This is a genomic window from Raoultella sp. T31 (assembly GCF_002806725.1).
GTDB lineage: Bacteria > Pseudomonadota > Gammaproteobacteria > Enterobacterales > Enterobacteriaceae > Klebsiella > Klebsiella electrica.
Map to the genome: position 1 here is coordinate 1 of NZ_PIBO01000003.1, position 115,343 is coordinate 115,343.

Annotated in this window: 93 protein-coding genes, 1 tRNA gene and 3 pseudogenes (1 of these 97 running past the window's edge); 47 read left to right on the top strand and 50 right to left on the bottom strand. The window is 55.7% G+C overall.

Features of this window, described 5'->3' with window-relative positions; all coding sequences use genetic code 11:
• A partial coding sequence (locus CWM52_RS26465) for a hypothetical protein (RefSeq protein ID WP_206057668.1) occupies positions 1-232 on the top strand: 232 nt, incomplete at its 5' end.
• Positions 233-1,117: 885 nt separating this feature from the next.
• Here the strand turns inward: CWM52_RS26465 and CWM52_RS02645 are convergent.
• Genes CWM52_RS02645 through CWM52_RS02655 form a run of 3 tightly spaced genes read right to left on the bottom strand, consistent with a single transcriptional unit; the run spans position 1,118 to position 4,040 of the window.
• A complete protein-coding gene (locus tag CWM52_RS02645) occupies positions 1,118-1,585 on the bottom strand; it encodes a DUF1456 family protein (RefSeq protein WP_100682666.1) in 468 nt (155 codons plus the stop codon).
• A gap of 53 nt (positions 1,586-1,638) precedes the next feature.
• Entirely contained in the window at positions 1,639-2,358 is a 720-nt protein-coding gene (btsR, locus tag CWM52_RS02650) for a two-component system response regulator BtsR (protein WP_004864711.1), read from the bottom strand.
• Positions 2,352-4,040, bottom strand: coding sequence for a sensor histidine kinase (locus CWM52_RS02655; protein WP_100682667.1), 1,689 nt, complete (start codon positions 4,038-4,040; stop codon positions 2,352-2,354). Before CWM52_RS02655 ends, btsR begins: the two co-directional genes overlap by 7 nt.
• A 209-nt stretch (positions 4,041-4,249) precedes the next feature.
• Here CWM52_RS02655 and CWM52_RS02660 point away from each other — a divergent pair, with 209 nt between their 5' ends.
• Together CWM52_RS02660 and CWM52_RS02665 are read left to right on the top strand one after the other, a co-directional pair.
• The gene (locus tag CWM52_RS02660; RefSeq protein WP_100682668.1) at positions 4,250-4,981 is read left to right on the top strand and encodes a MerR family transcriptional regulator; all 732 of its coding nucleotides are present in this window, start codon (positions 4,250-4,252) and stop codon (positions 4,979-4,981) included.
• 59 nt (positions 4,982-5,040) lie between these two features.
• A complete protein-coding gene (locus CWM52_RS02665) occupies positions 5,041-5,154 on the top strand; it encodes a protein YohO (protein WP_004103838.1) in 114 nt (37 codons plus the stop codon).
• Here the strand turns inward: CWM52_RS02665 and CWM52_RS02670 are convergent.
• The 5 genes from CWM52_RS02670 to bglX form a co-directional block, all read right to left on the bottom strand.
• Positions 5,129-5,866, bottom strand: a complete 738-nt coding sequence (locus CWM52_RS02670) for an ABC transporter permease (RefSeq protein WP_100682669.1) — start codon at positions 5,864-5,866, stop codon at positions 5,129-5,131. The two genes, CWM52_RS02665 and CWM52_RS02670, sit on opposite strands and share 26 nt — an antisense overlap.
• The gene (locus CWM52_RS02675) at positions 5,850-6,797 is read right to left on the bottom strand and encodes an ABC transporter ATP-binding protein (protein ID WP_100682670.1); all 948 of its coding nucleotides are present in this window, start codon (positions 6,795-6,797) and stop codon (positions 5,850-5,852) included. The genes CWM52_RS02670 and CWM52_RS02675 overlap by 17 nt, the downstream gene beginning before the upstream one ends.
• Positions 6,790-7,947: an ABC transporter permease gene (locus tag CWM52_RS02680; RefSeq protein ID WP_100682671.1), complete on the bottom strand. Its 1,158-nt coding sequence runs from the start codon at positions 7,945-7,947 to the stop codon at positions 6,790-6,792. The genes CWM52_RS02675 and CWM52_RS02680 overlap by 8 nt, the downstream gene beginning before the upstream one ends.
• Before the next feature lie 7 nt (positions 7,948-7,954).
• Entirely contained in the window at positions 7,955-8,872 is a 918-nt protein-coding gene (locus CWM52_RS02685; RefSeq protein ID WP_100682672.1) for an ABC transporter substrate-binding protein, read from the bottom strand.
• A 184-nt stretch (positions 8,873-9,056) separates the two neighbouring features.
• A complete protein-coding gene (gene bglX, locus CWM52_RS02690; RefSeq protein ID WP_100682673.1) occupies positions 9,057-11,354 on the bottom strand; it encodes a beta-glucosidase BglX in 2,298 nt (765 codons plus the stop codon).
• 194 nt (positions 11,355-11,548) lie between these two features.
• Between bglX and dld the strand changes: the two genes are divergently transcribed.
• Together dld and CWM52_RS02700 are read left to right on the top strand one after the other, a co-directional pair.
• Positions 11,549-13,294, top strand: a complete 1,746-nt coding sequence (gene dld / locus CWM52_RS02695) for a D-lactate dehydrogenase (RefSeq protein WP_100682674.1) — start codon at positions 11,549-11,551, stop codon at positions 13,292-13,294.
• 85 nt (positions 13,295-13,379) lie between these two features.
• Positions 13,380-13,934 (top strand): GNAT family N-acetyltransferase, encoded by a 555-nt coding sequence (locus tag CWM52_RS02700; RefSeq protein ID WP_100682675.1) that lies wholly within the window; start codon positions 13,380-13,382, stop codon positions 13,932-13,934.
• Positions 13,935-14,087: 153 nt separating this feature from the next.
• On the opposite strand, the gene pbpG is transcribed toward CWM52_RS02700, so the two are convergent.
• Both pbpG and CWM52_RS02710 read right to left on the bottom strand, forming a co-directional pair.
• Positions 14,088-15,035, bottom strand: a complete 948-nt coding sequence (gene pbpG / locus CWM52_RS02705) for a D-alanyl-D-alanine endopeptidase (RefSeq protein WP_100682676.1) — start codon at positions 15,033-15,035, stop codon at positions 14,088-14,090.
• Between the two features lie 218 nt (positions 15,036-15,253).
• Complete coding sequence (locus CWM52_RS02710; protein ID WP_100682677.1) at positions 15,254-15,841, bottom strand: Yip1 family protein; 588 nt, start codon at positions 15,839-15,841, stop codon at positions 15,254-15,256.
• A 380-nt stretch (positions 15,842-16,221) separates the two neighbouring features.
• On the opposite strand from CWM52_RS02710, the gene CWM52_RS02715 reads away from it, so the two are divergent.
• Positions 16,222-16,791, top strand: a complete 570-nt coding sequence (locus CWM52_RS02715; protein ID WP_100682678.1) for a DedA family protein — start codon at positions 16,222-16,224, stop codon at positions 16,789-16,791.
• Between the two features lie 55 nt (positions 16,792-16,846).
• Here the strand turns inward: CWM52_RS02715 and mdtQ are convergent, their stop codons facing one another.
• On the bottom strand, positions 16,847-18,292 hold the full coding sequence (gene mdtQ, locus CWM52_RS02720) for a multidrug resistance outer membrane protein MdtQ (RefSeq protein WP_100682679.1): 1,446 nt from the start codon (positions 18,290-18,292) through the stop codon (positions 16,847-16,849).
• A 123-nt stretch (positions 18,293-18,415) separates the two neighbouring features.
• Here mdtQ and CWM52_RS02725 point away from each other — a divergent pair.
• Positions 18,416-18,496 (top strand): annotated as a pseudogene (locus CWM52_RS02725) (SAM-dependent methyltransferase); the annotation flags it as partial.
• A 208-nt stretch (positions 18,497-18,704) separates the two neighbouring features.
• On the opposite strand, the gene CWM52_RS02730 reads toward CWM52_RS02725, so the two are convergent.
• From CWM52_RS02730 to CWM52_RS02750, 5 genes and pseudogenes are all read right to left on the bottom strand, one after another.
• Positions 18,705-20,096 carry a glycoside hydrolase family 1 protein gene (locus tag CWM52_RS02730; protein WP_100682680.1) on the bottom strand — a complete coding sequence of 464 codons (1,392 nt, stop codon included), beginning with the start codon at positions 20,094-20,096 and terminating at the stop codon, positions 18,705-18,707.
• Positions 20,097-20,111: 15 nt separating this feature from the next.
• Positions 20,112-22,080, bottom strand: a pseudogene (gene bglF, locus CWM52_RS02735) (PTS beta-glucoside transporter subunit IIABC).
• 32 nt (positions 22,081-22,112) lie between these two features.
• Positions 22,113-22,946, bottom strand: coding sequence for a transcriptional antiterminator BglG (bglG, locus tag CWM52_RS02740; protein WP_100682682.1), 834 nt, complete (start codon positions 22,944-22,946; stop codon positions 22,113-22,115).
• A gap of 164 nt (positions 22,947-23,110) precedes the next feature.
• Positions 23,111-24,790: a family 43 glycosylhydrolase gene (locus CWM52_RS02745; RefSeq protein ID WP_100682683.1), complete on the bottom strand. Its 1,680-nt coding sequence runs from the start codon at positions 24,788-24,790 to the stop codon at positions 23,111-23,113.
• 19 nt (positions 24,791-24,809) lie between these two features.
• Positions 24,810-26,138, bottom strand: coding sequence for a glycoside-pentoside-hexuronide (GPH):cation symporter (locus CWM52_RS02750; RefSeq protein ID WP_416308784.1), 1,329 nt, complete (start codon positions 26,136-26,138; stop codon positions 24,810-24,812).
• A 210-nt stretch (positions 26,139-26,348) separates the two neighbouring features.
• Here CWM52_RS02750 and CWM52_RS02755 point away from each other — a divergent pair, with 210 nt between their 5' ends.
• Entirely contained in the window at positions 26,349-26,780 is a 432-nt protein-coding gene (locus CWM52_RS02755; RefSeq protein WP_100682685.1) for a hypothetical protein, read from the top strand.
• A gap of 9 nt (positions 26,781-26,789) precedes the next feature.
• A complete protein-coding gene (locus tag CWM52_RS02760) occupies positions 26,790-27,209 on the top strand; it encodes a helix-turn-helix transcriptional regulator (RefSeq protein WP_100682686.1) in 420 nt (139 codons plus the stop codon).
• Between the two features lie 39 nt (positions 27,210-27,248).
• On the opposite strand, the gene CWM52_RS02765 is transcribed toward CWM52_RS02760, so the two are convergent.
• Positions 27,249-28,613, bottom strand: a complete 1,365-nt coding sequence (locus tag CWM52_RS02765) for a carbohydrate porin (protein ID WP_100682849.1) — start codon at positions 28,611-28,613, stop codon at positions 27,249-27,251.
• A gap of 353 nt (positions 28,614-28,966) precedes the next feature.
• Positions 28,967-29,899, bottom strand: coding sequence for a tRNA dihydrouridine(16) synthase DusC (gene dusC, locus CWM52_RS02770; RefSeq protein ID WP_100682687.1), 933 nt, complete (start codon positions 29,897-29,899; stop codon positions 28,967-28,969).
• A gap of 368 nt (positions 29,900-30,267) precedes the next feature.
• Between dusC and CWM52_RS02775 the strand changes: the two genes are divergently transcribed.
• The 4 genes from CWM52_RS02775 to sanA all read left to right on the top strand — a co-directional run bounded on the left by CWM52_RS02775 (position 30,268) and on the right by sanA (position 33,212).
• A complete protein-coding gene (locus CWM52_RS02775) occupies positions 30,268-30,675 on the top strand; it encodes a CidA/LrgA family protein (protein WP_100682688.1) in 408 nt (135 codons plus the stop codon).
• A complete protein-coding gene (locus tag CWM52_RS02780) occupies positions 30,665-31,360 on the top strand; it encodes a CidB/LrgB family autolysis modulator (protein ID WP_100682689.1) in 696 nt (231 codons plus the stop codon). The genes CWM52_RS02775 and CWM52_RS02780 overlap by 11 nt, the downstream gene beginning before the upstream one ends.
• A gap of 127 nt (positions 31,361-31,487) precedes the next feature.
• Positions 31,488-32,372 carry a cytidine deaminase gene (gene cdd / locus CWM52_RS02785; RefSeq protein ID WP_100682690.1) on the top strand — a complete coding sequence of 295 codons (885 nt, stop codon included), beginning with the start codon at positions 31,488-31,490 and terminating at the stop codon, positions 32,370-32,372.
• Between the two features lie 126 nt (positions 32,373-32,498).
• Complete coding sequence (sanA, locus tag CWM52_RS02790) at positions 32,499-33,212, top strand: outer membrane permeability protein SanA (RefSeq protein ID WP_100682691.1); 714 nt, start codon at positions 32,499-32,501, stop codon at positions 33,210-33,212.
• 100 nt (positions 33,213-33,312) lie between these two features.
• Here the strand turns inward: sanA and mglC are convergent, their stop codons facing one another.
• From mglC to folE, 6 genes are all read right to left on the bottom strand, one after another.
• Positions 33,313-34,323 (bottom strand): galactose/methyl galactoside ABC transporter permease MglC, encoded by a 1,011-nt coding sequence (gene mglC / locus CWM52_RS02795; protein WP_100682692.1) that lies wholly within the window; start codon positions 34,321-34,323, stop codon positions 33,313-33,315.
• A gap of 15 nt (positions 34,324-34,338) precedes the next feature.
• Complete coding sequence (gene mglA / locus CWM52_RS02800) at positions 34,339-35,859, bottom strand: galactose/methyl galactoside ABC transporter ATP-binding protein MglA (protein ID WP_100682693.1); 1,521 nt, start codon at positions 35,857-35,859, stop codon at positions 34,339-34,341.
• A 176-nt stretch (positions 35,860-36,035) separates the two neighbouring features.
• Positions 36,036-37,034 carry a galactose/glucose ABC transporter substrate-binding protein MglB gene (gene mglB, locus CWM52_RS02805; RefSeq protein ID WP_100682694.1) on the bottom strand — a complete coding sequence of 333 codons (999 nt, stop codon included), beginning with the start codon at positions 37,032-37,034 and terminating at the stop codon, positions 36,036-36,038.
• Between the two features lie 293 nt (positions 37,035-37,327).
• Positions 37,328-38,350 (bottom strand): HTH-type transcriptional regulator GalS, encoded by a 1,023-nt coding sequence (gene galS, locus CWM52_RS02810; RefSeq protein WP_100682695.1) that lies wholly within the window; start codon positions 38,348-38,350, stop codon positions 37,328-37,330.
• 155 nt (positions 38,351-38,505) lie between these two features.
• Positions 38,506-39,663, bottom strand: coding sequence for a DUF418 domain-containing protein YeiB (yeiB, locus tag CWM52_RS02815; protein ID WP_100682696.1), 1,158 nt, complete (start codon positions 39,661-39,663; stop codon positions 38,506-38,508).
• Positions 39,664-39,681: 18 nt separating this feature from the next.
• Entirely contained in the window at positions 39,682-40,350 is a 669-nt protein-coding gene (gene folE / locus CWM52_RS02820) for a GTP cyclohydrolase I FolE (RefSeq protein ID WP_100682697.1), read from the bottom strand.
• Between the two features lie 370 nt (positions 40,351-40,720).
• On the opposite strand from folE, the gene fghA reads away from it, so the two are divergent.
• The gene (fghA, locus tag CWM52_RS02825) at positions 40,721-41,557 is read left to right on the top strand and encodes an S-formylglutathione hydrolase (protein WP_100682698.1); all 837 of its coding nucleotides are present in this window, start codon (positions 40,721-40,723) and stop codon (positions 41,555-41,557) included.
• 207 nt (positions 41,558-41,764) lie between these two features.
• Here fghA and cirA read toward each other — a convergent pair whose 3' ends face one another.
• The 3 genes from cirA to yieE all read right to left on the bottom strand — a co-directional run bounded on the left by cirA (position 41,765) and on the right by yieE (position 46,575).
• Entirely contained in the window at positions 41,765-43,738 is a 1,974-nt protein-coding gene (gene cirA, locus CWM52_RS02830) for a catecholate siderophore receptor CirA (RefSeq protein WP_100682699.1), read from the bottom strand.
• A gap of 309 nt (positions 43,739-44,047) precedes the next feature.
• Positions 44,048-45,517, bottom strand: a complete 1,470-nt coding sequence (locus tag CWM52_RS02835; protein WP_100682700.1) for an amino acid permease — start codon at positions 45,515-45,517, stop codon at positions 44,048-44,050.
• A gap of 191 nt (positions 45,518-45,708) precedes the next feature.
• Positions 45,709-46,575 carry a DNA-binding transcriptional regulator YeiE gene (gene yieE, locus CWM52_RS02840; RefSeq protein ID WP_100682701.1) on the bottom strand — a complete coding sequence of 289 codons (867 nt, stop codon included), beginning with the start codon at positions 46,573-46,575 and terminating at the stop codon, positions 45,709-45,711.
• 347 nt (positions 46,576-46,922) lie between these two features.
• On the opposite strand from yieE, the gene CWM52_RS02845 reads away from it, so the two are divergent.
• Both CWM52_RS02845 and nfo read left to right on the top strand, forming a co-directional pair.
• Positions 46,923-47,972: a YeiH family protein gene (locus tag CWM52_RS02845; RefSeq protein ID WP_100682702.1), complete on the top strand. Its 1,050-nt coding sequence runs from the start codon at positions 46,923-46,925 to the stop codon at positions 47,970-47,972.
• A 92-nt stretch (positions 47,973-48,064) separates the two neighbouring features.
• A complete protein-coding gene (nfo, locus tag CWM52_RS02850; RefSeq protein WP_100682703.1) occupies positions 48,065-48,922 on the top strand; it encodes a deoxyribonuclease IV in 858 nt (285 codons plus the stop codon).
• A gap of 113 nt (positions 48,923-49,035) precedes the next feature.
• On the opposite strand, the gene fruA is transcribed toward nfo, so the two are convergent.
• Genes fruA through fruB form a run of 3 tightly spaced genes read right to left on the bottom strand, consistent with a single transcriptional unit; the run spans position 49,036 to position 52,813 of the window.
• The gene (gene fruA, locus CWM52_RS02855) at positions 49,036-50,727 is read right to left on the bottom strand and encodes a PTS fructose transporter subunit IIBC (RefSeq protein WP_100682704.1); all 1,692 of its coding nucleotides are present in this window, start codon (positions 50,725-50,727) and stop codon (positions 49,036-49,038) included.
• A gap of 16 nt (positions 50,728-50,743) precedes the next feature.
• On the bottom strand, positions 50,744-51,682 hold the full coding sequence (fruK, locus tag CWM52_RS02860) for a 1-phosphofructokinase (RefSeq protein WP_004864796.1): 939 nt from the start codon (positions 51,680-51,682) through the stop codon (positions 50,744-50,746).
• Positions 51,683-52,813, bottom strand: a complete 1,131-nt coding sequence (gene fruB, locus CWM52_RS02865; protein WP_100682705.1) for a fused PTS fructose transporter subunit IIA/HPr protein — start codon at positions 52,811-52,813, stop codon at positions 51,683-51,685.
• Positions 52,814-53,144: 331 nt separating this feature from the next.
• Here fruB and setB point away from each other — a divergent pair, with 331 nt between their 5' ends.
• Entirely contained in the window at positions 53,145-54,332 is a 1,188-nt protein-coding gene (setB, locus tag CWM52_RS02870) for a sugar efflux transporter SetB (RefSeq protein WP_100682706.1), read from the top strand.
• 1,300 nt (positions 54,333-55,632) lie between these two features.
• Here the strand turns inward: setB and CWM52_RS02880 are convergent.
• The 4 genes from CWM52_RS02880 to CWM52_RS02895 all read right to left on the bottom strand — a co-directional run bounded on the left by CWM52_RS02880 (position 55,633) and on the right by CWM52_RS02895 (position 57,397).
• Complete coding sequence (locus CWM52_RS02880; RefSeq protein ID WP_100682707.1) at positions 55,633-56,058, bottom strand: hypothetical protein; 426 nt, start codon at positions 56,056-56,058, stop codon at positions 55,633-55,635.
• Positions 56,036-56,362, bottom strand: a complete 327-nt coding sequence (locus CWM52_RS02885) for a polymorphic toxin type 44 domain-containing protein (protein ID WP_100682708.1) — start codon at positions 56,360-56,362, stop codon at positions 56,036-56,038. The genes CWM52_RS02880 and CWM52_RS02885 overlap by 23 nt, the downstream gene beginning before the upstream one ends.
• An 83-nt stretch (positions 56,363-56,445) precedes the next feature.
• A complete protein-coding gene (locus CWM52_RS02890) occupies positions 56,446-56,937 on the bottom strand; it encodes an Hcp family type VI secretion system effector (protein ID WP_100682709.1) in 492 nt (163 codons plus the stop codon).
• A gap of 205 nt (positions 56,938-57,142) precedes the next feature.
• Positions 57,143-57,397: a YkgJ family cysteine cluster protein gene (locus CWM52_RS02895; protein WP_100682710.1), complete on the bottom strand. Its 255-nt coding sequence runs from the start codon at positions 57,395-57,397 to the stop codon at positions 57,143-57,145.
• A 149-nt stretch (positions 57,398-57,546) separates the two neighbouring features.
• Between CWM52_RS02895 and yeiP the strand changes: the two genes are divergently transcribed.
• The gene (gene yeiP, locus CWM52_RS02900; RefSeq protein ID WP_100682711.1) at positions 57,547-58,119 is read left to right on the top strand and encodes an elongation factor P-like protein YeiP; all 573 of its coding nucleotides are present in this window, start codon (positions 57,547-57,549) and stop codon (positions 58,117-58,119) included.
• Positions 58,120-58,238: 119 nt separating this feature from the next.
• Here the strand turns inward: yeiP and uxuA are convergent, their stop codons facing one another.
• Positions 58,239-59,429 (bottom strand): mannonate dehydratase, encoded by a 1,191-nt coding sequence (gene uxuA, locus CWM52_RS02905; protein WP_100682712.1) that lies wholly within the window; start codon positions 59,427-59,429, stop codon positions 58,239-58,241.
• Between the two features lie 206 nt (positions 59,430-59,635).
• Between uxuA and CWM52_RS02910 the strand changes: the two genes are divergently transcribed.
• From CWM52_RS02910 to yejF, 9 genes are all read left to right on the top strand, one after another.
• Complete coding sequence (locus CWM52_RS02910; protein ID WP_100682713.1) at positions 59,636-61,102, top strand: mannitol dehydrogenase family protein; 1,467 nt, start codon at positions 59,636-59,638, stop codon at positions 61,100-61,102.
• 121 nt (positions 61,103-61,223) lie between these two features.
• A complete protein-coding gene (locus tag CWM52_RS02915) occupies positions 61,224-62,201 on the top strand; it encodes a CobW family GTP-binding protein (protein WP_100682714.1) in 978 nt (325 codons plus the stop codon).
• Between the two features lie 42 nt (positions 62,202-62,243).
• Positions 62,244-62,951, top strand: a complete 708-nt coding sequence (locus CWM52_RS02920; RefSeq protein ID WP_100682715.1) for a phosphatase PAP2 family protein — start codon at positions 62,244-62,246, stop codon at positions 62,949-62,951.
• 426 nt (positions 62,952-63,377) lie between these two features.
• The gene (gene mepS, locus CWM52_RS02930; protein WP_100682717.1) at positions 63,378-63,950 is read left to right on the top strand and encodes a bifunctional murein DD-endopeptidase/murein LD-carboxypeptidase; all 573 of its coding nucleotides are present in this window, start codon (positions 63,378-63,380) and stop codon (positions 63,948-63,950) included.
• Positions 63,951-64,137: 187 nt separating this feature from the next.
• Positions 64,138-65,700 (top strand): cyclic di-GMP phosphodiesterase, encoded by a 1,563-nt coding sequence (locus tag CWM52_RS02935; protein ID WP_100682718.1) that lies wholly within the window; start codon positions 64,138-64,140, stop codon positions 65,698-65,700.
• A gap of 43 nt (positions 65,701-65,743) precedes the next feature.
• The gene (locus tag CWM52_RS02940; RefSeq protein WP_100682719.1) at positions 65,744-67,549 is read left to right on the top strand and encodes an extracellular solute-binding protein; all 1,806 of its coding nucleotides are present in this window, start codon (positions 65,744-65,746) and stop codon (positions 67,547-67,549) included.
• Positions 67,550-67,558: 9 nt separating this feature from the next.
• On the top strand, positions 67,559-68,653 hold the full coding sequence (locus CWM52_RS02945; protein WP_100682720.1) for a microcin C ABC transporter permease YejB: 1,095 nt from the start codon (positions 67,559-67,561) through the stop codon (positions 68,651-68,653).
• Entirely contained in the window at positions 68,653-69,678 is a 1,026-nt protein-coding gene (locus tag CWM52_RS02950) for a microcin C ABC transporter permease (protein ID WP_100682721.1), read from the top strand. Before CWM52_RS02945 ends, CWM52_RS02950 begins: the two co-directional genes overlap by 1 nt.
• Before the next feature lies 1 nt (position 69,679).
• Positions 69,680-71,269, top strand: coding sequence for a microcin C ABC transporter ATP-binding protein YejF (gene yejF / locus CWM52_RS02955; RefSeq protein WP_100682722.1), 1,590 nt, complete (start codon positions 69,680-69,682; stop codon positions 71,267-71,269).
• Positions 71,270-71,272: 3 nt separating this feature from the next.
• Here the strand turns inward: yejF and CWM52_RS02960 are convergent, their stop codons facing one another.
• From CWM52_RS02960 to rsuA, 3 genes are all read right to left on the bottom strand, one after another.
• Positions 71,273-71,617, bottom strand: a complete 345-nt coding sequence (locus tag CWM52_RS02960; RefSeq protein WP_004864837.1) for a YejG family protein — start codon at positions 71,615-71,617, stop codon at positions 71,273-71,275.
• Between the two features lie 333 nt (positions 71,618-71,950).
• Positions 71,951-73,147 carry a Bcr/CflA family multidrug efflux MFS transporter gene (locus CWM52_RS02970; RefSeq protein ID WP_100682724.1) on the bottom strand — a complete coding sequence of 399 codons (1,197 nt, stop codon included), beginning with the start codon at positions 73,145-73,147 and terminating at the stop codon, positions 71,951-71,953.
• Positions 73,144-73,863 carry a 16S rRNA pseudouridine(516) synthase RsuA gene (rsuA, locus tag CWM52_RS02975; RefSeq protein ID WP_100682725.1) on the bottom strand — a complete coding sequence of 240 codons (720 nt, stop codon included), beginning with the start codon at positions 73,861-73,863 and terminating at the stop codon, positions 73,144-73,146. Before rsuA ends, CWM52_RS02970 begins: the two co-directional genes overlap by 4 nt.
• 147 nt (positions 73,864-74,010) lie before the next feature.
• Between rsuA and CWM52_RS02980 the strand changes: the two genes are divergently transcribed.
• Both CWM52_RS02980 and rplY read left to right on the top strand, forming a co-directional pair.
• A complete protein-coding gene (locus tag CWM52_RS02980; RefSeq protein WP_100682726.1) occupies positions 74,011-75,768 on the top strand; it encodes a DEAD/DEAH box helicase in 1,758 nt (585 codons plus the stop codon).
• 137 nt (positions 75,769-75,905) lie between these two features.
• Entirely contained in the window at positions 75,906-76,190 is a 285-nt protein-coding gene (gene rplY, locus CWM52_RS02985; protein WP_100682727.1) for a 50S ribosomal protein L25, read from the top strand.
• 56 nt (positions 76,191-76,246) lie between these two features.
• Here rplY and CWM52_RS26630 read toward each other — a convergent pair.
• Both CWM52_RS26630 and CWM52_RS02995 read right to left on the bottom strand, forming a co-directional pair.
• Positions 76,247-76,387 (bottom strand): annotated as a pseudogene (locus CWM52_RS26630) (LysR family transcriptional regulator); the annotation flags it as partial.
• A gap of 40 nt (positions 76,388-76,427) precedes the next feature.
• Entirely contained in the window at positions 76,428-77,048 is a 621-nt protein-coding gene (locus CWM52_RS02995; protein ID WP_100682728.1) for an NUDIX domain-containing protein, read from the bottom strand.
• 81 nt (positions 77,049-77,129) lie between these two features.
• Between CWM52_RS02995 and CWM52_RS03000 the strand changes: the two genes are divergently transcribed.
• Positions 77,130-77,894, top strand: coding sequence for a DeoR/GlpR family DNA-binding transcription regulator (locus tag CWM52_RS03000; RefSeq protein ID WP_100682729.1), 765 nt, complete (start codon positions 77,130-77,132; stop codon positions 77,892-77,894).
• 63 nt (positions 77,895-77,957) lie between these two features.
• On the opposite strand, the gene yejK is transcribed toward CWM52_RS03000, so the two are convergent.
• Positions 77,958-78,965 (bottom strand): nucleoid-associated protein YejK, encoded by a 1,008-nt coding sequence (yejK, locus tag CWM52_RS03005; protein WP_100682730.1) that lies wholly within the window; start codon positions 78,963-78,965, stop codon positions 77,958-77,960.
• Between the two features lie 189 nt (positions 78,966-79,154).
• On the opposite strand from yejK, the gene CWM52_RS03010 reads away from it, so the two are divergent.
• The 5 genes from CWM52_RS03010 to eco all read left to right on the top strand — a co-directional run bounded on the left by CWM52_RS03010 (position 79,155) and on the right by eco (position 83,367).
• Positions 79,155-79,382, top strand: coding sequence for a YejL family protein (locus CWM52_RS03010; protein WP_015583825.1), 228 nt, complete (start codon positions 79,155-79,157; stop codon positions 79,380-79,382).
• Positions 79,383-79,401: 19 nt separating this feature from the next.
• Complete coding sequence (gene yejM, locus CWM52_RS03015; protein WP_100682731.1) at positions 79,402-81,162, top strand: LPS biosynthesis-modulating metalloenzyme YejM; 1,761 nt, start codon at positions 79,402-79,404, stop codon at positions 81,160-81,162.
• A gap of 77 nt (positions 81,163-81,239) precedes the next feature.
• Positions 81,240-81,316, top strand: a tRNA-Pro gene (locus CWM52_RS03020).
• Positions 81,317-81,554: 238 nt separating this feature from the next.
• Positions 81,555-82,664: an AI-2E family transporter gene (locus CWM52_RS03025; protein ID WP_100682732.1), complete on the top strand. Its 1,110-nt coding sequence runs from the start codon at positions 81,555-81,557 to the stop codon at positions 82,662-82,664.
• Positions 82,665-82,875: 211 nt separating this feature from the next.
• A complete protein-coding gene (gene eco / locus CWM52_RS03030; RefSeq protein ID WP_100682733.1) occupies positions 82,876-83,367 on the top strand; it encodes a serine protease inhibitor ecotin in 492 nt (163 codons plus the stop codon).
• Positions 83,368-83,423: 56 nt separating this feature from the next.
• Here eco and mqo read toward each other — a convergent pair whose 3' ends face one another.
• Positions 83,424-85,055 carry a malate dehydrogenase (quinone) gene (gene mqo, locus CWM52_RS03035; protein ID WP_100682734.1) on the bottom strand — a complete coding sequence of 544 codons (1,632 nt, stop codon included), beginning with the start codon at positions 85,053-85,055 and terminating at the stop codon, positions 83,424-83,426.
• Positions 85,056-85,328: 273 nt separating this feature from the next.
• On the opposite strand from mqo, the gene CWM52_RS03040 reads away from it, so the two are divergent.
• Entirely contained in the window at positions 85,329-86,576 is a 1,248-nt protein-coding gene (locus CWM52_RS03040) for a SulP family inorganic anion transporter (protein WP_100682735.1), read from the top strand.
• Here the strand turns inward: CWM52_RS03040 and mgtE are convergent.
• The 6 genes from mgtE to CWM52_RS03070 all read right to left on the bottom strand — a co-directional run bounded on the left by mgtE (position 86,539) and on the right by CWM52_RS03070 (position 93,870).
• Entirely contained in the window at positions 86,539-87,975 is a 1,437-nt protein-coding gene (mgtE, locus tag CWM52_RS03045; RefSeq protein WP_100682736.1) for a magnesium transporter, read from the bottom strand. The genes CWM52_RS03040 and mgtE overlap by 38 nt on opposite strands.
• Before the next feature lie 141 nt (positions 87,976-88,116).
• Positions 88,117-89,760 (bottom strand): multidrug ABC transporter permease/ATP-binding protein, encoded by a 1,644-nt coding sequence (locus tag CWM52_RS03050; RefSeq protein ID WP_100682737.1) that lies wholly within the window; start codon positions 89,758-89,760, stop codon positions 88,117-88,119.
• 75 nt (positions 89,761-89,835) lie between these two features.
• Positions 89,836-90,486, bottom strand: coding sequence for a DNA oxidative demethylase AlkB (alkB, locus tag CWM52_RS03055; RefSeq protein ID WP_100682738.1), 651 nt, complete (start codon positions 90,484-90,486; stop codon positions 89,836-89,838).
• Positions 90,486-91,550, bottom strand: a complete 1,065-nt coding sequence (ada, locus tag CWM52_RS03060; RefSeq protein ID WP_100682739.1) for a bifunctional DNA-binding transcriptional regulator/O6-methylguanine-DNA methyltransferase Ada — start codon at positions 91,548-91,550, stop codon at positions 90,486-90,488. Before ada ends, alkB begins: the two co-directional genes overlap by 1 nt.
• 72 nt (positions 91,551-91,622) lie before the next feature.
• Positions 91,623-92,675 (bottom strand): FAD:protein FMN transferase ApbE, encoded by a 1,053-nt coding sequence (gene apbE / locus CWM52_RS03065; protein ID WP_100682740.1) that lies wholly within the window; start codon positions 92,673-92,675, stop codon positions 91,623-91,625.
• A 100-nt stretch (positions 92,676-92,775) separates the two neighbouring features.
• Positions 92,776-93,870: a porin OmpC gene (locus CWM52_RS03070; RefSeq protein WP_100682741.1), complete on the bottom strand. Its 1,095-nt coding sequence runs from the start codon at positions 93,868-93,870 to the stop codon at positions 92,776-92,778.
• A gap of 775 nt (positions 93,871-94,645) precedes the next feature.
• On the opposite strand from CWM52_RS03070, the gene rcsD reads away from it, so the two are divergent.
• Positions 94,646-97,303, top strand: a complete 2,658-nt coding sequence (gene rcsD, locus CWM52_RS03080; protein ID WP_100682743.1) for a phosphotransferase RcsD — start codon at positions 94,646-94,648, stop codon at positions 97,301-97,303.
• A 16-nt stretch (positions 97,304-97,319) separates the two neighbouring features.
• The gene (rcsB, locus tag CWM52_RS03085) at positions 97,320-97,970 is read left to right on the top strand and encodes a response regulator transcription factor RcsB (protein WP_002913007.1); all 651 of its coding nucleotides are present in this window, start codon (positions 97,320-97,322) and stop codon (positions 97,968-97,970) included.
• A gap of 62 nt (positions 97,971-98,032) precedes the next feature.
• On the opposite strand, the gene rcsC is transcribed toward rcsB, so the two are convergent.
• Positions 98,033-100,894 carry a two-component system sensor histidine kinase RcsC gene (gene rcsC, locus CWM52_RS03090; protein ID WP_100682744.1) on the bottom strand — a complete coding sequence of 954 codons (2,862 nt, stop codon included), beginning with the start codon at positions 100,892-100,894 and terminating at the stop codon, positions 98,033-98,035.
• Between the two features lie 192 nt (positions 100,895-101,086).
• Here rcsC and atoS point away from each other — a divergent pair, with 192 nt between their 5' ends.
• The 6 genes from atoS to CWM52_RS03120 all read left to right on the top strand — a co-directional run bounded on the left by atoS (position 101,087) and on the right by CWM52_RS03120 (position 108,327).
• Complete coding sequence (gene atoS, locus CWM52_RS03095; protein WP_416308788.1) at positions 101,087-102,904, top strand: two-component system sensor histidine kinase AtoS; 1,818 nt, start codon at positions 101,087-101,089, stop codon at positions 102,902-102,904.
• Positions 102,901-104,286, top strand: coding sequence for an acetoacetate metabolism transcriptional regulator AtoC (atoC, locus tag CWM52_RS03100; RefSeq protein ID WP_100682746.1), 1,386 nt, complete (start codon positions 102,901-102,903; stop codon positions 104,284-104,286). Before atoS ends, atoC begins: the two co-directional genes overlap by 4 nt.
• A 196-nt stretch (positions 104,287-104,482) precedes the next feature.
• Positions 104,483-105,142, top strand: a complete 660-nt coding sequence (gene atoD, locus CWM52_RS03105; RefSeq protein ID WP_100682747.1) for an acetate CoA-transferase subunit alpha — start codon at positions 104,483-104,485, stop codon at positions 105,140-105,142.
• Between the two features lie 2 nt (positions 105,143-105,144).
• Positions 105,145-105,795 (top strand): 3-oxoacid CoA-transferase subunit B, encoded by a 651-nt coding sequence (locus tag CWM52_RS03110; RefSeq protein WP_100682748.1) that lies wholly within the window; start codon positions 105,145-105,147, stop codon positions 105,793-105,795.
• Positions 105,792-107,114: a TIGR00366 family protein gene (locus CWM52_RS03115; RefSeq protein ID WP_100682749.1), complete on the top strand. Its 1,323-nt coding sequence runs from the start codon at positions 105,792-105,794 to the stop codon at positions 107,112-107,114. The genes CWM52_RS03110 and CWM52_RS03115 overlap by 4 nt, the downstream gene beginning before the upstream one ends.
• 28 nt (positions 107,115-107,142) lie before the next feature.
• Positions 107,143-108,327, top strand: coding sequence for an acetyl-CoA C-acetyltransferase (locus tag CWM52_RS03120; protein ID WP_100682750.1), 1,185 nt, complete (start codon positions 107,143-107,145; stop codon positions 108,325-108,327).
• A gap of 49 nt (positions 108,328-108,376) precedes the next feature.
• Here the strand turns inward: CWM52_RS03120 and gyrA are convergent, their stop codons facing one another.
• Positions 108,377-111,016 carry a DNA topoisomerase (ATP-hydrolyzing) subunit A gene (gyrA, locus tag CWM52_RS03125; protein ID WP_100682751.1) on the bottom strand — a complete coding sequence of 880 codons (2,640 nt, stop codon included), beginning with the start codon at positions 111,014-111,016 and terminating at the stop codon, positions 108,377-108,379.
• Between the two features lie 233 nt (positions 111,017-111,249).
• Here gyrA and ubiG point away from each other — a divergent pair, with 233 nt between their 5' ends.
• The 3 genes from ubiG to nrdB form a co-directional block, all read left to right on the top strand.
• Positions 111,250-111,978, top strand: a complete 729-nt coding sequence (gene ubiG, locus CWM52_RS03130; protein ID WP_100682752.1) for a bifunctional 2-polyprenyl-6-hydroxyphenol methylase/3-demethylubiquinol 3-O-methyltransferase UbiG — start codon at positions 111,250-111,252, stop codon at positions 111,976-111,978.
• A gap of 356 nt (positions 111,979-112,334) precedes the next feature.
• Complete coding sequence (nrdA, locus tag CWM52_RS03140; protein WP_100682753.1) at positions 112,335-114,620, top strand: class 1a ribonucleoside-diphosphate reductase subunit alpha; 2,286 nt, start codon at positions 112,335-112,337, stop codon at positions 114,618-114,620.
• A 103-nt stretch (positions 114,621-114,723) separates the two neighbouring features.
• On the top strand, positions 114,724-115,343 hold the 5' portion of the coding sequence (gene nrdB / locus CWM52_RS03145; protein WP_100682754.1) for a class Ia ribonucleoside-diphosphate reductase subunit beta. Its footprint extends 511 nt past the window's final position; the window shows 620 of its 1,131 coding nt (coding positions 1-620); its start codon is at positions 114,724-114,726; the stop codon falls past the right edge of the window.

The window sequence follows — 115,343 nt, forward strand, 5'->3', positions numbered from 1 at the left end:
GTCAACGCCTTACCCGGGCTACCGACTGCAGATGGCTGTAACCCGTAGCCCGGCTAAGCGCAGCGCGAGCCGGGAAGATAGCCTGAAGCGGAGGGGGCTTTCCCGGGTCGCGGCGTCAACGCCTTACCCGGGCTACCGACTGCAGATGGCTGTAACCCGTAGCCCGGCTGAGCGCAGCGCGAGCCGGGAAGATAGCCTGAAGCGGCGGGGGTTTTCCCGGGTCGCGGCGTAAACGCCTTACCCGGGCTACCGACCCGCAGATGGCTGTAATCTGTAGCCCGGCTGAGCGCAGCGCGAGCCGGGAAGATAGCCTGAAGCGGCGGGGGCTTTCCCGGGTCACGGCGTAAACGCCTTACCCGGGCTACCGACCGCAGATGGCTGTAACCCGTAGCCCGGCTGAGCCCAGCGCGAGCCGGGAAGATAGCCTGAAGCGGCGGGGGCTTTCCCGGGTCGCGGCGTAAACGCCTTACCCGGGCTACCGACCGCAGATGGCTGTAACCCGTAGCCCGGCTGAGCCCAGCGCGAGCCGGGAAGATAGCCTGAAGCGGCGGGGGCTTTCCCGGGTCGCGGCGTAAACGCCTTACCCGGGCTACCGACCGCAGATGGCTGTAACCCGTAGCCCGGCTGAGCCCAGCGCGAGCCGGGAAGATAGCCTGAAGCGGCGGGGGCTTTCCCGGGTCGCGGCGTAAACGCCTTACCCGGGCTACCGACCGCAGATGGCTGTAACCCGTAGCCCGGCTGAGCCCAGCGCGAGCCGGGAAGATAGCCTGAAGCGGCGGGGGCTTTCCCGGGTCGCGGCGTAAACGCCTTACCCGGGCTACCGACCGCAGATGGCTGTAACCCGTAGCCCGGCTGAGCCCAGCGCGAGCCGGGAAGATAGCCTGAAGCGGCGGGGGCTTTCCCGGGTCGCGGCGTAAACGCCTTACCCGGGCTACCGACCGCAGATGGCTGTAACCCGTAGCCCGGCTAAGCGCAGCGCGAGCCGGGAAGATAGCCTGAAGCGGCGGGCTTTCCCGGGTCGCGGCGTAAACGCTTTACCCGGGCTACCGACCGCAAACGGCTGTAACCCGTAGCCCGGCTAAGCGCAGCGCGAGCCGGGAATGAAGCGGGGGTAAATTCAGGGCTTAGCGTGGACGCGCTCGGTCAGCCCGCGCAGGAAATAGCGCAGGAACTGATCGCCGCATTCACGGAAATTCTTATGCTCCGGCGCGCGCATCATGGCGGTAATTTCCGGCATCGAAACGCGAAACTTCTGCTGGGTCATAATGGCAAGAATATCATCGGTCTTCAGGGAGAAGGCGATGCGCAGCTTTTTCAGCACGATATTGTTATTCACCCGACGCTCAACCGCCAGCGGCGGGGCCGCCTCGTCTTTGCCGCGTTTGTCATAGATCAGGCCGTTGAGGAAGAGCGACAGCATAATGTCCGGGCAGCGCTGGAAGCCCTCTTCGTCCTCCTTTTTCAGCCACGGTACCAGCTGCTCTGCGCTGACGACGGAATCGCCCAGCGCAAAAATGCGCGCCAGGTCGTTATTATTGGTTTTCAGGGTGTAGCGCAGGCTACGTAAAATATCGTTACTGATCATAATGCCTTCATGATGAAAAATGCTGGCGCTAAGTCTACCATGATTCCGTCGTTTTACAGACCAATCGCCTCTTTCAGACTTTTTAAGTAGCGGCGGCTCACCGGCACCGTTTGTCCGGCCCGCATCAGCAGCTCCGCCTGGCCGTTTTCCTCAAGGCGAATCTCTTTCAGGTGGGCCATATTCACCAGATACTGCCGATGACAGCGCAGCAGCGGCGTCCGGCTCTCAAGGGTGCGTAAGGTCAGCTCCGTGAACCCCTCTTTCCCCTCGCGGTCGGTAACATAAATTCCGCTCATTCGGCTACTGACAAAGGCGACATCCTCCATCTGCAGCAGCCAGATCCGGCTGTGGCCGGTGCAGGGAATATATTTCAGCGCCTGCTGGGTATCGTCGAGCAGCGAGATATCCTGCAGGCTGCGCTCCTGGCGCAGGCGCGCCAGGGTCTTCTCCAGCCGCGGTGCTTCGATGGGTTTCAGCAGATAATCAAACGCATGTTCTTCGAACGCCTTCACCGCATACTCGTCGAAGGCGGTGAGAAACACGATGTAAGGCCGGTGTTCAGGGTCGAGCATCCCGACCATTTCCAGGCCGCTGATGCGCGGCATCTGAATGTCGAGAAACAGCACGTCCGGGCGCAGCTTGTGCACCGCGCCAATCGCCTCAACCGCGTTGGCGCACTCCCCGACTATCTCAATATCGCTGGCAGACTCCAGCAAAACCCGCAGATTTTCTCGTGCCAGCGGCTCATCATCAACTATCAACACTTTTAACACGCGCTCTCCTCCAGAGGCAGTCGCAGCGTGACGCGGGTGAAACGTTCCGCTTCACAGGTCACGGTAATGCCGCAGTCAGCGCCGAAACGCGCCCGTAACCGGCGGTCAACCAGACTCATTCCCAGCCCGCTGGCGTTGGGATTGTCCTGGTACAGGCCGGCGTTATCCTCAATATCTAATTGCAGCCAGCGCTCGTGCTGGCTGGCGCGAATGGTAATTTCCCCTACCCCGAGATGCTGCGACGTGCCGTGTTTAATGGCGTTTTCAACAATGGGCTGCAGCGTAAACGCCGGTAGCTGATGGTGAGCCAGCGTGTCGGGCACCAGCATCTGAATCTGTAAATTGGCCTGGAAACGCGCTTTCTCAATTTGCAGATAGGCATTCACGTGCTCAATCTCATCCGCCAGCGTCACAAACTCCGACGGCCGCTTCAGATTCTTGCGGAAAAAAGTCGACAGGTACTGCACCAGTTGCCCGGCCTGATCGCTGTCGCGGCGAATCACCGCTTTCAGGGTATTCAATGCATTAAACAGAAAATGGGGATTCACCTGCGCGTGAAGCAGCTTGATCTCCGATTGCGTCAGCAGCGCCTTCTGCCGCTCATACTGCCCGGCGAGGATTTGCGCCGACAGCAGCTGGGCTATCCCCTCCCCGAGCGTGCGGTTGATGGAGCTGAACAGGCGGTTTTTCGCTTCATACAGCTTGATAGTGCCGATCACCCGCTGGTTTTCGCCGCGCAGCGGGATAACCAGCGTCGACCCCAGCTTGCAGCCGGGATGAATGGAACAGCGGTAAGGAACCTCGTTGCCGTCGGCATACACTACTTCGCCGCTATCAATCGCTTTTTGCGTATAGGAAGAAGAGATAGGCTTGCCCGGCAGATGGTGGTCGTCGCCAATACCGGTGAACGCCAGCAGCTTGTCGCGATCGGTGATGGCGACCGCGCCGATGTCAAGTTCCTGAATAAGCACCTGCGCCACCTTCATGCTGTTCTCTTCGTTGAACCCCTGACGCAGGATCCCCTCGGTCGAAGCCGCCACCTTGAGCGCGGTGGCGGAAAACGCCGAGGTGTATTTCTCAAACATCGCCCGCTTATCGAGCAGGATACGCATAAACAGCGCGGCGCCCACGGTGTTGGTGACCATCATCGGCGCGGCGATGCTTTGCACCAGATGCAGCGCGTCCTGAAACGGGCGGGCGATCAGCAAAATGATCATCATCTGCACCAGCTCGGCAAAGAAGGTGATCGCGCCGGCGGTGAGCGGGCTGAAGACCTTATCCGGGCGCCCACGTTTGACCAGCACGCTGTGGACCAGGCCACCCAGCAGCCCTTCGACAATCGTCGAAACCATGCAGCTTAATGCCGTCATGCCGCCGAGGGAGTAGCGATGCAGACCGCCGGTCAACCCCACCAGGCCACCAACGACCGGGCCGCCGAGCAGGCCGCCCATCACGGCGCCGATGGCGCGGGTATTGGCGATCGAGTCTTCGATATGCAGACCGAAATAGGTCCCCATAATGCAAAAAATGGAGAAGGTCACGTAGCACAGCAGCTTATGCGGTAAGCGAACGGTAACCTGCATCAGCGGGATGAACAGCCGCGTCTTGCTCATCAGCCACGCGATGACCAAAAACACGCACATCTGCTGAAGCAGCAGCAACACCAGATCAAACTCGTACATACCCACAGACCACGCTTCACTCGAAAGCGCGTAACATACACTGCCCGGTCATCACTTTCTTTGAAGCACTACAAGAAAATCACAAATCATGGTCAGGATCACACTTCTTGCCCGCCTTTCGCCGACTAAATGAACAAAAAATAAGCGAATATTTCCTCTTCCGTAAACAGCTTCTACAGTTATAGGGGAGACTTTGCGGGAGGGGATATATGGCGCTTTATACGATTGGCGAAGTGGCTCAGCTTTGTGACATCAATCCCGTAACGCTTCGCGCCTGGCAACGGCGCTATGGATTGCTGAAACCGCAGCGCACCGACGGCGGACATCGTCTGTTTAACGAGCAGGAAATTGACCGTATCCGCGAGATTAAGCGCTGGATTGATTCCGGCGTTCAGGTGAGTAAGGTCAAAACCTTGCTTAACGACAACATGAGCGGAGAAGAAGACGGCTGGCGGCAGCAGCAGGAGATTCTGCTGGGGTATCTCCACGACGGCAACTACTCGCGTTTACGGCTGTGGATCAAAGAGCGCAACCATAGTTATACGGCGCTGACCCTGGTCAACCATCTGTTTATCCCCTTACGCCACCGCCTGCTCAGCCCGCAGCCGACGCTTAGCACCTTGCGCAGCATCCTCGACGGGATTCTGATCAACCATGTCGCGCATAGCCTCGCCAGCGCCTGGAAACGTCCGGGCAGCCATGCGCTGGTGCTCGGCTGGAATGTCAACGATACCACGCGGCTGTGGCTGGAGGGCTGGATCGCCTGCGAACAAGGCTGGCGGGTCGATGTCCTCCCCCACTCTCTGACGCAGATTCGCCCCGATCTGTTTCCTGACAGCACCCTGCTGGTCTGGTGCGGCGAAACGCCGACCCTCGCGCAGCAGGAGCAGCTCCAGGCCTGGCAGCAGCAGGGTCACGTTATCTGGCTAAATAGCAATTAATGTTTCATTAACACCTGTGCTTCACCGTATAATCCCTCCGTTAACATCAGGAGCCTGTTATGAAGCCAGCGAAAATTGCGGTTATCACCCTCTTCTTATTCATGGCCATCAGCGGCATCGGCGGCGTCATGCTGGCCGGTTACTCGTTTATTGTGCGCGGTGGTGTCGGCTGATTCGCCGGTGCAACCGTTCAAAGCCGCGGTCGACGATAATCGCCGCCAGCGCCACCAGTAGCGCCCCCTGAATAACATAGGCGGTATTAAATCCGCTCAGGCCGATAACGATAGGCGTGCCGAGCGTATTCGCCCCGACCGTTGACGCAATGGTCGCCGTACCGATATTGACGATGGTCGAGGTGCGGATACCGGCCAGCATCACCGGTGCGGCCAGCGGCAGCTCCACGCGGATAAGTCTCTGCCAGCCCGTCATGCCCATCCCTTTAGCGATACTCACGACCCCCGGCGGCACGGCGCTCAGTCCGGCCAGGGTCCCCTGCAGGACCGGCAATATGCCATACAGCGCCAGCGCAATCAGCGCCGGCTGCCAGCCAAACCCCAGCACCGGAACGGCAATCGCCAGCACCGCCACCGGCGGGAACGTTTGCCCCATCGCGGCAATGGTCTCCACCAATGGACGAAACTCGCGGCCAGCGGGACGCGTCACCGCCACCCCGGCCCCGACGCCCACCGCCGTCGCCGCCAGGCTGGAAAACGCCACCAGCCAACAATGGGCAAAAGTCAGGGCGACAAAACTCTCCTGCTGATACACCGGGCGCGGCAGATCGGCAAACAGCGCGCTGAACAGCGGCGTACTGTAAGGCAGCAGCAGCAAAATGGCGATAAACAGCGCCAGCAGCCACAGCAGCGGATCACGAAGTACGCGCATGCCGCACCTCCTCGCCGAGCAGATCGGCAAAATGCAGCGTCCCGCACGCTTGCCCCTGTTCATCCACGACCGGCAATACTTCGCAGCGATGGGCAATAAACTGCGACAGCGCTTCGCGCAGCGTCATCGCGACGTTCAGCGTATCGCCGGTAAGCCGTTCATCGCGCCGCAGATAGTCGCCCACCCCGCGCAGCGACAGCAGCCGGACGCCCAGTTCGCTGCGGCCAAAAAAAGTCTCGACGAAGGTATTTTCAGGCGCGAGCAGCATCTGCAGCGGCGTCCCCTGCTGCACCACCTCGCCCCCGTCCATCAGCACCAGGTGATCCGCCAGCCGCAGCGCTTCATCAATATCGTGGGTCACCAGCACAATCGTTCGTCCGAGCAGCCGATGGATGCGGATCATCTCCTGCTGGAGCGCCTCCCGGGTCACCGGATCCAGCGCGCCAAACGGTTCGTCCATCAGCAGGACTTCAGGATTGGCCGCCAGCGCCCGCGCCACGCCAACACGCTGCTGCTGCCCGCCGGAGAGCTGATGCGGATAGCGCGCCCGCAGCGTCGACTCCAGCCCCAGCAGCGCCATTAATTCGTCAATGCGCGCGGTGATTTTGCGCGCCGGCCATTTTTGCAGTTGTGGGACGGTGGCGATGTTCTGCGCGACCGTCCAGTGCGGAAACAGGCCGATAGACTGAATGGCGTAGCCCATCCGTCGACGCAACGTCAGCACCGGCTGCTGGCGAATATCCTGCCCGGCAAAACGGATGGTGCCGCTGTCATGCTCGACCAGCCGGTTAATCATTTTCAGGGTGGTCGATTTCCCCGAGCCGGAGGTGCCGATCAGGACCGAGAACGCGCCTTCGCGCAGGTGCAGGTTCAGGTTTTTCACCGCCGGCAGCCCGGCGAAGGATTTGTTCACCCCGTCAAATTCAATCACCCGCCTCTCCTTTCAATAATGCCCCCCACAGCGCAAACAGCGCGTCGACGACCACCGCCAGCGCAATCGTCGGAATCACCCCCAGCAGTACCAGATCCAGCGCGCTGCTCAACAGCCCCTGGAACACCAGCGCGCCAAACCCGCCGGCGCCGATCAGGGCCGCGACCACCGCCATGCCGACGGTTTGCACGCTCACCACCCGCAGACTGCGTAGCAGAACCGGCAGCGCCAGCGGCAGCTGCACGTGCCAGAAGCGCTGCGCGCCGCTCATCCCCATCGCCGCAGCGCTCTCCAGCGCATCGCGCGGTACCTGCTGTAAACCGGTAACCACCCCGCGAACCAGCGGCAGTAACGCATACAGCACCAGCGCAATCAGCGCGGGCGTCATCCCGGTGCCGGAAATACCGCGTTCAGCCAGCCCAGGAAAATGGCGGGCGAGACCGGCCAGCGGCGCGATCAGCAGACCAAAGAGCGCGACGGAGGGAATGGTTTGAATAACATTGAGAAAGGTGAACACCGGGGCCTGCCAGCGCGGCCGACGCCAGAGGCCGATGCCCACCGGCAGCCCGATCAGCAGACCCGGTAGCAGCGTGCCAAACAGCAGGGTCAAATGTTGACGCAGGGCGTCATCAAACACCTCCTGGCGGTTGGCATACTCTTTCAGTAGCGAGAGCTGATTCAGCGCTCCGCTGCCGAGCAGCACGCAGGGAATCAACCAGATTTGCGCGTTGAGCAGCCAGCGCCAGTGCGCCCGGGTGGTCAGACGCCGGATAGTCTCGCTGGCCAGCAGTAAGCACAGCGCCAGCGCCAGCCACAGGCCGCTTCCCGGTGACGTGCGGGCCAGCGGGGAGCCGCTGTGCGCCAGCTGTACCGCCGTCTGCCCCGTCCCCCAGAACAGCAGCGCCAGCAGCGCATCCAGCATCAGCAAGCTCAGCAGCAGCGGCCTGCGCCCCGGCAGCCAGCAGAGCAGAATCAGCAGCAGCGCGCCGCCGACCTGTAGCGCCATCAGCCACGGCGCGAGCTGCCAAAGCCAGCGCCCTTCCCCGGACAGCAGACGGTTAGGCGCATAGTTGACGAACGGCAGGGCCACCACCAGCAGCAGTAAACTGGCCAGCAGCAGCGATACGCGGTTATAACAGCGAATAACCACGAATAATCTACTTCAGCAGCCCTTTTTGCTGCAGATAATCTGCGGCAACTTTTTTCGCGTCCAGCCCTTCCACGGCAATGCTGGCATTGAGCTGTTGCAGCGTTTTCTCGTCAAGGCTGGCAAAGACCGGCTGCAGCCACTGGCCGATTTGCGGATAGGCTTTCAGCACCGCTTCGCGCACCACCGGGGTCGGAGCATAGATCGGCTGTACGCCCTGCGGATCGCTGAGCGTTTGCAGCCCCAGCGCCGCCACCGGTCCGTCGGTTCCGTAGGCCATTGCCGCATTCACCCCGGAGGTTTGCTGGGCCGCCGCTTTGATGGTCACCGCCGTATCGCCCCCGGCCAGCGACAGCAGCTGACTTTGCTTGAGCTTGAAGCCGTAGGCTTTTTCAAAGGCCGGGAGCGCATCCGGGCGTTCGATAAATTCGGCGGAGGCGGCGAGCTTAAAGTCGCCCCCTTCTTGCAGCCAGGTGCTGAGGTCGGCCAGCGAGGTCAGATGATTTTTTTCCGCCAGATCCCGACGCACGGCAATGGTCCAGGTGTTATTGGCCGGCGCGGGCGTCAGCCAGATAAGCTTATTCTTCTGCGCATCGAGGGTTTTGACCTTCTCATAACCCTGCTGTGCGTTCTTCCACGCCGGATCGTTTTCGTCTTTAAAGAAGAAGGCGCCGTTGCCGGTGTATTCCGGGTAAATGTCCAGTTCCCCCGCCGTAATCGCCCCGCGTACCACCGGGGTGGTGCCCAGTTGGATCTTATTCACGGTTTTCACGCCATGACTTTCCAGAACCTGCAAAATGATATTGCCCAGCAGCGCCCCTTCGGTGTCGATTTTTGAGCCCACTTTGACCGGCTCCGCCGCCTGAAGCGGCAGGCTGATCAGCGCGGCCAGCGCTAGCGCACCTGACCAAATACGTGCCTTTATCATCCCCGCGTCCCTCTTTAATTTGCGCTCCATTAACAGGAGCTTAAGAGAAAAGCGTAGTTCATTTAGCGCAGCGTAAAAAGAAAAGGCCGAATATTCGGCCTTTGCGACTGCTGACAAACCTGTTTTAAACGGGGCGCCGGCGTTTCCGCCGGGCGGCGACGGGCGCCTTACCCCGCGTCCCCTGTTAGAGCAGCTCAAACTCACTCTGCTTGACGCGGGCGGAGTCGACGCCAATAAAGACGTTAAATTTGCCCGGCTCGGCGTCGTATTTCATTTTCTGATTCCAGAACTTCAGCGCATCCACCTCAATCGGGAAGCTGACGGTTTGCGTCTCGCCTGGTTTCAGCGTCACCCGTTTGAAGCCACGCAGCATTTTCACCGGACGACTCAACGAGGCGGTCACATCCTGCAGGTAGAGCTGAATCACCGTCGCCCCTTCGCGTTTGCCGGTGTTAGTCACCTGCACGCTGGCGGTGACGCTGCCGTTGCGCGGCATGGTCGGCGCCGACATTTTCACGTCGGAGACGCTAAAGGTGGTGTAGCTCAGACCGTAGCCAAACGGATACAGCGGGCCATTCGCTTCATCAAAGTAGCGGGAGGTGTATTTGTTCGGTTTGTCAGCATTGTACGGACGGCCGGTATTGAGGTGGCTGTAGTACACCGGAATCTGCCCCACCGAGCGCGGGAACGACATCGGCAGTTTACCGGACGGGTTGGCATCACCGAACAGCACATCGGCAATAGCATGGCCGCCTTCGGTCCCGGCGAACCAGGTTTCGAGGATAGCGTCAGCCTGCTGATCCTCTTTCACCAGCGCCAGCGGACGACCGTTCATCAGCACCAGCACCAGCGGCTTGCCGGTGGCTTTCAGGGCGCTAATCAAATCGCGCTGGCTCTGCGGCAGGGTAATGTCGGTGCGGCTGGAAGCCTCATGGGCCATGCCCTGCGCCTCGCCCACCACGGCCACCACCACGTCGGACTGTTTCGCCGCGGCTACCGCTTCATCGATCATCGCCTGCGGCGAGCGCGGATCGACCTGCACCGCTTTCTCATACAGGTTAAGGAAATCGACAATGCCCTTATCGTCGGTCACGTTGGCACCGCGGGCATAAATCACCTTGCCTTTGTCACCCAGCGCGTCTTTGATGCCGGTCAGCACCGTTACCGACTGATCCGCCACGCCCGCCGCCGACCAGCTGCCCATCATGTCGCGCTTGCTGTCGGCCAACGGCCCGATAACCGCAACGGTCGCCGATTTGTTCAGCGGCAGCGTCTCCAGACGGTTCTTCAGCAGCACCAGGCTTTGCTGCGCGACTTCGCGCGCCTCTTTGCGATGCAGACGGCTTTCGGCGTTGGTATCCTGCGGGTCGGACCCCTGCGGGCCGAGGTGGCTGTACGGATCGTTAAACAGCCCCATATCATATTTGACGTTGAGCACGTGGCGCGTCGCATCATCCAGCTCCGCCATCGTCACCTTGCCGGATTTGACCAGCCCCGGTAGGTATTTGCTGTAGTACTCATCGCTCATGCTCATGTTGATGCCCGACTTCAGCGCCACCCGCACCGCATCTTGTGGATCGGAGGCGACGCCGTGTTTGATCAGCTCTTTGATTGCGCCATGATCGGAGACGGTGATGCCTTTAAAGCCCCAGTCATCGCGCAGCACCTCTTTCAGCAGCCAGGCATCGGAGGTCGCCGGCGTGCCGTTGAGCGAGTTGAGCGCCACCATCACCGCGCCGCTCCCGGCATCCAGCCCCGCTTTATACGGCGGCATATAGTCGTTGAACAGGCGCTGCGGGCTCATATCGACGGTATTGTACTCTTTGCCCCCCTCCACCGCGCCATAGGCGGCAAAGTGCTTCACGCTGGTCATCACCGAGTAGCGATCCGCCGGGCTCTTACCCTGCATCGATTCGACCATCGCCCGTCCCATTTCGGTGGTCAGATAGGTATCTTCGCCGAAACCTTCCGAGGCGCGGCCCCAGCGCGGATCGCGGGAGACGTCGACCATCGGCGCCCAGGTCATGTTGAGACCGTCGTCAGCGGCTTCATAGGCCGAAATACGCCCCACCGTGCTGACCGCATCCAGGTTAAAGGAAGAGGCCAGACCCAGGCTTATCGGGAACACCGTGCGCTGGCCGTGAATCACGTCATAGGCGAAAAACAACGGGATTTTCAACCGGCTGAGCTGCATGACCTGGTCCTGCATCGCGCGGATATCCGGGCGGGTCACGGTATTAAAGATAGCCCCGACCTGACCGTCTTTGATCATCTCGCGGATCGCCTCTTTCGGGTTATCCGGCCCGACGCTGATCAGCCTTAACTGGCCAATTTTTTCATCGACGGTCATCTTCTTGAGCAGTTCACTCACAAACGCATCGCGGGCCTGCGGCGTCAGAGGGTGATTGCCGAACAGTTCATCCGCCAGAGCGGGTTGCAGCGCCAGACTGACGGCGACGCCTATCGTGCAGAGCCATTTCATTTTTATCTCTCTTTCTCTCAGAACCGGGATTACGGCAAAACATAATAAAAACCGCAGTTTGCCATATATATAAACAAGACGCCTGCACAATGCTAAGGTTCTTCTCTGATTTTTCGACACATTCGCGCACAAAATTGTCATACAAAGCGCTATGCTTAATGCCGATATTTCGGTACCACCACAAGGAGTGGAACATGTCACCTGCAACAACATCGAAGAATTCTGATTTTCTGGCGGAACTGGCAAGACTGGTTGGCCCCTCCCATCTGTTAACCGATCCGGCAAAAACCCAGCGCTACCGTAAAGGTTTCCGCTCCGGCCAGGGCGACGCTCTGGCGGTGGTCTTCCCCGGTACCCTGCTGGAACTATGGCGCGTGCTGAGCGCCTGCGTCGACGCCGATAAAATCATTTTGATGCAGGCGGCGAACACCGGACTGACCGAAGGTTCAACCCCCAGCGGCAACGACTACGACCGCGAGATAGTCATCATCAGCACTCTGCGCCTCGATAAGCTGCACCTGCTGGATAAAGGCGAACAGGTGCTGGCGTTCCCGGGCACCACCCTCTACTCGCTGGAAAAAGCGCTGAAGCCGCTGGGTCGCGAGCCGCATTCGGTGATCGGATCGTCCTGCATCGGCGCCTCGGTGATCGGCGGGATCTGCAACAACTCCGGCGGTTCGCTGGTACAGCGCGGCCCGGCCTACACCGAGATGTCGTTATTTGCCCGGATTGACGAAAACGGCAAGCTGCGGCTGGTGAACCACCTCGGGATTGACCTCGGCACCACGCCGGAACAGATCCTCAGCCGCCTCGACGACGACCGTATCAAAGACGATGATATTCAGCACGATGGCCGCCACGCCCATGACCACGATTACGTCACCCGCGTGCGCGACGTTAACGCCGACACCCCGGCGCGCTACAATGCCGATCCGGATCGTCTGTTTGAATCTTCCGGCTGTGCCGGCAAGCTGGCGGTATTCGCCGCGCGCCTCGATACCTTCCCGGCGGAAAAACGCCAGCAGGTCTTTTACATCGGCAGCAATAACCCGGCGGTGCTGACGGAAATCCGTCGCCATATCCTCGCCGGGTTTGAGCATCTGCCGGTGGCGGGCGAGTACATGCATCGCGATATCTACGACATCGCCGAGCGCTACGGGAAAGACACCTTCCTGATGATCGACAAGCTCGGCACCGACAAAATGCCGTTCTTCTTCACCATGAAAGGCCGCACCGACGCCATGCTGGAGAAAGTGTCGCTGTTTAAGCCGCACTTTACCGACCGCTTCATGCAAAAGCTCGGACACGTCTTCCCGGCGCACCTGCCGGAGCGGATGAAAAGCTGGCGCGATAAATATGAACATCACCTGCTGCTGAAAATGGCCGGCGACGGCATCGAAGAAGCGCAGGCCTGGCTGAAGGAGTACTTCCGCAATGCCGAGGGCGATTTCTTTGCCTGCACGCCGGAAGAAGGCAGTAAAGCGTTTCTTCATCGCTTCGCCGCCGCGGGAGCCGCCATCCGTTATCAGGCAGTACACGCCGACGAAGTGGAAGATATTCTGGCACTGGATATCGCCCTGCGCCGTAACGATACCGAGTGGTTTGAGCAGCTGCCTCCCGAGATAGACAGTCAGCTGGTGCATAAGCTCTATTATGGTCACTTTATGTGCCACGTCTTCCACCAGGATTACATCGTCAAAAAAGGCGTCGATGCCCACGAACTGAAAGAGAAGATGCTGGAACTGCTGCAAGCGCGCGGCGCGCAGTACCCGGCCGAGCATAACGTCGGCCACCTCTATGAAGCGCCGGAAAGCTTAAAGCAGTTCTACCGCCAGAATGACCCGACCAACAGCATGAACCCGGGGCTCGGTAAAACCAGTAAGCAGAAGTACTGGGGCGAGCGCCAGGCAAACGGGAGCCACGTCTCTGAAGAGCACTAATCAGGGATGACGAGCGACGGGATTCTGTATTACGCTGCACGCCGGAGAAACGCCTCTCCGGCAAACCTGGTTAAGGAGTCCCGTTATGTCCGAAGCGGATATGTTGCACGGCGCTGAATTAGAGATCCGCGAAGCTCTGCCCGATGACGCGCACGCCATCGCGGCGTTGTATGTCTGGCACGTGCTGAACGGGCGCGCTTCCTTTGAAGATATTCCCCCCACCGTCGACGAAATGCGCCAGCGGATCAAAACCGTGCGCGACAACGGGCTGCCCTGGCTGGTGGCGCTGTGGCGCGGCACGATTGTCGGCTACTGCTACGCGACGTTTTACCGTCCTCGCCCCGCCTATCGCTACACGCTTGAAGAGTCGATTTATGTCGAGTCCGGCATGGGCGGACGCGGCATCGGTAGCGCCCTGCTCTCTCGCCTGATTGAAAAGTGCGAGCAGGGTCCGTGGCGACAAATGCTGGCGATTATCGGCGACGGACACAGTAACGTCGGGTCAATTGCTATACATAAGAAATTTGGTTTTAGCGTGGCGGGCCAACTGCGCAGCGTCGGTTACAAAATGGGCGACTGGCGGGATACCTTGATTATGCAGCGCCCGCTCGGCGATGGCGACTGGACGCTGCCGGAGTGATATCAGGCTGCGAAATCCCCGGCTCGCGGCGTAAACGCCTTAGCCGGGCTACCCATGCGCAGTTCTGTAGCCCGGCTAAGGCGCTACCCTTGCGCAGTTCTGTAGCCCGGCTAAGGCGCAACGCGCCGCGAGCCGGGGGAAGCAGGGGAAAAATTAATCGTTCTGCGCGGTCTGCGTGCCGCCTTTGAGCATCGCATCCGCCATTTGCGCTTCACGCTGCTTTTTATAGCTCAGCGCGGACGCTGGAACCGGCATCACCTTCCCGGTTTCAACCCACGTACGCAGACGGCTGGCGTCGGCAAAGTGGGTATATTTCCCGAATGCATCCATCACCACCAGCGCCACCGGGCGCTGATTAATCACCGTTCTCATCACCAGGCAATGGCCCGCAGCATTCGTAAACCCGGTTTTGGTCAGCTGGATATTCCAGTTATCCCGATAGACCAGGTGGTTGGTATTGCGAAACGGCAGCGTATAGGCCGGATGGGCGAAGGTGGCGGTGTCTTCTTTGGTGGTACTCAGCTGACCGATCAGCGGATATTGCTCGGTGGCCATCAGCAGCTTCGTCAGGTCGCGCGCGGTCGATACGTTGTGAATCGACAGGCCCGTCGGTTCAACGTAGCGCGTATGGGTCATGCCCAGCGCCTGAGCCTTGGCGTTCATGGCGCTGATAAACGCGTCATAGCCGCCAGGATAATGGTGAGCCAGGCTCGCGGCGGCGCGGTTTTCGGAAGACATCAGTGCCAGCAGCAGCATATTGCGGCGGCTGATTTGGCTGTTCAGACGCACGCGTGAATAGATGCCTTTCATCTCCGGCGTGTGGCTGATATCAACGGTGAGCATCTCGTCTAACGGCAGATGCGCATCCAGAACCACCATCGCCGTCATCACTTTGGTGATCGACGCAATGGGGCGAACCAGATCCGGCTGGCTCTGGTAAATAATCTTTTTGCTCGCAAGATCAACGATCATCGCGCTGCCGGAAGCAATTTCCGGCTGTAGGGCCGTCGCGGCCACGGTGGTTTTTGCTAGCGCCTGGGGCGCAAAAGGCACAGCCAGAAGCAAGGTCAGGCTGAGCAAAGAAACTCGAAATTTCGGCATCGTGAGCATTCTGAAAAGTATTCTTGCACGTTATAAACGTACGCTGCGTGGCCGGGGAAACAGGCAACGCTGGCAACCCCTATCATACCCCGGCAGAATGCTGGCTGACTAATAAGAATCGTGAACAAATGCTGCATTGCCGGCATAAATATTCATTCATACCGGCAATATATTTACTCATCAAACGATTCAGGCGATGGTCGCCTGGCGCAACGGCATTAAAACAGTCGGTAGCCGTATCCCCAGAGAATCACGGTTATCGCCAGCAGGACTTCAAGCACCAGCACCCCGATGGCGAGGGTGGAACTGGCAAAGCTGAGTCCCTCTTCTTTATTGATGCTCAGGAAGGTCGGGATACCGAGATACAGCAGGTAGCCGGTGTAAAACAGCGCGATCGTCCCCACCAGCGCGCACAGCCAGACCAGCGGATAAAGCGCGACCAGCCCGCTGAGAAACAACGGCGTGGCGACGTACCCGGCAAACACCATGCAGCGTTTCAGCGATGGCCGCTGCGGGTAGTTTCTGGCCATCCACCAGATAATCCTCCCCATCACCGCTACCCCGCCCAGCATCACGGCGTAGAACACCACCGCCAGCGCCAGACCGGTAAACAGTGAAAGTTTTACCACGGTGCCATCGCCAAAGTTCCAGCCAAGCTGCGTGGTGCCGATAAAGGCGCAGATAACCGGAACCGCTGCCATGACCAGCACATGGTGCGTATAGTGATGCGAAATGGTCTCGTTTTCGCTCTTGATAACGCTCATCTCTTGATTCGGATGAGAGAATAGTCCCCAGACATGGTTCATAGCGTCCCCCTTGTCACGGCCTGGTACAGCACTGATCCAAGTATAATTCACCCTCAGAGATTATTTTATGTACAGTAATAAAAATGCGCTCACAGCCTGTCCTGCCAGGCGTGATTGGCGACAGGGTAGCGAAACCGGAGCGTACACCTCTTCTGCCCGCCCTGAAGGACGTTCCCGGATAACGCCTGATGAGTGCTGACGGGTTCAAATGACAAGCAAAATAGTCTTAATCAGACAGGCGGTTAACGTGGTTTTAAGCCCCAGGGTGTATGATTAACCCATTAATGATTGATCCCGTTGATTCTTCACGTTGCCTGACCGGCACGATTAGCCGCCAGACACGCGGCGGAAGTACAAGGGGTAAGGGAGTTTATTTTTTCATGGATATCAATAATTTGATTTCCCATTATGGCTACGCTGCGCTGGTGATTGGCAGCATAGCGGAAGGTGAGACCATCACCCTACTGGGCGGCGTGGCCGCGCATCAGGGCTTATTAAAATTTCCCCTGGTCGTTATCTCGGTTGCCCTGGGCGGAATGATTGGCGATCAGCTGCTGTACCTGCTGGGTCGACGCTTTGGCGGCAAGCTGCTGAAACGCTTTTCCCGCCATCAGGCGCGGATCCGCAAGGCACAGCGCATGATTCAGCGCCGCCCCTATCTGTTTGTGATTGGGACCCGTTTTATGTACGGTTTCCGGGTGATCGGGCCATTATTGATCGGCGCCAGCCGTCTGCCGCCAAAAGTATTCCTGCCCCTGAATGTGCTCGGCGCGCTGGTGTGGGCGCTGTTATTTACCACGCTGGGCTATCTGGGCGGGGAAGCCATTGGACCGTGGCTGCATCATCTTGATGCGCATCTGAAACACGGGATCTGGCTTGTTCTGGTGGTCGTGCTGGTGGTAGCTGCACGATGGTGGTTCCGGCGCCGCGAGGCGAGAAAGAAAGAGTAGCGACGAACCGGCGCGGCCGGGAGACCCGGTCGCGCAGAAGGTGCTTTGCCAGGCGTTAATCCGACCCGGTGGTCTGGTGGTAGCCGCCGCCCAGCGCTGAGGTCAGCTGAATACTGGCATCCAGCCACTGGCCACGCAGGCGCAGCGCGGTAATGCGCTCCTGGAGCGCAGGCAGCCTGGCCATACTAACCCGCGACCCAGGAAGGATCCCGGCGTTCCTGCGGGCCTCCGCCAGATTCACCGTCCGCTGCGCATCCTTTTCAACCTGCTGCTGCCGCTGGTTCTTCTCCATCAAGGTCTCAACCTGGCTTGCGCTCTTCGCCACCTGGTTCACCGCGTCAACAACCGCTTTGTTATATTTTGCCACCGACAGATTATTCTGCGCGCTGGCAATATCGAGGTTGGCGTTCAGCCTGCCGCTATCGAAAACAGGCAGCGTCAACCCGGCGGACAGCCCCATCTGCTGCGCGGAGTGACGGAACAGATCGCTTAAGTGCAGCGCATCCTGCTGCAGGAAGGCCATCAGATTGATGTCCGGATAAAACGCCGCTTTCGCCGCATCGACCTCGCTCAGCGAGGCCTCGATATACCAGTGGGCCACCTGCAGATCCGGGCGACGCGCCAGCAGTTCATACCCCAACACCGTCGGCATCTGCGCGCTCACCGGCGGAAGATTAACCGGATGCAGATTCAGCGCCTGGCTCTGGCTGTTGGTCAGCGCCATCAGACGCGCTTCGATCTCTTTCATGTTGCCCGCAGCGTCCGCCAGCTGCTGGTCGGTTTTACTGACATTGATGTTGTTTTCCGCCCCTGCGGCCGAGTTGGTGATCCCGCGCTGATACAGCGACTGGTCTACGCTGACAATATTATTTTGTTCGCTTTTCACCTGCTGGAGCACGGTTTTCACCGCGGCCTCGGTCTGCCACTGCCAGTAGAGTCGCGCCACGCTGCTGGCCAGCAGTTCGCGGGTTTGCGCCTCTTCCGCCACTTGCGCTTTGAGTTCACCAATACGGGCTTTCACCAGCGCCCGGTTTTTCCCCCACAGATCCAGATCCCAGCCCGCCGTCAGGCCAAAGGTGCCGTTGGTGTACCAGGGCCCGGTATTGCCGCCGCTGTCCGTGGCAAATGGCCCCGTCAGCCCCTCCGCCGACATTTTCTGCCGTTCAACATCGGCGGAGAAATCCATCTCCGGCCCAAGACTGGCTTGCGACATCCGTGCCTGTGCTTCCGCCAGCCTGATGCGCTGAGCGGCAATCTGCATATCCGGCGCATTCGCCAGCGCGCTCTGAATCAGGCTATTCAACTGCGGGTCGTGGTAATCCTGCCACCAGTTACTTTGCGGCCAGCCATTTTTAACCGCCGCGGGCAGATCCATTGACACATGAGAGGCCGGTGTCTGCTGCGCAGGCGGATGGCCAATATCATGGGACGGCGCGCAGCCAGCCAGAACGATGACCAGGGGGAACCCAGCCAATACGCGTTTTCTCAGAGTAAGATTCATCAGACAGGTCAGGTAACTCAACAAGGTTGGTTATACTAAATTAAATGGAATTAAGCCGTTTAGTAAAGTGTGTGACTAAACGCCCAGATAATTAAAAATAAACAAATAATTCATGGAGTGATAATGAGCCAGAATATCTATGGCGATACGGAATTTTTTGCAGGATATGCCACTCTCGACCGCCCGGTAAAAGGGCTCGACGGCGGAGCACATCGCCGCTCAGCCGGGGCTGGATAAGGAAAAGAGCGGCCGATGCTCTTTGTGCCGCACGCCCGTAAGCCGACATAATCAGCGCAAAGGCCCGGGATTATCCGGGCCCTGAGCAGGGTGGCGGCGCGATTTTAGCGGCTGTGTCCGCCGCTCTTAGGGTGGCGGTTAGCGCTTTCCCGGCCACCAGAACCGCAGGCGGTGACTATTTTAAGCTGCCGCCATTGCTGGCAATCACCTCTTTGTACCAGTAGAAGCTTTTCTTCTTGCTGCGCGCCAGGGTGCCGTTGCCGCTATCATCGCGATCGACGTAGATAAAGCCGTAACGTTTGGACATCTCCGCCTTCGACGCGCTGACAAGGTCGATGGGCCCCCAACTGGTGAAGCCGAGCAGCTCCACGCCGTCTTCAATAGCCTCTCGCGCCTGCACCAGATGGTCGTTCAGGTAGCTGATACGGTAGTCATCGTTAATGCTGCCGTCAGCCTCCACTTTATCTTTCGCCCCCAGCCCGTTTTCAACGATAAACAGCGGCTTCTGATAGCGATCCCACAGCACGTTAAGCAGCGTCCGCAGACCCAGCGGATCGATCTGCCAGCCCCACTCGGAGCTTGCCAGATGCGGGTTTGGCACCATGCTGAGGATATTGCCGCGCGCCTTTTTGTTCAGCTCCTCGTCGGCGGTGACGCAGCCGGTCATGTAATAGCTGAAGGAGATAAAATCCACGGTCTCTTTCAGCGCCGCGCGATCGGCCTCGGTGATGGTAATATTCATTCCGTGGTCGCGGAAGTAGCGCAGCATGTAGCCCGGATACTCGCCCCGACACTGCACGTCGCCGAAGAACTGCCAGCTGCGATTCTGTTGCAGGGTTTCAAAGATATCTTCCGGTTTGCAGCTGAGCGGGTACATTAAACCGCCGAGCAACATATTGCCGATTTTGCCCTCGGGCACGATGTCGTGACAGGCTTTTACCGCCAGAGCGCTCGCCACCAGCTGATGGTGAATAGCCTGATAGACCGCCTCTTTACTGCTCCCTTCCGGCAGGCCGACGCCGGTCATCGGGGCGTGCAATGACATATTGATTTCGTTAAAGGTCAGCCACAGTTTGACCTTGTCTTTATAGCGGGTGAATACCGTTCTGGCGTAGCGTTCAAAGAAGCCAATCACCTCGCGACTCCCCCAGCCGCCGTAGTTTTTCACCAGCGCCCACGGCATTTCATAGTGCGATAGCGTCACCAGCGGCGTGATATTGTGCTGCGCCATTTCCGCAAACAGGCGGTCGTAAAAGGCCAGACCGGCCTCATTTGGTTCAGCATTGTCGCCATCGGGGAAAATACGCGTCCAGGCAATCGACACCCGCAGGCAGTTGAAGCCCATCTCCGCAAACAAACTGATATCTTCCGGATAGCGATGATAAAAATCGATCGCGATATCTTTGATGCCGCTGTCGCCCGGCACACGTTCAACGACGTCGCCGAAGACGCCATGCGGCTGTACGTCTGAGGTTGATAATCCTTTGCCCTCTTCCAGATATGCGCCTTCTACCTGGTTTGCCGCGGTTGCGCCGCCCCATAAAAACGTCTGCGGGAATCTCTTCATCTTTCTCTCCTCTGATTAATGGCTGACAGACAACAGCGGCTGGCCGGCATCGGCCTCGCTGGCGGATACGATGTCTACGGCGCGATAATCGTCGCTGTTGCTGATAATAATCGGGGTTGCCAGGTCATAACCGGCGTCCAGAATGGCCTGGCGGTCAAATTCGAGCAGCAAGTCACCTGCTTTGACCTTATCACCTTCTTTCACATGGGCGGTAAACGGCACGCCATCGAGCTTCACGGTGTCGATACCGACATGAATCAGCAGTTCAATGCCGCTATCGCTGAGCAGGCCAATCGCATGTTTAGTCTGGAATAGTGACGCCACCTCTCCGGAAAACGGCGCAATCACTTTGCCGACGGAGGGAATAATCGCCACACCTTTGCCCAGCAGACCGCTGGCGAAGGTGCTATCGGGAACCTGATCCAGCGCCAGTACGGTTCCGGACATCGGGGCAAGAATATCGTTTTCCGTTACCGGGGCAAGCGGAACGTCCGATGCTTCCGCCCGGCTCGCGGGCAGCCCGGCAATAAAGGTCAGCGCGCAAGAGATAACCAGCGCAGCCACGATGCCAATTGCTCCGCCCCATACGGTGTCGTCGATTCCGTGCGGCGGAATCATCTGCGCCAGGGTGAAAATATTGGCAAAGCCAAAGGAGTAGACGTGACTGTCGCTCAGGCCAACGATGGCCCCACCGACGGCGCCAGCCACACAGCCAAAGATAAACGGGCGACGCAGCGGCAAAGTCAGGCCATAAATCGCCGGCTCGGTGATGCCAAAGATCCCGGCGGATACCGCAGAGCCGGCCAGCACTTTTTGCCGCGCATCGCGGGTGCGCAGGAAAATCCCCAGCGCCGCCCCGACCTGACCCATCACCGCCGGCAGCAGCATCGGTAGCATCGAGTCCTGTCCCAGCACCGTCAGGTTATTAATCATCAAGGGGATCAGTCCCCAGTGCAGGCCAAAAATAACGCACACCTGCCATAGCGCGCCCATCGCCGCGCCCGCCAGCCATGGCGCGACCGTGTAGATAATCTGGTAGCCGTGGGCCAGCAGTTGACTGAGCCAGGTGGCCACCGGGCCGATAGCGAGGAAGGTCAGCGGAACCACGACGGCGATGCAAAACAGCGGCGTAAAGAAGTTTTTCATTGATGACGGTAGCAGCGCATTGCTTTTACGCTCCAGCCAGCAGCTCACCCACGATGCGAGGATAATCGGGATCACCGAGGAGCTGTAGTTGATAAAGGTCACCGGGATGCCGAGAAAGTGCGCCGCCTCCGAGCCGGGAAGCTGTGCCGCGTCGAAGGCCTGAATCATCATCGGATGGGTCAACGCCCCGCCGATCACCATGGTAATAAACGGATTACCGCCAAATTTTTTCCCGGCGGTATAGCCCAGAAACAGCGGGAAGAAAAAGAACAGCGCGTCGCTGGCGGCAAACCAGATTTTATAGGTCCCCTGCTGCGGAGTCAGCCAGCCGCAAACCACCGCCAGCGCCAGCAGCCCTTTGAGGATCCCCGATGCCGCCAGCACGCCGATAAACGGCGTGAAGATACCGGAGACCACATCAATTACCTGGCCAAGCAGCGAGGTTTTCTCCCCGGAACTGGCCACCGGTTCGCTGTCGTCCGTCAGACCCGCTTCATTGCGTACCGCCTGCCAGACATCGTGGACGTGGTTACCAATCACCACCTGGAACTGACCCCCGCTTTCCACCACCATGATGACGCCAGGGTTGGCCTTCAGTCCTTCCGCGTCCGCCTTCTTGTTTTCTTTGAGCTTAAAGCGCAGCCGTGTAGCGCAGTGAACCAGACTCACAATATTCTCTTTGCCACCAACCCGGCTAAGAATATCCTGCGCGAGTGCTTTATATTCCATGCTGTTTTCCTTACTTCCGCTGCCCGCAGGCAACCGTGACTGAGTGTAAAAATAAAAAAACCCGAGAACCACGCCGGATGGCGTCGCGCTCAGGTTTTGCCTGCGTTATGCAGTAACAATCCAGTTTTCAGCTAAAGGCAATTAACGCCCTTCTTTTCTCACCCGCTCGATATGGATGGCGAGAAACATAATTTCTTCCGTCGTCAGCGATCGCTGATAGCTTTTCTGTAGATGCATGGCGACGGTTTCCGCGCATTTCCACGCTTTCGCGTAGTTATCTTTCACCGCGCTGTGCAGGGTGACGTCATCATCTGCCACCACCGTGCGCGTCAGCATCCGCTGGGCGAAAAACTTCAGGTGGGTGACAAAACGCTGGTAGCTCAGCGACTCTTCGTCATAATTGAGCTGCAGTTGATACTTCACCAGTTGCAGGATTTCCTGCATCACCCGGGTGACGTGCATCACTTCCGGCATTTCGCTGTTGAGCTGGGCGGTGACCAGGTGCAGCGCAATAAACCCGGCTTCATCTTCAGCGAGCTCAACGCCGAGCCGCCTGGCGATAATCGCCCGCGCCTCCTGCCCCAGCTCAAACTCCTTCGGATAAAGCCGCTTAATTTCCCACAGCAGAACGTTGCGAATCGTCATCCCATTCTTTTGCCGTTCAATGGCAAAATGGCAGTGGTCGGTCAGGGTGATATACAGACTCTCCTGCAACTTGCCCAACCGCCCGCGCGCCAGATCAATAATCCGATCGCAGGTGGTCATCACTTCTAACGGTATCTGACTGAGTAATTCGCCTAAACGGCCAACCAGTTCATCGCTCTGCAGCGCGAAGATCTTTTCAATTTTACTTTCGTCCAGTGAGTCGCCGACGCGTTTCTGAAAGGCTAGCCCTCGCCCCATCACCACCTGTTCGCGTCGCTGCTCATCTAAAACAACCACCACATTATTGTTAAGAACTTTGGCGATTAGCATATAAACCCCAGAAACAAAAAAACCTGACCCCCGACAAATGCCAGGAAATCAGGTTTTGCCTGCCGAAGCAGTAGCAATCCAACACCCGCACTGTAGCAATTTCTTCCGCTGTCTCAACCAGCCAAGTAGTAAAACGTGATACGGATCGCGACTAATCCACTGATTTACTCCGGTTGGGGTAACGAACGCTGCTCAAACGCGCGATATTCCAGCGAGTAAAACGCCGCCTGCCGCCGATGGTAAGCGGAATCCACGCAGCCAATCCCGACAAAGGCGCCGGTAAATTCGCCATAGCGGCTGTACTCATCGGAAAACAAGGCGGTGCGGTAGGTCTGACCTATCGCATGAAAGGTCTGATTGTCTGGCGACCAGAAAAACCGCGTCGACTTGCCGTCAATCGCCAGCCGCAGATACACCGGCCCCTCGACGCCAGCCACCGTTCCCAGATGATCTTCCCGCTTCAGGCCGTTATCGACATGAATGACATAAAAACACGAGCGCCGCAGCCGATCGTCAAAGGTTTTGTGCAAGAACAGATAGTTCATATTGTCGTAGTACAGTACCAGCCCGGCGCTGTGCTGGAACACCTCGGGTTGAAAATCCATGCATGCCGTCAGCGTGGCGTACACCGAGGTCAGCTTCCGCGCCAGCAGACTGACGCGGTTCTCCGAACACAGCGACTCCTGACCGCGTAGCGTCAGAGCCCCTTCTTCGGGCACATAGCGCGTAAAGTCCGCAGGCGGAATACGCGGCGCGTACCAGCCAGGCGGCAATACCTGCGCAGCAAAATCGACTCGCTCAACCCGCTCCGCCTGCTCATCAACGGCGGTCGATGGCCCCAGCCCGACATATTCCTGCGCCAGGTTGCCGCCCGCACTCAGGCACAGCCACCCCTCCTCAGTCCAGCGCATTTTTTGAATGGCGGTCTCCCGCCCCAGCGTACAGGCCAGTTCCGGAAGCAGCGGCCGGGCGCACAGGTGGGCCACGATGACATTCCCATGGTCATCTTCGACATAGCTGGCGTGACCGGATTTTTGCAGCGCCGACGCCGGGTTAAAACACTGCCGCCGCAGATAATCTTTATCAAACGCCGATGCCGAGGTTTTCTCGATATGTACCGGCTTTTGCAAATCCTCCGCTCGCGCCGAGGTTAGCAGCGGGCTGTGCGGATCTTTTTCATAAGGGCCGAGAATATGCCGCGCCCGTCCGAGGGTTACGCAGTGGCCGTAGCCAGTGCCGCCCTCGGCGCACATTATGTAATAATAGCCATTGCGCCAGGTGATATGCGCCCCTTCCGCCATGCCATACACCCCCTGCCAGATACGCTGCGGATAGCCAATCGTCGTTTTCGACTGCGGATCGTACTCCACGATGGAGATCGCCCCGGTATAGTCATCCCGGGTCTCCCAGTCGACGGCGACAATCCATTTTCTGCCGTCGTCGTCGTGGAAAACAGAGGCGTCATAGCCCACGGAGTGAATGTAGACCGGCTCGCTCCACGGACCGCGAATGTCCGCCGCGCTGACCAGGTAATTATCGACATCAAAATAGCGGCCATTCATAGCGTTCATGATGCCGTACACCACGTAAAAGAGCTGGTCGGCTTCACACCAGGTCAGACAGGGTGCCCAGATACCCTTGGCGGAGCGCAGTTTGCGCAGATCCAGCATGTGTGGATCGTTGAGCACATGGGCGCATAACGTCCAGTTCTCTAAGTCGGTGGAATGATAGACCGGAAGGCCGGGAAACCACTCGAATGACGAAACGGCAATATAATAGTCATCGCCCCGCCGACAGATTGCCGGATCAGGATTAAAACCACGTAATACTGGATTTTTAATCATTAACCACGTCCTTTTTAAATTATAACGTACTGGTTTTTTCCACCATCGCCAGCGACCGATCGGATAAAGAATAACGGCGCATAATGATCACCAGCGCCAACACCAGAATCGCCGGTAATACGGTAAAAATAAGTTTAATCGTCAGAATGGCCATCGGCGGTTGCTGCGCCGCGCCACCGATATAACCACTCCATGACAATAGCCAGCCCATTAGCGCACCGCCGATTGCAATACCTAATTTGATGGCAAAAAGATTGGTGGAAAAAACGATACCGCTCATTTTCTTACCGGTATCTCTTTCAATTGCATCGACGACATCCGAGAGCATCGCCCATTGCAACGGTGTGGCCGCCAGTTGAATAAAGTTAATCGCAATAATAAAGGCAAAAATAATGATTAGCGACGACTGGGCAAAGACATAGAGCAGCGCAAGTAATATCGCCTCAAGCAACATCGCCAGCTTAAATCCCCGGACTTTATCCATGCCACGGAAAATATAGACCGATAAAATTGTCCCGGCTAATCCGGAAATAATGGATACGGTGATCATCATGCTGCTCAGATCGCTGCGTCGCAGAACATAATTACAGAAGTAAATAATGATCCCCATTTTAAAGATAACCGCCACCAGATTGACGACGTTGAGCGTAAAGAGAATACGCCAGTCGCGGTTTTTCAATAATATACGCAGATCCTGCAACAGACTCCCGCGATTGGCATCGATTGCCGCGATCGCGGTCTCTTTGGTCAGGAAGAAACAAAGGTAAAACAACATAATACCCAGACTGCTAATCAGCACCATGACATAAAAATAGCCGTGCTGGATATTCCCTTTCCCCAACCACGCCACCGCAGGAAGCGCGGCCACGGAGACTAAAAGCCCGCCGGCGGAGCTCATGGCGAAGCGCCACGATTGCAACGACACCCGTTCGACGGAGCTCTGGCTGATATTGTTAATCATCGCGCAATAGGGAACATTAATAGCGCTATATAACAGCGAGAGCAGAGTATAAGAAACGTAGGCGTAAATCAGCTTGCCGGTATAGGAAAAATCTGGCGTATAAAAGGTCAACATGCACATTACGCCAAAAGGAATGGCGAACCACAGTAAATAAGGGCGAAACTGACCATATTTGGTCCGCGTGCGGTCCGTCACTGCGCCGATCCCCACATCAAAAAAGGCATCAATAACCCGGACGGCTAAAAACATGGTCCCCATATGCGCCGGTGACAAACCAAATATATCCGTATAAAAATAGGCCATAAATAACATAATGGATGACCAGACCAAATTACAGGCGGTGTCTCCAAGTCCATAACCCATTTTCTGATACCAGTTTAATGGCATTATTCTGTTCATTGACGATAACCCCATACAAGGAAAGGTTGTTGCTGCTGACAAGGCCATTGTAGACCCATCGGCTTCTTCAATATGTATAAAGAGAGGATAGCTATATAATAAAAGTGAACCTACCCTGTGATGGCTATCGCATTTACATTAAGAACGCTTTTTATTTTATTTGCCGTTCGGCATATAGTATAAAAAAGGAGGCGTTTTATGCATGATGACCCGGTAACATATGAAAATATCATTACGCTGACCCAGGAACTCTACTACCTGCAGCAATATCAGCTTCCCGAGTATTCCGGCGATGATGTGAAGACACACTTTCACTTTATGTATGAATTAATGTGGTTCGATCGTTCCTGTGGTTATTTTGGCATCAACGATCGACAGATCCCGATAAAAAACGGCACCTTGATTTTCGTTCCGGCGCTCATCCCCCATGCGATGTACCTGATCCCCGAGTACAATCACAACCGCTATCTGTTCCAGTTTGAATTTGATTTTTTAAACCCGCTGGCGGTAAGCCATTTTTCCCGGCAAAAGGATCGCATCCGGGTGCTGTATCCGGATCCCGCAACCGGCGTGCAGTTGACGGCGCTTTTTGACTGGGCCATTGGTCTGGGAAAGAAAGCGGATAACTAGGCGGTATTTTTGAAAAGCATCGCTCTGCTGATGGAGTTTGTTTTCTCACTCAACCACGACGATGAGACGTTCCCCCATGTTCCCGGCGGCGACTTTGTGAGCAGGGTGCGGCAATTATTGTATGAGATTGAAGAGCATAAAGCCTGGGAGACCACCACGCTGGAGGCGGCGCAGCGGTGCCAGGTGTCGAAGTCCTACTTTTCACGCATGTTTAAGCAGCTGTTTAATATGACGTTTAAAGAGTATATTTTTCTGCGTAAGCTCAAGGTGGCGGTACAACTGCTGACCTCCAGCCAGCTAAAAATTGTCGATGTAGCCCAGACCGCGGGCTTTACCGATAGCGCCTATTTCTGTTTACGCTTTCGCCAGCACCTCGGCTGCACGCCGCTGGAATTTCGCGACCGTCTGGACAACCGCCGCGTCGGATGACACCCGCCCGCACCGCGGGCAGCTGTCCGTCCTGTCGATTCAGAAAGTCACCACGGTTTTCCACTCGATGACCCAGGCATCCTGAGTCTGAGCGACGCCGCCCGGGCGATGCCAGTACTGCAGGCCCGGCTGCAGCTCAAGCCACGACACCGGACGCAGGCGGTAGTACAGTTCAGCATTCACCGAATGCCCGGCTACCGGCTGATAGTTCGCCGCAGAATAGTCCGTAGCCCCGCTGACCTCATTCCTGTACTGCTGGTTGCGCGCGTAATGGTTGCTCATATCCATCCAGGTCAGGCCAAAGCCCAGCCAGTCTTGCGGGCGGGCGTCAAAGAGGCCGCGATAGCGCATTGATGCGGCCACGGAGGTATGGATGTAGTTGCTGCGCTGATCGCTATAGCTGCCGCTCAGCGAAACGCTCATCCCGCGCTCAGGGTCGTCAGCATGGCGGGTTATCTGCTGATTCAGCCCGCCATACAGAAACCAGGTGCGATCGTGTTGCGCATATCCTTGCGGGTCGCTGGCCCCGGGACCGCCGGATTTTCCCGTATACAGATCGTTCTGCGGGGCGTTGGTATAGAGCACGCCGAGGTTATACGCGCCGGGAAGGCCGTTGATCACCGGACGCGCTTCGATCTCTACCGGCAGCAAAATGCCCTTACTGCCTTTTGTCGACCAGCTCCACGCGTGGCTGCGGGAAGAGGCCTGCGGATTCTGCTCCATGACACCGCCCTTCAGCGTCAGCGTCGGGGTCAGCTTATATTCGACGGTCGTGCCCCAGGTATGGACGTTCCAGTTGTTCCAGGTCAGCGAGTTGGCAGATTTACCGCCGCACTGTGAAAGCAGCTGAAAATCGCAGGGGATAATCTGATCGAAGGTCTGCACCTTATTCATCATCCCGATACGCCAGGTCATACGACGCTCATCGAAGCTACGGGCAAAGGTCAGCCAGCCAAGACGGGTAATGGACTGGCCTCCCCAGCTTTCCTGCGCCAGATCGTTAAAATTAACCCGCGGATCCTGTAGCCGCTGGGTGGTCAGGTTGTCATCGTGGTTACGGTTAACGATATTGCCCTCGATGCGCGCATCCGGGATCCCGGTCCAGCGCTCCAGGTCCTGGGTAAAGGTCAGGGCGACCTGATCGATATAAGCCAGCTGTTTGTCATGGTTATATCCGCCGCCGGCGTTGTATCCCATTTCATTGAGGTAACCGAGATTATAATTAAATCCGTTATCTTCGAGGATCGGACGAATCCCGGCCATCTCCCCGAGTAAGCCCTTTTGCGGCTTCTCAAAACCTAATACCGTACCGTTCCATTTTTCCGTTTCCGCAGCGAACGCGCCGGGAGTCAACAGAGTCAATGTCACTATCAACAGGAGGTGATTTATTTTTTTGTTGTGCATAATGATATCCATTGTGACTGAATAAGGGTAATAGCTGGCCCCAGGCAATAAATCTGCCCGTTTTTAGTCTTTATATTTATTTTTCAATACCTGCCCGTCAGCCATTCAACCGCTTTATTGGCGCAACCGATTCGAGCATAACCTATTGTTTTAGATAATCATTTAATTCCTCAATAAATAGAAAGCAAAAAAAAACCTAAGCACTCCAGCCACGAATGGCGGAAGTGCTTAGGTTTTGCCTGTAATCAGTAGCAACCCTGAATATATAAATACTACAATATCACTCAGCGGCAGAAATGCCCATCAGCAGATGCTCCCGGAGTAATAAAGTGTGAGCGATTTAACAATATTCCCTAATAACGGGCTATGGCCAGCGCAATGTCCGCAGAGGTTTTCAGCGTACGTATTTCATTAAACACGATCAACGCCTCATCATATTCTTTGCGTAAATAACTGAGCCACTGTTTAATTCGCGCAACATGATACAACCCGGTATCGCCCTGTTTTTCCAGACGCGTATATTTTTTCAATAGCTCCACAACCTGCGGCCACGGCATGCGCGGTTCGTTATATTTGATGACCCGGCTTAAATTTGGCACGTTCAGCGCGCCGCGACCAATCATCACCGAGTCGCAGCCGGTGACCGCCAGACACTCCTGCGCGCTTTGCCAGTCCCAGATTTCGCCGTTAGCGATAACCGGAATTGACAGCCGCTGGCGGATTTCGCCAATCGCTGCCCAGTTGATCCGCTCGGCTTTATAAGCGTCTTCTTTCGTGCGTCCGTGAACCACCAGCTCCGTCGCGCCGGCCTGCTCTACCGCATCGGCAATTTCAAACTGACGCGCTCCGCTGTCCCAGCCCAGGCGAATTTTGACCGTCACCGGCAGATGATCCGGCACCGCTTCGCGCATCGCTTTTGCGCCGCGATAGATAAGCTCAGGGTCTTTAAGCAGCGTCGCCCCGCCGCCGCTGCCGTTCACCAGCTTTGACGGACAGCCGCAGTTCAGATCGACGCCCCACGAACCCAGCGCCACCGCCCGCGCGGCATTTTCTGCCAGCCATTGCGGATATTGCCCCAGCAGCTGCACCCGGACGCGGGTGCCGGAAGGCGTGCGGCTTTGATGATGAAGTTCCGGGCACAGTTTGTAGAACGATTTTACCGGCAGCAGCTGATCCACCACCCGTAGAAATTCGGTGATGCACAGATCGTAATCGTTAACCTCGGTCAGCAGCTCGCGCACCAGCGAATCGAGCACACCTTCCATCGGCGCCAGTAATACACGCATTATTGTTACCCGGAAAAAAAAGAGGCGCTATGGTAGCGCCTCTGTGCGCCGGTTGAAAGATCTCAATGCGCTTCGGCTATGGTTAGCGGGTCGGGGCGTGCGCCAAGGCATGGATACCGCCATACGCATGATGCGTTTTTGCCGCGCAGGAGCGGCAAAGTTGCGCGTGGCGGCGCAAAAAAACGCAGCGCTCCCGCTCTGCCTGAGCCATTCTCACTATTATTTATTGCCGGATTCATCAACATGCATTCCGCATGCCCGAAGGTTCCATTACTCTATTAAATCTATGCCTGGAATTCATGATGTGATCGATAGCACATTTCAAGGTTTAATTGTATGATGAATACGGTTCATCAAGGGTTATTACCATGAGTAAATCGCTGAATATTATCTGGCAGTACCTGCGGGCTTTTGTCCTGATCTATGCTTGTTTATACGCCGGGATTTTTGTTGCTTCCCTGTTGCCCATTACCATTCCCGGCAGCATTATCGGCATGCTGATTTTGTTCGTTCTCCTGGCGCTACAGATTATGCCGCCGAAATGGGTCAACCCCGGGTGCAACATATTGATTCGCTATATGGCGCTGCTGTTTGTGCCTATCGGCGTTGGAGTCATGCAATACTGGGATCTGCTGCGCGCGCAGCTCGGCCCGGTGGCAATCTCCTGCACGATCAGTACATTAGTGGTCTTTCTTGTGGTGAGCTGGAGCTCACATCTGGTTCATGGCGAACGTAAAGTGGTCGGTCAAACTAAGGACGTCAAAGATGATGCATGAAATCTGGTGGTCCTTGCCGCTGACGCTGATCGTTTTTTTCCTCGCCCGCAAGCTGGCCGCGCGGTTTAAATTTCCGCTGCTGAATCCATTGCTGGTGGCGATGATCGTAATCATCCCCTTTTTGTTGCTCAGCGGTATCTCCTACGATCGCTATTTTCAGGGCAGTAAAATTCTCAACGATTTGCTTCAGCCTGCGGTCGTCGCGCTGGCCTTCCCGCTGTATGAGCAGCTGCACCAGATCCGCGCCCGCTGGAAATCGATTATTACGATCTGCTTTATCGGCAGCGTCGTAGCGATGGTGACCGGCACTACCGTCGCGCTGCTGCTCGGCGCGACGCCGCAAATCGCCGCCTCCATTATGCCGAAGTCGGTCACCACGCCGATTGCGATGGCGGTCAGCGGAAGCATTGGCGGTATTCCGGCCATCAGCGCGGTGTGCGTTATTTTCGTGGGGATTCTCGGCGCGGTTTTCGGCCACAGCCTGCTGAACCTGATGCGCATTCGCACCAAAGCCTCGCGCGGACTGTCGATGGGCACCGCATCGCATGCCCTGGGGACCGCCCGCTGTGCGGAGCTGGACTATCAGGAAGGGGCTTTCAGCTCCCTGGCGCTGGTGCTGTGCGGGATTATCACCTCGCTGGTGGCGCCCTTTTTGTTCCCGGTGATTCTGGCTATCGTCGGATAAATGTGATTTTAATCACATTTATCAGTGCAACATAATCAAGTTGCATAAACAATGAGATATTAATCACATATACGGGCTCCCCCCGCCCGTACACTAGATTCCCATTACATTGTTAAGAGGCAACGCCATGCACCCACGTTTTCACGCTGCTCTTCCTCTTCTGGCGGCAGACCTGCAAGCGGCCATCGCCCCGATGCTGATCGACCCGCACTTCCCGGCTTTGCTGGATGCCGGTCAGGTCGCCACGCTGCGCAACGCAACAGGCCTTGATGAAGACGCGCTGGCCTTTGCGCTGCTGCCGCTCGCGGCAGCCTGCGCGCGCGCCGACCTTTCCCATTTTAACGTTGGCGCCATCGCCCGCGGCATTAGCGGCACCTGGTACTTTGGCGGTAATATGGAGTTCCTCGGCGCCACGATGCAACAAACCGTACACGCGGAACAAAGCGCCATCAGCCACGCCTGGCTGCGCGGTGAACGCTCGCTCAAGGCCATTACCGTCAACTACACCCCCTGCGGCCACTGTCGTCAGTTTATGAATGAACTGAACAGTAGCCAGCTCCTGCGTATTCATCTGCCGGGTCGCGAAGCGCATTCGCTGCAGCACTATCTGCCGGATGCCTTCGGTCCGCAGGACCTCGAGATTAAAACGCTGCTGATGGATGAACAGGATCATGGTTTCCCGCTGACCGGCGATACCCTGGCGCAGGCGGCCATTCAGGCTGCCAACCGCTGCCATATGCCGTACAGCAACTCGCCTTCCGGCGTGGCGCTGGAGTTGAAAGACGGCACCATTTTCGCCGGTCGCTATGCGGAAAACGCGGCCTTTAACCCGACCCTGCCACCGCTGCAGGGAGCGCTCAATCTGCTGAGCCTCAACGGCTATGACTATCCGGATATTCAGCGCGCCATTCTGGCTGAGAAAGCCGATGCGGCGCTGATTCAGTGGGATGCGACCGTCGCAACGCTGAAAGCGTTAGGTTGCCAGAATATTGATCGCGTCCTGCTCGGTTAATTTTCCCGTCATGCGGGCCCCATTGGCCCGCATTGTTGAAAATCCCCGCAATTAAACGATGGTTTCTTGCTCTTGCCCGGCGGGTAAAGTAGCCTGATAGCTCCATTATCCACATGAGTCAGGTGAATGTTAAAGCGTGTGTTATACAGCCTGTTAGTCCTGTTCGGCCTGCTGCTGTTGACCGTGCTGGGTCTTGACCGTTGGATGAGCTGGAAAACCGCCCCCTATATCTATGATGAACTCCAGGATCTGCCCTACCGCCAGGTTGGGGTGGTGCTCGGTACCGCCAAGTACTATCGCACCGGAGTGATTAATCAATATTATCGTTATCGTATCCAGGGGGCGCTGAACGCCTACAATAGCGGCAAAGTGAACTACCTGCTGCTGAGCGGCGATAATGCGCTGCAAAGCTACAACGAACCGATGACCATGCGCCGCGATTTAATCAAAGGCGGCGTCGACCCGGCCGATATCGTGCTCGATTACGCCGGCTTCCGCACGCTCGACTCTATCGTGCGCACCCGCAAAGTTTTCGATACTAACGACTTTATTATCATTACCCAGCGCTTCCACTGCGAACGGGCGCTGTTTATCGCTCTGCATATGGGGATTCAGGCGCAGTGCTACGCGGTGCCTTCGCCGAAGGATATGTGGAACGTGCGTTTACGTGAGTTTGGCGCCCGCTTTGGCGCGCTGGCGGATTTGTACGTTTTTAAACGCGAACCCCGCTTTTTAGGGCCGTTAATTCCGATTCCGACGTTGCAGGAAGTGCCTGAGGGTGCGCAGTCCTATCCTGCCGTCACGCCGGAACAGCTGCTGGAACTGCAAAAGAGTCAGTAACGGGCCGTTGATATCGGCATACTTTCCCCCCGGGTCAGTCGGCGTAAAAAAGACCAAAAAAAGCCCGCGCGAATGGCGCGGGCGGGATAGCAACGGACGATTATTTTTTGCGCGCGTATTTCAATGAATCCAGCGCCACGGCGAAGATAATGATCGCCCCTTTGATGATGTACTGCCAGTAGGGGTTGACGCCGATATAGGTCAGGCCGTAGTTGATGACGGTGAAGATAATTACCCCGGTCACCACGCCAAGCACCGTACCCACACCGCCGCTAAACGACACGCCGCCAACGACGCAGGCCGCAATCGCATCCAGCTCATACATAAAGCCGAGGTTGTTGGTGGCCGAACCGATACGACCGGCCTCCAGCAGACCGCCAAAAGCATAGAACACACCAGACAGGGCATAGATCATCAGCAGGTTCAGCGCCACGTTGACACCAGAAACTTTGGCCGCTTCCGGGTTACCGCCGATGGCAAAAATGTTTTTACCAAAACGGGTTTTATTCCACAGGATCCACACGAAGAAGACCGCAATCGCCGCATAGAACGTAATGTACGACAGGCGGAACGACCCCAGCGCGATAAACCCTTGCGCGAAGTGCGAGAAGTGGCTGTCAAAACCGGAAATGGGCGATGCGCCGACAAAATCGTAGTACAGGGAGTTGATGCCGTAGACGATGATCATCGTACCCAGGGTGGTGATAAACGGCGTCACGTTCAGATAAGCGATAATAATCCCGTTAATCAGCCCGATAACCGCACCGATCGCGCAGACCAGCAGGATCACCAGCGGAATCGGCATAGTCGCCATATCCGGGAAGACCTTGTTGGCATTGTCGACCGCCTGCAGCATGGTCGCGGCGATAACCGCCGCCAGCCCAACCTGGCGACCGGCAGAGAGGTCAGTACCCTGGGTCACAATCAGTCCGGCAACGCCGAGCGCGATAATAATACGCACCGAAGACTGAGTCAGGATGTTACTCAAGTTCAGCAAACTTAAGAACGTGGGGTCCTGGAAAATAATAATCGCCAGCAAAACCAACAGCACAACGTAAATCCCACCGTCTTTCAGGTACGTGAGAAAACTTTTTTTATTTAACGCACTCATGAGAAGCCCCTGCTCTTAAAGATGCAACGACGCAAGACGTAAAATTTCGTTCTGCGTAGTCGTTTTTGTCTCAACAATTCCGGCAACGAGACCGTTGCTCATTACCAGAATACGGTCGGTAATACCCAGCAGCTCCGGCATCTCGGAGGAAATAATGATGATCCCTTTATTTTTATTCGCCAGCTCAGCAATCAGCTGATAAATTTCGAACTTCGCGCCAACGTCAATCCCACGCGTGGGTTCATCAAGCATCAGAATTTCCGGCTGGGTTAATAGCCAGCGACCAATAATAACCTTTTGCTGGTTACCACCGGACAACGAACCAATTTGCGTATGCTGGCCGGGGGTTTTCACGCGCATCGAGTCAATAACCCACTGGGTATCGCTTTTCATGCGGGAATTGTCCAGCAGACCCACCTTGTTTTTATATTTCTTAATATTGGAGATCAGCGAGTTAAAGCCGATATCCAGATACGCATAAATACCGGTGGAACGGCGCTCTTCGGTGACTAACGCAAAACCATGGTTAATCGCTTCGTTCGCGCTATGGTTATTGATCTTCTTGCCGTGCAGCGTAATCGTGCCGCCTGATTTTTCGCGGATACCGAAAAGCGTTTCGACAATATCGGTACGCTTCGCCCCCACCAGCCCGGCGATACCGAGGATCTCCCCTTTATGCAGATCGAAGGAGACATCACGAATCGATGGCTGACGCAGCGAAGTCAGGTTGCGCACTTCCAGAATGATTTCGCCCGGCGTATTGTGCTTCTCCGGGAAGCGCTGGGTTAAGGAGCGCCCCACCATCATGGCGATGATCTTATCCATATCCAGGCCTTCCAGCGGCTGGGTGGCAATCCACTGACCATCGCGCAAAATCGTGATTTCGTCGCACAGCTGGAAGATCTCTTCCATCTTGTGAGAAATATAGACAATACCGCAGCCGCGTTCTTTCAGCTTACGGATTATCTTAAACAGGTGATTAACTTCTTTCTCGGTCAATGATGACGTAGGCTCATCCATAATGACGATTTTGGCGTCATAAGAAAATGCCTTGGCGATTTCAATCATCTGCATTTGCGATACGGATAACGTGCCGACGCGGGCACGCGGATCGATATCAATATCGAGCTCATCAAATATCCCTTTGGTATCGCTATACATTTTTTCCTGATCGACAAACATCCCTTTAGTGGGGTAACGCCCCAGCCACATGTTGTCCATCACCGAACGTTGCAATACCAGGTTTAATTCCTGGTGAACCATTGAAATACCGTTTTCCAGCGCTTCTTTCGCGGAATGGAAATCGATCTCTTGCCCCTGAAAAAGAATACTACCGGAATCTTTTTGATAGATTCCAAAAAGGCATTTTAATAATGTCGACTTACCGGCACCGTTCTCTCCCATCAATGCATGAATAGAATGAGGACGGACTTTCAGATTGACATTATCGAGTGCCTTGACGCCAGGAAACGATTTGTTGATATTGCTCATTTCCAACAAGAATTCGCCTGACCGTTCGCTATTATTGCTGACCATAGTTATACCTGGCTGCGTTCATGCACACCCTAACCGACGCATTCGCGCCGCCATCAGGGTCGGGTTCTGTATCAGGAATAATCGGGCGCGAATATCCGGATATTTCAGGTTGCCGCAGCATTCGCTGTCAGCAACCCGACCTGTTCCGGGGAGAGCTCACGCCCGTAACTCAATAATTATTTACCGATAAACTGGCTCAGATTGTCTTTATCTACGCCAACATAAGGTACGCGGACAATCTTATTCTCAATCTTCCACTTAGTACCCGCCGCCGCTTCTTTACCATCGGCCAGGTTTTTCGCCAGATCGAAGGTGGCTTTCGCCTGGTTGTTCGCGTCGTTCAGCACGGTACCGGCCATCGCGCCAGATTTTACCAGCGCCAGCGCTTCAGGCAGGGCATCGACGCCGAATACCGGAATGCTGCTCTTGTTATGCGCTTTCAGAGCTTCAACCGCGCCCATTGCCATCGCATCGTTGTTGGCGATAACCACTTCAATTTTGTTGGCGTTCGGGCCAGACAGCCAGGCATCCATCTTATCTTTCGCCTGAGCGGTATCCCACATCGCGGTATCCATCTGCAGCTGCTGAGTCTTCAGACCTTTGTCATTCAGCTCTTTAATCACGTAGGTGGTACGCGCTTCAGCATCCGGGTGGCCCGGCTCACCTTTCAGCAGAACATATTGAATCTGACCGTCTTTGTTCAGATCCCAGTTCGGATTGGCTTTCCAGTGCTTGGCAATCAGGTCGCCCTGAATAATCCCGGACTCTTTTGAGTCGGTGCCGACATAGTAAGCTTTGTCATAGCTGTCCAGCGCTTTGCGGGACGGCTCTTTGTTAAAGAACACCACCGGCACGTTCTGGCCGCGCGCTTTTTCGATAACGGTGCCAGCGGCTGCCGGGTCCACCAGGTTAATCGCCAGCGCCTTCACCCCTTTGGCCAGCAGGACGTCAATCTGATCGTTCTGTTTGGACTGGTCATTCTGCGAGTCATTCATCAGCAGCTGAACGTCTGGCGCTGATTTGCCGTCTTTCTCAATCGCCTTGCGCACGACCGACATAAAGTTGTCGTCATATTTATAAATGGTTACGCCGATACGGGTATCCGCTGCGTGTGCCGCGGCGCCAAATAACATACCAGCCATAACAGCAGACAGGGTTAACACCTTCTTATTCATGGAATCTCCGGTTTTATTATGCAGGGTCGTTGGTGTGAAAATAGCCGGCGGGGACTTGTTACATTAGTGTTACCGCGCAACAACATTCACGACTATAAATTCTGTCTTCCGTGTAGGGTAACGCTCCAGAAACACGAATTAATTAAGCGTACTGCGCCTTATTCCTACGGTAAAAGTGATTAATCACCGTGATATAGTGGTTCAGACTAGTAAACGAGGCCATCATAATCAGTTGAATGTTAATATACTGTGAATTTACTCACAGATTGAAAACGGTTACATAAGACACATCATCAGTTAGTGATCGGCCCCGCAATTTGCCGCGGCATCACCGAATGGCGGCGTACCAGCGTCGGCATAAAGCAATGCCGCGCTTCATGATCGAGTTTGCCTGCCGCCCCCAGCAGCGCCAGCTCCGTTGCCAGCTTCGCCATTGACATAACAGGATAGCGCACGGTCGTCAGCTGCGGGTCGGTGTAACGAGAAATCGGGATGTCGTCAAAGCCGATAAGCGACAAATGCTGCGGTACCGCAATACCATTATCTTTCAGCGTCGTCAGCGCCCCGGCCGCCATGCTGTCATTGTAGGCAAAGACCGCGGTCAGGCCTAAATTGCGCCCCAGTAGCTCAACCATGGCCGCCTCCCCGCCCTGCATATCCGGCGTGCCCGAGCCAATCCAGCTGTCTGGCGCGATAATGTTTTGTTCCTGCAACGCCTTCAACCACCCTTCCCGGCGCATATCGTCATCTTCGATGCCGTGGTTTGAGGAGAGGTAGCCGATGCGCTGATGACCGTTGTTCAGCAGCATCCGCGTGGCCATCAGCGCTCCGCTGACGTTATCCAGCCCCACGCAACGATGCGCGTAGCCGGGCACAATACGGTTAATCAGCACCATCCCCGGCATATGCTCCATAAAGTCGCCAAGCTCTGCATCGCTGAGGGCTTTGGAATGGACGATCAGCGCCGAGCAGCGCTGGCGAATCAGCACTTCGATGGCATGACGCTCTTTTTCCGCCTCATGGTAGCTATTGCCGATCAACACATATTTCTGGTGCTGCTGAGCGACCGTATCCACCGCTTTCACCAGCGCGCCGAAAAAGGCATCCGACACATCCATCACCACCACGCCAATGGTGTCGCTGACCTGCGTCGCCAGCGCCTGCGCATTGGCGTTTGGCCGGTAGCCCAGCTGCGTTACCGCTTTCATTACATTTTCCCGCGTATCCGGGCTCACCAGCGCGCTGTTGTTCAGCACGCGCGAGACGGTCGCTACGGAAACGCCCGCCTGACGGGCGACATCACGAATGGTGATCATGCTTACCGCCCTTAAGAGAATTGCAATACGTCACACCCACCTCCTGTGTTCAGCAAGGTGGCTATTCTGGCAGCGACCCGCGGTGCGCTACGTGAGTGATGTCACAAGCCTGGAAACGGTTACATCCATTTTGTTAATGATTGTGATCGAGATCGTTATCTTGATGTGTTTTTTAGTGATGTCCCTGACGCACGCAGGGTTAACTGACGCCACAGCCATTCCACCGGCCCCTGACGGAAATGACGTAGCCAAAAGAGAGAGAAGGTGATATTTACCGCCCAGACCGGCACCACGAAAGCCAGCAGCTGCAGGCGGTCAAACTTCATAAACAGGCCAAAACGGTAAAAAATGGTAGTACAAACAAGCGTTTGCAACAGATAGTTGGTTAGCGCCATCCGCCCGACGCAGGCGATAGCCCCCACCAGCCGCAGCCTGCACAGCTGCGGCCAGAAGCCCCACGCCAGCGAGGCATAGCCGATGGTTTGCAGCGGCGCGCCCAGCTCGCGAGGAGCCTGTAACAGGAACGCGCACCAGCGAGGATTCCACCCCAGATGCCACTGGGCAAAAATAGCCGGCAGATTGACGAGCATACCGGCGACAATCAGCAGTGTGCCGGTGCGGCGATAGTGGCTGAGGCTAAACTGCCCTTTTAACCAGCCGCTGCGCATCAGCGCCGCCCCCATCAGCATCATCCCCGCCAGCTGCCAGCCGTACTGCGCCCCTAACGCCAGCAGATTATCGGAGAGCATATCGGCACGATTGCTGACCGCCTCCAGCCCACCGTTCAGCTTCCAGTATTGCTCATACTGTAAATTCGCCGCATCGGGCACCCATGAACGGTTCGGCGCATCGCCAGAAATCATGCCGAGCAGCACGAGCACCGCAACGCCGATAACGTAGAGCACGACGCCGGTGTTAAACAGCGTTTTGATGTGATGCGCATCGCGCACCATGCGCCACGCCACCAGCCCCACCAGCGCATAGGCCAGCAGGATATCGCCATCCCAGAAAAACAGACCGTGGATAAAGCCCAGCAGCGCCAGCAGCGTCAGGCGCGACTGGATCCAGCGCTTGCCGCGAGGCAACAGCATCTGTAGCCCGGCGCCAAACAGCAAGGCAAACAACGTCAGGAATTTGACCTGCGCAAACAGATCGAGAATCGCCCAGGTCCAGGCGTCGGTGAGGGAGATGCTCCCGGACCAGGCCGGGTTGAGGTAAGCGGCCTTCGGCAAGCCGAAGGCGCTGATATTCAGAAGCAGGATCCCAAGGATGGCGACGCCGCGCACAAAGTCCAGCGTGACATTTCGCTCCATCTGTCCTGCTCCGTATTTTTAGTTGTGGTGGCGTACGGCGCGCAGGAACTCCTGGCGAGTATTCTGGCTGGATTTAAACAGGCCGCCCAGTGAGGTCGTCGTCGTGGCGCTGGTGGCATCACGGATGCCGCGCGCTTTGACGCAGTAATGCACCGCATCAATGGATACCGCAACGTTGCTGGTGCCCAGCAGCGTCTGCAGCGCCGTTAAAATCTGCTGAGTCAGTCGCTCCTGCACCTGAGGGCGCTGGGAGAAGAACTGCACGATACGGTTGATTTTCGACAGACCGATGACCGAATCTTTCGGGATATAGGCTACCGTCGCTTTACCATCAATCGTAACGAAGTGGTGTTCACAGGTGCTGGTCAAGGTAATATCGCGCACGGTGACCATTTCATCGACCTGCATCTTGTTTTCGATAACGGTGATTTTTGGGAACCTGGCATAGTCCAGCCCGGAAAAAATCTCATCGACGTACATTTTCGCGATACGTCGTGGTGTTTCCATCAGACTGTCATCAGTTAGATCAAGATTCAGCAGTTGCATAATCTCGGTCATGTGTCCGGCAATCAAGCTCTTGCGGGTTTCATTATCAATTTCTTCTACGGGCGGACGCAGCGGCGTCTCCAGCCCACGAGCGACCAGCGCTTCATGAACGAGTATGGCTTCTTTACTCAGTGCTGACATTTAGGTTCTCCTGCAGGTGTGGCGCTCTTTGCTCTTCTGCGGGCAAAGTTTGCATTCATTGTGCGTGAGGTGGCGCACATAATCCAGTAGCCGAAACGATAATTATTGAAATTTGCGTGAGCTATTGATCCCTCACGACGGGTTGCGCTTACCGCTGAGGAAACTCGCCCGACCCGCCTTGCACTCTGTCGCTGACCGCCACGCGCTATTGCGCCGTCTCCGGCGAGCGACCAGCATCAGGCATGTTGGCTAAAAGTTGCATTAATGATGCAATATGTTCCTCAAAGGAGGAAGTGAAAGTTGCTCACAGGTAGATGAAATATCTGTATTATGGCCTGACACCCGCATTTACCTTCCTGAGGAGCCCGGCATGGAATTGCTTGAAGAGCATCGCTGTTATGAAGGTCGGCAGCAACGCTGGCAGCACGACTCCAGTACCCTGAACTGCACAATGACGTTCAGCATTTTTTTACCTCCCCTGCGCGATGAGACGCCGCCGCCAGTGCTCTACTGGCTGTCGGGGCTGACCTGCAATGATGAAAACTTCACCACCAAAGCGGGCGCCCAGCGTGTCGCCGCCGAACTCGGTCTGGTGCTGGTCATGCCGGATACCAGCCCGCGCGGCGATGATGTCGCCGACGATAGCGGCTGGGATCTGGGTAAAGGGGCAGGTTTTTACCTCAATGCCAGCGCCGCGCCGTGGTCTGCGCATTTCCGCATGTATGACTATCTGCGTGACGAACTGCCGCAGCTCATCCGTTCGCAGTTTAACGTCAGTGAGCGCTGTGCCATCAGCGGCCACTCGATGGGCGGGCACGGCGCGCTGATCATGGCGCTGAAAAATCCGGGGCGTTTTACCAGCGTTTCCGCTTTCGCGCCGATTGTTAACCCTGCGCAGGTTCCCTGGGGACAAAAAGCGTTCACCGCCTATCTCGGCACCGATGAGTCGGCCTGGCAGGCGTGGGACAGCTGCGCATTAATGCAGGCAAGCCAGCCCGCTGACGCCATTCCGACGCTGATAGACCAGGGCGATAGCGACACCTTCCTCGCGCTACAGCTGCAGCCAGCGGTGCTGGCGGAGTGCGCGCGGCAAAAAGCGTGGCCGTTAACCCTGAGAATCCAGCCCGGCTACGATCACAGCTACTACTTCATCGCTTCATTTATTGAAGACCATCTGCGTTTTCACGCCCGCTATCTGCTGGCCTGACTTCCTGCCGGTGTGCCGCGCTCCCGGTGGCGGCGCACCGTTTCCCGCTTGCCCGGCCACCGCGCGACGGCCAGGGTCATTCAACACTCTGCGTTGCTTTCTTCTTCGAAGACCGTATCTTTATCCGCGCAATAGCGCCGCTTCCCTGCGACCAGACGCTTTCCGGGGGCAGACAGCGTTCGCCATCTGCCCCTCTTTCCGCGTCGATCAGAAGCGGTAGTCCACGGCCATAAAGTAGCGACGGCCCTCTTCGGTATAGCTGTAGTCGTCGCGGCTCAGATCTTTATCCCCGACGTTCAGTACGCCTGAACGCAGCTTGACGCTCTTCGTCACCTGCCATGCCGCACCGATATCAAACATGGTGTAACCGCCCGGCGTTTTCGAAGTGGCGCTGACTGCGCGCTGCTCGCCGGTATAATTGGCGGTGACGTAGAAGGACCAGTCATCCAGCGGCTTCCAGTCCAGGGTCCCGTTGGCGGTGTGGAACGGCAGCGATTGCAGCGGTTTGTCGCCACCGTTGCTGAGATCGCGGCCATCGTTATAGGTGTAGTTCACCGTCAGCTTCCACTCGTCGCCGAACGGCACTTTGACTTCGGTTTCCACCCCTTTAATACGCGCTTTGTTGACGTTGAAGTAGCGGAATACCGGTACGCGTTTGCCGTTGACCGTTTTCCAGCCGACAAAGTTCGGGTAGCCCGGCGCTTCGCTGGCGCTGGAGGTGCGCAGAATATCGATCATATCGTCGACGTTATTCTGGAAGGTGGTCACGCTGCCTTCTACGCCATCCAGCAGCCCCTCTTCGCCGCGGTAGTAGAGGCCAAGTTCGAAACTTTCGCTGGTTTCCGGCTTCAGATCCGGGTTACCGATGATGCTGCACGAGCCGCGGCAGGAGTTGGTGGTCCAGTCCGGGTTCAACTGCAGCAGCGACGGCGCTTTAAAGGCCGTGGCCCAGCCGCCTTTTACGGTGACCGTATCGCTGGCGTTATAGACGAGGTAAGCACGCGGGCTCCAGTGATCGCCGTAGGTCTGATGATCGTCCATACGAATACCGGTGGTCAGGGCCAGCGGTTCGAAAATACGCCACTCATCCTCAACAAACAGCGCGTACTGGCTGGCAGAGGTGGATTTTCCGCCGCTGCTCAGATTAATCGGATCTTTCAGTTTATCGTGGCGCCATTCGCCACCGAAGGTCAGCAGCTGGTTAATCATCCCCAGCGGCAACACGTACTTGCCGTCAACCGCATTGCTTTCAGAGGTGATCGTGCCATTCTGGCCCGGATTTTTGTTATCGACTTTTTCGCCATAAAACTTCAGTTCGCTATTGCCCACATCCCAACGACCGTTATGGCTCAGGGAGTAGTTCTGGCGTTCCAGACGATTACGGTTGAGGGAGTCGGAATCACGATCCTGACGATCGAAGCCATAGCCGGCGGTGATATCCTGGTTATCGGTCGGCGTCCAGGCAAACTCAACGTTGCCATCGCGGCTGGTAAAGCCTTCAATACGCGGCGTTTCACCGGCGGCATTGCTGGAGGACTGCGGATCGTCTTTCGCGCGTTTTGCCAGGTTGCCGTAGGCTTTCATCCCCAGCACGCCGTCAATCAGCGGACCGCTGGTAAAGAACTGGCCGTTGTAGGTATCACCGCGATCGCGATGTTCCTGAATCGTGGTATCGGCGCTCAGGGTTCCGGTCCACTTCTGGCCGACTTTTTTGGTGATGATGTTCACCACGCCGCCGAGGGCATCGGAACCATAGAGGGAAGACATCGGCCCGCGGACCACTTCAATGCGCTCAATGGCGTCGACCGGGATCCAGTTTAAATCGAAATCGTTGTGGCGGAAGACCGCGTTGCGCGAGTTAACGCGTTTGCCGTCGACCAGAATCAGCGTGTAGCTGCTGTCGAGGCCACGAATGCTGACGCCCTTACGGTTGTCGCCTTCGTGGGTGAGCTGCACGCCTGGCACGTCGCGCAGAACATCTTTCAGATTCTGGACCGGACGGCGCTGCAGATCTTGCTGAGTAATGACGCTGATACTGGCTGGCGCATCTTTTACGCTCTGTTCAGTCGCCGCGGCGGTGACGACCAGCGTTTCTTCATTGACCTGGGCAACGGCCGGAAACGCCAGCGATACGACGGATGCGCACAATCCCGCCCGGACAAAAGGGTTTAACCTGAACATTCCATATCTCCATGAGGTGTATAACGAATCAAACAAAAGGTGCAATTAACACGTACTGCCGGCGCACCGCTCATTGGCGGTACGCGCGCTCTTTTTACAGTTGACGTGGCTGGTCGCCCCTTGCTGGTTGTTTACGACCGGCAAGACAGGGAGATTGGCTTCATCCTGATTTTGATGAGGATGATAAAGATAATGATTTTGATTATCAATAAAATTATGAGGAATTGTATCAATTTGTAAGAATATACAGATAAAAAAAACCCTCTTAAAAGAGGGTTTCATCAGAACGATTACTGCCAGCGTCGGCCGTCAGCCTTTAAATCGCTGCGGGAACTTCATCTCGCTGTAGCGAACGAAACGGGTGCCTTTTGCCAGCTTATAACCAAACCAGATAACCAGGAACAGCGGGATACCGATATAGGTTGCGGCCACCCCGCCCCAGTCGATGGTGTCTTTCAGGAAGGCTTCATAGTTCTGGCCTAGCGTGACAATCAGGCACAGCACGAAGGCAAAGATCGGCCCCAGCGGGAAGAACCCTGAACGATACGGCAGATCGTTCAGATCGTTGCCCTGCAGCACATAGCCGCGACGGAAACGATAGTGGCTGATAGCGATCCCCAACCAGGCGATGAAACCGGTCATCCCGGAGGTGTTGAGCAACCACAGATAGACGGTCTGGTTACCAAACATCGAGCTCAGGAAGCACAGCGCGGCAATCACCGTCGTGGCATACAGCGCATTACGCGGCACGCCGCCACGGGAGAGCCTCGAGAAGATGCGCGGGGCTTTGCCATCGCAAGCCAGGGTATAAAGCATGCGCGTTGACGCATACATTCCCGAGTTCCCCGCCGACAGTACCGCCGTCAGGATAACCGCGTTCATGATTGCCGCCGCCGACAGCAGACCCGCGTGCTGGAACACCAGGGTGAACGGGCTGACGGAAATGTCTTTCACGTCGTTACGCAGCAGGCTTGGGTCGGTATACGGAATGATCAGACTGATAATCAAAATCGCGAAGACATAGAACAGCAGGATACGCCAGAACACCTGGCGCACCGCGCGCGGAATATTCTTCTCCGGATTTTCCGATTCGCCCGCCGCAATACCGATAAGCTCGGTGCCCTGGAACGAGAAGCCGACGATCATCGCCACGCCAATCATCGCGGAGAAACCGCCGGCAAACGGCGCGTCATTGATGGCCCAGTTGCTCCAGCCCGCTGGCTGCGCGCCTTTAAAGATACCGACGATCATCATCACGCCGACAATAATAAAGATAATAACGGTGGCCACTTTGATAAGCGAGAACCAGTATTCCGCTTCGCCAAAACCTTTCACCGAGATCCAGTTCAGCAGGAACATAATGCCGAGGAACAGAGCGCTCCAGATCCAACCCGGCGTATCCGGGAACCAGTAGCTCATCACCAGTTGAGACGCCACGAGGTCAACGGCGATGGTCACCGCCCAGTTATACCAGTAGTTCCAGCCCAGCGCGAAGCCAAAGCCCTCTTCGACATAGTTCTGACCGTAGGTGGCGAAGGAACCGGATACCGGCATGTATGCCGCCAGTTCACCCAGGCTGGTCATCAGGAAGTAGACCATCAGGCCGATCAGAATATAGGAAAGCAGTGCGCCGCCTGGGCCTGCCTGAGAAATAGTTGCACCAGATGCAACGAAAAGACCTGTACCGATGGAACCGCCAATAGCGATCATGGTCAAGTGGCGCGCCTTCAGTTCACGGCGTAAGCCGGGCGCTTCTGTGGTTTTAGTATCCGAAACCATGTGAAAATGCTATCCATCCAAAAAACGAGGCGAGATTGTAGCAGACGATCCGGGTTCTATCCGGAACAAATGCGCAGTTATAAGAGAGCTTCATGATCGACAATGAATTATTAGCAAAGCACTCATCTGCGAAAATGCCCGCCATAATATGCTGATCTCTCACAATAAATGCCTTGCTAACCGCCGATGATTTACACCTGACAGTAGTGCAGAAAACGCTGTAATGCCTTAGAAACATGCTTTTGCCGATGGTGAATCCGCCACAGGGTGCGGGTCAGAGCAGGCAATGGGACCGACAGTTCGACCAGCGAGCCGACCTCAAGCTGTTCGGCGATAACCCGTCGGGAGAGACAGCTGATGCCCAGGCCGTGACGCACGGCGTGTTTGATGGCTTCCGAATTGCCAAGCTCCATGCCCAGATGAAACGCCGGCAGGTGCGACAGCAGCAGGTAGTCAACGATTTCGCGGGTGCCGGAGCCATGTTCACGCAGGATCCACGGCGCTTCCGCCAGCCGTTGCAGCGTCACCTCCCCTTCCAGCAGCGGCGAATCCGGCGCGGCGAACACCACGAGTTCATCTTCCAGCCATGGCTCGGCGATGATATCTGCCGCATGACATGGTCCTTCGATAAGCCCGATATCCACCCGCAGATCGGCGACCGCATTAATCACGTCCTGGCTATTGCCCACGCTCAGCTCCAGCGGCAGGTCGGGAAAATCACGGCGATAATGGGCGATAATTTCCGGCAGGATATAGTTGCCGATGGTGCTGCTGGCATAAACCCGGATCGCGCCGTTGTCGCCGCGAAACAGCTGTTCAATCTCCAGCGCGCGCTCCAGTAAAGCCAGCGCCCGCGGGTAGAGAAGCCGCCCGTGTTCGTTTACCACCAGCCGCTTGCCGACGCGGTCAAACAGTTGCACGCCCAGCTGCCCTTCCAGATCGGTCAGCGCCGCGCTGACCGCGGATTGCGACAGCGCCAGCATTTGTGACGCCTGGGTCGTTGACCCGCTCTTAAGCACTTCAGCAAACACTTCCAGCTGCCGTAGCGTGATATGCATAGCTCATCCTGCCTTCATTGATATGCTGCGTGGCTCTCCGACAATCCGCCGATCGTGGAAATGTCACCCAAAACGCGAAAATATTCGCATCTACCCGCAATAATTCGAGTTACAGGACAAAACGGTTGACCGTTTTGCACAGCGCTGGCGCTGGCCGAATCATACGCCACGAGAGCGACTCCCCAGGAGCTTACTGCAGTCAGTGACTGGGGGAATCGGCGCAGCCAACACACATGCAACGTGAAGGATGGCGGGTATACCACTTATTACGATTGATTATAAATATATAATCAATTTTATATTTAAACCAGCGCGTCGTAATCTTTACGCAGACAAAGGAGAAGGTTATGACAGCACTCACTTTACCGACTAAACATCACACCCTATGGCATTTTACCCCGGGGCTCGCGCTGACCGCCGTTCTGACCGGCGCCGCGCTTTGGGCCGGTAGCTTTTCCGCTATCGCCGGTGCCGGCTTCAGCGCCCTGACGCTGGCCATCTTATTCGGTATGGTTATCGGCAACACGATTTACCCTAAGCTCTGGCAATCCTGCGACGGCGGCGTGATCTTTGCCAAACAGTATCTGTTACGACTCGGCATCATTTTATACGGTTTTCGCCTGACGTTCGCCCAAATCGCCGATGTCGGGGTCAGCGGTATCACCATCGACGTCCTGACGCTGACCAGCACCTTTTTTATCGCCTGTTTCCTCGGGCAGAAGGTCTTCGGTCTGGACAAACATACCAGCTGGCTGATTGGCGCCGGTAGCAGCATCTGCGGCGCCGCCGCGATTCTGGCAACCGAACCGGTCGTCAAGGCACAAGCCAGTAAAGTGACCGTCGCGGTGGCCACGGTGGTGATTTTCGGTACCCTGGCTATCTTCCTCTATCCGGCGATGTACCCGATGCTGGCGCACTGGTTCACCCCGGAAGCCTATGGCATCTATATGGGCTCCACGATGCATGAGGTGGCGCAGGTGGTGGCCGCAGGACATGCTATCAGCCCGGATGCGGAAAACGCCGCGGTGATTGCGAAAATGCTGCGCGTGATGATGCTGGCTCCGTTCCTGCTGTTCATGGCCGCTCGCGTCAAACAGCTGGCGCCAGCAGGCCTGGGAGAAAAAAGCAAAATCACCATTCCGTGGTTTGCCATCCTGTTTATTGTGGTGGCGGTGTTTAACTCTTTCCATCTGCTGCCAAAACCCATCGTCGGGATACTGGTCACGCTTGATACCGTCCTGCTGGCGATGGCGATGGCGGCACTGGGGCTGACCACTCACGTCAGCGCGCTGAAAAAAGCCGGCGCCAAACCGCTGCTGATGGCCTTAATCCTGTTCGTCTGGCTGATAGTCGGCGGCGGCGCCATCAACCTGGTGATTCACGGCCTGATGGCATAACCCGGTCGGATGAACCCACGCATTCGTTGATGTAACTCTCCGGTTAAGCCGCTATCATTACCCTCCCCCCAGCGGCTTAACTGGAGCTTTTTATGAAATACATTGGAGCGCACGTCAGCGCCTCCGGCGGACTGGCCAATGCCGCCATTCGCGCCGCGGAAATCGACGCCACCGCCTTCGCGCTGTTTACCAAGAATCAGCGGCAATGGCGAGCAGCCCCGCTCAGCGACGAAACGATTGCTGAATTCAAAGCCGCCTGCGAAAAATACCGCTTTGGTCCCGGACAAATCCTGCCGCATGACAGCTACCTGATTAACCTCGGCCACCCGGTTGAGGAGGCGCTGGAAAAATCCCGCGATGCCTTTATTGATGAACTGAGCCGCTGTCAGCAGCTCGGGCTGACGCTGCTCAATTTCCATCCCGGCAGCCATCTGCAGCAGATACCGGAAGACGAGTGTCTGGCGCGTATTGCCGAGTCCATTAATATTGCGCTGGCTAAAACCGAAGGCGTGACCGCCGTCATTGAAAATACCGCCGGCCAGGGCAGCAACCTCGGCTTTCAGTTTGAACACCTGGCCGCCATTATTGACGGCGTGGAAGACAAATCCCGCGTCGGCGTCTGCATTGATACCTGCCACGCCTTTGCCGCCGGTTATGACCTGCGTAGCGTGGAAGGGTGTGAGAAAACTTTCGCCGACTTCGAACGCATTGTCGGTTTCCGCTATCTGCGCGGCATGCACCTCAACGATGCCAAAAGCACCTTCGGCAGCCGCGTTGACCGCCACCACAGCCTGGGCGAAGGCAATATCGGCCACGACGCTTTCCGCTGGATCATGCAGGACAGCCGCTTCGATGGCATCCCGCTGATTCTGGAAACCATTAACCCGGATATCTGGGCACAAGAGATTGCCTGGCTGCGGGCACAGCAAACGGAAGAAGCCTCGGCCTGACGCCAGCCGCGTGCGGGCCGTGTGAAACGTATCGCTACGTAGAGAAGTAGAACAGAAAAAGGGCCGAATCCGGCCCTTTTGTTTGCTTATGATGCGCTTTTGTGCAGGAGAACTCAGGCCGCTTTTTCTGCGGTCTGTCCTTCCGGACGTTTCAGCACCGCGTAGGAGAGACCGGCCACCAGGGTGCCGGCAACAATCGCCAGCAGGTAACCGACCACTGGCGTAATCGCACCAGGAATCAGCAGGACGAACAGACCGCCGTGCGGCGCCATCAGTTTCGCCCCGATAGCCATAGAGATCGCACCGGTCACCGCGCCGCCCACGATACAGCATGGCAGGACGCGCATCGGGTCACGGGCAGCAAACGGAATCGCCCCTTCAGAGATAAAGCACAGACCCAGGACCAGCGCCGCTTTCCCCCCTTCCCGTTGCCCTTTATCAAACTTATTGCGGGCAACCAGCGTAGCGATACCCATCGCCAGCGGTGGCACCATACCGGCCGCCATAATCGCCGCCATCGGTGCGTAGGTTTGGGTACTCAGCAGACCGACGCCGAAGGCATAGGCCGCTTTGTTCACCGGACCGCCCATGTCGGTACACATCATCGCGCCGAGAATAGCGCCCAGCAGTACGGCGTTCGCCGTTCCCATCGTTTGCAGCCAGTGGGTCAGCCCTGCCAGAATACCGGCAACAGGTTTACCGATCAGGTAAATCATCGCCAGGCCGACGATCAGGCTGGAGACCAGCGGAATGATCAGGATCGGTTTCAGCGCTTCCATGCTCGGCGGCAGTTTCAATTTGGTGCTGATCAGTTTAGCAACGTAACCGGCAAGGAAACCGGCGATAATCCCGCCGATGAAGCCGGAACCGCCGCTGACGGCCAGCATCCCGCCGATAAGACCCGGCGTCAGGCCTGGACGGTCGGCAATGGAGAAGGCGATAAAGCCTGCCAGCACCGGAACCATCAGCGCAAAGGCTGAACCACCGCCAATCTGCATCAGCGCGGCTGCAAGGGTATCTTTTACTTCAAACGCTTTGATACCGAAGGCAAAGGAGAGCGCGATACACAGACCGCCGGCAACGACCATCGGCAGCATATAAGACACGCCGGTCAGCAGGTGACGATAGGCACCGCCGCCCTCTTTCTTCGCCGAAGCCGCCTGCTGGCTGCTCTGGCCGGACGGCTGGTACGGTTTCGCTTCAACAACGGCTTTATCCAGCTCCTGCACGGTTTTCTTCAGCGCCAGACCGGTGGTGGTACGATACATCGGTTTGCCGGCAAATTTTGCCAGGTCGACTTCAATATCGGCAGCCACAATCACCAAATCCGCCTGCGCCACCTCTTCCGGCGTGATGGCGTTACCAGCGCCGACCGAGCCGCGAGTTTCCACTTTCACCCACCAGCCGCGTTTTTTGGCTTCGGTTTCAATGGCTTCCGCCGCCATAAAGGTATGCGCGACGCCGGTCGGGCACGCGGTGACCGCCACGATGCGTTTTACGCCACCGGCGGCAGCCGGCAGTGTCGCCGCTGCCGGAGCAGCATACGGCGTCGCCTGGCTTTTCGCTTCGCTCAGGAACAGCTCCGGATGGGCAACGGCGCGATTGATATCGCCGAGGAACACCTGTTTACCGCTCAGCGCACTATCCGCCGGCAGGGTGGTGGCAAGAACGATCGCCAGTTCCGCGTCGTTCGGGTTGTCTGTCAGTTCAAGATGTGCTTTATGCGCTGCGGTACCCAGCAAGGTTTTCGCCATATAGGCGCGCGCCTGTCCAAGTCCGGCATCAATAATCAGCAGCGTTTTCATTATGCCTCTCCTGCTGTCAATTAAAGGGTTTTAAGTCGACACGCGCCATCATGGCGGCCAACTGGGTACGATCGGTAATACCTACATTGCTCTGGCTGACCGCCAGCGCCGCAACAGCAGTAGCCAGACGCAGCGTATGCTCGCTGGATTCACGCATCAGCAGGCCGTAGATCAGGCCGCCAACCATGGAATCCCCGGCACCGACGGTGCTGACCACTTCAACTGAAGGGGGTTTCGCAATCCATTCGCCTGAAGCGTTAACCCACAGCGCCCCCTCTTCACCGAGGGAGATAACCACGTGGGCAATGCCCTGCTCGCGCAGCGCATGCGCTGCATCAATCACGTCTTTCATTTCCGGCAGCTTACGGCCAGCCCAGATCTCCAGCTCGCGACGGTTTGGCTTCACCAGCCACGGCGCGGCTTTCAGACCGGCAACCAGCGCTTCGCGGCTGCTGTCAAAGATAATGCACGGACACTGGCTACGCAGACGAACCATCCAGTCTGTGAAGGCTTCCGGGCTAACGCCTGACGGCAGACTGCCGCTGACGCACACCATGTCGAACTGGCCCAGCCAGCTCAGGGAGTCATTCACAAAGCGTTCCCAGTCGGCCGGGGTGACTTCAAAACCGGAGAAGTTGAAATCGGTCACTTCACCATCTTTTTCCGTCAGCTTGACGTTGATGCGTGTCCGCCCCTGAACCACCTGGAAGCGGTTGGCAATCCCCAGCTCGCTGAACAGCTGCTGAAAACCATCCTGGTTGTCTTTCCCCAGGAAACCGCCAACGGTGACGTCAATGCCGAGATCTTTCAGCACTTTCGCAACGTTGATACCTTTTCCGGCGGCATGCAGACCGGTGGTCCGCACGAGGTTGACTTCTCCGCGTTCAATTTCCGGTGTGAAACCCACCAGATCATATGCCGGGTTTAATGTAATCGTTGCTACACGTCTGCTCATTTATGCGCCCTCCCCAAGGCCTTCGGCGATCGCTTCGCCAATCGCATCCAGCGCTTGTTGCGCATCTTCACCTTGCGCGGTAAAGCGCAGACGGTGACCTTTCTTCACGCCCAACGCCACGACTTTCATCAGGCTGCGGCCATTTGCCGGCTTGCCGGATCCGTCCAGATTGGTGACGGTAATGTCGCTAGAAAATTGTTTAATGGTGTTCACCAGCATCGTGCCCGGACGGGCATGCAGCCCGTGCTCATTGCGCACCACAAACTCGGCGCTCAGCACGTCGTCGGCGATTGCATCGTCGCTGGTCAGCAGCGCCAGCAGGGTTGCGCCATCGGACTTCAGCAGGCGGTCAGCTTTTTTATCAATTAGCAGATTGCTCAGGCGATTCAGTACCGCGGTAGGCTGTTCATCCGCCATCGCGACGGTAATCAGCAGCGATACCGGCTGCTCATCGGCGGTAAATGTACTGGCGGCACGGCTGACCGCAATCGCGCTGCGCAGGTTGCCTTCCGCACTGTCGTTCAGCCAGATGCCCTGACCGAGGTTCAGCGGCTTATCATTGATGGTGCGGCTGACGAAGGTGGCGTCGACGGCGCCGGCCTCTTTCAGACGCGCAGCGTTCAGCGCCTGTAAGGTCATCAGATCGCTGGCAGCGATATCCAGGCTCAGCGTGTCATTATCCAGTTTCAACGCTTCGCTCTGCTTTTCACCCATCAACAGGGCCCGTAGCTCTTCCGCCGTGGTCGCCGATTTAAGTTGTTCAGCGACCGAATCATCGCTCAGGACGTGGGTCAACTGACGCAGCAGCCCCAGATGTTCATCCGAACTGGCGGCGATGCCGATGGCCACGTACGCGGTCTGCCCTTCTCCCCAGGTCACGCCCTGCGGAAACTGGTAGACCTGAACGCCGGTTTTCAGCACCTGGTCACGCGTGTCGGTAGTCCCGTGCGGGATGGCAATGCCGTTGCCAAGGAATGTGGAGGTTTGCTGTTCGCGAGCCAGCATCCCGTTAACGTAGCCTTCCGCCACGTTGCCAGCGCTGATCAGCGCCGCGGCAACCTGACGAATCGCCTCTTCTTTATTACCGGCCTGCTGGCCGGGATGAATATCCTGCACAGATAACTGGAACATGGTTCTCCTCTCCTGCTAGATTGAATCGTTTCAGCTATTTTGTGAAAAAAGGCGTCAACTTCCTGATGGAGAAAATTCCGATAACGCTGAAACGTTTCAATGAGTCTGTACCTTTCTTATCCACTGCGCAAGATCTGTTATCAATCTGATAACGGAAATTAGAGGTGCAGCACACTTTTGCTGAAGCTAGCCTCCCGCATTCAGCCAGGTTTCAGCTTTTTGCTGAAATTACTAATTTGAAACTACTTTTTAATTTTCTGTACCATACTACTGTTCATTTTCTGGGTGACGGCGTAAACTCCGCTGCTCAGACAATGACAGATACTCCGCCATGCAAAACAGTAGCGCTGCCCTTCCCCGCCGCGGGTTCGATTTAACCTCTTCTGCTTTCCTGATCGTCGCCTTCCTGACAGGCATTGCCGGCGCGTTGCAAACGCCGACCCTGAGCCTGTTTTTAACCAATGAAGTGCATGTACGCCCGGCGATGGTCGGCTTCTTTTTTACCGGAAGCGCGGTCATCGGTATTTTGGTCAGTCAGTTTCTGGCCGGGCGCTCGGATCGCCAGGGCGATCGCAAGCGGCTGATCGTCTTTTGCTGCCTGCTCGGGATCCTGGCCTGCCTGCTGTTCGCCTGGAATCGCAACTACTTTATCCTGCTCTTCATCGGGGTCTTCCTCAGCAGCTTCGGCTCCACCGCCAACCCGCAGATGTTCGCCCTCGCGCGCGAACATGCCGATAAAACCGGTCGCGAAGCGGTCATGTTCAGTTCCATTCTGCGCGCCCAGGTCTCGCTGGCATGGGTGATCGGCCCGCCGCTGGCCTACGCGCTGGCAATGGGGTTCGGTTTTACCGTGATGTATCTCTGCGCCGCGATCGCCTTTGTGGTCTGCGGGGCGATGGTGTGGCTCTTTCTGCCCAGCATGCGCAAAGAGAAGCAGAAACTGGCGGCGGCAGGTCATCTGGAGGCACCGCGCACTCATCGTCGCGACGCGCTGCTGCTGTTCAGCGTTTGCACACTCATGTGGGGCATTAACAGCCTGTACATTATTAATATGCCGCTCTATATCATTAATGAGCTGCATTTATCAGAGAAGCTGGCCGGGCTGATGATGGGGACCGCCGCCGGGTTGGAAATCCCGACGATGCTGATTGCCGGCTATTATGCCCGACGCTTTGGTAAGCGCTTTTTGATGCGCCTCGCCGCAGCGGCAGGAATACTGTTTTACGTGGGGATGCTGCTGGTGCATACGCCCGCTTTACTGCTGGCTCTGCAGGCGCTGAACGCGATATTCATCGGTATTCTGGCAGGCATTGGCATGCTCTATTTCCAGGACCTGATGCCCGGCCAGGCCGGCGCTGCCACTACGCTGTATACCAATACCACCCGCGTCGGCTGGATTATCGCCGGTTCGCTGGCAGGTGTAGTGGCCGAAATCTGGAGCTATCACGCTGTTTTCTGGATTGCCCTTGGCATGGGGGCGGCGTCATTACTTTGCCTGTGGCGCATTAAAGACGTTTAAGATGCAGGCAGAGCCTGCGGAATAAGACAGGTCATGGCCGCCTGGCGATTGCCGTGATCTGTAGGCGTTCTTATATGCAGGATGACCGTTGCCAAAGAATTTTCGCCCACAAAGACCGGAATATTATCTTGCCGTGAAGTTGCTTATCTCATGATGGTATCAACTAAAAAACAACCAGTAATGGTTAGAAATAAAGTTCCAGCATTCTACCATCACGGACAGATAGAGGATGCCCCATACGAGTAAGACAAGCACTGCGAAGTGTTTTTTAATGAAACGAAGCATACCCAGCCATATTTAAAATAAACATACCGAGCAATATAACTTCTGAAAAATAAACATTCGCACAACCAGCCCAAATTGAATTGTTATTGAATTGCTAATAATCAGCTCTTGTTTTTCGATTCTTTAAATTCACCAGGCATTAATGTTTCATTTCATATTAAATGTTAATTTTAGTTCTGACGCCCGGAGGCTTTGGGCGTGGTTCCTTGTAATCAACCGATACCCGAATCGGGGCTTTATCATCAGTTCCCGGCACCACTTCAGCATTTAGAGGTGGAACCGCCGGGCCTCTCTGTCTCACTCTTTCCCGCGGGCTCATTCATCCACAGCCTCTCCCGTTCACTTGTCCGGATGAGTGGCTTTCCCCCACGAGCTATCCTTGATACATGAATACATGCAGTATGCAGAGAGACAGGTCAAGACTATCAGGATGATTACAGCAAGAAGATACAATATTAACCTCCCGTAAAGAAACCAACCGCTTAAAGCTGTTGAGGTAAAAAAATGCCGCACAGTCAGGGAAAGGAACTGGCGGCAAACGGCATCTCAGGACTTTCGATGTTTTTCTATGGAACGACCCCATATAACCATAATCATTGTAATGTTATGTATCCATTTCAAAACTAAATTACACAGACTGTATAAAAAGCATTTAAGTGTATTAGTTGTAATATTTTATCAGCATATTTAATGCTAAAAAAAGCATTATTGAAACGAAGTTTTTAATTATTTAATTCAGTACCAGGCTGATAATGAGATGTTTTTGGCAACCGCCATGAATAACTCAACGCTCAGGGATAAAAGGTGCCTGGGTATCCAGGGTCAAACGCACGACAAAGACTTATGGCGCTGTACTAAATTCTAAATGAATGAGATATGTCATAGCAGCGTCACGATCCGTTGAGCACATATCAGGTGAAGGCTGTAGGCTACCGCATACTTTTGGCCGTCGTTTCGACCTGAAGATGCGACATAGATTGAAAGAAAAGAGCCAGCACCAAAGCTGGCTATGCTATTAGAATGGCGATGAAGTGAGGTAAACAGGAACAGAGTAGATTGAGCCACCCGCAAGATAAGTCGCAGGGCTATTAAAGGTATAAATGGTTCCTTTCACTGACAGATAAAGCGCGTCGTTTTCAGCCTTCGTCAATGCGCCTTTGTCCGTCGTGTTCATAAAAGGCTCGTTCCCGTCCTCCAGACTCGCCATAAACGCTTTATCATCTTTGGATGCATCATAGAGATAGAAACGATAGGAAAAACCGGTAGTTGCTCCTGTGCTCGCTTCGGTGATGTAGAGGTTAGCCAGATTGTTTATTTTCACCTTCTTGATTATCTCTTGCTCAAGCGGCGAGTAATGCAACACCTTATATACCCCAATGACGACAACCGCCAACAGGATTAAGAGTAGGTAGCCTTTCCTAAAAACCAGCGCGTTTTGCATAGTCAATCCCTGCTCTTATCCAATACTGGTCGTTAGGGTCATCGCCATAAGGCGTTGAGCCATACCAATCACCAAAAGCTGGATCGCTCGTTCCTGCTTGACTTTGCGCCCATCCTGCCCCCCGAAGTAATACCTCATCGGAAATCCCCGCAGCGTGACCTACAGCCCCATAATGAAAGTTACCAAAACTTTCGAACCCTTTCCCGCGCTGCTTGTAATCCCACGGGCCATGCCTTCTTACTTGTTGGTAAAACCAGGAATAGGTGAGGGCTGATGGGCCACGGTGAAAACGAGCCATCATCATATTATTGACAATGCTTACGCCGGGCGGGGCGAATGAGGATACATCAAATGGTGGGTGGGGTGATGCCGCTAAAGTTGGGTATCTCACGCCTGGGCTCTCTCATTCCATGCGTCAGTAAACATGATGTTGCCATCGCAGTGCTTCCAGGTAATTTTTTCATAGCGAAACTCTACGCACTCAAGGTGGTTATGCTTCTCTTTGGTTGCATCTTTAGTATCGTGCATCACTGGTGAAACACCGACAATTTTCACACCTTCAAGCAGCATGTTGAAGTATTCCGCTTCCTGACCAGCATCATTGATGCGATACCATTTAAATTCCGCTGATTTAAGTGTCTGACCAGTGGCAACTGCTTTGTAAAGATACGGGCTGGAGCTATCAAACTCTTTTTGAATGAGTACGGCTGAATGCTTGCGGGTTCCTGTGATTTTTCCCGTCATTGCATCAGTTGGGATACTCAAGTTATGTGAGAATCCGGTGATCTCAATGCTGCCATCGCGGTCTTGAACGTCTACAGACCCCATAATGTCTGCGCCGCCGTCATCTTTAAGCCATAGATAAGCTGGAATAGCCATTGTCTCTTTTCCTCGTGTTGTTATAGAAATCCACAAGGAAATTGTACCTAATCAGGGTCTGTATAGTAAACGATCAAATGCAATAAAATCATCAAATTAAGCGTGACTAAAAGTTTAATTAAGTTCTGTTTCATAGACTGGTTCCATAGTTCACCAGACACTTCGCGTCTCTTAATGTAATGGAATTATTTACGGCAGCAGTTTTTTAAGATGAAGTTTGCTTTTCGAGGTGAATCAGGAAAGCCATCGCCTCTTCACGACTGGTGCAGCACATATCAGGTGAAGGCTGTAGGCTACCGCATACTTTAGGACGTAAAGCCGAGCCAAAGATATTGCATAAGTTATCTTCCGATAGCTGCACGCACCTGACATTCGCAGGCTTGCCGTCAGGCATTCCGGGGATCGGGGATGAAATAGAGGGGGCGATACAGCAGGCACCGCAATCGATACGACATTCCATAAATGACTCTCTTGATGTTGCGGTTTACGGCCAAGCCTAAACGTTTTGTCCGGAGATAGCAAAACTCGTGAATTCCGCTTGCCTGAAAGCCCCGGCGCGAGTAGTTTTACGCGATATTTTTTGAACCGTTAAGCGACAGGATTACTGCAATGCCAAGAGCGAATGAAATTAAAAAAGGTATGGTGCTGAATTACAACGGCAAGCTGCTGATTGTAAAGAATATTGATATTCAGTCACCGAGCGCCCGTGGCGCAGCAACGCTGTACAAAATGCGTTTCTCTGATGTACGTACCGGCCTGAAAGTGGAAGAGCGCTTTAAAGGCGACGATATCGTTGACACCGTTACCCTGACCCGCCGTTTCGTTGACTTCTCCTATGTTGACGGCAACGAGTACGTGTTTATGGATAAAGAAGATTACACGCCGTACACCTTCACCAAAGAGCAGATTGAAGAAGAGCTGCTGTTTATTCCGGAAGGCGGCATGCCTGACATGCAGGTTCTGACCTGGGATGGCCAGCTGCTGGCGCTGGAACTGCCGCAGACCGTGGATCTGGAAATCGTAGAAACCGCCCCGGGCATTAAAGGCGCCTCGGCGAGCTCCCGTACCAAACCGGCAATCATGAGCACCGGCCTGGTGATTCAGGTTCCGGAATACCTGACCACCGGCGAGAAAATTCGTATCCATATCGAAGAAAGCCGCTACATGGGTCGCGCAGACTAATATCGCGTCGTCCCGGATGAGGGTGGAAACGCCCCGTCCACGCCGCCCGTCGTATGAGCCGGGCAGTAAGACAAAAAAGGACAGCCTCAGGCTGTCCTTTTACTTTTCCGCCGCCAGAATTACAGCAGTTCCGGATACTTCGTCATCTTCAGCGCCAGCTCAACACCGCGTACTTCCGCCATCCCCTTCAGGCGACCAATCGCCGAATAGCCCGGGTTGGTTTTCTTACGCAGATCGTCCAGCATCTGGTGACCATGGTCCGGACGGAACGGAATCGGACGCAGATCGCCCGCGTGCTTGCGGCGCAGCTCTTCGCTCAGAATCGCCTCCACCACCGCCACCATATTCACGTCACCGGTCAGATGCGCCGCTTCGTGGAACGTTTTTGGGTTCTCTTCACGGCAGGTCGAACGCAGATGGGTAAAGTGGATCCGGTCGCCGAAGGTTTCGACCATTTTCACCAGATCGTTATCGGCACGCACGCCGTAAGAACCGGTGCACATCGTAAAGCCGTTGTTGATGCTGTCCACGGTCTCTTTCAGCCACTGCATGTCTTCGATAGTCGAAACGATACGCGGCAAGCCAAGGATCGGGCGCGGCGGATCGTCCGGGTGTACGGCCAGCCGCACGCCAACCTCTTCGCATACCGGTACGATAGCGCGCAGGAAGACGGCCATGTTCTCACGCAGCTGCGCTTTATCGATCTGGTCATATTCCGCCAGCCGCGCGCGGAACTGTTCGAGGGTATAGCCCTCTTCTGCGCCCGGTAAACCGGCAATAATGTTGCGGGTCAGCTTGTCAATGTCCGCTTCGCTCATCGCCGCAAAGCAGGCCTGAGCCTGGCGCTGCTCTTCCGCACTGTAGTCTGCCTCGGCACCAGAGCGCTTCAGGATATGCAACTCAAAAGCGGCAAACGCGATGTGGTCAAAACGCAAGGCTTTCGAACCGTCCGGCAACTGGTACTCAAGGTCGGTACGCGTCCAGTCGAGAATCGGCATGAAGTTATAGCAGACGGTATCAATCCCGCAGGCCGCCAGGTTGCGAATGCTCTGCTGGTAGTTGGCAATCCAGGTCGCACACTGCCCGCTCTGGGTCTTGATCTCTTCGTGTACCGGGATGCTTTCCACGACCGACCAGGTCAACCCTTTTTCCGCCAGCAGCGCCTGGCGCTGTTTAATTTCGTCAACCGGCCAGACTTGACCGTTAGGAATATGGTGCAGCGCAGTGACCACACCCGTCGCGCCAGCCTGCCGTACATCATCAAGCGACACCGGATCGTTCGGTCCATACCAACGCCAGGTTTGTTCCATCGCTATGCCCTCTCAAAGTTGTTATACCAATATTGCTAACATCAATGATGACTACCATACAGGCTTCTCGCCAGGGATCAATTTATCCCGCTGAATTGATTGATCCAGCTCACACTAAGCGTATAAATACGGCTCACCAATTTAATTTGTTGTCATATAACTTTACACTGCCATTGTTAATCATTGGTTAATCAGGTGTGTAAAGAATGACTACTATTGCTACCGCTACGCTGCCAGAAAGCGTGCAGCTTCCTCAGTACGATCGCAGCCAGTTGCGCTCGCGCATTGTGCACTTTGGCTTCGGGGCGTTTCATCGCGCTCATCAGGCCCTGCTCACCGATCGGGTGCTGAACGCCAGCGGCGGAGACTGGGGGATCTGTGAAATTAGCCTGTTCAGCGGCGATCGGCTGATGAGCCAGCTCCGTCAGCAGGACCACCTGTTCACCGTGCTGGAAAAAGGCGCACAGGGTAACCAGCCGATTGTCGTGGGCGCCGTTCACGAATGCCTGAATGCAAAGCTGGACTCTCTGCCCGCGATCATTGAAAAATTCTGCGAGCCGCAGGTGGCCATTGTCTCGCTGACGATTACGGAGAAAGGCTACTGCATCGATCCCGCCAGCGGCATGCTGGACCTGACGCAACCGCGCATTATTCACGATCTGCAAAATCCCTCGCTGCCGCAATCGGTGCCGGGGATTCTGGTTGAAGCCCTCTCCCGCCGCCGCGAACGAGGCCTGCCGCCGTTTACGGTTCTCTCCTGCGATAATATTCCTGATAACGGTCACGTGGTCAAAAATGCGGTTCTGGGCATGGCGGAAAAACGCGCCCCCGAACTGGCGCAGTGGATTGCTGAACACGTCAGTTTTCCCGGCACCATGGTTGACCGTATCGTGCCCGCCGCCACCGATGAGTCGCTGGCTGAAATCAGCGCTGCGCTCGGCGTGGAAGATCCTTGCGCTATCAGCTGCGAGCCATTTATTCAGTGGGTCATTGAGGATAACTTCGTGGCGGGCCGCCCGGCATGGGAAACCGCCGGCGCCCAGATGACCGATAACGTGCTGCCGTGGGAGCAGATGAAGCTGCGGATGCTCAACGGCAGCCACTCTTTCCTTGCCTGGCTCGGCTACCTTGCCGGTAATACGTATATCAGCGACTGCATGCAGGATGAGGTTCTGCGCAGCGCCGCTCGCCGGTTGATGCTCGACGAACAGGCCCCGACGCTCGCTATCGAAGGCGTCAATCTGACGCACTATGCCGACAGCCTGATCGCGCGCTTTAGTAATCCAGCGCTAAAGCACCGCACCTGGCAAATAGCGATGGACGGCAGTCAGAAGCTTCCGCAGCGTATGCTTGACGGTATTCGCATTCACCTGCAACGCGGTAGCCGCTGGCCGCTGCTGGCGCTCGGCGTGGCGGGCTGGATGCGCTACGTCAGCGGTAGAGATGATGCCGGTCAGGCGATTGATATTCGCGACCCGCTGAGCGACAAAATTCAGGCTCTGGTCGCCGACAGCCGCGACGAGGAACGCGTCGGCGCCCTGCTTTCACTGGAAGAAATCTTTGGCCGCGATCTGCCGCGCAATGCGCTGTTTGTGGAGAACATCACCGCCGCCTGGCATCAGCTTTCTGCCGTCGGTGCCCGCCAGGCCATTGCCAACGTGCCCGGGATTTAACAATTGCTGCTCTTTAGCGGACAGAATTCTTTTCTGTCCGCCGTAACCCTTCTCTTTTCCCCTTTTTTTCGTCAGGATAGGGCCAACTGTTACAACATTACATTTGTATCCTGGAGAAAATGTGACCAAAACAAACTTGATCACGGGGTTTCTCGGCAGCGGTAAAACGACCTCGATTCTTCATCTGCTGGCCCACAAACCTGCAGATGAAAAATGGGCCGTGCTGGTTAATGAGTTTGGCGAAGTGGGTATCGACGGCGCTTTACTGGCCGATAGCGGCGCGCTACTCAAAGAAATTCCCGGCGGCTGCATGTGCTGCGTCAACGGCCTGCCGATGCAGGTTGGGTTGAATACCCTGCTGCGCCAGGGGAAACCGGATCGTCTGCTGATTGAGCCTACCGGGCTTGGTCATCCCAAACAAATTCTCGATATTCTGACCGCCGCCGTCTATGAGCCGTGGATCGATCTTCGCGCCACTCTGTGCGTGTTGGATCCCCGCCAGCTGCTGGACAGTAAAGTGATGGCGAACGACAACTTCCGCGATCAGCTGGCGGCGGCCGATGTCATTATCAGCAATAAAGCGGACCGGATGACGGCGGAAAGCGAACAGGCCTTTGACGCCTGGTGGCAGGAACACGCGGGCGAACGTCTGCATATTCGCGCAACCTACGGCAACATCGACCCGGCGCTGCTGGATTTACCGCGTCTGAACCTGGCTCCACTGCCGGAAAGTGCTGCACATGCGCACAGCCACGGGCAGAAAAAGGGCCTGGCCGCGCTCAGTCTGCCCGCTCATCAGCGCTGGCGCCGGAGCCTCAACAGCGGTCAGGGCTACCAGGCCTGCGGCTGGATTTTTGATGCCGATACGACGTTTGATACGATTGGCCTGCTTGAGTGGGCGCGTCTGGCGCCGGTTGCCCGCGTCAAGGGGGTGATGCGTATTGCGGAAGGTCTGGTCCGCATCAACCGTCAGGGATGGGATCTGCATATTGAAACCCAAAACGTTGCGCCACCGGATAGCCGCATTGAGCTGATTACCGAATCCGAGGCGGACTGGAATGCCTTACAAGCCTCTTTGTTGAAACTTCGTTTAAGTTAAGGTGGGTATGTTTCCCGCCGTCTTACACAACTCGCAACCGTTATGATTAAAAACCGAATTCCCCTGATCCTGCTGCTTAACGCGGCAGGTTTTGTCCTCTTTTTTTCGTGGTTTTTGCCCGCGAATCATGGTTTCTGGCTGTCGCTGGACGCCGCCATTTTCCACTTCTTTAACCAGGGAGTGGGAAAGAGTCAGGCCTATGCCTGGCTGCTGGCTATCATCAATAACCGGGCTTTTGACGCCTGCTCTTTGCTGGCGATGGGCGGCCTGATGCTGAGCTTCTGGTTGAAAGAGCAAAGCGCCGGTCGCCGTCGGATCGTCATTATCGGCCTGGTGATGCTGCTCTTCGCGGTGGTCATTAATCAGCTGGCGCAGCATCTGATGCCGGTTAAACGCGCCAGCCCGTCGCTCGCGTTCAGTGAGATTGTTAAAGTAAGCGATGTGGTCGCCTTCCCGACCAAAGATGCGTCGAAAGACAGTTTCCCCGGCGATCACGGCATGATGCTGCTCATCTTCGCCACCTTCATGTGGCGCTATTTTGGCCGCCGGGCATTTGCTATTGCGCTGATTATTTTTGTGGTTTTCGCTTTTCCGCGGGTCATGATTGGCGCCCACTGGTTTACTGATATAGCCGTCGGCTCATTGACCGCCGTACTTATCGGCATCCCCTGGGTGCTGATGACGCCGTTAAGCGACATCTTGATCGCCTGGTTTAACCGTTCGCTTCCGGGCGGCACGGGTAAAAATTAATATTCTCCTTACATATTATTAACTATATCCATAAGGGATCGTTCTCGGTCCCTTTTTTATTTGTCCATTTTTTTTAGCATCTGCGTCATCTTCCTGTCACATTAATCGTCTTACAAATGAATGAATTGCATATTTTTTACCCGCCATTGCTGCTATTTTGTGCTTTCCCGATGATTCACTTTTAGATGCACAATTTCTTATAAGAAATCTCGCGAAACCGCTCGCCATCCCACGTTTGATAGGGTACTCTCAATCTCGTTTTGCCTTTCCAGTAACGTCAATCCGGCTCAAAAATAAATTTGTGCGGTATCCCACAAATTTAGGTTTAAGGAATTGTCTCATTGCTGGCAGGTATTTAGGCTCTAGCACGTTTGGCATTTTTTATAACGACATTGTCGTTAAGGACAACAAGGGAAAACAAACAACATGGTCAAATCTCAGCCGATTTTGAGATATATCTTGCGGGTTGTGCCCGCGATAGCAGTGGCAGTTTTGCTCTCTGCCTGTAGTTCGACAAGTAGTACCGCAAGGAATATGCATTCTGAGACGCATGCTGTGGGTAGTGGCGATTTATCATCACTGCAAGCCTCTCAGGATGAATTTGAAAAGATGGTCAACAATCTGGACGTTAAGTCCCGTTTGATGGACCAGTATGCCAGCTGGAAAGGCGTGCGTTACCGCCTCGGCGGCAGCACCCGCAAAGGCATTGATTGCTCCGCCTTTGTGCAGCGTACTTTCCGCGAACAATTTGGTCTGGAACTGCCCCGCTCCACTTCTGAGCAGCAGGATTCCGGCAGGTCTATTTCACGCTCTCAACTGCGCACCGGTGATTTAGTTCTGTTCCGGGCGGGTTCCACCGGTCGCCATGTCGGCATCTATATCGGCAACGATCAGTTCGTCCATGCTTCCACCAGCAGCGGTGTGACCATCTCCAGCATGAACGAGCCGTACTGGAATAAGCGCTATAACGAAGCGCGACGAGTTCTGAGCCGCTCGTAATCCTTTCTGACGTCAGTTATCCCTTGGCTGACGGTCAGAACAAAAAAACACTGCTGCGGCGGTGTTTTTTTTTGCCTGTTTACCTATGAATGCCGCAATATAGGCTATCCCTTTTAGTAGCGATAGAGAAAACGTTTCCTATCAAACCATTGGCGCAACTCATTAACACGGATCGACTCTATAGCCTATGCCTACCCGTCACCTGTCACCCCGACGTAATATCTGGCTGACCAGCATACTCATCGGGGCGATTGTCGCCCTGCTGGCCGGTAGCATTCAGGTTATGGTGATTTATCATAGCCGGTCTGAACGTTTTGACAGTATCATCGACAACGTCAACGTCTACCTGACCGAATACTTTAGCCATCTCGAAAAAACCATGACCGGCCTGCAGCCGCTGGTCGACCAGAAATGTGAAAACATTGCCTCAGGCCTGACCGCACGGGCGGCCTTTAGCGCAAACGTGCGCGCGTTTTTGCTGGTGAAAGACGGTGTCGTCTTTTGCTCCTCCGCCACCGGCGCCATGGACACGCCTCTGGTACAGCTTATCCCGCATCTCGATCCCCGTAAGGCGGTCGATATGCGGCTCCTGCCGGGGACGCCGATGATGCCGAAGAACGCCGCTCTGGCGATGTGGGTACGCAACCCGGGCGGCGGCGAGGATGGCGTTTTCGTCTCAATCAATACCAACCTGACACCCTATGTTCTTTACTCCGCCCGTCAGAACGATTTCAGCAGTATCGTGCTGGTTGTCAACGATACCGCCCTCTCCACCCTGACCAACAGCATTATTGACCCGCAGAACCTGGCCGCAGAGCCTATTCGCCAGGTCCAAATCAAAGGGCTGCCGCTGAAGGTCTATCTCTATGCCAACAGCTGGCTATCGGAGAATACACAATTTTCGCTGCTGCTCGGCGTGGTCTGCGGCCTGCTGGCTGGACTGGTGAGTTACTATGTGCTGTCGCTGAAATCCGATCCGCGTAAAGCCATTCTGCTGGGGATTAAAAACAATCAGTTCTACGTTGTCTATCAGCCGGTAGTCAAAGCGGATACCCTGCGCATTAGCGGTATTGAAGTGCTGATGCGCTGGCGCCATCCGGTCGCCGGGGAAATCCCGCCCGACGTGTTTATTAACCTGGCTGAAACGCAGCAAATGATTGTGCCACTCACCCATCATTTATTCGCGCTGATCGCCCATGACGCGCCGGCCTTGCAAAAAATTCTGCCCGTCGGCTGCAAGCTGGGGCTGAATATCTCACCGGCCCATCTGCACGCCGACGAATTTCAGGCCGACCTTCAGCAGTTCGCGGCCTCTCTGCCAGCCAACCACTTCAATGTGGTTCTTGAAATTACCGAACGTGCGATGATCGATAAAAACAAGTCGCTGGCCATCTTTGACTGGCTGCATGAACAGGAATTTGAGATTGCGATTGACGATTTTGGGACCGGACATAGTGCGCTTATCTACCTTGAGCGTTATAAATTTGACTATCTGAAAATCGATCGCGGCTTTGTACAGGCTATCGGGACCGAGACCGTCACCTCACCGGTGCTGGATGCGGTACTGACGCTGAGCCGCCGCCTGCAGCTCGTGACCGTTGCGGAAGGGGTCGAAACGCCGGAGCAGGCGGAGTGGTTACGCAAACATGGCGTAAACTTCCTGCAGGGCTATTGGCTGAGCCGTCCGCTGCCGCTGGAAGAGCTGATCGCGGCCCATGACAAACAGGCAAAATATTTTGCCGCCCGGTAACCGCTCTTGATGATGCCCGCTCACAGAGGATATTAATCTGGCTATGTTTGCGCGAGTTTGCCTGATATTACTGACCCTGTTCAGCCTGAATAGTCAGGCGCAAACCATAAAAGAGGGCAGCACTTTTGCCATCATTGGCGAACCGAAATACGCCGTCGGCTTTGACCATTTCGATTATGCCAATCCCAGGGCCCCGAAGGGGGGAACTATCGTTAACGCCACCATTGGCACCTTCGACAACTTCAACCGCTATGCGCTGCGCGGCAACCCGGGCGTGCGCACCGAGGCACTGTATGACACGCTGTTCACCACGTCCGATGATGAACCGGGCAGCTATTATCCGCTCATTGCCGAGCACACGCGCTACGCCGATGATTTCTCATGGATGGAGATAACCCTCAATCCGCACGCCCGCTTTCATGATGGCAGCCCGATTACCGCCAGCGATGTCGCCTTCACCTTCCACAAATTTATGACCGAAGGGGTGCCACAGTTCCGCCTGTTCTACAAGGGGACCCGCGTTGAGGCCGTTGCGCCGCGCACCGTGCGCATTACGCTGGCGCAGCCCGGCAAGGAAAATATGCTGAGCCTGCTCTCCCTGCCGGTGATGCCGGAGGCCTTCTGGCGTCACCATAAGCTCAGCGACCCGCTCTCCACTCCGCCGCTGGCCAGCGGCCCCTATCGGATTACCGACTGGCGGATGGGCCAGTACATCATCTACTCGCGGGTGAAAGACTACTGGGCAGCCGACCTGCCGGTAAACCGCGGACGCTGGAATTTCGACACCCTGCGCTACGACTACTACCTCGATGATAATGTCGCCTTTGAAGCCTTTAAAGCCGGTGCCGTCGACCGCCGGGCAGAGACAATAGCCAAAAACTGGTCGACCCGCTATGTCGGACGCAATTTTACCCACGGCTATATCGTCAAGGATGAGTATCCGAACACCTCGGCGCAGGATACCCAATGGCTGGCATTCAATATCCAGCGCCCGGTGTTTAACGACCGCCAGGTCCGTGAAGCCATCACCCTCGCCTTCGATTTTGAATGGATGAATAAGGCGCTGTTTTATGGCGCCTACAGCCGGGCCAGCAGCTACTTTCAGAATACCGAATATGCGGCGCGTCAGGCGCCCGATGCCGAAGAGCTTGCCCTGCTGACGCCAATGAAAGCCGATTTGCCGCCGGAGGTCTTCACCTCCGTCTATCAGCCGCCGCGCTCCCGCGGCGATGGCTTCGACCGCAGCAATCTGCTGCAGGCCGATGCCTTGCTTAAACAGGCGGGTTGGGTGCTGAAAAACCAGCGCCGGATCAACGCCGCTACCGGCAAGCCGCTGCGCTTTGAACTGCTGCTGCCTTCCGGGGGCAACGATCGCTGGGTGCTGCCGTTCCAGCATAATCTCCAGCGCCTCGGGATTACGATGGATATTCGCCAGGTCGATAACTCACAGTACAGTAACCGCCGCCGCAGTCGCGACTACGATATGATGCCCATCGTCTGGCGCGCGACGCCCTGGCCGGGAACCGACCTGCAAATCTCCTGGGATTCGTCATATATTCACTCCAGCTACAATGCGCCCGGAGTTCAGAGCCCGGTGGTAGACAAACTGATTGCGCAGATCATCCGCTGGCAGGGTAATAAGCAAAAGCTCCTGCCCCTGGGCCGCGCGCTGGACCGGGTGCTCACCTGGAACTATTACATGCTGCCGATGTGGTATATGGCGCAGGACAGGACGGCGTACTGGGATAAATTCTCCTTCCCGCAGACCCGTCCCGTTTATTCATCCGGGTTTGACACCTGGTGGTATGACGTCAACAAAGCGGCAAAACTGCCCGCGGACAAACGGTAAGGAATAACGATGGGCGCATACCTGATCCGCCGACTGCTGCTGATAATCCCCACGCTGTGGGCGATCATTACGATCAACTTTTTTATCGTCCAGATAGCGCCGGGCGGCCCGGTCGATCAGGCCATCGCCGCCATTGAATTTGGCAACCGCGGCGGTTTACCTGGCGCCGGAGAAAGCGGTATGGCCGCCAGCCATGCCCGTACCGGCGTCGGCAACATCAGCGAAGGTCATTATCGCGGCGGACGCGGTCTCGATCCGGAAGTGATTGCCGAAATCACCCACCGCTACGGCTTTGATAAACCGCTCCACGAACGCTACCTGAACATGCTCGGCGACTATCTGCGCTTCGATTTTGGCGACAGCCTTTTCCGCAGCGCGTCGGTCTTACAACTGATCAAAAACAGCATGCCGGTTTCCATCACCCTGGGGCTATGGAGTACGCTGATTATCTATCTGGTTTCGATCCCGCTCGGCATCCGCAAAGCCGTCCATAACGGCAGCCAGTTTGATATCTGGAGCAGTACCCTGATCATTATTGGCTACGCCATCCCGGCCTTTCTGTTCGCCATCATCCTGGTCGTACTCTTCGCGGGGGGGAGCTATCTGGACCTGTTTCCGCTGCGCGGGCTGGTGTCCGCTAATTTCGAGAGCCTGACGTGGTATCAGAAGGTTCTCGACTATCTCTGGCATATTACGCTGCCGGTGCTGGCGACGGTCATCGGCGGCTTTGCGGCGCTCACCATGCTGACCAAGAACAGCTTTCTTGATGAGATCCGCAAGCAGTATGTCGTGACCGCTCGCGCCAAAGGGGTCGGCGAAACGCAAATTTTATGGGGCCATGTTTTTCGCAATGCCATGCTGCTGGTGATCGCCGGTTTCCCGGCGATGTTTATCAGCATGTTTTTCACCGGTTCCCTGCTGATTGAGGTGATGTTTTCCCTCAACGGCCTGGGACTGCTGGGCTATGAGGCGACCGTTTCCCGTGATTACCCGGTGATGTTCGGCACGCTGTATATTTTTACGCTGATCGGCCTGCTGCTGAATATTGTCAGCGATATCTGCTACACGCTGGTCGATCCGCGTATTGATTTTGAGGGCCGCTGATGTCTTTTCTGAGTCCCGTGAATCAGGCCCGCTGGGCGCGTTTTCGTCACAACCGCCGCGGCTATCTGTCGCTGTGGCTGTTTATGCTGCTTTTCCTGTGCAGCCTGTGCGCCGAGCTGATCGCCAATGACCGGCCGCTGCTGGTGCAGTATCGCGGCAGTCTGTACGTTCCGGCATTGAAAAATTATAGCGAGACGACCTTTGGCGGCCCGTTTGCTACCGCCGCCGACTACCAGGATCCGTGGCTGCAAAAGCAGCTGGATGATAACGGCTGGGTACTGTGGGCGCCGATCCGATTTGGTGCCACCACTATCGACTTCGCCACCCAGACGCCCTTCCCTTCCCCTCCCTCAACGAGAAACTGGCTGGGTACCGATGCCAACGGCGGCGATGTGCTGGCCCGTATTTTATACGGCACGCGGATATCGATTCTGTTTGGCCTGCTGCTGACCTTTTTCTCCAGCGTACTGGGGGTGCTGGCGGGCGCTATTCAGGGGTACTACGGCGGTAAGATTGACCTGTGGGGCCAGCGGTTTATTGAGGTATGGTCAGGGATGCCGACCCTGTTCCTGATTATTTTGCTCTCCAGCGTCGTCCAGCCGGGCTTCTGGTGGCTGCTGGCCATTACGGTACTGTTCGGCTGGATGGCGCTGGTCGGCGTGGTGCGCGCGGAATTCCTGCGCACCCGTAACTATGACTACATTCGCGCGGCGCAGGCCCTGGGGGTCAGCGACCGCCATATCATTTTCCGCCACATGCTGCCTAACGCCATGGTCGCGACCCTGACTTTCTTACCGTTTATTCTGTGCAGTTCAATCACCACCCTGACTTCTCTGGATTTTCTCGGTTTCGGCCTGCCGTTAGGTTCGCCCTCGCTGGGTGAACTGCTGCTACAGGGGAAAAACAATCTGCAGGCGCCGTGGCTGGGCATCGCCGCCTTCCTGTCGGTCGCGGTGCTGCTATCGCTGTTAATTTTCATTGGTGAAGCCGTCCGCGACGCCTTCGACCCCGGTAAGGCGGTATAACATGACGCAGCCTTTGTTAGAGATAGACAACCTCTCCATCGCCTTCCGCCAGCAGGGGAAGACCCACACCGTCATCAGCGAGCTGTCCCTGGATATTCGCGCCGGAGAGACTCTGGCGCTGGTCGGCGAATCCGGATCCGGTAAAAGCGTCTCCGCGCTCTCGGTGCTGCGGCTGCTTCCCTCTCCGCCGGTCTGCTACCCTGGCGGAGACATTCGCTTTCACGGTCAGTCGCTGCTCCACGCCGATGAGCGCACGCTCAGTCAGGTGCGTGGCAACCGTATTGCGATGATTTTTCAGGAACCGATGGTGTCGCTCAATCCCCTGCATACGCTGGAAAAGCAGCTGTATGAAGTGCTGTCTTTGCATCGCGGCATGCGTAAAGAGGCCGCGCGCGGCGAGATCCTTAACTGTCTGGAACGGGTCGGGATCCGCAATGCGCTACGCCGGCTGGCGGACTACCCGCATCAGTTTTCCGGCGGCGAACGCCAGCGGATCATGATTGCCATGGCGCTGCTCACCCGGCCGGAGCTGCTGATTGCCGATGAACCCACGACCGCGCTGGACGTGACCGTGCAGGCGCAAATCCTGCGGCTGTTACGCGAACTGAAAGACGAACTGAATATGGGGCTGCTGTTTATTACCCATAACTTAAGCATTGTCCGCCAGCTCGCCGACCGCGTAGCGGTGATGCAAAACGGCCGCTGCGTCGAACAAAACGCCTGTCGGGCGCTGTTCGCCGCCCCCGAACACCCTTATACCCGTCGCCTGCTGGACAGCGAACCCTCCGGCAGCCCGGTGCCGCTGGCCGCCGATGCGCCGCTGCTGCTAAAAGCCGTCGATCTGAGCGTCGCCTTCCCGGTACGTAAAGGGATCCTCCGCCGGATCGTGGAGAGTAACCGGGTGGTCAAGGCGCTGAATTTCCAGCTACGCGCCGGGGAAACCCTCGGTCTGGTGGGCGAATCAGGATCGGGGAAAAGCACCACCGGGCTGGCGCTGCTGCGCCTGATTGCCTCGCAAGGGACAATCATCTTTGAAGGACAAGCGCTGCAGGGGCGTAGCCGTCGGCAAATGCTGCCGCTGCGCCGCCAGATGCAAATAGTCTTCCAGGACCCCAACTCATCGCTGAATCCCCGCCTGAACGTGCTGCAGATTATTGAAGAGGGTCTGCGCGTCCACCAGCCAGGGTTAACGCCGGCCGCGCGTGAACACGCGGTGATACAGGTGATGCAAGAGGTAGGGCTCGACCCGCAAACGCGGCATCGCTATCCGGCTGAGTTTTCCGGCGGCCAGCGTCAGCGTATTGCGATTGCCCGGGCGCTGATCGTGAAGCCTCAGCTTATCGTGCTGGATGAACCTACGTCGTCGCTGGATAAGACCGTCCAGGCACAAATTCTGGCTTTGCTGAAAGCCTTACAGCAAAAACACCGGCTGGCCTATATTTTTATCAGCCATGATTTACGCGTGGTGCGGACGTTGTGTCATCAGGTGATGGTGTTACGACAGGGAGAAGTTGTCGAGCAGGGGGAGTGCGAGCGCGTCTTTACCGCTCCACAGCAGGCTTATACCCGCCAGCTTCTGGCGCTGGGCTGACGGTCAGAATGGGTTGTGGCCAGAGAACGGTTCGGCAATCGCCACGCCGAAATTTTTCAGTCGACAGGTTGCCGCAAACTCGTCCTGCAAATTGACAAACAGGCACGGCTCCCCTTCACACTCAACGATGGAGCAATCGACTTCGATGTCGCTGAGGGCCTGGCTGAGCTTATGCATCACCGGCCACGCTTTCTCCCCGTCCGGGCTGAGCAGCTTCAGCGCAACGAGGCTGTTTTCACTCTCGGCGCCGTTTTGCGGAATCGGTTCAACTCTTGAACCCGCAAACCCGGCCAGCCAGCGATAGCTCTGCGGCAGACGGTGTACGATAGAGAGTTGCTGTGTATTCACTTAGTTTCCCCGAAAGCAAAATGCTTCACAATAAATTTACATCAATACTAACACATCATTGACAAATAGTCCTGCATCAGCATAGAAAACGTTTACACCCGCATCGCGTCAGGGTTAACGACTGATAATCCAGAACCTTATTGTTTCTCTGCATAAGCAGATCGGGGCTATATGTACCCGTTTCTGTGATCCAAAACAACTTTTTTATCGCAACAATGCGACTTTTTACACTATTTGATTTTACATAAAAGAAACAAATTACAGAACCGGGAAGCCCATCGCGGTTGATGTGCGTCAAAAAAGGGGCGGAAATCGCCCCTTCAGGAAGGTTTTTTAGCGAACGATTTTTCGCCGTCGGCTGGCGTAGAGAGAGAAAAGGATGGAGCTGCTGGCGCAAAATGCGATCGAAATCAGCATCGGCCAGGCGGTCGTAAAGGTAGCCATGGACAGCAGCGCGCCAATAATCGCCCCGATGCCAAAGCGGAAGGTCCCCGCCAGCGATGAAGCGGTGCCCGCCATATGGGGAAACTCATCCAGAATGACCGCCATCGCGTTGGAGGAGACCATCGAAACGCAGCCAACAAAGGCGGCAACGCCGACCACCAGCGCCCAGAATCCGACATCCAGCAGCGCGCAGATCACCATCCATATCGCCATCACAAACTGAATCCACAGCCCGGCGCGGAACATATTCAGCGCGCCGATCCGGCGGACAAAACGGCTGTTAATGATGGTCATGATGAACAAGAAGGCAATATTCAGCGCAAAATAGTAACCAAAGTGCTGCGGCGAAACGTGGTTGATATTGATATAGACAAACGGCCCGGCGCTCAGGAATGAGAACATCCCGGCAAAGCTGAAGCCGCTCGCCAGCATATAGCTCAGCACCCGCTTATGACGGAACAAGGTGGCAAAGTTACCCAGCGTAGTGCGCAGGCTAAACTTTTGCCGCCGTTCAACCGGCAGCGTTTCGCTGATGAAAAAAGCGATCATCGCGGAGGCCAGCAGCGCCGCCAGCGCAAGGATCCAGAAGATCGCATGCCAGCTGAACCATACCAGCACCGCGCCCCCCACCATCGGCGCAACCAGCGGCGCGATAGTGGTGACCAGCATGACAAACGACATCATGCGCGAAAACTCCTCTTTCGGATAGATATCGCGCATCAGGGCGTTGATGACCACGCTCGCCGCCGCGGCCGCCAGACCGTGGAAGAAGCGCATGGTAATCAGCATGTCGATAGTCTGCGACAGCGCACAGGCCACCGCAGCCGCGGCAAAAATCAGCGTTCCCCCGAGGATAACCGGCTTACGCCCGATGCTGTCCGCCATCGGGCCATACAGCAACTGGCCGAAAGCAAAGCCCAGAATATAGGTACTGAGCGTCATCTGCGCACTGCCGTCCGGCACATTAAACTGCGCCGAAATCACCGGCAGCGCCGGAAGATACATATCAATCGACAGTGGCATCAACATGGCCAGCAGGCCAAGAATAAACACAATCCCCAGTGAAGAATTTTGCTTTGCCGTCACGTTTTACTCCGTGCATGCTGGAGGCCAACGCTGGCTATCTCATCTTCCGTCAGCGGGCGGTACTCGCCAGGCTCCAGAGATTCATCCAGCATGATGTCGCCAATACGTTCACGATGCAGGCCGACGACGTGGTTACCCACCGCCGCGAACATGCGTTTCACCTGGTGGTAGCGCCCTTCGCTTATCGTTAAGCGAACTTCCGTTGGCGTCAGCACTTCCAGGCGCGCAGGTTTCGTCAGATCTTTTTCATTATGCAGCTGAACGCCTGTAGCAAACTGTTCAGCCGTTTGCTCATCCACCGGGTTTTCGAGGGTCACCAGATAGGTTTTCTCACAGTGATGGCGCGGAGAAGTAATGCGGTGCGACCACTGCCCGTCATCGGTCATCAGCACCAGTCCGGTGGTGTCGATATCCAGTCGACCTGCGGCATGCAGCTTATGCGCGACCGGGACATCCAGGAAATAGAGAATCGTTGGATGATCCGGATCGTCCGTGGAGCAGACGTACCCCTGCGGCTTGTTGAGCATAAAGTAGCGCGGGCCGTTCTGCTGGGTCAGCGTATTGCCGTCATACTCCACGTCGTGCTCTGGCTGGAGCTTAAACGACGCATCTTTGACGATTTCGCCGTCGACAAGAACGCGGCTGCTGCGGATTTCACGCCCGGCAATAGCCCGACTGACGCCAAGTTGCTGAGCGATAAACTTATCAAGTCGCATGAGATTTTTTTAGCCTGTAATAATGCTGGAGCGGGCAAACGCCCGAAAAAGAAGAAGTTCGCTGGTTAGTATAACGGGCTCTTAACGCCACTCAAGGGAAAAGATTCGTGGCATACTATTTGCGAGTTAATCAACACCAGTATAGCCATGACTTTTACATTACGTCCCTACCAAAAAGAGGCCGTCGACGCCACGCTCGCCTGGTTTCGTCGCCATCATGAACCTGCCGCCATCGTCCTGCCGACCGGCGCGGGCAAAAGCCTGGTCATCGCCGAGCTGGCGCGTCTGGCGCGTGGCCGCGTTCTGGTGCTGGCGCACGTTAAGGAGCTGGTGGCGCAAAACCACGCCAAATATTGTGCGCTTGGGCTGGAGGCGGATATTTTTGCCGCTGGCCTGAAACGCAAAGAGAGCCACGGCAAGGTGGTCTTCGGTAGCGTGCAATCGGTCGCCCGTAATCTTGAACAGTTTCAGGCCGAGTTTTCACTGCTGATTATCGATGAATGCCACCGTATCAGCGATGATGATGACAGCCAGTATCAGCAAATTATCAGCCACTTGCAGCAGGTTAACCCGCAGTTGCGCCTGCTCGGATTGACCGCCACGCCGTTCCGCCTCGGCAAGGGTTGGATCTACCAGTTTCATTATCACGGCATGGTTCGCGGCGATGACAAGGCGTTGTTTCGCGACTGTATTTACGAGCTACCGCTGCGCTATATGATTAAGCACGGGTATCTGACGCCTCCGGAGCGGCTGGATATGCCGGTCGTACAGTACGATTTCAGCCGCCTTCAGCCGCAGAGCAACGGTCTGTTTAGCGAAGCCGACCTCAATCATGAGCTGAAAAAGCAGCAGCGCATTACGCCGCATATCGTCAGCCAGGTCGTCGAGTTTGCCCAAACGCGTAAAGGCGTGATGATTTTCGCCTCCACGGTAGAGCATGCGCGGGAAATTACCGGCCTGCTGCCCGCCGGCGACGCGGAGCTCATTACCGGCGAAACGCCCGGTCCACAGCGCGATCGCCTCATCGCAGCCTTTAAAGCGCAGCGGTACCGTTATCTGGTGAACGTCGCGGTTCTCACCACCGGATTTGATGCCCCGCATGTCGATCTGATAGCTATCCTGCGTCCCACGGAGTCGGTCAGCCTTTATCAGCAAATTGTCGGCCGCGGCCTGCGTCTGGCGCCGGGGAAAACCGACTGCCTGATTCTCGACTATGCCGGAAATCCTCACGATCTCTACGCGCCGGAGGTGGGCTCGCCGAAGGGCAAAAGCGATAACGTCCCCGTACAGGTCTTCTGCCCGGCCTGTGGCTTTGCCAATACCTTCTGGGGAAAAACCACCGCCGACGGCACGCTGATTGAACACTTCGGCCGCCGCTGCCAGGGCTGGTTTGACGATGACGACGGTCACCGTGAACAGTGCGATTTTCGTTTTCGTTTTAAAAACTGTCCGCAGTGCAATGCTGAAAATGATATTGCCGCCCGCCGCTGCCGCGAGTGCGACACCATTCTGGTCGACCCCGATGATATGCTCAAGGCCGCGCTGAAACTCAAAGATGCCCTGGTGCTGCGCTGTAGCGGTATGGACCTGCAGCACGGTGGCGACGATAAAGGCCCGTGGCTGAAAATCACCTATTACGATGAGGACGGCGCCGATGTCAGCGAACGCTTCCGCCTGCAGACGCCGGCCCAGCGCACCGCGTTTGAGCAGCTGTTTATCCGCCCGCATACCCGCACGCCGGGCGTGCCGCTGCGCTGGATTACCCCTGCCGATATCCTTGCCCAGCGGGTCCTGCTGCGCCACCCGGACTTTGTCGTCGCACGCATGAAAGGGCAATACTGGCAGGTCCGTGAAAAAATCTTCGACTATCAGGGCCGCTTTCGCCGGGCCAACGAACTGCGTTAATCGCCACCGCGCCTGAGGTTTTCATTGCCGTCAACGCCATAGGTGGATATAATGCCGCCCGCTTTTGCATTCGCAAAGCAGAAAATCTGCCTGTTGCTGGGTCGCCTGTAGCAGGATTTAAATATAGAGAGACATCAATGTTTACTATCGACGCAGAAGTACGTAAAGAGCAGGGTAAGGGTGCGAGCCGCCGCCTGCGCGCAGCTAACAAGTTCCCGGCTATCGTTTACGGTGGCGAAGCGGCTCCGGTTGCTATCGAACTGGATCACGACAAACTGTGGAACCTGCAGGACAAAGCTGAATTCTACAGCGAAGTTCTGACCATCGTTGTTGATGGCAAAGAAGAGAAAGTAAAAGTTCAGGCTGTTCAGCGTCACGCTTACAAGCCGAAACTGTCTCACATCGACTTCGTTCGCGCTTAATCGCGATAGCAAGTTGAGTGGCAAACGCCCCGGCCCGCAAGGTCCGGGGCGTTTTGTTATGCGTTCCGCTCCCACAGCAGAGGCGCAAAATCAACCCCCTCTCCCGGCGTCGGGTGCTTGTTCATTCCCGGCTGCCACAACATCACCATTGTGACATTCAGCCCCTGGGTACCGACTTCGGTTGCGATCTCCTCTACCCTTCCCAGCCGTGTACAGCGCCATCGCCCGCAAACTGCGCTAAGCGTTATCGCGCCTTGCGTCATCCGGAGCAAGGCGCGGCGACACCGTGAGCGCCAGGTGTTGCAGTAGCATAATAGTTTTGGCATCCACAATTTCCCCTTCGCGAATCGCTTGTAACGCCCGGGCCAGCGGCCACTCCAGTACTTCGATATCCTCCCCTTCTGCCGCCAGCCCACCGCCTTCGCTCCGCCGGTCGTCCGCCGAATATCCGGCAATGAAAAAGTAGAGCTTTTCCGTTACCGAACCCGGGCTCATGTAGGCGGTAAAAACCGGTTCAATGCCGGTGACGCGAAAGCCGGTCTCTTCTTCCGCCTCGGCGATAATGCGCTCTTCCGGCGATGCATTATCCAGCAGTCCGGCGGCCGCTTCGATCAAAAAGCCATCATGACCGTTAATCCACACCGGAAAACGAAACTGGCGAATAAGCACGACGGTTTGCTGTATCCGGTTATAGAGCAGAATCACCGCACCGTTGCCGCGATCGTAGGCCTCACGGCTCTGCTCCTGCCAACGGCCGTCCCGTCGCAGCAATTCAAAAGTGTATTTTTTTAACGTATACCAGTTGTCGGACAGCAGCGTTTCACGCACGTGGCGAACGCGAGGGGTATCACTGGACATATTTTTCTCCTGATGAGATGACAGCGGCCACGATAACATGCAAAATAACGCACAAACAAGATAAAACGTGAAGGTAGAAATATGCTTGCCAGCCAACGAAAACAGCAAATACTGCAGATTCTCGCCGTCGAAAAACAGGTTATGTCCGGCGAGCTAAGCCAGCGTTTTAACGTCTCTGAAGACTCGATTCGCCGGGATTTACGCGAGCTGGCGGGGGAAGGTAAACTGCAGCGGGTCCACGGCGGCGCGCTGCCGGTTTCGGCGGCCATCGCGCCAATCGAAACAAGAAAAAACGTGCAAATCGCCTCGAAGCAGGCCATTGCCCGCCGGGCAGCGGCGCTGATCCAGCCGGGTCAGGTGGTGATTATCGACGGCGGGACCACCACCGAAGAAATGGTCCGCTCTCTGCCGGCTGATTTGGCCTGTACCGTCGTGACCCACAGCCCCGGTATTGCCGTCGCGCTGGTGGAGCGGCCTTTGATTGAAGTCATTCTTATCGGCGGGCGGCTGTTTAAACACTCGGTGGTCGCCGTTGGCGCCAGCGCGCTGGAAGGTATTGCGCGGATCAATGCCGATCTGTTTTTTATGGGCGTTACCGGAGTGCACGACCGCGCCGGTTTCACGACCGGCGATTATGAAGAGGCGGCTATCAAGCGGGCGCTCGCCGCGCGGGCAGCGGAAACCATTGTGATGGCGTCGCAGGAAAAACTGAACTCGGCGTCGGCATTTGCCATCGGCGAGTTAAGCCTTGCCAGTACCCTGATTATCGATGGTGTGCTCGATGAGGCCCTGCAGGCGAAGCTGACTGAGCATGGGATCGAAACGATCCGCGCTGACGCAGAGTAGGAACGCCGCGGGCCGCCGAAGGCCCGGGCAGCAGCCCCGACCTTCGGCGGGGCTGGCGGAGAATCAGCTACCGCCGGAGGTCCGACGCTGCAGCTGATCGCGCAGGTTGGGCGGCGTGCCTTTGATGGTCAGCGTATCCGTTGCCGGATCCCAGAACACCCGCTCACCCAGCAGCATGGCATCAAAGTTGATCGTTAACCCGCCGCCGCTGCCGGCAAACTTGGTTAACTGACGCAGCGTACTGCGATCCGCCGGGAAGCTCTCTTCCAGCTCATACCCCTGTTCAGCGGTAAACTGCTGGAAACTCTTCTCGCTGACGCCGGCCAGCTCTTTGGATAAAGATTCCAGTTCAATCTCTTCTCCCGCCTGCAGCTGCTCGTTGCAATAAGCGTATACCTGCTGACGAACGTTCTGCCGCTCGGACTTATCGAGCTGAGCATCGGAGGCAAAATCATCGACCGCCTGCAGCAGGCCACGGTTCTGCGCTTTGGCGTTCAGCCCTTCGCTGGCGCCGAGGAAGTCCATAAAGAAATCGGCCACTTTACGTCCGACCCGGCCTTTGAGGAAGGTCAGGTAGCGGGTTGACTCCGGATTGGTTTCCCATTCCGTCAGGTCAATGCGCGCCACAATATCGGCATGATTGATATCCAGATAGTGGGTCGAGCTGATATCCAGATCTTCGTTAACGCGCATACTGCTCAGGTTGTTGAGTACCGCCACCAGCAGATACTCTACCGCCAGATAACGATACTGGCAGAACAGGACGATACCGCCTTCTGCGAAAGGATATTTCGCCAGTTCGTCACGCAGACGGCCGGTTGCCGCCCGGCTGAACGGGAGAAAGTCTTCTTCGCCCTGACGCTGCTGGCGAAGGGCCTGCGCCAGCTCGCTCTCTGCGTTAAACAGACCGTAGGCTTTGTTTTTAGCGCTGTAGACACGATGCAGCTCGGCCATCATTTCCACGACCGGCGCATTCGGCTCCAGTAAGGAATCGCGCAGCACCAGCTCGAGGTTTTGTTCATCACGTTTAATTAACTGATGCAGGGCAATCTGGTCGATATCCAGACTCATGTTAAACTCTCCTTTTAGACCGGCCGGTATTCAACCACCGCCGGGACGGCGACGCAACCGCCGCGTGACTCTTCGAGCGCCTGAGACTCGCGATCGTGCGCGCTTTTGCGCCGTGGCGAAAAAATGCGGAAAAAAAGCTTCTGCTACGGTAATATGTTGCCCTTTCACGAACAAACAGATTTTGAGTTTATGCCGCAATTATCCCGCTATAGTGATGAACACGTCGAACAGCTGCTTAGCGAGCTGACCAACGTGCTGGAAACACACAAAGCCCCCGTTGACCTTTCACTGATGGTGCTGGGCAATATGGTGACTAACCTGATCAATAGTAGCGTCGCGCCGGCGCAGCGTCAGGCGATCGCCCGTTCTTTTGCTCAGGCTCTACAGTCTTCAATCAACGACGATCCGGCGCACTAAGGATAACCAACAACTGTATATGGTGACTCTTCGTCAGCCCTACCGAGAAAAAATCTCCCAGATGGTCAGCTGGGGGCACTGGTTCGCCCTGTTCAACATGTTGTTGGCCATGGTGCTCGGCAGCCGCTATCTTTTTGTCGCCGACTGGCCCACGACTCTGGGCGGACGTATTTTCTCGTACGTCAGCCTCGTGGGTCACTTCAGTTTCCTGGTGTTTACCAGCTATGTCCTGATTCTGTTCCCGCTGACCTTTATCGTCATATCACAGCGCTTGATGCGCTTCCTGTCGGTCATTCTGGCGACCGCGGGCATGACGCTACTGCTGATCGATAGCGAAGTTTTTACCCGTTTCCACCTGCATCTTAACCCGATTGTCTGGGAACTGGTCATCAACCCTGACCAGAATGAGATGGCGCGCGACTGGCAGCTGATGTTTATCAGCGTGCCGATTATCTTCCTGCTGGAAATGCTGTTTGCGACCTGGAGCTGGCAGAAGCTGCGCAGCCTGACGCGTCGCCGTCACTACGCCCGGCCTGTCGCCTGGTTCTTCTTCCTCTCTTTTATCAGCAGCCACCTGATTTATATCTGGGCGGATGCGAATTTCTATCGCCCGATCACCATGCAACGGGCGAACCTGCCGCTCTCCTATCCGATGACGGCTCGCCGTTTCCTTGAGAAACATGGCCTGCTCGACGCCCAGGATTACCAGCGGCGTCTGATGGAACAGGGGGCGCCGGAAGCCGTCTCCGTTGAGTATCCCCTGAGCACCCTGCGCTATCGCGATCTGGGGGCTGGCTACAACGTTCTGCTCATCACCGTCGATAACCTGAACTATTCGCGGTTTGAGAAAAATATGCCGGAACTGGCCCGTTTCGCGCAAGAGAACGTCAACTTTACCCAGCATATGAGCTCCGGCAACACCACCGATAACGGTATGTTTGGCCTGTTCTACGGGATTTCGCCGGGCTATATGGATGGCGTGCTCTCTGCCCGCATTCCGGCAGCGTTGATTACGGCCTTTAACCAGCAAGGATATCAGCTGGGACTGTTCTCCTCCGATGGCTTCAGCAGCCCGCTCTATCGCCAGGCGCTGCTGTCCGATTTCTCGCTGCCCAATGAGAAAACGCAGAGCGATGAGCAAACGGCGGACCAGTGGATTGGCTGGCTCAATCGCTATGCGCAGGATGAAAACCGCTGGTTCTCGTGGATTTCGCTGAACGGCACCACATTGGAAGACAGTCAGCAGCAAAACTTCGCGCGGCGCTACAGTCGTGCGGCGGGAGATGTTGATAACCAGATCGGCCGGGTGCTGAGCGCTCTGAACGAGGCAGGAAAACTGGATAATACGGTGGTGATTATCACCGCCGCTCACGGGATGCCGTTGAATCCGCAGAACGGTGAATTTGACTGGTCCCGGGAGCAACTGCAGGTTCCGCTGGTTATTCACTGGCCTGGCATTCCGGCGCAGAACATCGCGACGCTGACCAGCAACAAAGATGTGATGACGACGCTGATGCAGCGCCTGCTGCACGTCTCCACGCCCGCCAACGAATATTCTCAGGGCGAAGACCTGTTCAGCCCCGTGCGCCGCCGGGCCTGGGTAACGGCAGCCAACGGCGATACGCTGGCGGTCACGTCGTCAGAGGCGACCGTGGTGCTGAACCACAACGGCACCTACAGCACCTGGGACAGCGACGGTAAGAAAATCGATAACCGCAAACCTCAGCTCAGCCTGCTGCTGCAGATCCTGACTGACGAAAAACGCTTTATCGCTAACTGATTGATTAATTATGAATCAATCAGCCGTTCCCCGGCTTGCATTCGGTTGGGGAACGGGTAATATTGTCCTCCATACGTCGGCACGTAGCGCAGCCTGGTAGCGCACCGTCATGGGGTGTCGGGGGTCGGAGGTTCAAATCCTCTCGTGCCGACCAAATCATTCACCGGTAAGTTTTGTTAACGACCGGTAACCCCACAAAAACCCGCACTCTCTCTGAGTTTGCGGGTTTTTTGTTGCCTGAATCCCGCCGCCGCAATGGTCGCGGGCCGCGGCCAAATCCATTTTTATCCCGCTTTCTGCGCTTGTGATGAACAAACTCCGACCTTATTGATTGTAAATCGGTGAATAGCTTCTATTATTCGTCGTACTTGCCTGACACCGGAACGATTAATATGAGAGTTAATGGACTTACGAAGGGATTTTTTATCCTGATTTTGCTGATGGTCAGCCTCGCCTTTTTTAATGTTCTTTCCCCTTATTATTCAGCCATACTGTGGGCCGCGATTCTGTCGGTCATCTTTAACCCGGTGAAGAACAAATTGCGTACTCGCCTCGGTGAGCGCAATGGCCTGGCATCGCTATTGACCGTCGTGATTATCTGCCTGATTGTCTTCACCCCGCTGGCGATCATCATTTCATCGCTGGCGATTGAGCTAAACATGGTGTACACCCGGCTGCAGCATAACGACACCCAGTTTCCCGTGGTGGTGGCAAACCTGTTTGCCCATCTGCCGGAGTGGGCCAGAAGCTTTCTCTCCGAGCATAACCTTGACAGCGCAGAGCAGATTCAGAAACAGCTCTCTGACGCCGCCCTCAAAGGTGGACAATATCTGGCCGGCAGCGCGTTCCTGATTGGTAAAGGGACTTTCGGCTTTACCGTTAGCTTCGGCATCATGCTCTATCTGCTGTTTTTCCTGCTCAAGGATGGCCCCTATCTGGTTATGCTCATCCTTGAGTCTCTGCCACTGTCTAACTATGTTAAGCAGCATCTGTTTGCCAAATTTGCCGCCGTATCACGAGCCACCGTAAAAGGGACCGTCGCCGTCGCTGTCGCGCAGGGCACACTCGGCGGTATCGCGTTTTCTATCGCCGGCCTCGACGGCAGCATTTTGTGGGGCGCCATCATGGCGTTCCTGTCGCTGATTCCGGCGATCGGTTCGGCCATTGTCTGGGTGCCAGCCGCCATCTTCCTGTTTGCCACCGATCAGCTCTGGCAGGGGGCGTTTATCGTCGGCTTCTTCGTGGTGGTGATAGGCCTGGTGGATAACATTCTGCGCCCGCTGCTGGTAGGCAAAGACACCAAAATGCCGGACTATCTGATTTTAATTTCCACCCTCGGCGGCATGGAGATTTACGGTATCAATGGCTTTGTTATCGGCCCGCTGATCGCCGCCCTGTTTATCGCCTGCTGGAATCTGCTATCGGGCCGCGAACACGCTGGCAATACCGACGAAATAAATGAAGAGTTCATCGAGGAAGGCAAAATCAGTCGCGATGAATGAGCACCGGGGGAAGCCTTAGCTTCCCCCTGGCGGATGGCCAAAGAACCTTTCGCTCATAGAGTAAAAGCAGATAGTGAATACTTGCAAACACAATATCAAATCCAGTGAATACGACCAGGATATATGAAAATAATGGTAAATTATTCTTACCATTCTGCAAAAGGGTGTTAGTCTTTGGTCGTTAAAGATCGATAACAAAGGATGATGAATCGTGAAGAAAATCGCTACGCTTGCTGTTTCTCTGCTGGCCGTTGCCGGTGTATCCACCAGCGCGCTGGCCGCTGAACAACCTCTGGAAAAGATCGCCCCCTATCCGCAGGCGGAAAAAGGCATGAAGCGTCAGGTGATTCAGCTGCCGCAGCAGCAGGACGAATCCGCATTTAAAGTCGAGCTGATGATCGGCCAGACCCTGGAGGTTGACTGCAACCACCATCGCCTTGGCGGCCAACTGGAAAGCAAAACGCTGGAAGGCTGGGGCTACGATTACTACGTGTTTGACAAAGTGACCGGACCGGTTTCGACCATGATGGCCTGCCCGGACGGCAAAAAAGAGCGTAAATTCGTGCTGGCAGGATTAGGTGATGATGCGATGCTGCGCTACAACAGCAAGCTGCCAATCGTGGTCTACACGCCAGATAACGTCGAAGTGAAATACCGTATCTGGAAAGCCGGCGAAACCATCGGCAATGCCGTTGAACGCTAAGGCATAACAATCACCATCCGGCGGCATCAGCCGCCGGATATCGTGCTACCGCGCAATTACAGCGCAATATCCGCCATAGGTTTATCGCCAGATAGCGGCTTGAGCTGCGCAAGCGGGACCTGATCAACCATCGTGACTGGCTCGTAATGCAGTTGCAGTACTTCACTGGTCCACGCCAGCGCCTGTTCAATCGCCGCCGGGTTACCATCCAGACGCAGGCCGTAGGACGGGATGATCTCTTTCAGTTTCGCCTGCCAGGCGGGCGACTGAACTTTCTCTTTAAAGACCTTCTCCATCAGCTGCAGCATGATAGGCGCTGCCGTCGAGGCTCCCGGAGATGCCCCCAGCAGCGCGGCAACGGTCCCTTCGTCATCGCTGACGACTTCGGTGCCCAGACGCAGTACGCCCTTCTTACCGTTGCGTTTGATAATCTGCACGCGCTGACCGGCCTGCCACAAGCGCCAGTCTTCTTTATTCGCTTCCGGATAGTATTCGCGCAGCGCCTCGTGACGATCGTTATCTTTCTGCATCACCTGACTAATCAGGTATTTCACCAGGTCGAAGTTATCCAGACCGACATTGAGCATCGGCAGAATATTCGAGGTGTTGGTTGATGCCAGCAGATCCCACAGCGAGCCGTTTTTCAGGAAGCGGGTCGAGAAGGTGGCGAACGGCCCGAACAGTACCACCCGCTTGCCATCGATAATCCGCGTATCGATATGCGGAACCGACATCGGCGGCGCGCCCACTTCGGCCTGACCATAAACTTTCGCCAGATGATGGTTAACCACCTCCGGGTTTTCACACACCAGGAACTGACCGCCCACCGGGAAGCCCGCGTACTCTTTCGCCTGAGGAATACCGGTTTCCTGCAACAGCGTCAGCGCGGCGCCGCCGGCGCCAATAAAGATAAATTTGGCTTTAATCACCCGCTTCTGGCGACGATTATCGGCATCGGCCAGGGTGACCGTCCAGCTCTTGTCCGCGTTGCGCTTAAAGCGACGCACGACGGTACCAAGCTGCAAAGAGAAGTTATCGTGGGTCTGCAGTCCGGCAATCAGCTGACGGGTGATTTCCCCGTAGTTGACGTCGGTCCCGACTTCGGTGCGGGTCGCGGCCACTTTTTGCTGCGGATCGCGCCCTTCCATCACCAGCGGCGCCCACTCTTTGATCTGCTGATGATCTTCAGAATAGCGAATCCCGCGGAACAGCTCACTTTGCTGCAGCGCCGCATAACGCGCGCGCAGGAAATTCACATTGTCTTCGCCCCACACAAAACTCATGTGCGGTACGCTGTTAATAAACGATTTCGGCTTACTGAGTATGCCGCGTGTCACCTGGTGCGCCCAAAATTGCCGCGAGATTTGGAAGGATTCGTTGATATCGACCGCTTTATCGATGTTAATCCCGCTGGCGGTTTGCGGCGTGTAGTTCAGCTCCATCAAAGCCGCATGGCCGGTACCCGCATTGTTCCAGCCGTTCGAGCTCTCTTCTGCCACGCTCGACATCTGCTCGACCATGGTAATAGACCAGTCCGGCTCAAGTTCCTGAAGCCAGGTTCCCAACGTGGCGCTCATGATGCCGCCGCCGATCAACAATACATCCGTCTCTTGCTCATGGCGGGTGTTGGTCCGAGGTATATCTGAACCAACCGCCGGTGAGCTGGGTACGGCCATCTTTTTCTTCATTGGATTTGAGCCTTACTTTACTCGCTTTTTATTTAGCGCAGGTGAAACGATTATCAAGAATCAAGGTAACACCGAAGATCAAAAAATTAAATATTGTTTAAATTTTAAGTTGAGTTTTGAGATCCGTTATAAAAATGTTTAATAAATGTGTACGTCAAATCATATTTTGTACTGGTATATGCCCCGTCCACGCGCTATCATCCCCTGTTTTGTGACAGACCGCACACAAGCTCAGGCTCGTGGCTCCGGCTTTTATCTACCAGCGAAACGCGTATGCATCAGGCCCCCAACCACACCCCACCCGCTTCAAACGGCGCGCTTCGCCACGTATTACGCTCGCCGTCGCTACTGGCCCGCGAAACGCTGGCTGGCGTCCTCACCGCGCTGGCCCTGATTCCAGAGGTTATCTCCTTCTCGGTGATTGCCGGGGTGGATCCGAAAGTCAGCCTGATTGCGTCCGTCGTGCTCTGTCTGGCGATGTCGGTGCTCGGCGGCAGACCGGCCATGGTCACCGCGGCGGCGGGGTCGGTGGCGCTGGTGATTGGTCCGATGGTGCATCAGCACGGCGTCGGGTATATCCTGCCCGCTGTCATTCTGGCTGGCATTATTCAAATTTTGTTTGGGTTGTGCGGCATGGCCCGGCTGATGCGCTTTATTCCTCAATCGGTGATGACCGGTTTTGTGAATGCGCTGGGGATACTGATCTTCTTTGCCCAGGTGCCGCATTTCTGGAGCAGCCAGCCGCTGATCCTCGGCCTGTTTGTGCTGACGCTGCTGATTGTGCTGTGGGCGCCGCGCTATATCAAAGCCATCCCTTCGCCGCTGATCGCCATCATCCTGCTGACGCTGTTTACCGTCACCACCGGCCAGCTGTTGCCCACCGTCGGTGATGCAGGCAGCATGAGCGGCGGGCTGCCTGGGCTGACCGCTCTGCTGGTACCGCTCGATCTACACACGCTGAACATTATCTGGCCCTGCGCGTTGAGTATCGCCTTCGTTGGGCTGCTGGAATCGCTGCTGACGGCGAAACTCGTGGATGATCTGACCCACACGCCATCCAGCAAAGCACGCGAGAGTACCGGGCTGGGCATTGCCAATATTCTCGCCGGACTCTACGGCGGCATCGCCGGCTGCGCGATGATCGGGCAGACCATCGTTAACGTCGAAATGGGCAAAGGCCGAAGCCGCGTCTCAACCGTTGCGGCAGGCCTCGTCCTGCTGCTGCTGGTGACCGCGCTGAGTGACGTGATGGCGAAAATTCCGATGGTGGTACTGGCCGCAGTGATGGTTATCGTGGCGGCCAGGACCTTCAGCTGGCATAGCGTTCGTCCGACGGAAGTGGCGCGTCATCCGTGGCCGGAAACGCTGGTCATGCTGGCGACCGTCGCCGCGACGGTCGGAACCAGCAATCTGGCTATTGGCGTTCTGGCCGGGCTAGTGGTGATGGCGCTGATTCCTCGCCGCCTGCGCAACAGACCGGCGCTTACATCAGAAATATCGTCGCCAGACCGAGAAAAATAAAGAAACCGCCGGTGTCGGTGATAGCGGTGATCATCACGCTGGAGCCGACCGCCGGATCACGCCCCAGTTTGACCATTACCATCGGGATGATCACCCCCATCATCGCGGCCATCAGCAGATTCAGCATCATCGCCAGCGTCATCACGCCACCCAGCTGCGGGTCCTGATACAACCACCAGGTGATCGCCCCCATGATCCCGCCCCATACCAGACCGTTAATCAACGCGACGCCCATTTCACGCATGATCAAAAACGAAAAGCTGCCGGGCTGGATGTGCTGTAACGCCATCGCGCGTACGATCATAGTGATCGTCTGATTGCCGGTGTTACCGCCGATCCCGGCGACGATCGGCATCAGCGAGGCCAGCGCTACCAGCTGTGAAATGGTGTGTTCAAAGCCGTCTATCACTCGCGAGGCGATAAAGGCGGTGCACAGATTGACCGCCAGCCACGCCCAGCGGGTCTTCACCGCTTTACTGACCGGAGCAAAGACATCTTCTTCGCTGCTCAGGCCACCCATGCCTCGCAGATCGCTGTCCGTCTCTTCATAGACGACGTCAACAATCTCATCGATGGTCAGACGTCCCATCAGCTTCCCTTCCGCGTCAATCACCGCGGCGCTGATCAGGTCGTCACGTTCAAAGGTACGCGCTACCTTTTCGGCCTCTTCGTGCGGCTGGAACGTCACCGGGTCCCCTTCCATGACGTCGCCGACCCGCTTTTGCGCATCATTGAGCAGAATCGTTTGCAGCTGGAGTTCACCCAGCAGGAGCTTATTGCGGGTGGTCACAAACAGCTTATCGGTGTTCTCCGGCATTTTGCCCAGCCGCCGCAGGTAGCGCTGTACCGCCGCCAGCGTCATTTCCGGGCGCACGACAATCACTTCGAACTCCATGATTGCCCCGACGGTATTATCGGCGTAGCGCATCATCTGGCGGACGCGCGCGCGCTTATCCGGCGGCATCGTCGCCAGCAGGCGTCCGGTCAGGTTACGCGGCAGGTGTTGAACCAGATAGACCTGTTCGTCAATATCCAGGGTTTGCAGGGCATCGAGCAGCTCGTGGTCGCTCATCTTATCGATGAGATCGCCCCAGACGTTTTCCGATGCCTCGAGCAACACCTCGCCGCGTTTATCATTGCTGACCAGCTGCCAGAGCGCATTACGCCCATCGTACGGCAGCGCTTCGAGGGCATCGGCGAGGTCCGGCGGCGGCAGGTGGGAGACCAGCACCTCGACCTCCGCCAGATCGTCAGCCAGCGTGCCGTCGTCATAGCGTTCAGCCAGCGTTAATTTTCCGAGCAGCGCCGAGGTCACGGCTTTATCGGTGGCCAGTAGCCAGATCAGGCGGGCGCGCTCTTCATCACGTAATCTGGCGCTTTTTTTATGCGAAACGGACATCGGTCAGGCAATCCTTTTGAGAACATGTGGCAGGCCAGGAGCCATAAGCATAGCGCGGGGAGGGAGAAAAATAACCGTCGCTCCGTTCAGGCGGCGGAAAAATCAACAATCGCGCCGCCGGTGAGCCGACGACGCGCTCAATCAGGCGGTGCGGGCCACCGCATCCCGGGTCGCCAGCTCGCGCTCTTCTCCCGTCAGCTCCGTCAGCTGGCCGCTGCGCATCTCCAGCAGGCGGTCGGCATGCTGGAAATAATGATCGTCATGGCTAATGGCGAAAACGGTTTTCCCCATTTGCTGCATCAGCGGCAGCAGCAGCTGGTAAAACTCGCGACGAAAATGCGGGTCCTGATCCGCCGCCCACTCGTCAAGCAGGATGATATCCCGCTCCTCCGCCAGCGCCAGCAGCAGCGCAACGCGTTTTTTCTGCCCTTTCGACAGCTTCAAATCAACAATCCTGCCGTTATCCAGCTGCAGCTTATGCGTCATTTTCAGGTAACCCATCCACTGGCCGACCAGCGCGGGATCTGCCGCTTTGCCGCCTGGCCCCAGCAGCCTGTCGAACAGCCAGACATCGGTAAAGACTGCCGAAAAAAGCTGGCGGTACTCTTCGGGCTTATCCGCCGCCAGGGGCTGACCATCGAGCAGAATCTGCCCGCAGGCCGGTTGGTACAACCCGGTCAGCAACATCGCCAGCGTCGATTTACCGCTGCCGTTGCCGCCAATTAAAAACACCAGCTCGCCGCGCTGCAGGGTCAGATTAATCGGCCCGACGGCAAAGCTGTTATCCGGATAGTGGAAGCAGACGTCGCGCAGCTCCAGGGTCTGCCAGTGTGGATGTGGTTCCGGCCGCGGGAAGTCGGCGCGATAGGCTGCCAGAGAGAAAGTGTTCAGCTTGTTGAATGCCACCTGGGCGCTGAGCAACGTCGGCAGCGCTCCGACCGCCGACAGCAGCGGCGTGCGCAGGAACAACAGGGTCAGCGAGTAGGTCGCCGCCACCGCGGTATTCGCCCAGCCGAGGCTGTTTGCCATCCAGAACACCAGTCCGATGGCGCCCAGCATCATAATATTCGACCAGTTCACCGCGCTGAGATGGAAAGTATCGGCGCGGATAATGTGGTGACGATATTCGCGGGCATCCGGCAGATAAAGCTGATTAAACACATATTCCGCGCGTTCCCGGTTGAGGGTTAACTCTTTGCGCCCTTCCAGCACCGTCTGATAGTCGTGGTACAGCTTGTCTTCGCTTTCCCGCAGCGTCGCCATATGTCTGTAGACGCGAGCCACCAGCACAAACCCACCCCAGATAGTCAGCGCCATCCACAGCGCGGTGACCATCATCATTTTGCCCGACAGCCACGCCAGGTAAGCGGCGGAGCCAAAGGTCAGGATAATCCCCTGTACCAGCTCCGGCAGGCGAACAAAAGCGATGGTGATATTGCGAATGTCGCTGGTTAAGCCGGCAAGTAGCGACGCGCTGCCGCTCTTCTCGACCTTTTCGATTTGGCTATCAAGGATGCGCTTGATAAATTCGCCGCGCAGGCGGAAGACAAAATGGTGTCCCAGCGTGGTCAGGGCCAGTTGGGAACTCAGCGTCACGACCATCAGCAGCAGCAATAAACCGAGAAACTCCGGCAGCACCGCCAGCGAGGTATCGACCACGGTCATCAGACGCAGATTAATAAAGGCGATAAGTCCGATTCCCAGCGCCGCACTGAGCAGACTCAGGGCCATGACGGAGATAAACGGCCAGCGATACTGGCGCCAGACAAGCAGCACAAGTTCCATAACACACAATCCGGGCAAGCAAAACAGCCAGCAGTTTAAACGGCTCGCCCATGACATCAAGAATAATTCTTATTTTTATTCTCTGCCGCCAGCCAGACGGAAGGTGAGATTGTAACGACAGGCGCCGGTTTGCGGATGGTCGCCCTCTTTCAGCGGTTGGATACCGTGGTAAAACAGGCGTGATTCCCCGCCCCAGACCACCACATCGCCATGCTCCAGCAGCACGCGCTGCAGCGGATCGTTGCGCCGCAGACCGCCAAACTGGAACACGGCGGGCAGCCCCAGCGACACTGAAACGATAGGCGCCCGCAGATCGCGTTCATCTTTATCCTGATGTAGCGATAGCTTGGCCCCCGGCAGGTAGCGGTTGATCAGACAGGCGTCGGGGGCAAAATGAGGATAGCCGCCGTCAGAGGCCGCTTCCGCCGCCAGTTCGCGAAAGATCGCCGGCATCGGCGGCCAGGCCTCGCTGGTTAGCGGATCGTCAGGGGCATAGAGGTAGCCGTGCATATCGGTGGTCCAGCCAAGTCTGCCGCAGTTGGTCATCGCCACCGACATGGTATAACCTCCCGGCGTCACCATTTGCCGAAACGGCGAACGGCTGGCGACCTGCTTTATCGCCTGCAGCAACGCCGCCGCGCGCGGGTGGGCGAAACGCCGCAGAATGGTGGCCCCCGGCGCCAGCGGCTCCTGCCAGGGAGGCATATCGGCAAATAAATCGAGCATCACTTCTCCTCGGTTTGCGCTTCCCGGGCCAACAATTGCGCTTTGCGGGCCGTTCCCCAGCGGTAGCCTGAGAGCGCCCCGCCCTCGCGGACGACCCGATGACACGGGATAACCATTGCCAGTTTATTGGCCGCGCAGGCGCCTGCCACGGCTCTGACCGCACGGGGTTGACCAATGCTCTGCGCGACCTGACGATAGCTGCGGGTTTCTCCTGCCGGGATCTGGCGCAACGCCTGCCAGACGCGCAGCTGAAACGCGGTGCCGCGCAGATCCAGCGGCAGATTAATGGCCTGGCGAGGATCGTCCAGATGGGCGAAAACCTGGGCGACCCGCAGGCAAAAATGCGCATCCCCCGGCAGAAGCCGGGCGTGAGGGAAGAGACGGGATAACGCATCAAGCAACGCCGCGTCCTCTTCCCCCGGTAAAACGGCGCAGACCCCCCGTTCACTTTCCGCGACCAGACAGCGGCCGACCGCGCAGTCGTCGACGGTATAGATAATGTCAGTATCCTCGCCGCCGCGGCGAAACTGGCGGGCGGTCATCCCAAGCGCGGCATCCGCCTGACGATAATAGCTGCTGCCTCCGGGGAAGCCTGCGGCCAACACGGCAGGCGTCACTTTTTCACCCTGCCCCAGCGCTTCGCGCAAACGTCGCGCGCGCCAGGCCTGTTGCCAGGCTTTCGGCGTCATGCCGGTGACGGATTTGAACAAACGGTGAAAATGAAAGGGGCTGACCGCCAGCTCCTGCGCCAGCGTCTCAAGGGTCACCGGCGATTCCTGTTCCAGCAGGCGACAGGCTCGAGTGACTTTGTCCACCTTCTGCTGCTGCGGATCGCTTTTATCCGGCTGGCAGCGCTTACAGGGACGAAAGCCATCGGCGATAGCCGCCTCAACGCCGGGGTAAAAGCGAACATTCTCCCGCAGCGCTCGCCGCGAACAGCAGGACGGGCGGCAGCAGATGCCGGTGGTCAGGACGGCAAAGACAAACTGACCATCGGCTCGCGCATCACGATCGCATACCGCCTGCCAGCGGCGATCGTCGGTATCAGCAATTATCGGTTTCATCATGGGCTCCTGCTTTAAGTGTATCGTCAGTCTGAATCAGCACCCGATGAAAAAAACCCGAAATCTTGCGGTTTAATTCTTTTCGCCGACGAGGAAAGTGCGGAACTGCGGCGACATCCAGGTTTTAAACCCGTCGCCCTCTTTAACGATCATGTAAACCGCCAGCCCCTGTTTGCGCACAACTTCCTGCGCTCTTTCCGGCCCCAGCACCATCAGGCCGGTATCCCAGCCATCGGCTTCCAGCGCCGTCGGGGCGATGACCGTAACCGAGACCAGTTTATGATCGATAGGCCGGCCGGTTTTTGGGTCGATAACGTGGGAAATACGTTTGCCGTCCAGCTCATAATAGTTGCGGTAGCTGCCGGAGGTGCTGATTCCATGTCCGTTGATATCCACGATCGCCTGTACGGCATTTTCGCGATCGGTTGGTTTCTGGATGGCCACTCGCCACGGCAGCCCGTCGGCATTCATCCCCCGGCTGACCAACGCCCCGCCGACCGAAACCAGATAACGGGAAATCCCCTCCTGCTCCATCAGACGAGCCAGATGATCGGCGGCATAGCCTTCGCCAACGGTAGAGAGATCGACAAACAGATCCGGGATGTCTTTTTGCAGATATTGCCGATCCGCATGGTTAATGACCGTCAGATGCTGGAGCCCGGTGCGCGCTTTCGCGGCGGCAATCTGCTGAGGATCCGGCGTTTTAACCGGTTGCCTGGCGGGGCCAAATCCCCAGAGATTCACCAGCGGACCCACCGTAATATCCATGGCGCCCGCGGTTTTTGCGCCGATACGCAGCGACAGGGTGACAATATCGGCCATCGCCTCGCTGACCGGCCACGGCTCGGTCGTGGCGGCATGGTTAAAGCGCATCAGCGCAGAATCGTTTTTCCAGGTGGAGAGCAGGCGATCGTCGGCGTCAAGCTGCGCCTGCACCTTCTGTCGCAGCGCCTCGGCTTTGCCTTCATCCATGCCCACGACGCTAACCCGCCAGAATGTGCCCATCGTCTTACCATCGAGTACCGTCGCGGCGCTCTTTGGCGTAGTGGGGGTCGTGGCTGAATCGCAGCCGGAAAGCAGTACGCAGACGCTGAACAGCGCGCTGCGGAAAAAAGTGATATCCATAAATCAGGTTCCTCTTGCTAAGGCAGCAAGATTACACCAGCGAGGTTAAACCGGGCATAAAAAAGGCGCCAGAGGCGCCTTTTTCGAGACTTCAGCGTGCTTAGAACTGGTAAACCAGGCCCAGAGCTACGATATTGTCGGTAGAGATACCGGCGCTACGAGTGAAGTTGTTGTCGTCCAGCAGGTTGATTTTGTAATCAACATAGGTGGACATGTTTTTGTTGAAGTAGTAGGTCGCGCCCACATCAACATATTTCAGGAGATCCTGGTCGCCGAAGCCTTCCAGATCCTTACCTTTAGACTGCAGGTAAGCCACAGACGGACGCAGACCGAAATCGAACTGGTACTGTGCAGCGACTTCGAAGTTCTGTGCTTTGTTAGCAAAGCCCAGGGAGCCAGCGCGGGTTGCGTTGTAGGTCTGGGTGTACTGAGTCGCCAGGTAGATGTTGTTCGCGTCGTATTTCAGGCCGCCGGTGTAGGTTTCAGCATTGTCGCCTTTACCCAGCAGGCTTGCCGCATTCTGCGCATCAGTACGTTTAGAGTGGCTGTATGCGAAACCAGCGCTGATGCCGTCCCAGATGTTATAAGTGACAGCAGTACCGAAACCGTCGCCGTTCTGTTTATTCCAGTCACGACCGTTGTTGGTCGCGCCTTCGCCGCTGACGCTGCCGTTTTTACCCTGGTACTGCAGAGCAAAGTTCAGGCCGTCAACCAGACCGAAGAAGTCAGAGTTACGGTAGGTTGCAACACCGTTAGCACGCTGCTGCAGGAAGTTGTCGGAACCGTAGGTGTCGCCGCCGAATTCCGGCAGAACGTCGGTCCAGGAAGTGACGTCATAAACAACGCCGTAGTTACGACCGTAGTCGAAAGAGCCCGCGTCGCCGAATTTCAGACCTGCGAATGCCAGACGAGTCCATGCCTGATTGCTGGAGCTTTCAGTGTTGTTCGCCTGAACGTTGTATTCCCACTGGCCGTAACCGGTCAGCTGGTCATTGATCTGAGTTTCGCCTTTAACGCCTAAACGCATGTAGGTCTGGTCGCCGTCATTGCCCTTATCGTCAGAGAAATAGTGCAGACCGTCGATTTTGCCGTACAGATCTAATTTGTTGCCATCTTTGTTATAAATTTCAGCCGCATTTGCTGCGCCTGCTACCAGCAGAGCCGGTACCAGGAGGGACAGTACTTTAACTTTCATGTTATTAACCCTCTGTTTGTTATATGCCTTTTATTATTGCCACTGCTTACTGATTACCCTTCTAATCAGTCGGCTATATTCATTGTGCTGTAAAATGCAGAATAATCCAACAAGAATATGATACGAAAACTTCTAAGGTGTTTCAAAATGCGCACAAGATGTTTCAAATTGTAAGCGGACGGGAACTTTTCTTCATCGCTAAAAAGCAAAAAAATAAGCACTAATAATCAAGAAAATAAATTTTCTTGATTAAGTTCATGCGGTTACACGTTGACTCATGTATAGCACTGAATGACAAAACAAAATCCCCCCCGGCGACTAGAATAACTTCCGCTATCATCATTAACTTTATTTATTACCGTCATTCAGTTCTGAATGTCTGTTTACCCCTATTTCAACCGGATGCCTCGCATTCGGTTTTTTTTTACCCTTCTTTACATAACCTTAATTATCTTGTGATATTCACGAAAAAAAATAACGTTTATTAATCAATAACCTTGCGATTGAGTAAAGTCTTATCCAGATAATTTCTTGTTATTTAGTGCTATTTATTGCCCGCAACAGGTAAGTAATTGTACAAATCTCGCCGGGCTGTACATCTTTTGGCGTCAGGTTTTTTTAAGATAATTCTTACGCTTAAAAAAAACTGGCGAGCCGCAATCTGTAGTATGGATTTGATAAATTAGCCTTTATACTGAGTAGCGTATTCACTCTGCTAGCAGCTACCTGGGGCGATGCCCTGCTTACAAACCTTGATGAGTCGCTCTCTCACACGATGACCCAGAAAAAATTCTCTCTGATGCCAGGCAGCATCACCCGCTTCTTCATTTTAATGGTCATCGTCCTGCTGGCGACGATGGGGGTTATGATCCAAAGCGCGGTCAATACCTGGCTAAAAGATAAAAGCTATCAGGTCATTGATGTCAGCCACGCGCTGCATAAACGCATCGATACCTGGCGCTACGCAACCTGGCAGATTTACGACAATATCGCCGCCACCCCTTCCAGCAACGCCGGCGATGGCCTGCAAGAAACGCGTTTGAAGCAGGATGTTTACTACCTGGAAAAACCGCGGCGGAAAACCGAAGCGCTGATCTTTGGTTCGCACGACAGCGCGACCCTTGAGATGACGCAGAAAATGTCCAGCTACCTCGACATCTTGTGGGGGGCGGAAACCATCCCCTGGTCGATGTACTATCTGAATGGTCTGGATAACAGCCTGATCCTGGTGTCGACGCTGCCGCTGAAAGACCTGTCATCCAGCTTTAAAGAATCAACGATTACCAGCGTGGTCGAATCCCGCCGCGCGGAGATGCTGCTGCAGGCCAACACCCTGGACGAGCGGGAAACCTTTTCCTCCCTGCGCCGCCTCTCCTGGCAGAATGGCCACTATTTCACCCTGCGCACCACCTTTAACCAGCCGGGCCATCTGGCGACCGTTGTTGCCTTTGACCTGCCGATAAATGACCTGATTCCGCCCGGCATGCCGCTGGATAATTTCCGTATTGAACCCGACCCGGCGCAAAACACGGCCACTAACCCGGAAAAAGAGACCGCCGATAGCGTCAATATCGACTTTAACGGGGCACGGATTGAGATCATCACCAGCATCAGCACCACCGGGATGCGTCTGATCTGGGTGGTTCCCTTCGGTTCTATGCTGCTGGAATCCCTGCAGAATGTTCTCCTGCCGCTGCTGCTGATCATCGGTCTGCTGGCTTTAACGCTGTTCGGCTTCACGACGTTTCGCCATTACAATGGCCGCAGCCGTCAGAGCGGCACCGCCGTCTCTTCTGCGGCCAATAGCGAATTGCGCACCCTGCGTGCCATTAACGAAGAGATAGTCTCGCTACTGCCGCTGGGGCTGCTGGTCCACGATCAGGAAGCCAACCGCACGATTATCAGCAACCCGATTGCCGATCATCTCCTGCCGCATCTGAATCTGCAAAACATCACCAACATGGCCGATCAGCATCAGGGAGTGATTCAGGCGACTATCAACAACGAACTGTATGAAATCCGTCAGTATCGCAGCCAGGTTGCGCCGCGCACGCAGATCTTCATTATTCGCGATCAGGACCGGGAAGTGCTGGTCAATAAAAAACTGAAACAGGCCCAGCGTCTGTATGAGAAAAACCAGCAGGGGCGCATGGCATTTATGCAGCATATCGGCAGCGCCTTAAAACAGCCGGCGCAGAGCCTGGCCGCAGAAGCGGCAGCCATGGGTATTGCCCAAAGCCTCCAGCTTGCGCAGCATGCGGACCAGCTGGTACAGCTGATTGATGAAATTCAGCTGGCGAACCTGCTGGAGAGCGATAGCTGGAAAAGCAATCCAGTGCGGTTCTCCATTCAGGAGCTGATCGATGAAGTGGTGCCTGAGGTATTGCCGAGCATTAAACGTAAAGGTCTGCAGCTGCTGATGAACAATGCGCTGCCGGCCAATGAACAGCGCTATGGCGATCGCGATGCGCTGCGCCGCACGCTGCTGTTGCTCATTCAATACTCGGTAACCACGACGCAAATGGGCAAAATCACGCTCGAAGTGAGTAAAGACGAGCCCGCAGACGACCGGCTGACTTTCCGTATTCTCGATACCGGCAACGGCGTTTCCGGCAACGAAATCGACAATATGCACTTCCCGTTCCTTAACGAGACCCAGTCCGATCGGTATGGGAAAGCCAACGCCCTCACCTTCTGGCTCTGCGATCGCCTGACGCGCAGGCTTGGCGGTCAGATGAATATCAAGGCCCGCGAGTCGCTGGGAACCCGCTATTCTCTGCATCTCAAAATGCCAGCCAGCGAAGAAGAGAGCAACTCCGGCGAACATCTGCTGGATGATGTCGTGGTGATGCTGGATATTACCGCCAATGAGGTCCGGCGGATTGCGGTGCGCCAGCTCGAAAGCTGGGGAGCAACCTGCATCACGCCGGATGAAAGGCTGACAAGTCAACAATACGATCTCTTTTTAACGGATAATCCGTCTAATCTTACTGCTTCGGGCTTGCTTTTAAGCGATGATGAGGTCGGGATACGCAAAATTGGCCCAGGCCAGCTGCGTGTCAATTTTAATATCAGCACAGCGATGCAGGAAGCGATTCTGCAACTGATTGAACAGCAGCTGGCGCAGGAAGAGGGGCAAGCCACCTCTGCGGGAAGCGAAAGTAACGCCGAACTCCATGCCAGCGGCTATTACGCACTGTTTGCCGACACAGTTCCGGATGATGTTAAGAGGCTGTATACTGAACTGGCAACGAGCGACTTAGCTGCGCTGGCCCAGACAGCGCACCGCCTCAAAGGGGCGTTTGCTATGCTTAATCTGATACCCGGCAAACAGTTATGTGAAACGCTTGAGCATCTGATTCGCGAGAAAGATGCGCAAGGCATAGAAAAATATATCAGCGACATTGACGTTTACGTCAAGAGCTTGCTGTAGCAAGGTAGCCTAATACATGAACACTATGAACGTAATTATTGCCGATGACCACCCGATCGTACTGTTCGGTATTCGTAAATCCCTTGAGCAAATCGAATGGGTCAACGTGGTCGGCGAATTTGAAGATTCAACGGCACTTATCAATAATCTTCCTAAGTTAGACGCACACGTTTTGATTACCGACCTGTCGATGCCGGGCGATAAATACGGCGACGGGATCACGTTGATCAAATACATCAAACGCCATTTCCCGGATCTGTCTATCATCGTTCTGACGATGAACAACAATCCGGCTATCCTGAGCGCAGTGCTGGATCTGGATATCGAAGGGATCGTGCTGAAACAAGGCGCCCCGACCGATCTGCCCAAAGCGCTGGCGGCACTGCAGAAAGGCAAAAAATTCACTCCGGAAAGCGTTTCGCGCCTGCTGGAAAAAATCAGCGCCAGCGGTTACGGCGACAAGCGCCTGTCGCCGAAAGAGAGCGAAGTGCTGCGCCTGTTCGCCGAAGGTTTTCTCGTGACCGAGATTGCCAAAAAACTGAACCGCAGCATTAAAACCATCAGTAGCCAGAAGAAATCGGCGATGATGAAGCTGGGCGTGGAAAACGATATCGCGCTGCTGAACTACCTGTCTTCCGTTTCTCTGAGCGCCACTGACAAAGAGTAACGCTTCCAGCCCGGATAACGGCGCCGCGCCTTATCCGGGCAAGTCCACAGCGGTTTCCTGCCCTATTCCTGTTCCTGACGTTCTTTACGCACCCGCGCGGCGTAGATTGCCAGCGTCTGCTTGATAATATCGAGCGTTACCGGTTTAGACAGACAGTTATCCATCCCCGACTCCAGACAGCGCTGTTTCTCCTCAGCCAGCGCGTTGGCGGTCACCCCGATGACCGGCAGGGTCATTCCCAGCTCGCGGATACGTTGCGTCAGGCGATAGCCATCCATATTCGGCATGTTGACATCGCTCAGCACAATGTCGATATGCTGTTTACTCAGCACGCCCAGCGCATCGACCCCATCGTTCGCCGTCACGCACTGATATCCGAGCGAGCCAAGCTGGTCGGCCAGTAGCCGGCGGTTAATCGGGTGGTCGTCCACCACCAGGATCATCATATCGTCATTGCTGGCGACCTGGGTTTCCGGCGCGCTGAGCGCCGGGCCATGTTCGGTGGTCGTCACCGCAATGCGGAAGATACGTCCCAGTAGCGGCAGCAGTTCGTGCGGTGTCGTCACGCTGTGTACCCACTCACCAGGCGCGCGTTCCAGCGGAATACCGATATGGCGGCGACAGAAAATCACCGCCGCACTCCCCTGCCAGCGCATGTCCTGCTGATCCTCATCATCGGTCAGCAAAATATCATCAGCCCCTGGCTGTTGCCCGTCATAGATTTGGCTCTGCAGACCGTGATGCTTGAGCAGCGACTCGACAAACAGCGCCAGGGAGGTATTGCGGATAGCCAGCCAGCAGCATTTACCCGCCAGACTATCAATCGCCAGCGGCGGGCGGTTTTGCACACCGTACAGCGGAATACGAATGGTAAAGCGGCTGCCCATTCCCGGTTCGGTTTCAACGGCAATATCGCCGTCCATCATGCTGATCAGCTTTTCACAGATCGCCAGCCCCAGCCCGGTGCCCTGGAAGTTGCGCTGTACGCCGGTCCCCACCTGGAAGAACGGATCAAACAGGCGCACCACCTCTTTTGCCGGGATCCCCTCGCCTGTATCGCGCACGCTAATTTGCAGGTAATCCCCGGCGCACTGCACGTGCAGGACGATACAGCCGGTATCGGTAAACTTAATGGCGTTGCTCAGCAGGTTAGAAATGACCTGCTGCAAACGCATCGGATCGCCGGACATCAGCTGCGGAACGTCAGGCTCGATAAAGCAGTACAGCCCCAGCTGTTTACGCACCACCAGCGGTAAATAGTTGGCGGAGATATGGTTCATCACCTCACGCGGCGAAAACTCACCGGGTTCGATTTTCAGCTGCTCGGATTCGATTTTTGAGAAATCGAGGATATCGCTGATAATTTTCAGCAGCAGGCTCGAAGAGTTATTCATCGCCGTGACCAGCCTGTCTACCCCTTTAGGCAGCTCTTTGGTTTGCAGCAGGTCGAGGTTACCGATAATCCCGTACAGCGGCGTTCGCAGCTCATGGCTGACGGTGGCGAGGAACATGGATTTCGACTGGCTGGCCTGCTCCGCGGCCTGCGCCATCTCCTGCAACGACTCTTCCATCTTGACGCGGGCGCTGACGTCGACCAGCACGCAAATCGCGACGTTTTCATTGCGATAGCGCGAATGCACGAAGCTAATCTGCAGGTTGGTGTTGTTGCTGGTCAGCACATCCACGAAGTTGACCTGCTGGCCGCAAATAATCTGCGTTAACCGCTGTCGGTCCTCATGGGTCAGCATATTGAGGTAGTTGTGCGCCAGTTCGTTGCTCAGAATATTGGTGCCATCGAGGGTGCGCAGGATACAAATCCCCACCGGCGCCGAGGCGACGATTTTACGGTTGAACTGCTCATGCTCTTCCAGACGCTGGGCATCATTTTCCGCCGGGATAAAGATTCGCCGCTCATACATCCGCGCCAGGGCAAACAGGATAACCCCGGTCAGGATATTCAGGACAATCGCGTTGATAATCAGCATCCGGATACGTTCGAGCACCTGATCGACCGACACGGAATAGACAATGCTTAACGACGACGGCGGCAGGCTCTTCTTCAGCGCCAGCTCGCGGAAACCCGCGGTGTAGCCAAACCAGATCCGCTCCTGCATCCAGCGGGCGTCGCCCTTGATTTTGTTCTCCTGCCCGGCAAGAGAAATAAGCGGCTGTCCGTTGTCATCAAGAATCGTGACGCTCATTGGCAGGCTGCCCGGCGTAAAGAAGCTCTCCATACGAATGGTCTGCTCAACGCCCAGCAGCGCCTGCAGGCGGTTTGCCATATACACCGGCGTCAGCGCGTAAAAATACCCCACGCCCGGACGCATGCCCTGACTTATCCAGAACAGGTTGTTGCCGCGCTCGTTTTGCGGCGCATCGCGGTACTGCTCAATCCGCTGGTGCAGCACTTTCAGCGCCTGATCGCGCTCCAGCGGCACTTCCCGCAGGCCAAAGTTGGCCATACATAAATTATCGCTGCCAATGAGGAAGATGCGGTTGAGGTCATAGGTCGCGGAAAAGTTATCGCGCCAGTAGCGCATAAACCACGCCAGTGACTGCAGGGAGTTACGCCAGGTGGCCCCCATCGCCCCGCAATCAGAATCAGCGTACAGCGGCTCGAAATCTGGAACGGCGATGTTGCCGTTCGGAACCGCAGTGGCCCCTCCCTCGCCGCCGCCGCTCGGACGGTTTCCCGCCACGTATTTCAGCTCTTTAATCACATCCGCGGTCCGCTGGATATAACGCTGCGCCTGATCGGCATTGAGGTTAAATTCCTGGCGGATTTCCGACTCCCGGTCATGCAGGGCGTTGACGATATAGAACACGGAAACGAAAGCGATCAGCATCCAGAGCAGTACCGCCAGCGCCCTGAACAGGTAGCGTGAAACCTTTAGCGTGGTATGAAAAGAGGCAAGATATTTCAATGTGGCGATACTCGGCCGTCAAGGACTCAACAGAATGGGGTTAAGGTAGCGGTAAATGACCAACGTCGCAATGCTATCTCTTTACGAGAATATGATACACCGCCGAGAAACACGCGGCCCTCCACTCAATAATAGATATTCGCCTAAAAAACACCCAACATGGATAGCTGTATGCACGACCTAAAATGGATGATGCGCCGGGTATATCCCCGACGTTTGCGAAACCAAATGATTCTGATGGCTATACTGATGGTTTGCATACCGATAATTTCTATTGGTTATATCGTAGAAACAGAGGGCCGTTCAGCAGTCTTGTCTGAAAAAGAAAAAAAACTATCAGCAGTCGTTAACCTGCTGAATACTGCGCTAGCCGATAGCTTTAACCACTACAGCCATTTACCTCGTCATGAACGCATCCTGGCTCTTAATAATGAGCTAAGCCCCGTTACCGAGCGTATTACTGATGCCTTCCCCGGTATCGGCGCAGGGTATTACAATAAGGAGCTGGATGCCATTATCACCTACGCCCCTGCACACCTTTTCCAGGATACCGTCGGCATCACCATTACAGCAGAGCATCCTGGCCGTAGAGTCATGAGCACCAACGCTCCGCTGGTATTCTCAGGCAAGCAGGTTCGCGGCGATATTCTTAACTCCATGATTCCAATCGAACGACATGGAGAAGTCATCGGCTATATCTGGGCCAACGAGCTGACAGAAGATATTCGACAGCAGGCCTGGAAGATGGACGTCCGAATTATTGCAGTCCTGGCGATGGGATTGATGAGCAGCCTGCTGCTGATTGTGCTTTTTTCACGGCGATTCAGTGCCAACATTGATATTATCACCGAAAGCCTTTCCACCCTTGCCCAAAAAAATCCTACGCGATTACCCCATTTGCCAGGTGAATTGGGACAAATTAGCCGTAGCGTAAATGCGTTAGCACAAACGCTGCGCGAGACGAAAACCCTTAACGATCTGATCATAGAAAATGCAGCCGACGGGGTTCTTGCTATCGACAGGCAGGGTGATGTCACGACTATCAATCCCGCAGCAGAACAGATTACCGGTTACAAACAGCATGAACTGGTCGGGCAACCGTATGCCAAACTGTTTACCGATCCTCATTTCCGTAGCCCCGTTCTCGACACGCTGGCGCACGGCATTGAGCATCTCGCTCAGGAGGTCAGTTTTCCAGCGCGCGGCCGCACCATTGAATTGAGCGTAACGACCAGCAGAATCCACAACGCGCGGGGTGATTTGATCGGCGCACTGGTCATTTTTTCTGATTTGACAGCCCGTAAAGAGGCGCAGCGTCGACTTGCCCAAACGGAGAGACTCGCCACCCTGGGCGAATTAATGGCTGGCGTGGCTCATGAAGTTCGTAATCCGCTGACGGCAATCCGCGGCTACGTGCAGATCATTCTCCAGCAAACTACCCTACCGGTACATCAAGAATATTTATCCATTGCGCTCAAAGAAATAGACTCAATTAATAAGGTCATCCAGCAGTTGCTGGATTTCTCCCGTCCCCGGCATAGCCAGTGGCAAGACGTCTATCTTAATGCGCTAATTGAAGAGGCCTTGATTCTGGTTCAAACCTCCGGTGTGCAGGCCAGAATCACTTTTGTTACGGATTTCGACGCCAGCCAATCCACCATTGTCGCAGATCGCGAATTGCTCAAGCAGGTACTTCTCAATCTGTTGATTAATGCAGTACAGGCTATCGGCGCGCGAGGGGAGATTCACATTCGAACCTGGCAATATACGCCAACGCAGTTGGCGGTCGCGATTGAAGATGATGGTTGCGGTATTGATACCGCGCTGCAAAAAAAGATATTTGACCCCTTTTTCACGACTAAAGCCTCAGGAACCGGCCTTGGTCTCGCGCTAAGCCAGAGAATAATCAATGCACATCAAGGAGATATCCGCGTTACCAGCACACCGGGATGCGGCGCAATCTTCACTCTTATTTTACCCATCAATCCCCGGGAGAGCGTGTGCGTATGAAATCCATCTACCGTATTCTCATCGTTGATGACGAAGATAACGTTCGCCGAATGCTGAGTACGGCATTTTCCTTACAGGGACACGAGACGCACTCTGTGGGTAACGGAAGGGAAGCTCTGCGAACCTTTGAACAGACACAGCCAGATGTGGTGTTAATGGATATTCGGATGCCAGAAATGGACGGTATTGCCGCGCTGAAAGCCATGCGGGCTATGGAGCCAAGGATCCCCATCATTTTGATGACTGCCTATGCGGAAGTGGAGACGGCAGTCGAAGCATTACGCAGCGGGGCATTTGACTATGTTATCAAACCCTTTGATCTTGACGAACTAACCTTAGTGATTCAGCGAGCGCTACAGCTTCAGGCGATGAAGCAGGAGATCCGCAGCCTGCATAAGGCGCTGAACACCAGTTGGCAATGGGGGCATATCCTGACGAACAGCCCGGCGATGATGGATATCTGTAAAGATACGGCTAAAATTGCCCTCTCACAGGCCAGCGTGCTGATTAGCGGCGAAAGCGGGACCGGGAAAGAGTTGATTGCCCGTGCGATCCACTATAACTCCTGCCGGGCGAACGGACCGTTTATCAAGATCAATTGCGCTGCACTACCTGAATCGTTACTGGAAAGTGAACTCTTTGGTCATGAAAAAGGCGCCTTTACCGGCGCTCAGACACTGCGCCAGGGACTCTTTGAGCGCGCACATCAGGGAACATTGTTACTTGATGAAATTGGCGAAATGCCGCTTATCCTTCAGGCGAAACTGCTGCGCATACTGCAGGAAAGGGAATTTGAGCGTATCGGCGGACATCAAATCATTAAGGTTGATATTCGCATTATCGCCGCTACTAACCGGGATCTACAAACAATGGTGCAAGAAGGTCTTTTCCGCGAAGACTTGTTTTATCGGCTGAACGTGATTCATCTGACGCTACCGCCGTTAAGAGAGCGGCGGGAAGATATCGCACTGCTGGCTAATCATTTTCTCCAGAAATTCAGTTCGGAAAATCAGCGCGATATCATTGAGATTGATTCCGCAGCACTCTCAATAATCAGCGCCTGGCACTGGCCAGGCAATATACGCGAACTATCCAACGTTATTGAACGCGCGGTGGTGATGAGTACCGGCGCGGTCATTTTCACTGAAGATTTACCCGCTCAGTTTCGTCATTCCATCAGTACTACGGCAGAAATGAAGCCTGCGCAGACGGGAGAACGAAATCTGAAAGAGGAGATCAAACGTGAGGAAAAGCGGATCATCCTTGAGGTACTCGAACAGCAAGAGGGAAATCGCACCCGTACCGCGCTAATGCTGGGGATCAGCCGGCGTGCTTTGATGTACAAACTGCAAGAGTACGATATCGACCCTGCGGGCGTTTAAAATCAAAATCTGCTATGCAGGATTTTGCGCAGTGCGCAAGATTTTGCATAGTTCCCACCGAGTCCTTCGCAGAAAAAATTAAAAATAAAATATAGAATTCAATGAATTAAAAGAACCACCCACCACATCGTATTCTGGCATCCCGCTTGCTATGCCTTTTGTGTACCCAACACGGAGTATGCAAAAGGGAAACACAATGAAAAATAAACTGATTACCTTACAGGACGCCTCACGTTTCTTCCGTGACGGCATGACCATTATGGTTGGCGGCTTTATGGGGGTTGGCACCCCGCCCCGCCTTGTCGAAGCGTTACTTGAATCCGGCGTCAGAGATCTAACCGTCATTGCCAACGATACTGCATTCGTCGATACCGGCATTGGTCCACTGATCGTCAACGGCCGGGTAAGCAGAGTCATCGCCTCACATATCGGCACCAATCCCGAAACAGGACGCCGCATGATTGCCGGAGAGATGGAGGTTCAACTGGTTCCGCAGGGTACCCTTGTTGAACAAATCCGCTGCGGGGGCGCAGGGTTAGGAGGTTTCCTGACGCCGACCGGCGTCGGTACCGTAGTAGCGGAGGGGAAACAATCTCTCACTCTTGATAGCAAAGATTGGCTTCTGGAACGCCCTTTACGTGCGGATCTGGCGCTTATTCGCGCCCACCTCTCCGACACGACTGGCAACCTCACCTACCGGCTTAGCGCACGCAACTTTAACCCCCTTATTGCCCTCGCGGCAGACATCACGCTAGCGGAACCCGATGAACTGGTCGAAACAGGGGTTCTACTCCCTGATCAAGTTGTGACGCCTGGCGCCGTTATCGATCATATCGTCATGCCTCTGGAGAAATAATCATGGATGCTAAACAACGTATTGCGCGCCGGGTGGCGCAAGAACTACGCGATGGCGACATCGTTAACCTCGGAATTGGCTTGCCGACACTGGTCGCAAACTATCTTCCTGGCGATATCCATATCACCTTGCAATCAGAAAACGGCTTCCTCGGGCTTGGCCCGGTCACTACGGCCCATCCCGACCTGGTGAATGCCGGCGGCCAACCGTGCGGTATTTTACCCGGTGCTGCAATGTTCGACAGCGCCATGTCCTTCGCGCTGATCCGCGGTGGCCACGTTGATGCCTGCGTTCTCGGCGGGCTGCAGGTGGATGAGCAGGCCAACCTTGCCAACTGGGTCGTCCCTGGAAAAATGGTCCCAGGCATGGGGGGAGCGATGGATCTGGTCACCGGCGCGCGCAAGGTCATTATCGCAATGGAACACTGCGCGAAAGATGGTTCGGCGAAGATTCTCCGCCAATGTACGATGCCGCTTACTGCACGGCATGCTGTGCATATGCTGGTGACCGAGCTTGCAGTGTTCCGCTTTATTGACGGCAAGATGTGGCTCACCGAAATCATCGAAGGATGCGATATCGCTACTCTGCGGGCAAAAACCGAAGCGCATTTCGAGATTACCGCCAACCTGTTAATCCAACGGGGTGACGCATGATTGGCCGTATATCACGCTTCATGACGCGCGTCGTTAGCCGCTGGCTCCCCGATCCGTTAATCTTTGCCATGCTGTTAACCCTGTTAACCTTCGCTATTGCGCTCTGGCTGACGCCACAAACGCCAATAAGCATGGTGAAACTCTGGGGAGATGGTTTCTGGAATTTACTGGCGTTTGGTATGCAAATGGCGTTGATCATTGTCACCGGCCATGCTCTGGCAAGTTCCGGACCGGTGAAAAGCCTGTTGCGTACCACAGCTTCAGCGGCTAAGACGCCGGTTCAGGGCGTTATGCTGGTCACCTTCTTCGGCTCGGTTGCCTGCGTAATCAATTGGGGCTTTGGCCTGGTGGTCGGAGCAATGTTTGCTCGGGAAGTTGCCCGCCGGGTTCCTGGTTCTGACTATCCGCTGCTGATTGCCTGCGCTTATATTGGTTTTCTCACCTGGGGCGGAGGCTTCTCCGGCTCAATGCCTCTGCTGGCGGCCACACCTGGCAACCCGGTTGAACATATTGCAGGCTTAATCCCGGTTAGCGATACCCTGTTCACCGGATTCAACATCTTTATCACACTTGGGCTCATCGTGGTGATGCCGTTCATTACCCGAATGATGACGCCAAAACCGTCTGATGTGATCAGGATCGATCCAAGATTGCTGCAGGAAGAGGCCGATTTTCAGAAGAAACTGCCGCCTGATGCTCCGCCATCTGAACGACTGGAAGAAAGCCGCATCCTTGCTCTGCTCGTCGGCGTACTGGGTATTGCTTATCTGACCCTTTATTTCGTCGAGAAGGGATTTAACATCACCATCAACACCGTCAATCTGATGTTTATGATTGCTGGCCTGCTGCTACACAAAACGCCAATGGCCTATATGCGCGCCATTAGCGCAGCAGCGCGCAGCACTGCTGGAATTCTGGTGCAATTTCCTTTCTACGCCGGGATCCAACTGATGATGGAACACTCCGGCCTCGGCGGCCTCATTACCGAATTCTTCATTAACGTCGCTAACAAAGACACCTTCCCGGTGATGACCTTCTTTAGCTCAGCATTGATTAACTTTGCCGTCCCCTCCGGCGGCGGCCACTGGGTTATCCAGGGACCGTTTGTCATGCCTGCGGCCCAGGCGCTGGGAGCCAATCTCGGTAAATCGGTAATGGCAATCGCCTACGGCGAGCAGTGGATGAACATGGCACAACCCTTTTGGGCGTTACCCGCACTAGCCATCGCAGGACTGGGCGTTCGCGACATTATGGGCTACTGCATCACCGCACTGCTCTTCTCCGGAATTATTTTTGTCATTGGTTTGGCCTTGCTCTGACAGCAACTCTCATTTTAAGGAACAGAAGATGAAAAATTGTGTCATCGTCAGTGCGACACGCACTGCCATCGGCAGCTTTAATGGCGCACTCGCAACTACCAGCGCGATAGATCTTGGCGCAACCGTGATTAAGTCTGCTCTCGAACGCGCCCAACTCGATCCACAGCGCGTTGATGAAGTCATTATGGGGAATGTGCTTCAGGCCGGGCTTGGGCAAAATCCCGCTCGCCAGGCTCTGTTGAAAAGCGGTCTTGCCGAAACGGTCTGTGGTTTCACCGTGAACAAGGTTTGCGGCTCCGGTCTTAAAAGCGTCGCGCTTGCTGCCCAGGCTATTCAGGCTGGGCAGGCGCAGGCGATAATTGCTGGTGGTATGGAGAACATGAGCCTGGCGCCTTATCTGCTGAATGCGAAAGCCCGCTGGGGCTATCGTCTCGGCGATGCAGAGGTATCCGACGTTATTCTACGCGATGGTCTGCTCTGCTCCACGCACGGCTATCATATGGGGATCACTGCCGAAAATGTCGCCCGGGAGTATGGCATCAGCCGGGAGATGCAGGATGAACTTTCCCTACAATCGCAGCATAAAGCGGTCGCGGCTATTGAAAGCGGCGCCTTTCAGACGGAAATCATCCCCATCAACGTAATCTCGCGCAAGAAATCCGTTGTTTTTGATCGCGATGAGTTTCCCAAATCGGACACCACTATAGAGGGTCTTGCCGCATTACGTCCGGCCTTCGACAAGGCTGGAACGGTAACGGCAGGTAATGCTTCCGGTATCAATGACGGCGCGGCGGCACTGGTGGTAATGGAAGAATCTGCAGCGCTGGCAGCAGGGCTTAAACCCCTTGCCCGCATTAAAGCCTATGCCAGCGGCGGCGTCGCTCCGGCACTGATGGGCATGGGGCCGGTTCCCGCCACGAAAAAGGCACTGCAACAGAGTGGATTACAGCTCGCGGATATCGATCTGATTGAAGCCAATGAGGCGTTTGCGGCACAGTTCCTTGCCGTCGGGAAAACACTCGGCTTTGATCCGCAGAAAGTGAACGTCAACGGCGGTGCTATCGCGCTCGGACACCCTATTGGTGCCAGCGGCGCGCGGATTCTGGTCACGCTGCTTCATGCTCTGCAGGTGCGGGATAAAACACTGGGACTGGCCACGTTGTGCATTGGCGGTGGGCAGGGGATCGCCATGATAGTAGAAAGAGTGAATTAAAAAAAAGGGCCGGGGTATCTCCCGGCCCTTTTCGCACCACTAGCGCAGATTATTCTTCATCTTCGCCAGCGTCATCATCCGCGTCAGCGTCAGTTTCCGGCGCGATCTCGTCGTCGCCTTCCGCTACGCTGCCGTCGATGGCATCCAGCTCTTCATCATCAACCGGCTCGGCTACACGCTGCAGGCCCACGACGTTTTCATCTTCCGCGGTACGGATCAGAATAACGCCCTGCGTGTTACGACCAACGATGCTGACTTCCGAAACGCGCGTACGCACCAGCGTGCCCGCATCGGTGATCATCATTATCTGATCGCAATCATCAACCTGCACGGCGCCGACCACGGAACCGTTACGCTCGGTGACCTTAATCGAGATAACGCCCTGCGTGGCACGGGACTTCGTCGGATACTCTGCCGCCGCGGTACGTTTACCGTAACCATTCTGCGTGACGGTCAGGATAGCGCCTTCGCCGCGTGGGATGATCAGCGAAACCACTTTATCGTCACCCGCCAGCTTAATGCCGCGAACGCCGGTTGCGGTACGGCCCATGGCACGGACCGCGCTCTCTTTAAAGCGCACCACTTTACCCGCGGCAGAGAACAGCATCGCTTCATCATTCCCGTTCGTCAGGTCAACGCCAATCAGCTCGTCGCCTTCGTTCAGGTTCACCGCGATGATCCCGGCAGAACGCGGACGGCTGAACTCGGTCAGCGCGGTTTTCTTCACGGTACCGCTGGCGGTCGCCATAAAGACGTTCACGCCTTCTTCGTATTCGCGTACCGGCAGAATGGCGGTGATGCGTTCGTTAGCTTCCAGCGGCAGCAGGTTGACGATTGGACGCCCGCGCGCGCCACGGCTGGCTTCCGGCAGCTGATAGACCTTCATCCAGTACAGACGACCACGGCTGGAGAAGCAGAGGATCGTGTCATGGGTATTAGCCACCAGCAGGCGGTCGATAAAGTCTTCTTCTTTAATACGTGCGGCCGATTTACCTTTGCCGCCGCGACGCTGCGCCTCATAGTCGGTCAGCGGCTGATACTTCACATAGCCCTGGTGAGACAGGGTGACCACCACATCTTCCTGGTTGATCAGATCTTCGATGTTGATATCCGCGGTGTTGGTGGTGATTTCGGTACGACGCGGGTCGCCGAACTGTTCGCGCATGGCTTCCAGCTCTTCACGAATCACTTCCATCAGACGATCGGCGCTGCCCAGAATATGCAGCAGTTCAGCGATCTGTTCCAGCAGCTCTTTGTATTCATCAAGCAGTTTTTCATGCTCAAGGCCGGTCAGTTTCTGCAGACGCAGATCCAGGATAGCCTGCGCCTGCTGCTCGGTCAGATAGTATTGACCGTCGCGCACGCCGAACTCTGGCTCCAGCCACTCCGGACGCGCGGCATCATCACCGGCACGTTCCAGCATCGCCGCCACGTTGCCCAGATCCCAGGACCGCGCAATCAGACCCGCTTTCGCTTCCGCAGGCGTTGGCGCGCGGCGGATAAGCTCGATGATCGGGTCGATGTTGGCCAGCGCAATCGCCAGCGCTTCGAGGATATGCGCACGATCGCGGGCTTTACGCAGTTCGAAAATGGTACGACGCGTCACCACTTCACGGCGGTGGCGCACGAACGCAGAAAGAATATCTTTCAGATTCATGATCTTCGGCTGACCATGGTGCAGCGCAACCATGTTGATACCGAAGGAGACCTGCAGCTGCGTCTGGGAGTAGAGGTTGTTGAGAACCACTTCGCCCACCGCATCGCGTTTCACTTCAATCACGATACGCATCCCGTCTTTATCAGACTCATCACGCAGCGCGCTGATGCCTTCAACGCGTTTGTCTTTCACCAGCTCGGCAATTTTCTCGATCAGACGCGCTTTGTTCACCTGATACGGAATTTCGTGCACGATGATGGTTTCACGACCCGTTTTCGCATCGGTTTCCACCTCTGCGCGGGCGCGAATATAAATTTTGCCACGACCGGTGCGGTACGCTTCCTCAATACCACGACGACCATTAATAATGGCGGCGGTCGGGAAGTCCGGCCCCGGAATATGCTCCATCAGCCCTTCAACGGAGATATTTTCATCGTCGATATAGGCCAGGCAGCCGTTGATCACTTCCGTCAGGTTGTGCGGCGGAATGTTGGTTGCCATCCCGACGGCGATACCGGACGAACCGTTCACCAGCAGGTTAGGGATTTTCGTCGGCATGACGTCAGGGATACGTTCCGTGCCGTCATAGTTGTCGACAAAATCAACCGTCTCTTTTTCCAGGTCGGCCATCAGCTCGTGGGCGATTTTCGACATACGGATTTCCGTATAACGCATCGCTGCGGCGGAGTCGCCATCGACAGAACCGAAGTTACCCTGGCCATCGACCAGCATATAACGCAAGGAGAATGGCTGCGCCATACGTACAATGGTGTCATAAACGGCGGTATCACCATGAGGGTGGTATTTACCGATTACGTCACCCACGACACGGGCGGATTTTTTATAGGCTTTGTTCCAGTCATTGCCCAATACGTTCATGGCGTAAAGTACGCGACGGTGTACCGGTTTCAGGCCATCTCGGACATCCGGCAGCGCACGGCCAACAATGACCGACATCGCATAATCCAGATACGAGCTCTTAAGCTCTTCCTCAATGTTGACCGGTGTAATTTCTCTCGCAAGGTCGCTCATCTAACCGCTATCCCTCTACTGTATCCCGGATTCAAAGGTCGCAAATTATAACACAGCCGCGGTGATACGGGTAAATCTATACCCAATGAATTTCGCGCCGCCTCGTGGCGGCAAACACAGGCGCTCCGATTCGCGTCATCCGGTCGCGGCAAAAGGCGATGGGGATAGACGTTTATTCACGCCGGTCACCTGATATACTCGCCGGTCTGAACAGAAAAGGAGTCGAAGCGCCCATGAATGCCGAAAAACAGCCGGTGGCCCACAACGTTGATCATCATGAAATTGCTAAATTCGAAGCCGTCGCCTCGCGCTGGTGGGACTTAGAGGGTGAGTTCAAGCCCTTACATCGCATCAACCCGCTGCGCCTTGGCTATATTGCGGAGCGTTCTGGCGGCCTGTTTGGCAAAAAGGTCCTTGATGTTGGCTGCGGCGGCGGCATCCTTGCCGAGAGCATGGCGCGTGAAGGAGCAACGGTAACCGGGCTCGACATGGGTTTTGAACCGCTACAGGTGGCGAAACTGCACGCGCTGGAAAGCGGCGTTCAGGTCGACTATGTCCAGGAGACGGTAGAAGAACACGCGGCGAAGCACGCCGGCCAGTACGATGTGGTGACCTGCATGGAAATGCTGGAGCACGTTCCGGACCCGCAATCGGTGGTTCACGCCTGCGCACGACTGGTGAAGCCCGGCGGCCAGGTCTTCTTCTCGACCATTAACCGCAACGGTAAAGCGTGGCTGATGGCGGTGGTCGGCGCGGAGTACGTGATGAAAATGGTGCCTAAAGGCACTCATGACGTGAAAAAATTCATTAAGCCGGCGGAGCTGATAGGCTGGGTGGATCAGACTACTCTGAAAGAGCAGCATATTATCGGCCTGCACTACAATCCGCTGACCAACACCTTCAAGCTGGCGCCGGGCGTAGATGTTAACTATATGTTGCATACAACCGCGAAAAGCGCATAACCAGCGCAGTTTTTCATATGATGATGATCTGATGATTGCGCGGCATCAAGCCGCGTAATTTTTATATCCGTCGAAGAAATCAGCACTCGATCAAATTTTCATTTTTATTTTCCAGTTTATTGACATCTCCGCCAGGCCTTATACGACGTGGACTTCACGATTATTACGCTTACGCAACCTCAAATTAACGTCAAAATCAACCCTTGTACTCAAAAGAATCCTTACTAAAATACTCACCATATAGCGTTTCTTTTATCTACAACCCCCTACATATAGTATTTATCCACAGAGTTAGTCACAACGGCGTTCTGTGGATAAGCGGGGGATATTTTCTCTCACGGACAGGTATAATCCACATGAATCAGAGTCTGCTGGTGACAAAGCGTGACGGTAGCACCGAGCGCATTAATCTCGATAAAATCCATCGTGTACTGGATTGGGCGGCAGAAGGACTGAATAACGTTTCGATTTCTCAGGTAGAACTGCGCTCTCACATTCAGTTTTACGACGGCATCAAAACCGCCGATATCCACGAAACCATCATTAAGGCAGCCGCGGATCTGATCTCCCGCGATGCGCCGGATTATCAGTATCTCGCCGCGCGCCTGGCTATCTTCCATCTGCGTAAAAAAGCCTACGGTCAGTTTGAGCCGCCTGCGCTGTACGACCACGTCACGAAGATGGTGAAAAAAGGTAAATACGATACTCATCTGCTGGAAGACTACACGGAAGAAGAGTTCAAGCAGATGGATTCGTTCATTGTTCACGATCGCGATATGAGCTTCTCCTACGCTGCCGTTAAGCAGCTGGAAGGCAAATATCTGGTGCAGAACCGTGTGACCGGTGAAATTTATGAGAGCGCTCAGTTCCTCTACATTCTGGTTGCTGCCTGTCTGTTCTCCAACTATCCGCGCGAGACGCGTCTGGACTACATCAAGCGTTTCTACGATGCGGTCTCCACGTTTAAAATCTCGCTGCCGACGCCGATTATGTCCGGCGTGCGCACCCCAACGCGTCAGTTCAGTTCTTGCGTGCTGATCGAGTGCGGCGATAGCCTCGACTCCATCAACGCCACCTCCAGCGCTATCGTGAAATACGTTTCCCAGCGCGCGGGTATCGGCATTAACGCCGGTCGCATTCGTGCGCTGGGCAGCCCGATCCGCGGCGGCGAAGCGTTCCACACCGGCTGTATCCCGTTCTACAAGCACTTCCAGACCGCGGTGAAGTCCTGCTCGCAGGGCGGCGTACGCGGCGGTGCCGCCACGCTGTTCTACCCGATGTGGCACCTGGAAGTCGAAAGCCTGCTGGTGCTGAAAAACAACCGGGGTACCGACGCCAACCGCGTTCGCCACATGGACTACGGCGTACAGATCAACAAACTGATGTACACCCGTCTGCTGAAAGGTGAAGACATTACCCTGTTCAGCCCGTCCGACGTCCCGGGCCTGTACGATGCCTTCTTCGCCGATCAGGACGAATTCGAACGTCTGTACACCCTGTACGAAAAAGACGACAGCATTCGCAAGCAGCGCATCAAAGCGGTTGAGCTGTTCTCACTGATGATGCAGGAACGTGCCTCCACCGGTCGTATCTACATCCAGAACGTTGACCACTGCAACACCCACAGCCCGTTTGACCCGGTTGTCGCGCCGGTTCGCCAGTCCAACCTGTGTCTGGAAATCGCGCTGCCGACCAAACCGCTGGATGACGTTAACGACGAAAACGGTGAAATCGCGCTGTGTACGCTGTCGGCCTTTAACCTGGGCGCCATTGAGAGCCTCGACGAACTGGAAGAGCTGGCGGTACTGGCGGTACGTGCGCTGGATGCGCTGCTGGATTATCAGGACTACCCGATTCTGGCGGCGAAACGCGGCGCAATGGGCCGTCGTACCCTGGGTATCGGCGTGATCAACTTCGCCTACTACCTGGCGAAGCACGGTAAACGCTACTCCGACGGCAGCGCCAACAACCTGACGCATAAAACCTTTGAAGCGATTCAGTACTACCTACTGAAAGCGTCAAACGAGCTGGCCATTGAACAGGGCGCGTGCCCGTGGTTCAACGAGACCACCTATGCTCAGGGCGTGCTGCCGATCGATACCTATAAAAAAGATCTCGATGCCATCGTCAACGAGCCGCTGCACTACGACTGGGAAGCGCTGCGCGAATCCATTAAAGAGCACGGCCTGCGTAACTCTACGCTCTCTGCGCTGATGCCGTCAGAGACCTCTTCGCAGATCTCCAACGCCACTAATGGTATTGAGCCGCCGCGCGGACATGTCAGCATTAAAGCCTCGAAAGACGGCATTCTGCGTCAGGTGGTACCGGACTACGAAAAACTGCAGGACAGCTACGAGCTGCTGTGGGAAATGCCGAACAATGACGGCTACCTGCAGCTGGTGGGCATCATGCAGAAGTTTATCGACCAGTCGATTTCGGCCAACACCAACTATGACCCGACGCGTTTCCAGTCTGGAAAAGTGCCGATGCAGCAACTGCTGAAAGACTTGCTCAATGCCTATAAATTCGGCGTAAAAACTCTGTACTATCACAACACCCGTGATGGCGCGGAAGATGCCCAGGACGATCTGGCGCCGTCCATCCAGGACGATGGCTGCGAAAGCGGCGCATGTAAGATTTGATAATATTGCCCGGCGGCGCGTTGCTCGCCGGGCCTACGGTCTATTGTAGGCCGGGTTAGCGAAGCGCCACCCGGCATATAATTCCAGGACAGGATCCCCACTCATGGCATACACCACTTTTTCACAGACGAAAAACGATCAACTGCTTGAGCCGATGTTTTTTGGCCAGTCGGTTAACGTCGCCCGTTACGATCAGCAAAAATATGACATCTTCGAAAAGCTGATCGAAAAACAGCTCTCCTTCTTCTGGCGCCCGGAAGAAGTTGACGTCTCCCGCGATCGTATCGACTACCAGGCGCTGCCGGACCACGAAAAACATATCTTCATCAGCAACCTGAAGTATCAGACGCTGCTGGACTCTATTCAGGGCCGTAGCCCGAACGTCGCCCTGCTGCCGCTGATTTCGATTCCGGAACTGGAAACCTGGGTGGAAACCTGGGCATTCTCCGAGACGATTCACTCGCGCTCCTATACCCATATCATCCGGAATATCGTGAACGACCCGGCGATGGTCTTCGACGATATCGTCACCAACGAGCAAATCCAGAAACGTGCGGAAGGTATCTCCCACTACTACGACACGCTGATCGAGCTGACCAGCTACTGGCACCTGCTGGGTGAAGGCACGCACACCGTCAACGGGAAAACCATCACCGTTAACCTGCGCGAGCTGAAAAAGAAACTCTACCTGTGCCTGATGAGCGTCAACGCGCTGGAAGCGAT

Excerpts from the sequence above, each read along its gene's own strand:
- CWM52_RS02645 (WP_100682666.1), bottom strand. The coding sequence starts at position 1,585 with ATGATCAGTAACGATATTTTACGTAGCCTGCGCTACACCCTGAAAACC.
- CWM52_RS02655 (WP_100682667.1), bottom strand. The coding sequence starts at position 4,040 with ATGTACGAGTTTGATCTGGTGTTGCTGCTGCTTCAGCAGATGTGCGTG.
- CWM52_RS02660 (WP_100682668.1), top strand. The coding sequence starts at position 4,250 with ATGGCGCTTTATACGATTGGCGAAGTGGCTCAGCTTTGTGACATCAAT.
- CWM52_RS02665 (WP_004103838.1), top strand. The coding sequence starts at position 5,041 with ATGAAGCCAGCGAAAATTGCGGTTATCACCCTCTTCTTATTCATGGCC.
- CWM52_RS02670 (WP_100682669.1), bottom strand. The coding sequence starts at position 5,866 with ATGCGCGTACTTCGTGATCCGCTGCTGTGGCTGCTGGCGCTGTTTATC.
- CWM52_RS02685 (WP_100682672.1), bottom strand. The coding sequence starts at position 8,872 with ATGATAAAGGCACGTATTTGGTCAGGTGCGCTAGCGCTGGCCGCGCTG.
- bglX (WP_100682673.1), bottom strand. The coding sequence starts at position 11,354 with ATGAAATGGCTCTGCACGATAGGCGTCGCCGTCAGTCTGGCGCTGCAA.
- dld (WP_100682674.1), top strand. The coding sequence starts at position 11,549 with ATGTCACCTGCAACAACATCGAAGAATTCTGATTTTCTGGCGGAACTG.
- CWM52_RS02700 (WP_100682675.1), top strand. The coding sequence starts at position 13,380 with ATGTCCGAAGCGGATATGTTGCACGGCGCTGAATTAGAGATCCGCGAA.
- pbpG (WP_100682676.1), bottom strand. The coding sequence starts at position 15,035 with ATGCCGAAATTTCGAGTTTCTTTGCTCAGCCTGACCTTGCTTCTGGCT.
- CWM52_RS02710 (WP_100682677.1), bottom strand. The coding sequence starts at position 15,841 with ATGAACCATGTCTGGGGACTATTCTCTCATCCGAATCAAGAGATGAGC.
- CWM52_RS02715 (WP_100682678.1), top strand. The coding sequence starts at position 16,222 with ATGGATATCAATAATTTGATTTCCCATTATGGCTACGCTGCGCTGGTG.
- mdtQ (WP_100682679.1), bottom strand. The coding sequence starts at position 18,292 with ATGAATCTTACTCTGAGAAAACGCGTATTGGCTGGGTTCCCCCTGGTC.
- CWM52_RS02730 (WP_100682680.1), bottom strand. The coding sequence starts at position 20,096 with ATGAAGAGATTCCCGCAGACGTTTTTATGGGGCGGCGCAACCGCGGCA.
- bglG (WP_100682682.1), bottom strand. The coding sequence starts at position 22,946 with ATGCTAATCGCCAAAGTTCTTAACAATAATGTGGTGGTTGTTTTAGAT.
- CWM52_RS02745 (WP_100682683.1), bottom strand. The coding sequence starts at position 24,790 with ATGATTAAAAATCCAGTATTACGTGGTTTTAATCCTGATCCGGCAATC.
- CWM52_RS02750 (WP_416308784.1), bottom strand. The coding sequence starts at position 26,138 with ATGCCATTAAACTGGTATCAGAAAATGGGTTATGGACTTGGAGACACC.
- CWM52_RS02755 (WP_100682685.1), top strand. The coding sequence starts at position 26,349 with ATGCATGATGACCCGGTAACATATGAAAATATCATTACGCTGACCCAG.
- CWM52_RS02765 (WP_100682849.1), bottom strand. The coding sequence starts at position 28,613 with ATGCACAACAAAAAAATAAATCACCTCCTGTTGATAGTGACATTGACT.
- dusC (WP_100682687.1), bottom strand. The coding sequence starts at position 29,899 with ATGCGTGTATTACTGGCGCCGATGGAAGGTGTGCTCGATTCGCTGGTG.
- CWM52_RS02775 (WP_100682688.1), top strand. The coding sequence starts at position 30,268 with ATGAGTAAATCGCTGAATATTATCTGGCAGTACCTGCGGGCTTTTGTC.
- CWM52_RS02780 (WP_100682689.1), top strand. The coding sequence starts at position 30,665 with ATGATGCATGAAATCTGGTGGTCCTTGCCGCTGACGCTGATCGTTTTT.
- cdd (WP_100682690.1), top strand. The coding sequence starts at position 31,488 with ATGCACCCACGTTTTCACGCTGCTCTTCCTCTTCTGGCGGCAGACCTG.
- sanA (WP_100682691.1), top strand. The coding sequence starts at position 32,499 with ATGTTAAAGCGTGTGTTATACAGCCTGTTAGTCCTGTTCGGCCTGCTG.
- mglC (WP_100682692.1), bottom strand. The coding sequence starts at position 34,323 with ATGAGTGCGTTAAATAAAAAAAGTTTTCTCACGTACCTGAAAGACGGT.
- mglA (WP_100682693.1), bottom strand. The coding sequence starts at position 35,859 with ATGGTCAGCAATAATAGCGAACGGTCAGGCGAATTCTTGTTGGAAATG.
- mglB (WP_100682694.1), bottom strand. The coding sequence starts at position 37,034 with ATGAATAAGAAGGTGTTAACCCTGTCTGCTGTTATGGCTGGTATGTTA.
- galS (WP_100682695.1), bottom strand. The coding sequence starts at position 38,350 with ATGATCACCATTCGTGATGTCGCCCGTCAGGCGGGCGTTTCCGTAGCG.
- yeiB (WP_100682696.1), bottom strand. The coding sequence starts at position 39,663 with ATGGAGCGAAATGTCACGCTGGACTTTGTGCGCGGCGTCGCCATCCTT.
- folE (WP_100682697.1), bottom strand. The coding sequence starts at position 40,350 with ATGTCAGCACTGAGTAAAGAAGCCATACTCGTTCATGAAGCGCTGGTC.
- fghA (WP_100682698.1), top strand. The coding sequence starts at position 40,721 with ATGGAATTGCTTGAAGAGCATCGCTGTTATGAAGGTCGGCAGCAACGC.
- cirA (WP_100682699.1), bottom strand. The coding sequence starts at position 43,738 with ATGTTCAGGTTAAACCCTTTTGTCCGGGCGGGATTGTGCGCATCCGTC.
- CWM52_RS02835 (WP_100682700.1), bottom strand. The coding sequence starts at position 45,517 with ATGGTTTCGGATACTAAAACCACAGAAGCGCCCGGCTTACGCCGTGAA.
- yieE (WP_100682701.1), bottom strand. The coding sequence starts at position 46,575 with ATGCATATCACGCTACGGCAGCTGGAAGTGTTTGCTGAAGTGCTTAAG.
- CWM52_RS02845 (WP_100682702.1), top strand. The coding sequence starts at position 46,923 with ATGACAGCACTCACTTTACCGACTAAACATCACACCCTATGGCATTTT.
- nfo (WP_100682703.1), top strand. The coding sequence starts at position 48,065 with ATGAAATACATTGGAGCGCACGTCAGCGCCTCCGGCGGACTGGCCAAT.
- fruA (WP_100682704.1), bottom strand. The coding sequence starts at position 50,727 with ATGAAAACGCTGCTGATTATTGATGCCGGACTTGGACAGGCGCGCGCC.
- fruK (WP_004864796.1), bottom strand. The coding sequence starts at position 51,682 with ATGAGCAGACGTGTAGCAACGATTACATTAAACCCGGCATATGATCTG.
- fruB (WP_100682705.1), bottom strand. The coding sequence starts at position 52,813 with ATGTTCCAGTTATCTGTGCAGGATATTCATCCCGGCCAGCAGGCCGGT.
- setB (WP_100682706.1), top strand. The coding sequence starts at position 53,145 with ATGCAAAACAGTAGCGCTGCCCTTCCCCGCCGCGGGTTCGATTTAACC.
- CWM52_RS02880 (WP_100682707.1), bottom strand. The coding sequence starts at position 56,058 with ATGCAAAACGCGCTGGTTTTTAGGAAAGGCTACCTACTCTTAATCCTG.
- CWM52_RS02885 (WP_100682708.1), bottom strand. The coding sequence starts at position 56,362 with ATGATGATGGCTCGTTTTCACCGTGGCCCATCAGCCCTCACCTATTCC.
- CWM52_RS02890 (WP_100682709.1), bottom strand. The coding sequence starts at position 56,937 with ATGGCTATTCCAGCTTATCTATGGCTTAAAGATGACGGCGGCGCAGAC.
- CWM52_RS02895 (WP_100682710.1), bottom strand. The coding sequence starts at position 57,397 with ATGGAATGTCGTATCGATTGCGGTGCCTGCTGTATCGCCCCCTCTATT.
- yeiP (WP_100682711.1), top strand. The coding sequence starts at position 57,547 with ATGCCAAGAGCGAATGAAATTAAAAAAGGTATGGTGCTGAATTACAAC.
- uxuA (WP_100682712.1), bottom strand. The coding sequence starts at position 59,429 with ATGGAACAAACCTGGCGTTGGTATGGACCGAACGATCCGGTGTCGCTT.
- CWM52_RS02910 (WP_100682713.1), top strand. The coding sequence starts at position 59,636 with ATGACTACTATTGCTACCGCTACGCTGCCAGAAAGCGTGCAGCTTCCT.
- CWM52_RS02920 (WP_100682715.1), top strand. The coding sequence starts at position 62,244 with ATGATTAAAAACCGAATTCCCCTGATCCTGCTGCTTAACGCGGCAGGT.
- mepS (WP_100682717.1), top strand. The coding sequence starts at position 63,378 with ATGGTCAAATCTCAGCCGATTTTGAGATATATCTTGCGGGTTGTGCCC.
- CWM52_RS02935 (WP_100682718.1), top strand. The coding sequence starts at position 64,138 with ATGCCTACCCGTCACCTGTCACCCCGACGTAATATCTGGCTGACCAGC.
- CWM52_RS02940 (WP_100682719.1), top strand. The coding sequence starts at position 65,744 with ATGTTTGCGCGAGTTTGCCTGATATTACTGACCCTGTTCAGCCTGAAT.
- CWM52_RS02945 (WP_100682720.1), top strand. The coding sequence starts at position 67,559 with ATGGGCGCATACCTGATCCGCCGACTGCTGCTGATAATCCCCACGCTG.
- CWM52_RS02950 (WP_100682721.1), top strand. The coding sequence starts at position 68,653 with ATGTCTTTTCTGAGTCCCGTGAATCAGGCCCGCTGGGCGCGTTTTCGT.
- yejF (WP_100682722.1), top strand. The coding sequence starts at position 69,680 with ATGACGCAGCCTTTGTTAGAGATAGACAACCTCTCCATCGCCTTCCGC.
- rsuA (WP_100682725.1), bottom strand. The coding sequence starts at position 73,863 with ATGCGACTTGATAAGTTTATCGCTCAGCAACTTGGCGTCAGTCGGGCT.
- CWM52_RS02980 (WP_100682726.1), top strand. The coding sequence starts at position 74,011 with ATGACTTTTACATTACGTCCCTACCAAAAAGAGGCCGTCGACGCCACG.
- rplY (WP_100682727.1), top strand. The coding sequence starts at position 75,906 with ATGTTTACTATCGACGCAGAAGTACGTAAAGAGCAGGGTAAGGGTGCG.
- CWM52_RS02995 (WP_100682728.1), bottom strand. The coding sequence starts at position 77,048 with ATGTCCAGTGATACCCCTCGCGTTCGCCACGTGCGTGAAACGCTGCTG.
- CWM52_RS03000 (WP_100682729.1), top strand. The coding sequence starts at position 77,130 with ATGCTTGCCAGCCAACGAAAACAGCAAATACTGCAGATTCTCGCCGTC.
- yejK (WP_100682730.1), bottom strand. The coding sequence starts at position 78,965 with ATGAGTCTGGATATCGACCAGATTGCCCTGCATCAGTTAATTAAACGT.
- CWM52_RS03010 (WP_015583825.1), top strand. The coding sequence starts at position 79,155 with ATGCCGCAATTATCCCGCTATAGTGATGAACACGTCGAACAGCTGCTT.
- yejM (WP_100682731.1), top strand. The coding sequence starts at position 79,402 with ATGGTGACTCTTCGTCAGCCCTACCGAGAAAAAATCTCCCAGATGGTC.
- CWM52_RS03025 (WP_100682732.1), top strand. The coding sequence starts at position 81,555 with ATGAGAGTTAATGGACTTACGAAGGGATTTTTTATCCTGATTTTGCTG.
- mqo (WP_100682734.1), bottom strand. The coding sequence starts at position 85,055 with ATGAAGAAAAAGATGGCCGTACCCAGCTCACCGGCGGTTGGTTCAGAT.
- CWM52_RS03040 (WP_100682735.1), top strand. The coding sequence starts at position 85,329 with ATGCATCAGGCCCCCAACCACACCCCACCCGCTTCAAACGGCGCGCTT.
- mgtE (WP_100682736.1), bottom strand. The coding sequence starts at position 87,975 with ATGTCCGTTTCGCATAAAAAAAGCGCCAGATTACGTGATGAAGAGCGC.
- CWM52_RS03050 (WP_100682737.1), bottom strand. The coding sequence starts at position 89,760 with ATGGAACTTGTGCTGCTTGTCTGGCGCCAGTATCGCTGGCCGTTTATC.
- alkB (WP_100682738.1), bottom strand. The coding sequence starts at position 90,486 with ATGCTCGATTTATTTGCCGATATGCCTCCCTGGCAGGAGCCGCTGGCG.
- ada (WP_100682739.1), bottom strand. The coding sequence starts at position 91,550 with ATGAAACCGATAATTGCTGATACCGACGATCGCCGCTGGCAGGCGGTA.
- apbE (WP_100682740.1), bottom strand. The coding sequence starts at position 92,675 with ATGGATATCACTTTTTTCCGCAGCGCGCTGTTCAGCGTCTGCGTACTG.
- CWM52_RS03070 (WP_100682741.1), bottom strand. The coding sequence starts at position 93,870 with ATGAAAGTTAAAGTACTGTCCCTCCTGGTACCGGCTCTGCTGGTAGCA.
- rcsD (WP_100682743.1), top strand. The coding sequence starts at position 94,646 with ATGACCCAGAAAAAATTCTCTCTGATGCCAGGCAGCATCACCCGCTTC.
- rcsB (WP_002913007.1), top strand. The coding sequence starts at position 97,320 with ATGAACACTATGAACGTAATTATTGCCGATGACCACCCGATCGTACTG.
- atoS (WP_416308788.1), top strand. The coding sequence starts at position 101,087 with ATGCGCCGGGTATATCCCCGACGTTTGCGAAACCAAATGATTCTGATG.
- atoC (WP_100682746.1), top strand. The coding sequence starts at position 102,901 with ATGAAATCCATCTACCGTATTCTCATCGTTGATGACGAAGATAACGTT.
- atoD (WP_100682747.1), top strand. The coding sequence starts at position 104,483 with ATGAAAAATAAACTGATTACCTTACAGGACGCCTCACGTTTCTTCCGT.
- CWM52_RS03110 (WP_100682748.1), top strand. The coding sequence starts at position 105,145 with ATGGATGCTAAACAACGTATTGCGCGCCGGGTGGCGCAAGAACTACGC.
- CWM52_RS03115 (WP_100682749.1), top strand. The coding sequence starts at position 105,792 with ATGATTGGCCGTATATCACGCTTCATGACGCGCGTCGTTAGCCGCTGG.
- CWM52_RS03120 (WP_100682750.1), top strand. The coding sequence starts at position 107,143 with ATGAAAAATTGTGTCATCGTCAGTGCGACACGCACTGCCATCGGCAGC.
- gyrA (WP_100682751.1), bottom strand. The coding sequence starts at position 111,016 with ATGAGCGACCTTGCGAGAGAAATTACACCGGTCAACATTGAGGAAGAG.
- ubiG (WP_100682752.1), top strand. The coding sequence starts at position 111,250 with ATGAATGCCGAAAAACAGCCGGTGGCCCACAACGTTGATCATCATGAA.
- nrdA (WP_100682753.1), top strand. The coding sequence starts at position 112,335 with ATGAATCAGAGTCTGCTGGTGACAAAGCGTGACGGTAGCACCGAGCGC.